This window comes from Enterobacter sp. 302C9, assembly GCF_034106085.1.
GTDB lineage: Bacteria > Pseudomonadota > Gammaproteobacteria > Enterobacterales > Enterobacteriaceae > Enterobacter > Enterobacter asburiae_B.
Window position 1 is genome coordinate 1 of sequence record NZ_JAWNBW010000008.1, and the last position, 115,343, is coordinate 115,343.

Genomic DNA, 115,343 nt, shown 5'->3' on the forward strand with positions numbered 1-115,343 from the left:
AGCGCGGTGGTCCCACCTGACCCCATGCCGAACTCAGAAGTGAAACGCCGTAGCGCCGATGGTAGTGTGGGGTCTCCCCATGTGAGAGTAGGGAACTGCCAGGCATCAAATAAGTGAAGAGGCCATCCGCAAGGATGGCCTTTTTGCGTTTTTATAGGCTGCACAAACTAATCCCCCAACGCCCTGCTTATACGGTAAACTACCTGCGTTTTTGCATCAGGATAGCGTCTATGAACCACTCCCTTAAGCCCTGGAATACCTTTGGCATTCAACGCAATGCTAAACAAATTGTACGTGCCGATACTGCACAGCAATTGCTGGATGCATGGCAAAGCGCAACTGAAAATAACGAACCCGTACTGATTCTGGGCGAAGGAAGTAATGTCCTGTTTCTCGATGATTTTGCGGGAACGGTGATCGTTAACCGCATCATGGGAATTGATGTGGAAGAGCGTGCCGACAGCTGGCACCTGCACGTGGGGGCCGGAGAAAACTGGCATCATCTGGTGCAATTCACCCTCGAAAAAGGGATGCCGGGCCTGGAAAACCTTGCGCTTATTCCAGGCTGCGCCGGATCGTCACCTATTCAAAACATCGGTGCCTACGGCATCGAACTGAAACATGTCTGTGAATATGTCGACTGCATCGAACTGGCAACCGGAACGGCAAAGCGTTTAACGGCGGAACAGTGCCGGTTTGGCTATCGTGACAGTATCTTCAAACATGAATATCAGGATCGCTACGTGATTGTTGCCGTGGGCCTGCGTCTGTCGAAGGACTGGCAGCCTGTGTTGACCTACGGGGATTTAACGCGTCTCGATCCGGCTACCGTAACCGCCCGCGACGTTTTTGATTCCGTTTGCCATATGCGGATGACCAAACTTCCCGATCCAAAAGTAAACGGAAACGCAGGAAGCTTCTTCAAAAACCCGGTTATCAGCAGCGAAAATGCAAAAGTCTTTCTTGAAGGATGGCCAGCCGCGCCACGTTATCCTCAGGCTGATGGCAGCGTGAAGCTTGCCGCAGGATGGCTTATCGATCAATGCCAGCTAAAAGGCACTTCAGTAGGCGGTGCTGCCGTTCACCAGCAGCAGGCTCTGGTGCTGATTAATCAACGCGATGCGACCAGCGACGATGTTGTACAGCTGGCTCATTATGTTCGTCAGCGTGTGGGCGAAAAATTTAACGTCTGGCTGGAGCCAGAAGTTCGCTTCATTGGCTGCACAGGCGAAGTTAATGCCGTGGAGGCTATCGCGTGAAGGACAATACCGTTCCCTTAACCCTGATTAGCATCCTTGCTGACGGTGAGTTTCATTCTGGCGAGCAGCTGGGTGAGCAGCTTGGCATGAGCCGTGCTGCTATCAATAAACATATCCAGACGCTTCGCGACTGGGGTGTTGATGTGTTCACGGTTCCCGGAAAAGGCTACAGCCTGCCGGAGCCGATTCAATTGCTGAATGAAGAAGCGATCCGCAGCCAGATCGGACACGGCAATGTTGCGGTGCTGCCGGTGATTGATTCGACGAACCAGTATCTTCTGGATCGTCTGCCTGAGCTGAAATCCGGCGATGCCTGCGTTGCTGAATATCAACAGGCCGGTCGCGGCCGTCGCGGTCGCAAATGGTTTTCGCCATTTGGCGCTAACCTCTATCTGTCCATGTACTGGCGACTCGAGCAGGGCCCGGCCGCTGCCATTGGTCTGAGTCTGGTCATCGGCATCGTCATGGCGGAAGTGCTGCACGATCTGGGGGCGGATAAAGTACGCGTTAAATGGCCTAATGACCTCTACCTCAACGATCGTAAACTTGCCGGCATTCTGGTCGAACTGACGGGAAAAACGGGCGATGCAGCGCAAATCGTCATCGGCGCAGGCCTCAACATGGTAATGCGCAATGTACAAAATGATGTGGTGAATCAGGCCTGGACTAACCTCCAGGAGGCGGGGATCGTCATCGATCGCAACACCCTTGCCGTGCGTATGATTAAAGAGTTGCGCAGTTCACTCACGCTTTTTGAGCAGGAAGGGCTGGCATCGTTCCTGTCTCGTTGGGAAAAGCTGGATAACTTCATCAACCGCCCGGTGAAATTGCTGATTGGTGATAAAGAGATCTACGGAACTTCGCGCGGTATTGACGCACAGGGCGCGCTGCTCCTGGAGCAGGATGGCGTGATCAAACCCTGGATGGGCGGTGAGATTTCACTGCGAAGTGCCGAATAACCGGATCGAGTTAATTATGCGAAAACCCGTGTGCGCAACGCTGGCCGTCATGATGAGTCTGCTGTTTTCGCCTCTCTCTCATGCGGATCGGGCCTGGGAGAGTTACAAGGCCCGCTTTTTCAAACCGGAAGGCCGTATTGTTGATACCGGCAATGGCGGCGTGTCGCATACGGAAGGTCAGGGTTTTGCCATGCTGATGGCGGTGGCCAACGACGATAAAGCCACGTTCGATAAGCTCTGGCAATGGACAGACAGTCGGCTAAAGAACAAAGAAAATGGTCTGTTTTACTGGCGCTATAACCCCGCAGAGTCCAACCCGGTCGCCGACAAAAACAACGCTGCAGATGGCGACGTGCTGATTGCCTGGGCGTTGCTGAAAGCCGACGCCCGCTGGCATGACAAGCGCTACAGCGCCGCATCGGATGCAATTACCAAAGCACTGATTGACCACAGCGTGATCCGCTATGCCGGTTACCGCGTGATGCTGCCCGGCGTCCAGGGGTTTAAGCTTGAGGGTGAAGTCGTCCTTAATCCTTCCTATTTCGTGTTTCCGGCCTGGCAAGCTTTCGCCAGACGCAGCCATTTGCCGGTCTGGCGCGATTTGATTAAGGACGGGAAACGCCTGCTGAGGAAAATGGGCTCGGGTAAAGCGAATCTGCCCACTGATTGGGTTTCACTGGCATCAGGTGGCAAGCTGGCTCCTGCCAAAGGCTGGCCGCCGCGAATGAGCTATGACGCGATTCGTGTTCCGCTGTACGTTGCCTGGTCTGATAAGCAAAGCCCACTGCTGACGCCGTGGAAGGCCTGGTTCGGTCAGTTCCCCCGGGAACAAACGCCCGCCTGGGTTAACGTCGCGACCAACGAATATGCGCCCTACATGATGGAAGGCGGCCTGCTGGCTGTACGTGATTTCACGATGGGGCAGTCTTCCGGTGAACCCGAAATCACCTCTAAAGACGACTACTATTCGGCAAGTCTGAAAATGCTGGTGTGGATCGCCCAGCAATAATGTCGACATTATCCCTCTCCCCGATGGGGAGAGGGAAGTCATACCTTGTTACTGCGGATACGGTACCCAATCCCCGCCGTTCAGGCGAACGTACGGTTTGTTCTGATACTGAATGACGACCGCGTTAGCGTTTTCTGAGACCTCTGCGGTTTGCGGCAGGTTGCTGGTGAGCTGATCCCAGTTCACGCTATCCTCCACAAACAGCTTCCCGTCAACGGCGCGGGCAACCAGCTCTGAGATCGCCAGATAGCTGGTTGGCTGTGTAATCTCAATCGGTGCGCCCTGATGCGGTGCCTTCATACCAAAGAATTTAATGCCGGCAGGCACGTTGGTGATGGACGGGCTTGGGATATCACGCAGACCCGACACCTGCATTCTGTCACCTTTCAGCGCACCACCGTGCTCAGGTACCACAACCACCATCACTTTACGGCCCGATTTTTCCAGCTCCGTGAAGAACGCGTCCAGCTCGTCAAAGAACTTCTGCGCACGCACTTTATAATCAGCCGTTTTGCTCACGCCCGGGAAATGGTTACCGTCGTGGAGCGGCAGGGTATTAAAGAACGTCGCGCTGCGTGGATTGCTGTCTTTTTCGATGGTCTGCAGCCAGCGCTGCAGGACGGCAGTATCGTCATAAACGGGCGAGCCGTCGAAGCCCAGCAGAGAGACAGGAAGACCGGTTTGATCCATCAGCGGTGCCTGCATGCCGCCCTGTTCGCGCACCTCTTTCAGGAAGTTACCGAACTGGCCGTTATGCCCCAGCATCAGGTGCTGCGTAAAGCCCAGCTTTGCGAGGTTATCGAACAGATAACACTGGTTGCCGGCGGGTTGATACAGGTTTTTATGCGATGTCTGACCACAGCTTGCACGCAGCAGGCGGATCGCCGCCGGGCCGCTGTACGAGGTGGCAGAGTTGAAATCTTTAAACTGAATATCGAAGTGTGACCACAGCGGATGAGACATCAAACCGGCGGCGTCCACGTCGGCCCAGGAGAGAGAACAGATGTTGATCACCAGCAGTTCAAACGGCTGAGCATCCGTCGGCAGCGCATCCGGGAATTTAGTCTGTCGCTTGTCTTCCGCGGTATAGAAACTGGAGAGCCAGGCGTTCAGATTGGTTGAGGTCGGCGGTGCGGTCTGGGTTGGGATATCGCCCACCACAGGCGTATCGCCTGCCGTTGTGACGGTTGCCGCCGCGCTTCCCCCTGTGGTGGTCACCGTGGTGGTCGGTTGACCGGCAGGCCACAGCGAAAAGTTCGGCCCAGCCAGCGTCAGCACGTTAAGCCAGATCATAATCGCGACGACAAACACCGTGACGCGGATCCACTGTGACAGGAACAGCCAGGCAACCAGCAGCACAAATACCGCGCCAATCATCTGCCAGTTAATAAAGCGCTCGGTCAGATCGAGGACATAGCTGGCGCTAAAGCCCGCCACCTGCGACCCCTGGCTCATAATGCTGTCCGGCCCCGGTAGCCAGGTATCATGCCAGAACAGCGCAAAGCCGACAGGTATAGCGACCCAGTGGCGCAAGCGATGTAGCCTGATATTCGGCAGCGGCATCAGCAGGAAGGCCATAAACACGAGGTTGATAAGGGGATGGAAATTCAGATAGCCTGCCCACAGCAGACCAAACTTCACCAGAAAGTAGAAGTTCCAGCCGGAAAGGCCGCGCCAGTATTGCCAGAGCGGCGAGGGTGACGAAGCGGTATAGGTAGAATTAGTCATGTTTTCGGTCTGCCTTGACGTGTGATGCCCGTGTCAGTGTTCCGGCTGGTTTTACATAGCGAGGTTTAATAAACAGCACTCTGGCCGTATCACGGATACGGCGGATGGAATGGCGCGCATAGTAGCCAAGCGGGAAAAAGATCAGCGCACAGAATATAACCAGTTGAATGATATCGCTGATGTTCATGATGATGCGTTCTCCGCGTTGTCTGTTAATAAGCGAAGGGGTTCCGGAACCCGACGCCAGACGTGTCCATCATGTCTGGCATTGAGGATCGGTTTGGCATCGCTCTTGATAGCGAGCGGCTTAACCCATTGTTCAGGCTGGAGCGCACGCATCTGCACCAGCTCCGCGCTAATCGTATTATCTTCGAACCAAATCATACGGTTCGAGAAAATATCCCCTGTAGGCAGAGGGAAGATGTGGTTAAGCGCCGTATCGAGATCGTTTACCCGGCAGAAGGACAAAAACAGCACCAGGCGATTGTCGCCAATGGTCATGATGTCCCCTGTACGGTTCGGGCGACATAAGGTGAGAGCCTGTTCAACGCGAATACCCGGTACAGGACGCAGAGCAACCATGACCCCTTTTCCGTCAGCAGGAAGAAGCGTGTTGTTCATCATGTTGCCCACGGCGTCGCAGAAGGTATCCCATTTTTGGTACCCACGCAGCTTCATCGGCTGCGTCATGGAGAGCAGCGTGGAAATATCTTCCGGTACATGGCGGCTAAACTGCTGGCCCTGAACGCTTTCGATAAGCGTCAGGCAGCGTGACAACGGCGCATTCCATGGAATAACCATATTGGCGCCGCAGCCCAGAAGCAGGCGCTCATCGGTGGCGCGCAGGCTGGTATTATTTTCGCGCACGATGATTTTCAACGCACTTCCGCGCTGGCGGCGTAAGGTGTGGATTTGTCGTGCCAGCGTCTCAATCTGGTTATTCTGCATCAGCGAGAAAATAAGGGTTGCCGCCTGGGTTGTGCGGGCTTCATGGAAAAGGGCTTCGTTAGAATCAAACAATGTCCAGTTTTCCGACAGGGCGGGTGCCCCCTCTAAAACCGCGATATGGCTCAGGATACGTTTTTCATCACTGCGCGGCTGCACCACGGTTTCTTCCTGCTGCGCCAGGTGCCACTCGCCCTCAATATGTTTCAGCGTAAGCTGTTGCCTGGCGCTCACGCCTTTTTCATTACACCAGAATGCAATATCGTAGAGATAGCTGCCTGCCTGGTCACGAATGCTTGCCAGACCGAACAGGGAGCGATATTCGCCCATTAAAAGTGAGAACAGCTTGTCATTATTACTGCCCGGATTGACTATCAATAGCGTGCAATTTTGAAATTTTGCCCATTTATTGATTTTTTCCAGCCACGGCAGCAGTTTTTCAGCGGGCATATTTTGCAGGACGTTATTTGCGCATTTCAGAATCACAAAATAGTGATCCGGATCAATAGAGCACTGAACGTCGCGGGACAAAAAGTATAGACTATCGGCTTCCGATGTCATGGAAAATAATCGCACCGTCTGGGGGCCGCGACCACTTTCAAGCGTAATAATTTTCTTCGGATCTTCGCCCATGCTAATGACGGCCACGCGGGAATCCTTATCCTGAGCAGCAATTGTCTGGTTTACCAGACTGATAGCATCTTCATTACGGTCCGTATTAATCCACCAGACTCCTCCGACTGGCATGTGGCTCAATTCGTCCCATAATGACTGGATGCCAATAGAAAATATGGAGTCCACGGTGTCCCTCTTTTCGTCTAATTTATCTGTATCTCAGTTTACTAGCGAAAGCGTAGAAATAAACCTAACATTGAAATTAAAGAACATCAGATTTAGCATGTAAATGAAATTTGTCAGGGCAGGAAGCCCCGCAACTTCTTTAGCGTGCGATTTTCCTTAAAGGGATGGAAAAAGAATGGATAATAACGAACCTGGAACCCCAGTCGACTCGACTCTGGGTTACACATTCCAAAACGATTTTCTGGCGCTGACGCAGGCCTTTTCTTTACCTGAAATAGATTACACCGATATTTCCCAGCGGGAACAGTTGGCCGCGGCTATTAAACGCTGGCCGTTATTAGCTGAATTCGCCCATCAACAATAAGGGAGCCATTGATGGCCATACTCGGATTACAGGGTGTCCGTGGCGGTGTGGGTACCACATCAGTTACCGCGGCGCTGGCGTGGTCATTACAGCTTTTAGGTGAATCGGTGCTGGTTATTGACGCCTGCGCCGATAATTTGTTGCGTATGTCGTTTAACGTCGACTTTTCTCGTGAAGAGGGCTGGGCCCGCGCGCTGCTTGATGATAAAGACTGGCAGGATGCGGGGATGCGCTATACCTCCCAGCTTGATCTGCTGCCGTTTGGGCAACTGACCACCACGGAACGCGAGAATGAAGCCGCGTATCAGCGCCTGTTTTCGCAGTTCACGCTGGCGCTGCAAACCCTGAAAGAAAAGGGGCACTACAAGTGGATCCTGCTGGATCTGCCGCACGGCGCCGGCACGCTCACTCGACAGCTTATCGCCCAGTGCGATCATATACTTTCCATCGTCAACGTCGATGCGAACTGCCATATCCGCCTGCATCAGCAGGGGCTGCCTCAGAACGCTCACCTTCTGATTAACGATTTGCGCATTGGCAGCCAGATCCAGGACGATCTGTATCAGGTCTGGCTGCAAAGCCAGCGCCGTCTGCTTCCCATTGTCATCCATCGTGATGAGGGGATGGCGGAATGCCTAGCGTCTAAGCAACCGCTCGGCGAATACCGCAGCGATTCACTGGCGGCAGAAGAGATCCTGACGCTGGCTAACTGGTGTCTGCTGAACTTCGCCAACAGGGCGGAGCATGCAGGGAGTTCTGTATGAGTCGTCTCGCCAGCTGGTTACTCATCCCACCGGTCAGTTCGCGTTTGAGCGAACATTACCGGCATTTCCGCCGGCACGGTGCTTCGGCATTTAGCGCCGCGCTCGGTTGTTTCTGGATGATTCTGGCCTGGATGTTTATTCCACTCGAACACCCGCGCTGGCAGCGCATACGTGCCCGGCACAGTGAGCTATATCCGCATATTAATCCCAACCGACCGCGTCCTTTGGATCCGGCGCGCTATCTCATTCAGGCCATCTGGCTGGTGGTCACGTCATCCCGCACAGAGAAAATAACGCCGCACTGGCGCAGCTTCTCCCGGGTTCAGCAGTTACGTGAGCGCTACCACCAGTGGCTGGATAAACTGCCCAACAGCGTAAGCGATAAGACCAGCCATCTGGATAACCATAAAGAGCTCGGGCATCTTCACCCGGGCCTGCGGCGTTTTATCCTCGGCGTGATCGTCGTGTTCTCGCTCATTCTGGCGCTGGTCTGTATTACGCAGCCTTTCAACCCTCTGGCGCAGTTCACCTTCCTGATCCTGCTGTGGGGCGTGGCGCTGCTGGTCCGCCGTATTCCGGGCCGCTTCTCGGCGCTGATGCTGATTGTGTTGTCGTTGACCGTCTCCTGTCGCTACATCTGGTGGCGTTATACCTCAACCCTGAACTGGGACGACCCGGTCAGCCTGGTGTGCGGCCTGGTGCTGCTGTTTGCTGAAACCTACGCCTGGATCGTACTGGTGTTGGGCTATTTCCAGGTTATTTGGCCGCTCAACCGCCAGCCGGTTCCGCTGCCAAAAGACACCGCGCAGTGGCCGTCTGTTGATCTCTTTGTACCGACCTACAACGAAGATCTGAGCGTGGTGAAAAACACCATTTATGCCGCGCTGGGCATCGACTGGCCGAAAGACAAGCTTAAGGTCTGGATCCTGGATGACGGCAACCGTCCGGCATTCCGCCAGTTCGCAGAGGAGGTTGGCGTCGAGTACATCGCTCGTCCGACTCACGAGCATGCGAAAGCCGGGAACATCAATAACGCGTTGAAGTATGCCACAGGTGAGTTTGTCTCGATCTTTGACTGCGACCACGTGCCAACGCGCTCGTTCCTGCAGATGACCATGGGCTGGTTCCTGAAGGAGAAAGAGCTGGCGATGATGCAGACGCCGCACCACTTCTTCTCGCCGGATCCGTTTGAACGTAACCTTGGCCGCTTCCGCAAAACCCCGAACGAAGGCACGCTGTTCTATGGCCTGGTGCAGGACGGGAACGACATGTGGGATGCCACCTTCTTCTGCGGCTCCTGTGCGGTTATCCGCCGTAAGCCGCTGGATGAAATTGGCGGTATCGCCGTCGAAACGGTCACTGAAGATGCGCACACCTCGCTGCGCCTGCACCGTCGTGGCTATACCTCGGCGTATATGCGTATTCCGCAGGCTGCCGGTCTGGCAACGGAGTCTCTTTCGGCGCACATTGGTCAGCGTATTCGCTGGGCACGCGGGATGGTGCAGATCTTCCGTCTCGATAACCCACTGATTGGTAAAGGGCTCAAGCTGGCGCAACGTCTCTGCTACGTCAACGCCATGTTCCACTTCTTATCCGGTATCCCGCGGCTGATCTTCCTGACCGCGCCGCTGGCGTTCCTGCTCCTTCACGCTTATATCATTTACGCCCCGGCGCTGATGATTGCGCTGTTTGTTCTGCCGCACATGATCCACGCGAGCCTGACGAACTCGAAGATACAGGGTAAATACCGCCATTCCTTCTGGAGCGAAATCTACGAAACGGTGCTGGCCTGGTATATCGCGCCGCCGACGATGGTGGCGCTGATTAACCCGCACAAAGGGAAATTTAACGTCACCGCCAAGGGCGGCCTGGTGGAAGAAGAGTATGTCGACTGGGTGATCTCCCGTCCGTATATCTTCCTGGTATTGCTGAATATCGTTGGCGTCATCGCCGGTATCTGGCGTTACTTCTACGGCCCGGAAAACGAAATCCTGACCGTCTTTGTGAGTATGGCCTGGGTCTTCTACAACCTGATTATCCTCGGCGGCGCGGTGGCGGTGTCGGTGGAGAGCAAGCAGGTTCGTCGCGCGCATCGCGTTGAAATCTGCATGCCTGCGGCGATCGCCCGTGAAGATGGCCACCTCTTCTCCTGTACCGTGCACGACTTCTCTGACGGTGGTCTGGGGATCAAAATCAACGGCCAGGCGAAGGTGCTGGAAGGCCAGAAAGTTAACCTGCTGCTTAAGCGCGGCCAGCAGGAGTATGTCTTCCCGACGCAGGTTGTGCGCGTGGCGGGCAATGAAGTCGGTTTGCAGCTGATGTCGTTGACCAAAAAGCAACATATCGATTTTGTGCAGTGTACGTTTGCCCGCGCGGACACGTGGGCTCTCTGGCAGGACAGCTTCCCGGAAGATAAACCTCTGGAAAGCCTGCTGGATATTCTGAAGCTGGGGTTCCGTGGCTATCGTCACCTTGCAGAATTCGCCCCGTCGTCGGTGAAATTAATTTTCCGGTCACTTACTTCGCTGGTTTCCTGGGTCGTGTCGTTCATTCCTCGTCGTCCTGAGCGGGATGAGGCGAAGCAGGCGGACCCGGTTATGGCTCAACAATGATGATAACGCGATGAAAACAAAACTTTCCTGGTTATGTGCAGTGGCAATGGGGATGAATGTCCTCCCCGCAACAATGGCTAACGCAGCTCCTGGTAACGCAGCGGCAACCCCTGCGCCAACGGTACCTGTCGTCGCGCAAGCAACCGATCCGGTTGTCACCGCGGCACCTGGTCAAACAGAAAATATCATGCCGAACCAGCCAACGGAGGGGAACACCCTGCCGGCAGACGGCCAGGTCATCGGTCAGGTGATGCCTGGCGTCCGGGGGGCGAATGCGCCCGTCGTTGCGGACAATGCGCCGTCGCGGGACGTGAAGCTGACCTTCGCGCAAATTGCACCGCCTCCGGGCAGTATGGTGCTGCGCGGCATCAACCCTAACGGCGGCATTGAGTTTGGCATGCGTAGCGATGAGGTCGTTTCTAATGCGGTGCTGAACCTGGAATACACGCCGTCGCCGTCTCTGCTGCCGACGCAGTCCCAGCTGAAGGTCTACCTGAATGATGAGCTGATGGACGTACTGCCGGTCACCAAAGAGCAGCTGGGCAAGAAAACCCAGGCGCAGGTGCCGATCAACCCGCTGTTCATCACCGACTTTAACCGTATCCGTCTGGAATTTGTCGGCCACTACCGCGATGTCTGCGAAAACCCGGCCAGCAACACGCTGTGGATGGACGTCGGGCGTAACTCCTCGCTGCAGATGACCTACCAGTCGCTGGCGCTGAAAAACGATCTCTCGGCATTCCCGGTTCCGTTCTTCGATCCGCGTGATAACCGTCCGCTCACGCTGCCGATGGTGTTTGCATCATCCCCGAACGTGACCGAGCAGCTGGCGGCCACCATTGTGGCGTCCTGGTTTGGTTCACGTGCTGGCTGGCGTGGACAGAGCTTCCCGGCGATGTATGACAAACTGCCGGACAGAAATGCCATTGTGTTTGCGACCAACGCGAAACGCCCGGCCTTCCTGCGCGATCATCCGGACGTCAAAGCGCCGACCGTTGAGATGATAAGTCACCCGGAAAACCCGTACGTGAAGCTGCTGGTGGTGTTTGGCCGTGATGATAAAGATCTGGTGCAGGCAGCAAAAGCGATTGCCCAGGGCAACGTCCTTTTCCGTGGCAACAGCGTTGTAGTGGATGAGGTCAAACCGCTGCTGGCGCGTAAACCTTATGATGCGCCAAACTGGGTGCGTACCGACCGTGCGGTGACATTTGGCGAACTGAAAACCTATGAAGAACAGCTGCAGGCGACGGGGCTTGAGCCAGCGCCGATTAGCCTGTCACTGAATCTGCCGCCGGATCTGTATCTGCTGCGTACCAACGGCATTGATATCAATCTGAACTACCGTTATACCGCGCCAGCGACCAAAGACAGCTCGCGCATGGATATCAGCCTGAACAACCAGTTCCTGCAATCGTTCAGCCTGCAAAGCACGCAGGATACTAACCGCCTGATGCTTCGCCTGCCGGTGTTGCAGGGGCTGCTGGACGGTAAAACGGATGTCTCCATTCCGGCACTGAAGCTGGGCGCGATAAACCAGCTGCGCTTTGACTTCCAGTACATGAACCCGACGCCTGGCGGTTCGGCGGAAAACTGCATCACCTTCCAGCCCGTACAGAACCACGTCGTGATTGGCGATGAGTCGACCATCGACTTCTCGAAGTACTATCACTTCCTGGCGATGCCGGATCTGCGCGCCTTTGCTAACGCGGGCTTCCCGTTCAGCCGCATGGCCGATCTCTCTGAGTCCATCGTTGTGATGCCAAAAGCGCCAAGCGAAGGGCAGGTCACGACCCTGCTGGATACCATGGCGACCGTTGGGGGACAGACGGGATTACCGGCGATTAACGTCACGTTGACGGACGATGGCAGCCAGATCCAGAACAAAGATGCTGACATCATGGTGATCGGCACTATTCCGGATAAGCTGAAGGATGACAAACGTATCGATCTGCTGGTGAAAGCGGCCCAGTCCTGGGTTAACACGCCGCTGCGCCAGACCGAGTTCCCGAGCATTATGCCGGATGTGAACGACCGTCAGGCCAGCGCGCAGACGACCGTAACGTCTCAGGGGGCAATGGCCGCGGTGGTGGGCTTCCAGTCACCTTACAACGAACAGCGTAGCGTGGTGGCTCTCCTGGCGGACAGCCCGCGCGGGTATGAACTGCTCAATACGGCCATGAACGACAGCGGTAAACGTGCCGCGATGTTTGGATCCGTGTCGGTGATCCGTGAGTCCGGCGTCAATAGCCTGCGCGTGGGCGACGTGTATTACGTAGGCCATCTGCCGTGGTTCGAACGCCTGTGGTATGCGCTGGCTAACCATCCGGTTCTGCTCGCCATCCTGGCGGCGGTCAGCGTGGTCTTGCTGGCATGGGTGCTGTGGCGTCTGCTGCGTATCATCAGCCGTCGTCGCCTGAACCCGGATGAGTAAGATGTGATGAAAGCCTTTCGCTGGTGTGCATTAGCAGCGTTGATGCTGGCGGCGCTTCCTCTTCGCGCCGCCTGTACCTGGCCTGCCTGGGAGCAGTTTAAAAAGGATTACATCAGTGAGGGCGGGCGTGTCGTTGATCCCAGCGACACGCGCAAAATTACGACCTCGGAAGGGCAAAGCTACGCCTTGTTCTTTGCCCTTGCGGCGAACGATCGCAGCGCGTTTGACCAGCTGCTGACCTGGACGCGCGATAATCTTGCCAGCGGCAATCTCAACGACCATCTGCCCGCCTGGCTATGGGGCCAGAAAGATAAAGAGACGTGGGCGGTGATTGATACCAACTCCGCCTCTGATGCCGATGTCTGGATCGCCTGGTCTCTGCTCGAAGCGGGCCGGTTGTGGAAACATCCGGACTATACCCGCACGGGTAAGGCGCTGCTGAAACACATTGTCAGTGAGGAAGTGGTGAAAGTGCCGGGGCTCGGCGCAATGCTGCTTCCCGGTAAAGTCGGTTTTGCCGATGAAAACGTCTGGCGTTTTAACCCCAGCTATCTTCCTCCGCAGTTAGCGAGTTATTTCACGCGCTTTGGTCCTCCGTGGACCCAGCTTCGTGAAACCAATCAGCGTCTGCTGCTGGAGAGCGCGCCGAAAGGATTTTCGCCGGACTGGGTTCAGTATCAGAAAAACAAAGGCTGGCGGTTACAGCAGGATAAATCGCTGGTGGGCGGCTACGACGCCATCCGCGTTTATCTCTGGGTGGGAATGATGAGTGATAAAGATCCTCAGAAAGCCCGGCTGCTGACGCGCTTCCAGCCGATGGCGGCAAAGACAATGAAACGGGGTGTGCCGCCGGAGAAAGTGGATGTGGCGACGGGTAAACGCACCGGGAATGGCCCGGTCGGGTTCTCTGCCGCCATGCTACCGTTTTTACAACAACGTGATGCCCAGGCGGTTCAGCGCCAGCGCGTTGCGGACCATTTTCCCGATAACAATGCCTATTACAGCTACGTGCTGACTCTCTTTGGGCAAGGATGGGATCAGCATCGTTTTCGCTTCACCGCAAAAGGTGAATTAATACCGGATTGGGGCCAGGAATGCGCAAGTTCACAGTAAATCTACTCACTTTATCGCTTGGCCTGGCACTGATGCCGATGGCTGAGGCCGCTAACTCTCCGCAGCAGAAACAGCTGCTGGAACAGGTTCGGCTGGGCGAATCGACACAGCGTGAGGATTTGGTTCGTCAGTCGCTTTACCGTCTTGAGCTGATTGACCCGAACAACCCTGACGTCATTGCCGCACGCTTTCGCTACCTGCTGCGCCAGGGCGATAACGCCGGTGCGCAAAAAGAGCTGGATCGTCTGAAAGGGATTGCGCCGGGCTCGAGTGCATACCAGTCATCACGCAACACGATGCTGCTGTCCACGCCGGATGGCCGCCAGCAGCTCCAGCAGGCGCGTTTGCTCGCCACCACGGGACACACGCAGGAGGCGATTGCAGCCTATGACAAGCTGTTTGACGGCAACCCGCCGGGCGGCGACGTGGCGACGGAATACTGGAACGTCGTGGCGAAAGACCCCGCTCGCCGGAATGCGGCCATTAACCAGCTCAAGAAAATCAACACCAGCAGCCCCGGAAATACACAGCTGCAGGCGACGCTGTCCCAGCTATTGTTCCAGAGCGGACGCCGTGACGAAGGCTTTGCGGTATTGCAGGATATGGCTAAATCGACCAACGGGCGCAGCCAGGCGTCTGATATGTGGTATGACCAAATCAAAGGCCAGCCTGCCAGCAGCGCCAGCGTCAGCGCGCTGCAAAAATACCTGAGCGTATTCAGTGACGGCGATAGCGTCGTGGCGGCGCGTGCCCAGCTCGAAGAACAGCAAAAACAGCTCGCTGACCCGGCGTTCCGCGCGAAAGCGGAAGGGCTGGCGGCGGTGGATGCCGGGCAGGGAAGTAAGGCGGTCGCGGAACTGCAAAAAGCCGTCAGCGCCAACCATGCCGACAGTGAAGCGGTAGGTGCCCTTGGCCAGGCTTATTCCCAGAAAGGCGACCGCGCCCGCGCGGTGGCGCAGTTTGAAAAGGCGATTGCCCTCGATCCCCAGAGCGATAACCGGGGTAAATGGGACAGTCTGCTGAAGGTCAACCGCTACTGGCTGCTGATCCAGCAGGGCGATGCGGCCCTGAAGGCGAATAACCCTGCGCAGGCGGAGCGTTACTATCAGCAGGCGCGCAGTATCGACAATACCGACAGTTATGCCGTGCTGGGGCTGGGCGATGCCGCCGCGGCGCGTAAAGATAATGACGCGGCGGAACGTTACTATCGCCAGGCGCTGCGTATGGACAGCGGCAACAGCAATGCGGTCCGCGGCCTGGCTAATATTTACCGCGCGCAGTCCCCGGAGAAGGCCTCGCAGTTTATCCAGTCTCTCTCCGCCAGCCAGCGCCGGAGCATTGATGATATTGAACGCAGCCTGACCAACGAGCAGCTCTCCGCTCAGGCAGAACAGCTGGAAAATCAGGGGAAATACGCCCAGGCGGCAGAGATTCAGCGTCGTCGTCTGGCGCTCTCTCCCGGCGACGTGTGGATAACCTATCGTCTCTCGCGCGATCTCTACAGCGCGGGTCAGCGCAGCCAGGCGGATACCCTGATGCGTCAGCTTGCCAGCCAGAAACCGTCCGACCCGGATCAGGTGTATGCCAACGGGCTCTACCTTTCCGGTAACGATCAGGACCGCGCCGCGCTGGCGCATCTGGACACGCTGCCGCGCAGCCAGTGGAACGGCAATATTCAGGAGCTTGCCGACCGCCTGCAAAGCAACCAGGTGCTGGAAACCGCCAACCGTCTGCGCGACAGCGGCAAAGAGCAGGAGGCGGAAAACCTTCTGCGTCAGCAGCCGACCTCCACCCGCATCGACCTGACGCTGGCGGACTGGGCGCAGCAGCGTGGCGATCTGGCGTCGGCGAAAACGACGTACAGCGCCGTTCTGCAGCGTGAACCGCAGAACGAAGACGCGATCCTCGGCCTGACCGAGATTTACAGCGCGCAGGGCGACAAAGATGCCGCGCGCGCAGAGCTGGCGAAACTGCCCGCCGCGCAAAACGGCCAGCCGCTGTCGCTCAACATGCAGCGCCGGATCGCGATGGCGCAGGCAGGTCTGGGCGATTCCGCTGCCGCAGAACAGACCTTCAACAAAATCATTCCGCAGGCTAAATCGCAGCCCGGCTCCATGGAAAACGCGCTGGTGTTACGTGATGCCGCGCGTTTCCAGGCGCAAAACGGTCAGCCTCAGCAGGCGCTGGAAACCTATAAAGACGCGATGGTGTCGACGGGCATCACCACGACGCGTCCGGCCGACAACGACAGTTTCACTCGTCTGACGCGTAACGATGAAAAAGACGACTGGCTGAAGCGCGGCGTGCGCAGCGATGCCGGTGACTTGTACCGTCAGCAGGATGTTAACGTCACGCTGCAGCACGACTACTGGGGCTCCAGCGGCACGGGCGGCTATTCTGACCTGAAAGCGCACACTACCATGCTGCAGGTGGATGCTCCGCTGTCTGACGGGCGCATGTTCTTCAGAAGCGATCTGGTCAACATGGACGCCGGTTCATTTGATAACAATAACGGGACCTACGATCCAAAATGGGGGACCTGCTACGAAACGCCGTGTAGCGGCAACACCCATCAGTCCGACAATGGCGCAAGCGTCGCCGTCGGCTGGCAGAATAAGACCTGGGCGATGGATATTGGCACCACGCCAATGGGCTTTGACGTCGTCGACGTGGTGGGCGGCATCAGCTACAGCAGCGATCTGGGCCCCATCGGCTATACCGTTAACGCCCATCGCCGCCCCATCTCCAGCTCTCTGCTGGCGTTCGCCGGGCAAAAAGATACCAACACCGGCACCACCTGGGGCGGCGTACGTGCCACCGGTGGCGGCGTAAGCATGAGCTATGACAAAGGGGAAGCGAACGGCGTCTGGTCAAGCCTGAACGCGGAAACGCTGACGGGTAAAAATGTGGAAGATAACTGGCGCGTCCGCTGGATGACGGGTTACTACTACAAGCTCATTAATAAAAACAACGAGCGCCTGACGGTCGGCGTCTCCAATATGCTCTGGCACTACGACAAAGACCTGAGCGGTTATACCCTGGGTCAGGGCGGCTACTACAGCCCGCAGGAGTATGTCTCCTTCGCACTGCCGGTGACCTGGCGTAAACGCACGGAGAACTGGTCCTGGGAGCTGGGCGGCTCGGTGTCCTGGTCTCACTCGAAAACCAAAGACGAACTGCGCTACCCGATCCAGAATCTGATCCCGACCGATGAGCCAGACCGCTATACCGACCGGGGCGTGATGGAAACGGGCAGCAGCTCCTCAGGCACGGGTTATACCGCGCGGGCCATTATCGAACGCCGCGTAACGTCCAACTGGTTTGTGGGCATGGGCGTGGATATTCAGGAAGCGAAAGACTATACCCCAAGCCATGCGCTGATCTATGTGCGTTACTCTGCTGCAGGCTGGCAGGGCGATATGGACTTACCGCCGCAGCCGCTCATCCCTTACGCGGACTGGTAATCGGATTATCCTTAATCCATTTGTAAGTCTCTCTTAATAGCGCGGCAATCGGGTATACTCAGGCGCGCCAGGTTTACACCCTGGCGCGCCCTGCGCTTCGAGTTTTGTGGAGAGTCATTTTGCGTGTCAGCCGTTCCTTAACAATCAAACAGATGGCGATGGTTTCTGCCGTCACCGTGCTGTTTGTACTGCTCTTCTGCGTAATTTTGCTGTTTCATTCCGTACAGCAGAATCGCTATAACACGGCTTCGCAGTTAGAAAGTATTGCGCGCTCGGTGCGCGGCCCGCTCTCTGCCGCTATCCTGAAAGGGGATATTCCCGAAGCGGAAACCATTTTAAAACGCATTCAGCCTGCCGGCGTCGTTAGCCGCGCCGATGTGGTCTTGCCCAATCAGTTTCAGGCGCTGCGGATGAGCTTTATCCCGGAGCGTCCCGTCCCGATGATGGTGATGCGCCTGTTTGAACTGCCGGTGCAGATTTCGCTGCCCGTTTATTCGCTTGAACGCCCTGCCAATCCGCAGCCGCTGGCCTACCTGGTATTACAGGCGGATTCCTACCGCATGTATAAATTCGTCATGAGCTGGGTGGTTACGTTAGTGACCACTTGCTTACTTATGACGCTTATTCTCAGCGTGGCGCTCACCTGGTGCATTAACCGGCTGATTGTTCATCCGCTGCGCCGTATCGCCCGCGAGCTGAATACGCTTGCGCCGCAGGATCAGATGGGGCATCAGCTTGAGCTGCCGCGTCTGCATCATGACGATGAGATAGGCATGCTGGTGCGCAGCTACAACCTCAACCAGCAGCGCATTCAGCGCCAGCAGGATGAGTTAAACAGCAGCGCCACGCGCTTCCCGGTGTCGGAGCTTCCCAATAAAGCCTTCCTGATGGCGATGCTGGAGCAGACCGTTGCCCGTCAGCAAACCACGGCGCTGATGGTTATCGCCTGTGAAACCCTGCAGGACACGGCTGGCGTGCTCAGGGAGAGCCAGCGCGAAATGCTGCTGCTGACCCTGGTGGAGAAAGTGAAGTCTGTCCTTGCCCCGCGCATGGTGCTGACCCAGGTCAGCGGTTACGACCTGGTGGTGATTGCCAACGGCGTAAAAGAACCCTGGCATGCGATCACTTTAGGTCAGCAAGTACTCACTGTCATTAATGAGCGGTTGCCCATTCAGGGTATCCAGCTTCGTCCAAGCGCCAGTATCGGTATTGCGATGTACTATGGCGATTTAACGGCAGAGCAGCTTTATCATCGCGCGTTCTCGGCGGCGTTCACCGCCCGGCGCAAAGGCAAAAATCAGATCCAGTTCTTCGCGCCGGAAGAGATGGAAAAGGCGCAGCAGCGCCTGACGGAAGAGAGCGACATCCTGACCGCGCTGGATAACCGCCAGTTTGCCCTCTGGCTACAGCCGCAGGTGAATTTGCTGACGGGAGAAGTGAAAAGCGCCGAGGCACTGCTGCGCGTGCAGCAGCCGGATGGTTCATGGGAGCTGCCGGAAGGGCTGATTGAGCGCATTGAATCCTGCGGCCTGATGGTTACCGTTGGCTACTGGGTGCTGGAAGAGTCCTGCCGTCAGCTTGCCGCCTGGCAGGAGCGCGGCGTGACGCTGCCGCTGTCGGTCAATTTGTCAGCCGTACAGCTAATGCATCCGACCATGGTTTCAGAGATGCTGGAGCTGATCCATCGTTACCGAATCAAGCCTGATACGTTAACTCTGGAAGTGACGGAGAGCCGACGCATCGACGACCCTAATCAGGCAGTCGCAATTCTGAAACCGCTGCGCAATGCCGGCATTCGCATTGCGCTGGACGATTTCGGCATGGGATACGCCGGGCTGCGTCAGCTTCAGCATATGAAAACCCTTCCGGTGGATGTGCTCAAAATTGATAAAGCGTTTGTCGACGGTCTGCCTGGCGACAGCAGCATGGTGCAGGCGATTATCCAGATGGCGCGCAGCCTCAACCTGCATCTTATTGCCGAGGGGATTGAAACCGAAGCGCAACGCGCATGGCTGGCAGAGGCGGGCGTGGAGAGCGGACAAGGCTTCCTTTTTGCCCCTGCTGTTCCTTCGGATGTCTTTGAAGAACGATACCTTTCTGGTGCTGACAATAACGCAAAAGTGTAATTTTGTTGCTGGCTTGTGCGAGCCAGCTCAAAGTTCTTAACATTTGTGTTTCAAATTTGAACTGAGTTTATTTCTGTCCTGTTATGTGGGTGTTATTTTAAAGCCGCAGGTTAACCATAACCTTACAAAGCCTGTGGTTTTTCTTCCCAAGGACACCTTATGAAAACCTCACTCTTCAAAAGTCTTTATTTCCAGGTCCTGACAGCCATCGCCATCGGTATTCTGCTGGGTCACTATTACCCTGAGCTGGGCGCGCAAATGAAACCGCTTGGCGACGCGTTCGTTAAGCTCATCAAAATGGTCATCGCTCCGGTGATCTTCTGTACCGTAGTAACGGGCATCGCTGGCATGGAAAGCATGAAGGCGGTCGGTCGTACCGGTGCAGTGGCGCTTCTCTATTTTGAAGTGGTTAGTACCCTTGCGCTGATTATCGGTCTGATCATCGTCAACGTGGTGCAGCCGGGCGCGGGGATGAACGTAGACCCGTCAACGCTGGATGCCAAAGCGGTCGCGGTGTATGCCGAGCAGGCGAAGGATCAGGGCGTGGTGGCCTTCCTGCTGGACGTGATACCGGGCAGCGTCATTGGCGCGTTCGCCAGCGGAAACATCCTGCAGGTTCTGCTGTTTGCCGTGATGTTTGGCTTTGCTCTGCACCGTCTGGGCAGCAAAGGCCAGCTTATCTTTAATGTGATCGAAAGCTTCTCCCAGGTGATTTTCGGCATCATCAATATGATCATGCGCCTGGCGCCGATCGGTGCTTTCGGCGCGATGGCCTTCACCATCGGTAAATATGGCGTCGGTACGCTGGTGCAGCTGGGTCAGCTGATTATCTGCTTCTATATCACCTGTATCCTTTTCGTGGTCGTGGTGCTGGGCTCCATCGCCCGCGCGACGGGTTTCAACATCTTCAAATTTATCCGTTACATCCGCGAAGAGCTGCTGATCGTTCTGGGGACTTCCTCTTCAGAATCGGCGCTGCCGCGTATGCTCGACAAGATGGAAAAGCTGGGGTGCCGTAAATCGGTGGTCGGGCTGGTGATCCCGACGGGCTACTCCTTCAACCTGGACGGCACCTCGATATACCTGACGATGGCGGCCGTGTTTATCGCTCAGGCGACCAACAGCCATATGGATATTTTCCACCAGATTACCCTGCTGGTGGTGCTCCTGCTCTCCTCTAAAGGCGCGGCAGGCGTGACGGGCAGTGGCTTTATCGTGCTGGCTGCTACTATTTCCGCTGTGGGCCACCTGCCGGTGGCGGGTCTGGCGTTGATTCTCGGTATCGACCGCTTCATGTCAGAGGCGCGTGCGTTAACCAACCTGGTGGGTAACGGCGTGGCAACGGTGGTGGTGGCGAAATGGGTGAAAGAGCTGGATCACAAAAAGCTCGACGATACTCTGAATAACCGTTCAACTGACAGCAAAAATCCTGGCTTAACCTCTTAATCTTGTCACAAATGCCCGTATTCCCTTGTCGGGATGCGGGCTCCTGCGCATAATAACTGTTCGTACCTGTCATAATTCGACAAGATTTTTTTTGGGTATATTTCACTTCTGACCGTGACGTTTTGCCGAACGCGCGGTCTAATCGACGTGTTTTCATCGTCATCTTTAAGAGTGAAGCGCGTCGCGAAACACTCTTTTTTAACCAGGAATGTTGATCAGGGGTTCACATGCAGGGCACAAAAATTCGACTCTTAACCGGCGGTTTGCTGATGATGGCAGCAGCCAGTTATGTGCAGGCAGATGCGCTCCAGCCAGACCCGGCCTGGCAACAAGGGACATTAGCGAACGGTTTTCAGTGGCAGGTTTTAGCCACTCCGCAACGTCCCAGTGACCGTGTAGAAATCCGTCTGTCCATTAATACCGGTTCCCTCGCGGAAAGCACTCAGCAAACCGGTTTTAGCCATTTTATTCCACGGCTGGCGCTCACGCAGAGCGGCAGCCTGCAAGCGGTTCAGGTGCGTTCGCTTTGGCAGCAGGCCATCGATCCGAAACGCCCGCTCCCTCCGGCTGTGGTCTCGTATGACTACACCATGTTTAACCTGAGCCTGCCAAATAACCGTAACGACCTCCTTAAAGAAGCGCTTACGTATCTCTCCGATGCCTCTGGCAATCTGGCGATTACGCCGGACACCGTCAACTATGCGCTGAGCAACAGCGACATGGTGGCGACCTGGCCCGGGGATACCAAAGAGGGCTGGTGGCGTTACCGCCTGAAGGGCTCGACGCTGCTGGGACATGACCCGGCCGAACCGCTGAAACAGCCGGTGGACGCCGAACAGGTAAAATCGTTCTACCAGAAGTGGTACACCCCGGATGCGATGACGCTGATCGTGGTGGGTAACGTGGACAGCCGCGCGGTGGTGGAGCAGATCAACAAAGCGTTTGGTGATTTGAAAGGCAAGCGTGAAACGCCAGCCCCTGTCCCGACGCTTTCTCCGCTGCGTGCAGAGCCTGTCAGCATTATGACGGACGCTGTGCGTCAGGATCGCCTCTCCGTCATGTGGGATAACGCCTGGCAGCCAATCCGCGAGTCCGCGGCGATGTTGCGCTACTGGCGTGCCGATCTCGCGCGTGAAGCGCTGTTCTGGCACGTTCAGCAGACGCTGAGCAAGAACAACGTGAAGAATATCGGTCTTGGCTTTGACTGCCGCGTGCTGTTCCAGCGTGCGCAGTGTGCCATCAACGTTGAATCGCCGGGCGATAAGCTGAATGCCAATCTGGGCGTGGTCGCAAAAGAGCTGGCAAAAGTGCGTAAAGAGGGGCTTTCCGAAGAGGAATTCAACGCTCTCGTGGCGCAGAAAAAACTCGAGCTGCAGAAGCTGTTTGCGACCTACGCTCGCGCCGATACCGACATTCTGATCAGCCAGCGTATTCGTTCCCTGCAGAATCAGGTCGTGGACATTGCGCCGGAACAGTATCAGAAACTGCGTCAGGACTTCCTGAACGGTCTGACCGTCGAGATGCTCAATCAGGACCTCCGTCAGCAGCTGTCGCAGGAGATGGCGTTGATCCTCCTGCAACCGAAGGGCGAGCCGGAGTATGACATGAAGGAACTTCAGAAGACCTGGGATTCCATTATGGCTACCGCGCCGCAGCCTGCGCAGGCCCCCACGGCTGATGATTTACATCCGGACGCGACGGATATTCCGCAAGGGCAGTAATGCTTAAACATTCCCTCTCCCACAGGGAGGGAGTGTTCATCGTCCACTCTCCCTGTGGGGAGAGTAATCCCCAGTAATTTTCTACCTGAAGCGATGAATGTTGCTTCAGGTAAATGAATGACTTACAGCGATGCCCTGGTCCGGCTGTAAATCGCTGAGGTGTTTCCTGCAGGCCGGGGCGAGGCGCAGGAATGCGCCGAGAGGGCGGGCTTTACAGGGACGTTGCCTCCGCCCGTAACCGATAAGCCGGAAGGAATAAGCCGAGGGCACCGCGAAGCGGCGATTTATCGCCGGGAGCCCGGGTCGCCAGGGCGGCGGCGACTGAGCCGCCATGGCACGTTCACCGGTAATGTCGTTACAGAGTAGCAAGAAACATAAAGTGAACGGGATGACCACCAGAGCCGTATGTTCCCCCTCACCCCAGCCCTCTCCCTCAAGGGAGAGGGGGTAGTCCGTGCTGGCATTATTTTGTGGGGAACCCTCAGGCCTGTGGGAGAGGGTTAGGGTGAGGGCATCAGCCCGCACCCTCCTTAAACAGGCATCGCCTCACGCGGAATAATCGCCCCGCGATACTGAATCACCGTGCTGGCCGTCAGGTGCCCACGCTGTGCCGCCGCTTCCGGCGTTCCACCCGTCAGACGTACCGCCAGATAGCCCGCGCTGAATGAATCACCGGCCGCCGTGGTATCAATCACTTTCTCTTTGGCAAGCTTCACCGCCGGAACGTCAACCAGCGCTTCGCCCGCCACCGCGACCAGGCACGAATCCGCCCCGCGCTTAATCACCACTTCGCTCACGCCAGCCGCCTGCGTGCGTGCAATCACGTCCTCTACCGGTTTCTCACCCCACAGAGCGTCTTCATCGTCGAGCGTGAGGAAGGCGATGTCGGTGCACTGCAGCATCTGCTGATAGACCTGCTGCGTCTCTTCGCGGCTGGCCCACAGGCGCGGGCGGTAGTTGTTATCGAAAATAACCTTGCCGCCGTTTGCACGGCATTCGCGCAGCAGCGAGAGCAGCTTTTCACGGCTGGTAGGGCTCAGGATCGCCAGGCTAATCCCGCTCAGATAGAGGTAATCAAAGGTCGCCAGCTCTTCGCAGATGGCTGCGGCCGCGTCGCTCTCCAGCCAGAATTTGGCCGCGGCTTCGTTACGCCAGTAATAAAACGTGCGTTCGCCGGTGCTGTCGGTTTCGATGTAATAAAGCCCCGGGAGGCGGTTCTCCATACGCTGAATCAGCGACGTTTCGACATGTTCACTCTGCCAGGCCTCCAGCATTTGCTGGCTGAAGCTGTCCGTGCCCAGGGCGGTCACGTAGTTCACCGTAAGCGCCTCAGGTGCAACCTGACGGGCAATATAAACGGACGTGTTTAACGTATCGCCACCAAATCCGCGGCTGACTTCCGCGCCTTTTTGTGACAGCTCAATCATGCATTCGCCAATCACGGCAATTTTTTTGGACATAGTCGTGAACCTGAACAGAAGAATTATCAGCAGTGTGCGCTGAGTGAATTAACCGGTCAACTATATTAAAACAACGTTCCATTATTTTATTTGAGCCAGCGCGTGTTCCCGCGCATTTCTGTCATCTTAATTTCATTTTCCCGGTGAATTGAACATAAAGTTCTCAATTGTCGCGCCGATAATCCTGTGACGAGTCCAGAAAGGCTATCCCAACAACAGGACATCTGAAATGAAGTCAGAGCAGGTTATCCAGCGGCTGAGCACTACGCCTGAGGCAAGTATTGAGAACTTGCAGGAGCATCGCTACTGGCTGCAATGTGAGCGTGCGTACACCTATCAGCCGATCTACCGAACAGATGGTCGACTGATGGCAATTGAAATTTTGACCGTCGTTACGCATCCCTCAAACCCTACTCAGCGCATCGCGCCGGATCGCTATTTTGCCGAAGTTGCCGTTCGCCAGCGTCTGGACGTGCTGGAAGAGCAGCTTCGCATGCTGGCGACGAAGCAGTCCTTTTTCGAACGGCACGATATCCTCGCCTCGGTGAACGTCGATGGTCCAACCCTGCTGGCGCTGCGTCAGAACGCAAAATTGCAGGAGCTGATCGCCACCCTGCCGTGGATGCGCTTTGAGCTGGTGGAGCATGTCCGCCTGCCGCAGGATTCCTCGTTTGCGTCGATATGCGAATACGGCCCGCTGTGGCTGGATGACTTTGGCACCGGCATGGCGAACTTCTCCGCCCTGAGTGAGGTGCGCTACGACTACATCAAAGTGGCCCGCGACCTGTTCATTATGCTGCGTCAGACCCCGGAAGGGCGGAATCTGTTTACGCTGTTATTACAGCTGATGAACCGCTATTGCCAGGGCGTGATTGTTGAAGGTGTAGAAACACTGGAAGAGTGGCGTGATGTGCAAAACTCTCCCGCAGCGGCGGCGCAAGGCTATTATCTCTCCCGCCCGGTACCCATGGATCGCCTCGATAGCGTGATAACGACCCTCTGATAAGCCCGCTTCCCTTTGTCTGGACTATAGTTTTACAGGACAGGTCATCAGGAAAGGGGATAAAAATGACGAGAACAACCAGGGTAATCTCCTGGACAGCAGGGATTTTCTTGTTGTTGATCGTGGTCGTCGCCATCATTATTGCGACGTTTGACTGGAACCGTCTCAAGCCGACCATCAACCAGAAAGTCTCAACCGAACTGAACCGCCCCTTCGCCATACGCGGTGATTTAGGGGTGGTATGGGAGCGTCAGAAAGAGGAGCCCGGCTGGCGAAGCTGGATCCCCTGGCCTCACGTCCATGCCGACGACATCATTCTCGGCAACCCGCCGGATATCCCCGACGTCACCATGATCCACCTGCCGCGCGTTGAGGCCACGCTGGCTCCGCTGGCGCTCCTCACCAAAACGGTCTATCTGCCGTGGATCAAACTTCAGCAGCCCGATGCGCGTCTGATCCGACTTTCAGAAAAAAACAACAACTGGACGTTTAACCTTGCCAGCGACAGCGAAAAAGATCCGAATGCCCGGCCTTCTTCCTGGTCGTTCCGTCTCGACAATATTCTCTTCGATCGCGGGCGGATCGCCATCGACGATAAGGTCAGCAAGGCGGATGTGGAGATCCTCGTCGATCCGCTGGGCAAACCGCTGCCGTTTAGCGAGGTAACGGGCACGAAAGCAAAAGGCGACGCGGCAAGCGTAGGCGACTATGTCTTCGGCCTGACGGCAAAAGGACGCTACAACGATCGGCCTCTCAGCGGTAAAGGGAAAATAGGCGGCATGCTGGCGCTGCGGAGCGAAGGCACGCCGTTCCCGGTGCAGGCGGACTTCCGTTCCGGTAACACCCGCGTGGCGTTCGTTGGCACGGTCAACGACCCGATGAATATGGGCGGCGTCGACCTTCAGCTTAAATTTGCCGGCGATTCGCTGGGCGAGCTGTATGAACTGACCGGCGTGCTGCTGCCGGATACCCCGCCGTTCGAAACGGACGGGCATCTGGTCGCCAAAATCGATACCGAAAAATCGTCCGTTTTTGACTACCGGGACTTCAACGGCCGTATCGGCGACAGCGACATCCACGGCGCGCTGACCTACACCACCGGAAAACCGCGCCCGAAACTGGAAGGGGATGTTGAGTCCCGTCAGCTGCGTCTGGCCGATCTTGGTCCGCTGATTGGCGTGGACTCGGGTAAAGGTACCAGGTCGAAAGAGGTCAAAAAGGATGTTCAGCCTGCGGGCAAAGTGCTGCCATACGATCGTTTCGAAACAGACAAATGGAACGTGATGGATGCGGATGTGCGCTTCAAAGGCGGAAAAATTGAACATGGCAGTACGCTGCCGATCAGCAATCTTTCGACCCATATTCTCCTCAAAAATGCCGACCTGCGCCTGCAGCCGCTGAAGTTCGGCATGGCGGGCGGGACAATTTCCTCGAACATTCATCTGGAAGGCGATAAGAAGCCGATGCAGGGACGGGCGGAGATCCAGGCGCGTCGATTGAAGCTGAAAGAGCTTATGCCGAACGTAGAGCTGATGCAGAAAACCCTCGGTGAAATGAACGGTGATGCCGACATTCGCGGCGTGGGGAACTCGGTGGCGGCGCTGCTGGGCAGCGGCAATGGTAACCTGAAGCTGCTGATGAACGACGGGCTGGTCAGCCGCAACCTGATGGAGATCCTGGGGCTGAACGTCGGTAACTACGTCATCGGGCAAATTTTTGGTGATGACGAGGTGCGGGTGAACTGCGCGGCGGCAAATCTGGATCTGGTTAACGGCGTGGCGCGCCCGCAGATATTTGCCTTCGACACGGAAAACGCGGTGATTAACGTGACCGGGACCGCCAGAATGGCCTCGGAGCAGCTTGATTTGACGATTGACCCGGAAAGTAAGGGGATTCGTATCATCACCCTGCGCTCGCCGCTTTACGTGCGCGGAACCTTCAAAAACCCGCAGGCGGGCGTGAAGCCCGGACCGCTGATTGCGCGCGGTGCGGTGGCTGCGGCCCTGGCGACGCTGGTCACCCCGGCCGCAGCGCTGCTGGCGTTGATTTCGCCGTCAGAAGGCGAGGCCAATCAGTGCCGGACTATTTTGTCGCAGATGAAGAAGTAGCTCCCTTTCTCCCTCTCCCTGTGGGAGAGGGCCGCAGTGAATTACAGAGCCTGGTGCTTCGTCTCGTGCGTCAGCAGCAGCGCAATCAGCGTCAGCGCCGCCATGGCCGCCAGATAGACGCCCACATAGAACAGACCATAGTTCGCCTGCAGCCAGGTGGCGATATACGGCGCAACGGACGCGCCCAGAATAGAGGCAACGTTGTAGGAGAACGACGCGCCGGTATAACGCACTTCCGTCGGGAACAGCTCAGGCAGCAGCGCGCCCATCGGGCCGAAGGTCAGCCCCATCAGGCTCAGGCCAATCAGCAGATAGGCCATCACCAGCGCCGGGCTACCTGAACCCAGCAGCGGCGGGAAGACGAACAGCGCGAACAGAATAATCAGCGTGGTGATCGTAATCATGCTCGCACGACGACCAAATTTGTCCGCCAGCAGGCCCGCAATCGGTACCATCACGCCAAACCCGATCACCGCCATCATCAGCATCCACAGCACTTCGTTACGCGGCAGGCCCAGGCCAACCGGCGCGGCGGCGGTACTGAACGTCATGGAGTAGACGGTCATGATGTAGAACAGCGTATAGGTTGCCAGCATGATAAACGTGCCCAGCACGGTCACGCGGACGTGTTTGGTCAGCAGCGTACCCAGCGGCACTTTCACCTGCTTGTTCGCCGCGGCCACTTTCGCAAAAACAGGAGTCTCATGCAGCGAAACACGCACATACAGGCCAATCAGCACCAGCACGGCTGAGAAGATAAACGGGAGACGCCAGCCCCAGCTCATGAACTGTTCATCCGTCAGCAGCCAGGAGAGCAGCAGGAACGTCCCGTTGGCAAAGAAGAAGCCAATCGGCGCGCCCAGCTGCGGGAATGAACCGTACAGCGCGCGCTTGCGCGCCGGGGCGTTCTCGGTGGCCAGCAGCGCCGCGCCGCCCCATTCACCGCCCAGCCCCAGACCCTGACCGAAACGCGCCAGCGCCAGCAGGACCGGCGCCAGAATGCCGATGGTTTCATAGGTCGGCAGCAGACCGATGGCTACGGTGGAGATGCCCATCGTCAGCAGCGAGGCCACCAGGGTGACTTTTCGGCCAATGCGATCGCCAAAGTGTCCAAACAGCGCAGAGCCAATCGGACGCGCAACAAACGCGATGGCAAAGGTCGCCAGAGACTGCAGCGTGGCCGCCGTTGGATCGCCCTGAGGGAAGAAAATATGCGGGAAGACGATGACCGCGGCGGTGGCATAAATATAAAAGTCGAAGAACTCAATGGCGGTGCCAATCAGCGAGGCGACGACAACTTTATTGCGCGAGTTTACCGGAACGTTTTCCGTTCCTGAGTCGAGTGTGGTGGCTGTTGCTTGCATAATATTTTCTTATTTTTGTCGAACGAAAGGCCATATTACGCACAGCAAAAGCGACATTTCAATCTGTAACAAAACCGCGAGCTGGTGATAAAAGCAACAAAAAGCGGATAATTTTCAGGCCAGCGAAAACACGTCTATGAAATGCTTCACAGATTTTAAATATCAGTCAATTAAACTGGTTTTCAGTTAAATAAAAGTTACGGACTGGATTTATATGCTGAAATGATGAATCGGGCTGAAATTTCAGCCCGAGAGCGGGGCTAGCGGTGCGTTTTACCGGGCATTCGCGTGTCGCCTTTGTACTCGGCGGTGGCAATCCATGCCGCGCAGAACAGCGTCAGACGGGCGAAGAAATAGAAGAAGGCCATCAGTCCCAGCACCGAGCCAAACGCCGCGCCGGAAGGGGATTTCACCAGCGACGGCAGCGTGTAGGTCATCACGATTTTGATCACCTCAAAGCCGATCGCCGCAATCAACGTGCCGCGGATCAGCGCCTTCTTGCGCGGACGATGGCGGGGCAAGCGCCAGAAGATCCAGAAGAACAGCAGGTAGTTGGCGAAGATAGAAATGGCCAGCCCAATGCCGCGCCAGGCGGGCTTGAGCCATTCGATGTAATCAAGATAGAGCGCGGAGATGATCATCTGCTGCGCCGAGCCCGCCACGGAGGTAATGGAAAGCGTCACGATCAGCGCGACGAGCAGGCCAATCAGCGAAACAAAATCGCGGAGATACTTCACCCAGATTTTCTCCTGGTCCTGCGGCTTACGCTCCCAGACGTCGCGCGACTGGGCGCGGATGGCCTCGCGCAGGTTGCCCATCCAGTTAACGCCGGAGTAAAGGGCAATCAGCAAACCGACGATGCCGACGGTGGTACGCTGCTGAACGGCGGTATTGATGGTGCTTTTGAGCGTGCTGGCAAGGGTCGGGTCACTGACGTTATTCAGGATCTTAGTGAAGATATCCTGCAGCAGCGTCGGGTGCGACGCGAGCACAAAACCGGCTGCCGCAAACGACACCATCAGGATTGGGATCATCGACAGGAAGGAAAAATAGGTGATGGCGGCACCAAACTGGTTCCCCATGCGGTCATTAAACCGTTCTGTGGCGCGTATCAGGTGCGCAATCATGGGAAGCTGCTGGATCTTTTCTGCCATGCTGGTAACCGTACCCAGCGCTTTGCTGGCTGTTCCCGGCGTTGCGGGCGCTTCAGGCTCGGTTTCCATCTTTTTGACGGGCTCATACTCTAAATGTTGGGTGGGTCGTTGCGGGTTGTTTTCCGGCATCACGCGCATTTTCCTTTTCGTTGAGCTGGATGTGTTTTTGAATTATAGCTTGCGGCTAGTCCACGTAAGCTTTTGTGAGTTCAGTAAGCCACTCCATGAACAGATGGACCCGGCGGGAGAGGTTGCGGCGGTGGGGGTAAATCAGGGAGACAGGCATCGGTTCGGCCCGGTATTGCGGGAGGATCTCAATCAGTTTCTTCGCGCGCAGTAAATCACGCACCCCAACCCGCGGAACCTGAATAATGCCCAGCCCGGCGAGACAGGCAGCCTGGTAAGTTTCCGTGCTGTTGACGGTTAACACCCCGCCCGTTTTTATCCACTGCGTCGCACTGCCGTTATAAAACTCAAAGCCCTGCGGGCGGGTTCCCAGCATCGCGGCGTAGTGGATCACGGCGTGCGAGCCTAAATCGTCGAGCGTTTCCGGGTAGCCAAATCGCGCCAGATAATCCGGGCTGGCGCAATTAATCACCGACAGCTTGCCCAGCGGACGGGCAATCAGCCCTGAATCCTTCAATGTGCCGACGCGCACCACGCAATCAAACCCTTCGCGGATCACATCCACCAGACGATCGCTGCTGCTGAGCTCGAGTTCAATGCCCGGATAGTGCTGCAGAAAAGCAGGCAGTTTGGGGATGACTAAATTTCGAGCAACGCCGACGGGCATATCCACGCGGAGCCGACCGCTGATGCTGGAGGGATCGTGCTGAAACATACCGTCGAGTTCATCAAGGTTTGCCAGCAGATCTTTTGCCCGTTCGTAATAGACCATGCCGTCCTGCGTCAGGCTGACGCGTCGCGTGGTGCGGTGCAATAGCTGGGTGCCAAGCCGGTTTTCCAGGGCCTGAATTTGCCGCGAGACGCTGCCTTTCGGCAGGGTTAATGTTTCGGCCGCGCGGGAAAAACTCTCCAGTTCCGCGACGCGGACGAACAACTGCATTGCGTGAATTTTATCCATAGAGGAAGCTCATTGTTGTTTCTGTTGAAACAGTGAAGCGTTTTAACCCATCTTTATTGATTTTCTATCACCTAATAAGCTCTTTCTCAATCTCCTTAACAGCCAAAACGAGGTTTATGATGAGTGAACGTATCGCATTAGTGACGGGTGGTAGCCGTGGTCTGGGTAAAAACGCTGCGTTAAAGCTGGCGGCAGACGGAACGGGAATTGTCCTGACATACAATCGTAGCCAGCAGGAAGCGCTGGATGTTGTGCATGAAATTCAGGAAAAAGGCGTCAACGCAGCGGCATTACAGCTCAACGTCGGGGATATCACGAGTTTTGATCATTTTGCCCGACAGCTTCAGGAAACCCTTAAGACCGCCTGGCAGCGCGAAACCTTTGACTATTTATTGAACAATGCCGGAACGGGTTTATATGCGCCCTATGCCGACACGACGGAAGCCCAGTTTGATGAAGCGCTGAACATTCATTTCAAAGGACCTTTCTTCCTGACCCAGCGCCTGCTGCCGCTGCTTAACGACGGGGGGCGTATCCTCAACGTCTCAAGCGGGCTGGCCCGTTTTACCCAGCCGGGCTCTGGGACCTACGCGGCCATGAAGGGGGCGATGGAAGTGCTGACGCGTTATCAGGCGAAAGAGCTGGGCGCGCGCGGAATTTCCGTCAATATCATTGCGCCGGGCGCGATTGAAACCGACTTTGGCGGCGGACGCGTGCGCGACAACGCGGAGCTGAATCAGCTTCTGGCCTCGCAGACGGCGCTGGGCCGGGTGGGGCTGCCGGACGATATTGGCGATGCCATTGCGGCACTGCTCAGCGATAAATTGGGCTGGATGAATGCGCAACGTATTGAAGTATCAGGCGGTATGTTCCTGTGATGCACGGGCTTAAGGGGAAGGAACCCCTTAATGAAACCCTTAGTATGGATGTGTCTGCATACTGACAGTGATAAAGAACGCAGGCAGCCATAGCCGATAACCCCTTTTCATCACGATATTTCTCCAGAGAAAGACCCTGATGTTTATTTATTAACGCAATGGCGGCAGAAAATATTTTCAGAGAATGACGTTTGATATTCGTTTCCTCTTAATAGCGACACTGAAGAGGAAACGACGTCCGGGAAATATCTGCTAAAAAGCGGTTGGTCAGGAATTATTATTCAGGTATTCCTGCTGTAATAAACCAAATAGCCAGTCATTTTGCCAGCGCCCCGCAAGGTAATAGCTCTCGCGTAATTCACCTTCCAGGCGAAAGCGGGCTTTTTCCAGCAGGCGTCTTGACGCGACATTTCCCGCGGTGACGGTGGCGGTGAGCCGCCGTATACCGCCCTGATGAAAAGCGTAATCGCAAAGCGCTTTCAGAGATTCAAAGCCGTAACCTTTCCCCTGCGCCTCGGGTGCGAAAAGGAAGCCCACTTCGGCGCAGTCTTCCTCCCGATGAATATACCCGGTAACGCCCAGCGGGGCCGGTGAGGCGATGTCACGCACGACGAGACAAAGCCAGTGCGCGCTGCCCGGTGCCCATGGGGCCAGGCGCGAATCAAACGCCTCGCGGATCGCCGCGACGGGGCGGTTTTCCGCCACAAAGCGCATCACGTCCGGGTGCTGCTGTAGCGCCAGAAAAAAGGGCCAGTCTTGTTCCTGCAGGGGCGAACAGGTCAGGCGAGAGGTAATTAAAACCGGCATTCAGATTCTCCTGAAACATTTTAAATCATTTTAGGGTTGTCACTTTATTTCAACAGAAAGTCAGGTATGGTTAACCGCGTATAAATAAAAAGAATAAAGGGCGTTTCGTGCCCATTCCGGATGTCTTCGTTGTCGCTTAAGGAAAACAATGACTCTCAGCACATCACATCATATTCGCGAACAGTTTGAACACTGTCTGGCAGTCATTCGCCATGCGTCGGTGGAAATTTTACTCCTTCTGAATGTACATGCTTCTGAGGGAAAAGATCCACGCTGGTTTCTGGAACAACTCGACAGCGCGCGATTAGCTCTGGGCGGCTGGGGAGCCGTTGCGAAAAAACTCAACCTCAATGATGCCGAGATGTCGGAATTTACGCTCCAGCTGCGCCTGCTGCAGCAGCGCGTTCCGCAGTATGAAAGCGGACAGGATGTGAGTGAAAACCAGCTTATTGCGGCGATGCGGTTTGTGACCGCGCTGGAACATCTTCGCCTGCAGCAGCCGCTGTTGACCTACAGCACCGACCTGGCACCGGGAAGCGAACTCCAGCAGCAGCAGGCGCACAAGCAGGTACGCGCGATTGAGCTGATGATCAAAGGGCTCATCCAGCAGGCCTGGCCCGATCAGGTACGGCTGAACAACCATCTTAAGACCCTGTTTAACGCTGACCGCGTGCGGCGCTGGCTGAAGCTTGGCGAGATCAATGATGTCCTCAGCGGCATGATGTTCAGTGAACTGGCGCAGATGCTGGTGGATAAAAAAGAGTTCAGCCGCTATTACGCTTCGCTGTTCAGCGACCCGTCCATGCTGACGCTGCTGGTTGAACCGCGCAAAACGCTGCAAACTTTCCTCGATGACATTCGGCAAATCCGCAACAGCATCACCGTTCAGAAAACGTTAAGCTCGGCGCAAATCCAGCTGCTGGATAACTACTACGCGCAGATCGCGCGGCCCGTTCAGCGCGCGTTTGAAGAGGGGAGAACGCGCGTCAATCCGGCCGGATTCATGGCGGTAGATGCCAGCGAATTGCATACCTTCTGGGAAAAGGCGCAGAAAATGGATCGGGTCACCGGTGGGGATCTGTTTGAAGTCCGTGACACCATTGAAAAGCCGACCCAGCGCGCGCCGCGTACCCCTGAACAACGCGAGCAGCTCATTTCCGGTGCGCTATGGGGGGCGGTTGGCGTCATGGTGATTGCCATCGTGGCGGGTGGCTTCTGGCTGGTGACCAGCAGCAAACCGCAGCCTGCAACCGCCAGCGCGGCTGAAGCGGCTCCTCCGCAGGAAATGCGCGAGACGCCTTCTTCGCGCGAAACGCTCACGCGCATGGGGGTCACCTGGGACGAGAATAATTTCCGCTCGGCCATTAACCGCAACGATACCCGCGTAACCCTGCTATTTTTGCAGGGCGGTATGGACTGGAAGCTGTCCTGGACCGAAGAGGCGATGTCGGCAGGCTATGACGATGTGCTGGAGCTGATGTTACGCTACCGCCAGAACATGGTGGAAGAGAAGCCGTGCCGTCGCTTCATCAACACGCTCAGCCACGCCATGTCGAACGGCGAGTCTCTGACCTCGGTTCGTAAAGAGTATCTCAAAGCGTTCTGCACCGTGCCTGCCGTGGTGAAACGCCAGCAGCACGATCTCGACATGGCCACACGGCGCGCGCAGTCGCAGCCGGATGCCACCACGAAAAAATGGCAGTCTATTCAGACTGCCATTTATGAGGTGATTCGCTAAAATTTTTCCCCTCACCCCAGCCCTCTCCCCATAGGGGCGAGGGAGATGAAGAGCGCACCGTGCAGTCCACTCTCCCCTCTGGGGAGAGGGTTAGGGTGAGGGGTGAGGGCACCAGACCGCACCCCGCTTAAGGCTCCCCATACAACCCAATCAGCCGCCGCACCACGCCGTTCGTCCAGCCAAAACCGTCCTGCAGCGGATACTCACCCCCGCCGCCTTCGCGCGGCGTGCTGCTGGCGATGTGGTACTTCTCAATCAGCTTGTGATGCGTCTTATAAAAATGGTTCACCGTATGCAGCCAGCTCCAGGCGATCTCATCGCCCAGCGAGTCGTTGCCGTACTGCTTGAACCCCTGAATCGCCATCCACTGCAGCGGCGCCCAGCCGTTGGGTTTATCCCACTGCTCGCCGGTTTCGTACTCGGTCGCCAGAATTCCGCCCGGCGTCAGCAGACGCGCCTTGACCGCATCCGACAAACGTTCTGCCTGCTCGTGCGTCGCCATTCCAACATATAGCGGCACAATGCTGGCGGCAGAAAACAGCGCCAGCTCTTCGCGTCGCCAGTCGTAATCGCGGTAGCAGCCGCTCTCCTCATCCCACAGATAGCGGTTTACCGCCGCGCGGCGATCGTTGGCTTTCTGGCGGAACGCCTCTGCCGTCTCTTTATCCCCTTTCGACGCGGAGATGTTGGCGATAGCGCTTTCCAGCTTGAACAGGAAGGCGTTCAGATCGATGGGAATAAACTGCGTCGTGCGGATGCTGGCGAGCCGCGACGGATCGCGCAGCCAGCGGGACGAGTAATCCCAGCCGGACGCCGCCCCCGCGCGCAGATCGCGATACACCTCATTGGGCGGGCGACCCGAGTGGCGCGCGGTTTCAACGTCCTCGATCCACGATTCGTCGCGCGGGGTATCACGGTCGTCCCAGTAGCGGTTGAGCAGTGAACCGTCCGGCATACGCACGGCGCTGCGGTAAGCCTGGTTAAGCAGCAGCGACTCCGCGCCGTCCATCCAGAAGGCGTACTCCATTTTGAGGTGGTCCAGATAGCGTTTCGCACCGCGCACGCCGTCCTCCTCGAACAGCTCCACCATCAGGGCAAAGACCGGCGGCTGCGAGCGGCTGAGGTAATAGGTGCGGTTGCCGTTGGGGATATGCCCATAGCGTTCAATCAGCCAGGCGAAGTTGTCCGCCATACATTTGAGCAGATCGTTACGGCCGCTCTCCGCCAGCCCCAGCATGGAGAAATAGGAATCCCAGTAGTAGGTCTCGCTGAATCGCCCGCCGGGGACGATATAGGCCTGGGGCAGGGCCAGCAGGGAAGACCAGGGAATATGATCCTGCGGCTCGCGCGTCAGCACCGGCCACAGGTTATCAATGTGCTCTTTCAGGGAGAGTCCCGGGTCGGAGACATATTCTGTGCCGTACGTTTCCGGCATCCAGAAGTGGTTCTCCACAAACTGGCGCAGGTCGAAATCCCGGTGGCGTCTGACCTTGCGGTAGCGGATCAGGATATCCAGCGGATCCATCTTCGGCGCGCAGTCGGGGAAGGTTTTACTGTCCGCAAACAGCCGCGTCGACTGCACATGCTCGAACAGTTCAAGATAGCGGTCTGCGGGCGTCAACGCATCGGAGGCGGGTAGCCCCTCGATCATTTCGGGTTCCGGCTCCGCCTCAATCATTTCATCCAGTTTCAACTCGCAGGGATCGGTCTCGTAGCGCAGCTCTTCTGCAATCTCGAACTCGATGTTCTCGGTAGCCTGTAGTTTCTGGTTGAACATGGTGATAGGGACCTCCGGTTGTGTGTTCAAAAGACAGGTTTATCCGGGCGTCTTATAAGCGTAGACATTCGCTTCGGTAGATGGGGAGGGATATGTGCGGTAGATCACTATTTTCGGAGCATTCGTTTTGCAACGATTTATGAATGTTAAAAAAAATGCCCCTCCGGAGAGGGGCATCAGGATTAACGCATGGTCACAAACTCTTCCGCGGCCGTCGGGTGGATGGCCACCGTGTTGTCGAAGTCTTTCTTGGTTGCGCCCATCTTCAGCGCCACGGCGAAGCCCTGCAGGATCTCGTCCATGCCGAAACCGATGCCGTGGATACCGACAATCTTCTCTTCCGGGCCCACGCAGACCAGCTTCATGCGGCACGGCTGACGGTGAGAGGTGACAGCGGTGTACATGGCGGTAAACGCCGATTTATACACTTTCACCTGGTCGTCGCCGTACTGCTCACGCGCCTGCGGCTCGGTTAAGCCGACGGTGCCGATTGGCGGGTGGCTGAAGACCACGGTCGGGATGTTGCTGTAGTCCAGATGCTCGTCCGGCTTGTTGTTGAACAGGCGCTCGGAGAGACGACGACCCGCCGCAACGGCGACCGGCGTCAGCTCAACCGCGCCGGTGTTGTCGCCGACCGCATAAATGCCCGGTACGCTGGTGTTCTGGAATTTATCGACGACGATATAGCCTTTTTCGTCGGTTTTCACGCCCGTCACGCCCAGGTTGAAGTTATCGTTCGCAGGTTCACGGCCAATCGCCCAGATCAGGCAATCGACGGTCTGGCTGCGGCCATCTTCCAGCTCAAGCGTCAGGCTGCCGTCCGCGTTTTTCACCACCGCTTTTGGCACGGCGTTGGTGTGCAGGGTCGGGCCTTCGGTGTTCATCACTTCAACCAGCGTATCGACAATCAGCGGGTCAAAGCTGCGCAGCGGCGCGTGTTTACGTACGAACAGGTGCGCTTCCGCGCCCAGGCCGTTAATCACGCCAGCCAGTTCCACCGCGATATAGCCCGCGCCAACAACGGCAACGCGTTTTGGCAGGGCAGGCAGCTCGAAGAAACCGTCGGAGTCGATGCCGTATTCCACGCCCGGGATGTTCGGGTGGCTCGGACGACCGCCGGTGGCGATCAGGATGCGATCGGCGGTGATCGTCTCGCCGTTCACTTCGATCGTTTTCGCGTCCACAAAGCGGGCGAAACCGTGGATAACATCGACGTTATTTTTACCCAGCACGTTGTCGTACGAGGTGTGAATGCGGTCGATGTAGGCGGTACGGCTGGCGATCAGTTTGTCCCAGTCGAAGCGGTTGATGGTGGTGTCAAAGCCGTAGTCCGGGCCATACATATGGATAGCTTCACGGATCTGCGCCGCATGCCACATCACTTTCTTCGGTACACAACCCACGTTCACGCAGGTGCCGCCCAGCGCTTTGGCTTCAATCAGCGCGCACTTCTGGCCGTACATGGCCGCACGGTTGATGGAGGCGATGCCGCCGCTGCCGCCGCCGATTGCGATGTAGTCATAATGCTTAGTCATTGCTTTTGTCCTTAATCGTGAATTGCCGCGATTGTATACCTGAAATCAATAGTTTCCACCGATGACTGCGATTACTCCGGCACGATCCAACTGACGGTGGCGTGGCCTGTACCGGCGGGGACCAGCGTTTTATGCAGCCACGGCAGCACGTTGTTCATCTGCGCTTCGAGCTTCCACGGCGGGTTGATCACAATCATGCCGGAGGCGGTCATGCCGCGCTGATCGCTGTCAGGGCGTACCGCCAGCTCGATCTGCAGGATCTTGCGGATGCCGGTCGCTTCCAGGTCTTTGATCATGCGTTTGATCTGCGCGCGCAGCACCACCGGGTACCACAGGGCATAGGTGCCGGTAGCAAAGCGTTTGTAGCCTTCGTGGATGCCGGTTACCACCGCCTGATAGTCGGTTTTGATTTCGTACGGCGGGTCGATCAGCACCAGGCCACGACGGGAAACCGGCGGCAGTTTGGCCTTCAGCTGCTGGTAACCGTCGGCTTTTTCCACGCGGGCGCGGCTATCTTTCTGGAATTCGGAACGCAGCAGCGGGAAGTCGCTCGGATGCAGCTCGGTCAACTGGAGGCTGTCCTGCTCGCGCAGCAGCTGGCGTGCAATCAGCGGTGAGCCAGGGTAGTAGCGCAGCTGGCCGTTGCGGTTGAAGTGATTCACCACGCCGATGTAAGGCTCCAGCTCGGCAGGCAGGTCGTCCTGCTGCCAGATGCGGGCAATCCCTTCCAGATATTCACCGGTACGCTCGGCATGCTCGCCGCTCAGCTGATAACGGCCCGCGCCCGCGTGCGTGTCCAGATAGAGAAACGGCTTCTCTTTCTCTTTGAGCGATTCGATGATCAGGCTCTGAACGGTGTGTTTAAGGACGTCGGCGTGGTTGCCTGCGTGGAAGCTGTGGCGATAACTGAGCATGGATGAATGTGTTCCAGGTAGTAAACGTAGGCCCGATAAGCGTAACGCCATCGGGCAAAAATAGAGCGTATCGCCACAGTATACAGAAAAGTTTCCACCGCCGCGAAAGCGCAACGTCCGGCATTGAAATCCTCTACACTTAACCCCATTCTAGATCTCATATGCACAGCGCCGGATGCGCGCTTCATTCACCTATTTCAACAGGACAGCGTTTATGACCAATCCATTACTGACGCCTTTTTCGTTGCCGCCGTTTTCTAAAATCCTCCCTGAGCATGTTGTTCCAGCCGTTACGCAATCGCTGGACAACTGCCGCGCGGCGGTAGAAAGCGTGGTAGCGCAGGGCGCGCCGTACACCTGGGAAAATCTGTGTCAGCCGCTGGCCGAAGTGGACGACGTGCTGGGGCGTATCTTCTCCCCGGTGAGCCACCTGAACTCGGTAAAAAACAGCCCGGAACTGCGCGAAGCCTACGAGCAGACCCTGCCGTTGCTCTCTGAGTACAGCACCTGGGTCGGGCAGCACGAAGGGCTGTACAAAGCCTACCGCGACCTGCGCGACGGCGACCACTATGCCGAACTGAACACGGCGCAGAAAAAATCGGTCGATAACGCCCTGCGTGATTTTGAGCTGTCCGGGATTGGCCTGCCAAAAGAGAAGCAGACCCGCTACGGCGAAATTGCCGCGCGTCTGTCCGAACTGGGCAACCAGTACAGCAACAACGTGCTCGACGCCACCATGGGCTGGACGAAGCTGATTACCGACGAAGCTGAGCTGGCCGGTATGCCGGAAAGCGCGCTGGCGGCGGCAAAAGCCCAGGCCGAAGCGAAAGAGCAGGAAGGCTTCCTGTTGACGCTGGATATCCCGAGCTATCTGCCGGTGATGACCTACTGCGACAACCAGGCCCTGCGCGAAGAGATGTACCGCGCGTACAGCACCCGCGCCTCCGATCAGGGGCCGAATGCCGGTAAGTGGGACAACAGCCCGGTAATGGCGGAAATCCTCGCCCTGCGTCACGAGCTGGCGCAGCTGCTGGGCTTCGAAAACTACGCGGATAAATCCCTCGCCACCAAAATGGCGGAGAACCCGCAGCAGGTGCTCGACTTCCTGACCGATCTGGCGAAACGCGCCCGTCCGCAGGGTGAGAAAGAGCTGGCCCAGCTGCGCGCCTTCGCGAAAGCCGAGTTCGGCGTGGACGAGCTGCAGCCGTGGGATATCGCGTACTACAGCGAAAAACAGAAGCAGCATCTCTACAGCATCAGCGACGAGCAGCTGCGCCCGTACTTCCCGGAAAACAAAGCCGTTAACGGCCTGTTCGAAGTGGTAAAACGCATCTATGGCATCACCGCCAAAGAGCGTACCGATATCGACGTCTGGCACCCGGACGTGCGCTTCTTCGAGCTGTATGACGAGAAAAACGAGCTGCGCGGCAGCTTCTACCTCGATCTCTACGCGCGTGAGAACAAGCGCGGCGGGGCGTGGATGGACGACTGCGTAGGCCAGATGCGTAAAGCCGACGGTTCCCTGCAAAAACCGGTCGCCTACCTGACCTGTAACTTCAACCGTCCGGTAAGCGGCAAACCGGCGCTGTTCACCCACGACGAAGTGATCACCCTTTTCCACGAGTTCGGTCATGGTCTGCACCACATGCTGACCCGTATCGAAACCGCAGGCGTAGCCGGTATCAGCGGCGTGCCGTGGGATGCGGTCGAGCTGCCAAGCCAGTTTATGGAAAACTGGTGCTGGGAGCCGGACGCGCTGGCGTTTATCTCCGGCCACTACGAGACCGGCGAACCGCTGCCGAAAGAGCTGCTGGATAAAATGCTGGCGGCGAAAAACTACCAGGCGGCGATGTTCATTCTGCGCCAGCTGGAGTTCGGCCTGTTCGATTTCCGCCTTCACGCCGAGTTTAGCCCGGAGCAGGGTGCGAAAATCCTTGAGACCCTGGCCGAGATTAAAAAGCAGGTTGCCGTTATTCCAGGGCCAACCTGGGGCCGCTTCCCGCATGCCTTCAGCCATATCTTCGCCGGCGGCTACGCGGCGGGCTACTACAGCTACCTGTGGGCCGACGTGCTGGCGGCAGATGCCTTCTCCCGCTTCGAAGAAGAGGGGATCTTCAACCGCGAAACCGGCCAGTCGTTCCTCGATAACATCCTGACCCGCGGCGGGTCTGAAGAGCCAATGGTGCTGTTCAAACGCTTCCGCGGACGCGAGCCGCAGCTGGACGCGATGCTTGAGCATTACGGGATCAAAGGCTGATTGTTACGTGAAGATCTGCTTAGTAGATGAAACAGGCGCCGGAGACGGCGCCTTATCTGTTCTGGCGGCCCGCTGGGGGCTGGAGCACGATGAAGAAAACCTGATGGCGCTGGTGATGACGCCGGAACATCTCGAATTACGCAAGCGCGACGAACCGAAGCTCGGCGGGATTTTCGTCGATTTTGTCGGCGGCGCGATGGCGCACCGGCGCAAGTTCGGCGGCGGTCGCGGCGAAGCGGTGGCCAAAGCGGTCGGCATTAAAGGGAGCTACCTTCCGGACGTGGTCGATGCCACGGCGGGGCTGGGGCGCGATGCGTTTGTGCTGGCGTCTGTCGGCTGCCGCGTGCGGATGCTGGAGCGTAATCCGGTCGTCGCTGCGCTGCTCGACGACGGGCTGGCGCGAGGCTACGCGGACCCGGAAATCGGCCCCTGGCTGCAGGATCGTTTGCAGCTGATCCACGCCTCCAGCCTGACGGCATTAACGGACATCACCCCGCGCCCGCAGGTGGTCTATCTCGACCCTATGTTCCCGCATAAGCAGAAAAGCGCGCTGGTGAAGAAAGAGATGCGGGTGTTTCAGTCGCTGGTGGGGCCGGATTTGGATGCCGATGGCCTGCTGGAGCCGGCTCGTCAGCTTGCCACGAAGCGGGTGGTGGTAAAGCGCCCGGACTATGCGCCGCCGCTGGCGGACGTTGCGACCACTAACGCGGTGACCACCAAAGGGCACCGGTTTGATATTTATCCGGGTACGCCGGAATAAAAAAAGCCGGGTGGCGGCTTCGCCTTACCCGGCCTGTGTCCTCGATCTATCCCCTCTCCCTTTGGGAGAGGGTTAGGGTGAGGGGAGTTTAACGCACTTACTCGTCTTCTTCGTCACGCAGTGGAACAATCAGCATATCCACGTGAACGGTGTTAATCAGCTGGCGCGCTGAAGACATCAGTTTGCTCCAGAAGTCCTGATGATGACCGCAAACCACCAGGTCCATATCGTATTTCTTAATCGCATCAACCAGCACCTGGCCCAGGTCGCCGCTGCCGCTCAGGGTTTCGGTAATCGGATAGCCCGCGTTGGTGGAGAGTTCGCTCAGGGCATGGTGAGTCTCTTCGGAGATGCGTTTCTGCATATCGCCAAGATTCACGTCGATCAGACCGGTGTAGAGGTCGGAGTAATTCACGTCAACGTGAATCAGCGAAACTTTCGCGTTGTAGGGACGTGCCATGGATACCGCTTTATCAACCAGCACTTTGCTCTCCGGAGAGAGGTCAACCGCGATGAGAATGTGTTTGTAAGCCATAGTGTTACTCCTTCCTTAAGTTATCGATGACTAAGTGAGAATGCCGTCGTCTGATACTTTCATTACGGCCCAGTTAAACATATTTTTCAAGCTTTGGTGTTGATAACGATTAACCTTGTGGCAAAAAAATTAACGGATCTCCTACACTGTTAAATGAGCCGTTCGGATATTAAAACGCGAACCGGATCGATTTTGGTCATTCTTTCACTGAACTGTCTGTCAGGGCATTGGGGTGCGGTAGCTCAGGAGCCTTGCTTCGTGGGCGGACGCCGGGGAGGATGTATGATTAGCACCGTCGCATTGTTTTGGGCGTTATGCGTGGTTTGCATAGTGAATATGGCGCGCTACTTCTCATCGTTACGTGCGCTGTTAGTGGTACTTCGTGGTTGCGATCCGTTGCTTTATCAGTATGTGGACGGTGGAGGGTTCTTCACCTCGCATGGACAGCCCAGCAAGCAGATGCGTCTGGTGGGGTACATCTACTACCAGCGCTACCGCGATCATCACGATGAAGAGTTTATTCGTCGCTGCGAGCGCCTGCGTCGTCAGTTCATTTTGACCAGTGCCCTGTGCGGGCTGGTCGTAGTCAGTATGATTGCATTGATGATTTGGCACTGAGCATCACAGCAGGCGGGGAAAGCCCCGCCTTCTTTCATCTGGCTCAGGGCTTAACTGAGAACCGGAGACTGGAGATATTGTTCTCAATCGAAATAACCTTTCCGCTATAGGCAATGTTCACTTCCCCGCTTGTATCAATACTGGCCGAGGTTATCGTGCCTGTACCTTCGATTACCGGATACTTCATCGCAAGCTGATGGATAATATCAGGGTCTTTCCCTGCAAGCGCCCCCGAGAGATAGTAACGGTAGATTGTGGGCACGGTTGCACCATCCTGATTGTTCACGGTCATATAGAGCCAGACGCTATCGGATAATTTATAAACGCGCTGTAGCTCATCGCTATTTCGCTGATTGGGCTGATGGTTTAACCAGAAAAATCCAATGACCAGAACCAGAAGTGAAAAGGTAACAAGGCGATGAATCCATTTAATAGCCGTTTTGAATGGCATACTCTATTCCTTCTCTGATGTTGCGTTGGTCCGTTGGGTCGTCTCCGTAAGGCGGCTTTTCGTACCATTTTCCCCATTCCGGTTTTGAGGTACCTGCCCGGCCTTGAGCCCAGCCTGCCCCCATAAGGAGGATGTTTGCAGGGATACCTGCCGCAGTACCGGCGGCTCCGAAGTTGAAGTTACCAAATGCAGCAAAATAAGGGTCGAATTTTTTATAATCCCAGGGACCGCCATTTCGGACTTTTTGGTAGAACCAATAATACGTTGAGGGCGTAGCCATATTGCGTGACATTCCGTTAAGGCGTGCCTCACGCATATTGTTCGCTATAACGATTGAACCCGGTCCTGAGATAGGGACAGAAGCCATACATTCTCCTTTGTCTGGATTTTTCTTCTGGCCGCCATGATAGTTTTTTCTGTGTTTTAAAATTGAACAAAAAATGTTCAGGAAATCCTCATGTTATCAAACACTTCATGGAAAAAAGCTGCCATAAAAAAAGCGGGTCAGTTTTCCTGACCCGCTTTTTTGTCGCACTAAACCGATTAGATCAGCTTCAGCGAAATCCAGTACAAACCGCCAGACAGCAGGATGGACGCCGGAAGGGTGAACACCCAGGCCATCAGAATGTTGGTCACGGTTTTGCGCTGCAGACCGCCACCGTCAACAATCATGGTACCTGCCACGGACGAAGAGAGTACGTGGGTGGTGGATACCGGCATACCGGTGTAGCTCGCCAGACCGATAGACACTGCCGCCGTCATCTGCGCGGACATACCCTGCGCATAGGTCATGCCTTTCTTACCGATCTTCTCGCCGATGGTGGTCGCCACACGACGCCAGCCAATCATCGTACCGATACCAAGCGCCAGCGCGACGGCCATGATGATCCAGATTGGCGCGTACTCAATGGTGTTGAGCATATCGCTTTTCAGTTTCTTCAGCAGACGTTTGTCGTCACCATTCACCTCTGGCAGCTTCGCGACTTTATCGGTCACATCAGAGATACAGAGCATGATACGACGAAGCTGACCACGCTGTTCTACAGCCAGTTTGTCGTAGCTTTCGATATCGCCCAGCATGCCTTTCGCACGTTCCAGCGCGTTAATCGCGTTTGCCGGATGGCAGTGGAACTCGCCAGGCGCGGTGGTTGCACCGGCTTCCGGAGAAGGGATCAATTGATCAACGCCGGTCGCTTTTTTCAGCAGGTCAGGATGCTGCTGGAAATAGGTTTCAACGTTGTTGACCGCATCGCGGGTACGGGTGATTTCGTAACCCGAGGCGTTCATGTTCACCACGAAGCCTGCCGGTGCGACGCCGATCAGAACCAGCATCACCAGACCAATGCCTTTCTGCCCGTCGTTCGCGCCGTGAGAGAAGGCCACGCCGATAGCAGAAATGATCAGGGCGATACGCGTCCAGAACGGCGGCTTTTTCTTGCCGTCTTTCTTTTCACGCTCTGCTGGCGTCAGGTGGATACGCGCACGTTTTTTCGTGTTGCTCCAGTAGCGACGCAGGATGAAAATCAATCCCCCCGCGACTACCAGACCCACGATAGGGGAGATGATCAGGGAGCCGAAAATGCCCAATACTTTAGGCAGGTTCAGCGCATCAACAACCGATGTCCCGGTCATCAGGGCGTTGGTTAACCCGATACCGATAATCGCGCCGATGAGGGTGTGAGAACTGGATGCAGGCAGGCCAAAATACCAGGTACCGAGGTTCCAGATAATTGCAGCAAGCAGCATTGAGAACACCATAGCGAGGCCATGGCCAGAACTAACGTTAAGCAGCAGATCCGTTGGTAGCATATGCACGATGGCATACGCAACGCTCAGCCCGCCCAGGAGAACACCAAAAAAGTTAAATACCGCCGCCATAACAACCGCAAGCTGCGATCGCATTGCGCGAGTGTAGATAACCGTCGCTACTGCGTTTGCAGTGTCGTGGAAGCCGTTGATCGCTTCGTAAAACAGTACAAAAACCAGAGCAAGCAATAATAAAAGCCCGGTATGTAAATCCAGGCCGGCAAACAAATGTAGCATAGGACGTTACGCCATTTTGAGGACATGAACGCGGCGCATTATCCAGGACAAATGCGCGGCGGGCAAAGTGAAATATAGACTTTTTTTGACATACCACCTGATTTGAGAAAAGCGCCAGAAAGGATATTCTTTAAATTTCAATGGAATGGCTTTGTAATATCTTTTTACGCTGGTGTGACCACAGAGGAAACTTTACAATCCGCGGCAGTTAACAAAGAGGGTTTTGACGTGGAAAGGTTTGATGCCGTGGTAATTGGCGCCGGTGCGGCGGGTATGTTTTGTGCGGCAATGGCCGGACAGGCGGGTCGTCGCGTGCTGCTGCTGGATAACGGTAAAAAGCCCGGCCGTAAGATCCTGATGTCCGGCGGTGGGCGCTGCAACTTTACTAATCTGTATGTTGAACCCGCGGCCTATTTGAGCCAAAACCGTCATTTTTGTAAATCTGCGCTGGCGCGCTACACCCAATGGGATTTTATCGACCTTGTGGGTAAGCACGGTATCGCGTGGCATGAAAAGACGCTGGGGCAGCTGTTCTGCGACGACTCCGCGCAGCAGATTGTCGATATGCTGGTGGCCGAGTGCGAGAAGGGCGGCGTCGTCATGCGCCTGCGCACGGAAGTGCTGGAAGTCGCCCGCGACGACCAGGGCTATACGCTGCAGCTGAACGGTGAAACCGTCAGTGCGGATAGCCTGGTGATCGCCAGCGGCGGCCTGTCGATGCCGGGGCTGGGCGCCTCCCCGTTCGGCTATAAGATTGCCGAACAGTTTGGCCTGAAAGTCTTGCCCACTCGCGCCGGGCTGGTGCCATTTACGCTGCATAAACCGCTTCTTGAACAGCTTCAGACGCTGTCTGGCGTGTCCGTTCCCTCGGTCATTACCGCCGAAGACGGGACGGTGTTCCGCGAAAATCTGCTCTTTACCCATCGCGGCCTCTCCGGCCCGGCGGTACTGCAAATCTCCAGCTACTGGCAGCCGGGGGAGTTTGTCACGGTTAACCTGCTTCCCGATTGCGATCTCGACGCGTTCCTTAACGAGCAGCGTACTGCGCACCCGAATCAAAGCCTGAAAAACACCCTGGCAATGCAGCTGCCAAAACGTCTGGTGGAATGTTTGCAGGCGCTGGGGCAGATCCCGGACGTGTCGCTCAAGCAGCTTAACAGCCGCGAGCAGGAAACGCTGGTCGAGACCCTGACAAACTGGCGCGTTCAGCCAAACGGCACCGAAGGCTACCGCACCGCAGAAGTGACGCTGGGTGGCGTTGACACGAATGAGCTCTCGTCCCGCACCATGGAAGCGCGCAACGTGCCGGGGCTCTATTTTATTGGCGAAGTGATGGACGTCACCGGCTGGCTCGGCGGGTACAACTTCCAGTGGGCATGGGCAAGTGCCTGGGCGTGCGCTCAGGCGCTGGCAGATGTCCGAAGACAATAAAGTTGTACACAAAGCACTAAAGTTGTAACCATTCTCAAAAAACGACGCTAATGTTGTATACTTACTGAATGTGTGGTTATAGGGTTGGAGACTATAAAATGCACATATAGGTACGTATCAATGTCGTTTTTTGGGTACGATCATGGGTAGGGGTAGGCGTCTCAAATCCTATTTGGATTATGAAAATGCGCTAGGTGACGGCATAGGAGTGGGCTATGGCCAAAGTTATCAGCCCTGGCTTAGAGCTCAGGACGTTAAATCCCGTGGAAACCGTTCGATAGTCTTTGGCCTTAAGACGTTTCGAAACCATCATCTCCTTTCTTCTGTCGAAAGTAACTTTTTCTATCTGGCTGAGTTTAATGACTCGGTGATTGATATCCGGGAACAATTCCCACTCTTTCCTCTCCGGCTTACCCAACAAATAGCAAATCATCTACATTTTCAACATCCTATGGTGAGGGGAGTAAGAGGAGTACCTGTCGAAGTTCTGAATGTTATGACAACCGATTTTTTACTGACCTTGAGAACTCCTGAAGGCGGACTTCGATACAAAGCTATAGCAGTAAAACAAAACGAGAGCATACCTGAACGCGAAGCCCAAAAACTTGAAATAGAGAGGATGTTTTGGCAGTTGATTGATGTTGAGTTTCAAATTTATGTTGGCTCGGAACTCAATAACGTCGTCGGTAAAAATATTTGTTGGGTTACTTCTGTATTAAGAGATGGTTCTGTATTTTATGATAAATATCCTCTTGATAAAATCCTATGGAAGCTTAAACCAGATGTTTATCCCATAGTGGGACTACGTGCAATGATTTCATCAATCATTGGGGTAGATGCACAAGAAGCGATGATGTTATTGCAGGCAATGATTGGATTAAAAATGATAAAAATTGATTTATCATATCCAATACTCGAAACCGGTCTGATAAAGATAATATCCAATGGCCACTATATAGGACTGAACGCAAATGGATATTATTAGAAATTCAGTCTGGCTCTCTCAAGGCACTGATTTGCTTGCAGAGGGGCTTTATCGTGTTTTGGATTTTGACAAAAAGGTTGATTTGTTAATTTTGTTTAAAATAAAATCAGAAAGAACTGGTAAGCCAATTCCTTTCTCATTTTCATTGTTTAAATATTATATTGAATCAAATAGCATAACTTGTAAAGATTATATATACCCTTCAGATATGTTAGTAGATGAGAAAGAAATAACAGATGAAGACAGGGGAAGGCGAGATGAAAATTACAATATCATTAAAGATCTTGTAGATGACAGAATGTTTCTGTTCGACTATGCATTACATAAAAAGTCTCACCTTTTAATGGACTACTCCAGAAATAAAAAAATATCACAATATACTATCAGAACGCTTCTGGCGTTGTACTGGCGACATGGGCAGGATGTTTATGCATTACTACCCGCATTCTCGAACTGTGGTGCCGCTGGGAAAAGTAGAATCAAACATGAAATTCAACTTGGGAATTCCAAGAAAAACAGAGCATTACCTAATGAACGTTCACGTGGTTTCATTCTTAATGAAAGAGATATAAATAATATTAGAAAATCTCTCATTATGTATCATTATAAAGTTAACGGAGATACGATAAAGAAAACATTAGAGAGACATATTGATTTGTATTTTAGGGATGAAATTAAAACAGCAAACTTAGAAAATAGAGCTCCATATGTTCCTTCTTTAAAACAATTTTCATACTGGAATAAAAAACTCTTCACTAAAGATTTCTCGATAAAGAAGAAGAACACGAAAAAAGAAATAGACCTCAAAATGCGGGCGCTTTTAGGTAGTGCGGCTAATACAACTGTTTTACCGGGTGATGTTTTCGAAATAGACTCAACTGTCGCTGATGTACATCTTATTTCGAGTTTAAACAGACGAAAAGTCATTGGGCGCCCAACTATTTATACAGTGGTGGATCGCGCAACAAGAATGATTGTTGGCCTTCATGTTTCTTTATACCATGCTTCATGGCGAGCTGCCCGACAAGCGTTAGCAAATTGCTTTATGCCAAAAAAAGAATATTGTAGATTATTTGGAATCTCTATTACTAATGATGATTGGCCTTGTTCTCATATTCCATTAACATTGATGTGTGACAACGGGGAGATGATTGGTCTTAAACCTCAGGAAAAGATGACCCCCCTGACAAAACTTGAGTTTGCGCCAGTCGGTAGAGGCGACAGAAAAAGCATTGTTGAACGCTGTTTCGGTATTCTAAATGATGAAGTTATTCATAGGCTTATTGGAACAACACGAAGGGGTAAGATTGTTAAAGGAGAGCCAACACCGCAATCCAGGGCTTGTTTAACGATTCAGGAGGTCACGTCTTTACTGATTCGGGAGATACTTGCACATAATCAGAGAACATATGAAGAACTGGCTTATATCAATCCCTTACTGATTGAAAATGATCTCGTAATATCACCAAAAAATAGTTGGATGATAAGCTTAAAGCACGGGAGATTCAGCGCAAGAGCCGTTGGGGCCGACGAAGTGATCGCACGATTGTTGATCCCTGTGAACGCTAACATTACCGCCGGTGGGATTCAGTACAATAATCTTTTTTATGAATGTGATCCAGACATTGCATCAGGTGCCAGAGTATTTGGAAGAACCACTTGTGAAGCAAGAATAGATGACAATTGCGTAGATTATATATATGTAAGATTTGACAAAAATAGCATTTTCAAAAAGCATTACCTGCTTAAGAAAAGAGATATATTTAAAGGTAAAGCTCATCTTGATACAGATGTAATGGCTGATTGGGTAGATACTCAAAAAGAAATTAATTTATTTACTCTGGATTCACTCAGCAATATCAATAATAAAGATGATTTTAACAAGAAAGGTAACGAAAGATTAAATGAAATATACGAATCTCGACGGGTACATGGTAAAGATATTAAAAAGAACAGGAAAAATGAACTTGATTCATTAGGGCGAACTGATGTTGCTAATGGAAGACCTGAACCCCTACTTCCGTCATCCAGTAAGGTTCTGCTTTTGCCTGGCCGGGAGGAGAAACAAAGATGGTTAAAAGGTAAGAAGAAGACTGAGGACGCAGAATAATGAACCTTATACGGAGCGTTTCAGCGATATATAAAGAACAGGAGTTACCTGAGTATCGTGGCAACCCCTTAATTGAAGCACTTCCTGAAGCGCTTACGGAAGATGAAGTACTTCTGGAAATGAGTTATTTTCCCGAAATTGACGAAAAAATCCGCTGGACTGCCCCGGCGAATGTTAGAGAGCAGTATGTCGAACGTATAAAGAAATTCCGTTGCCCTCAAACCAATCTTATCCAGGCTTATAAAATGATTTTACGGGCACTTAGGGAAAGCTATGCAGCCCGTAATCCTTTAAAAAGCGGAACTATTCAATATCTTCATTACTATGGGACTGAGCGTCCTGATATTGAACCCGAAAGTGGATATTTTAAATCCCAGGCTGAAACCATTACGATAGTTGGAATGAGTGGTTCTGGAAAAACTACCATGATCGAGCAAGTCATGGATCATTTCCCTCAGATTATAGAACACAGCAGCTATAAAGGAGTTTTTCCCGGCTTCAGTAAGCAAATCGTATGGGTAAAGATTAATTGTCCATACAACTCAAGTGTGAGAGACCTTTGTGAAGAGATTTTACAAAAATTAGATGAAGCAATTGGTATTGAACGAACTACACCAGAGATTAGAAATGGTGCTCTGGCTCGCCAGATTGCGCAAAGAATAAAATCATCATTTTTAGGTATCCTTGTTATTGATGAAATGCAGAGGCTAAAATTTTCAAGAACTGGAGGTGAGAGTAAGTTGATTGATTTTTTACATGAAATTGTAGATTCGATGGGGGTATCTATGGTTTTTTGTGGAAATCATCCTTTTGACGAGACTCTGACAAAGAAAATGAGAATTGCCAGGCGGGCAGAGTCTGGTGGTTACATGAAAATTTCAAATGTCAGATACGACTCACAAGACTGGCAATCGTTTATTCATTATTTATGGCCATTACAATGGACAAATGTTGAAACACCATTAAATGATGAGTTAAACGAAAAATTATTCATTTTATCTAAAGGCAACATTGGATTGGCTCAGATGATTTATCGGGGGGCACAATTAAAGGTTATCGGTAGCGGTAATGAAATCATAACTGGTGCAGTCTTGTCGGCCTCTGTACCGGTACTCGTAAGCCATACGGAGGAATATAAGGATACTTTACTCCCGGGGGCAGCGACTGAAGACGAGGAAGCCAAATGGCTCTCTGCATCTAATGAAAGTGATGCTTCGGCTAAGTTCATGTCAGAGAGGCCCTTAAAAGCTTTGATCCCTGGAGATATAGACAGGCCACAGCACAAGGAATTCGTAAGAAAAATAGACGAGGTTATGCGCAATTTCGACGAGAAAATACTGTCTCTTGACCATGATCTTGTTATCACCAGAACAGCTGAAAAGAAAAATACCTACGATGCTCTTCAGCGTTGCGGGCTTATAAATACAGATCCACTTAATAAATTGTAATGAGGTCATCAGTTCGTAACGGTCAAAGAGAGGTGGGGTAAATGAGAATGTTGTCTGTTTTACCTGATGAATCCTTGTTCAGTCGGTTTTGTCGGACAGCTACCGTGTACGGTATGTCCCCATCTTCTCTGTTAACGATCATTTTCCACAAACCTGATATGAGCGTCCATCCAATTCTCAATTCAGGATTAAAGGCTATTTCTCTTCATACATCCGAAAGTGCAGAACAGCTCTGGCATGAACAGACTTTACTCCCTCTGTTTGCCTGGGCACTACCAATCAGTCGTAATGAAATTATGGATTTCAACACGACCCCTGCCAGGCTTAATCGATTGTGCCGCCTTAGTAATTTTTCACTAGGACAGCGGACACTATTGAAGTTTTGCCCGGTTTGCGCTCGTGAAGATACTTTTCATTATGGTGTTACTTATTGGCATCTGGCGCATCAACTTCATGGGGTTACAACCTGCCATCGGCACCAGGTAGTGCTTGAAAGCATCAATGTCCCTTCTGCACCGCACATACGTATTGGACTGATGCCTCCTGTTTCGTATACAGAACAACTCAGCAATGAGACAGACTTCGATTTTGCTAAATTTTGTTATGAGTCCATAAATATAATCAGAAGAAAAGAAATTTGTCACCCAAATTACATGGATGTACTTAAAAAGTTAAATTTATTATCATTGGACGGGAATCTGAAGCAAAATGTATTTTACGCATATGTTTATGCTAAGTGCCAGTTATTTGGGGAGGGTTCATCGGAGCTTCTACCGACATCCCTTACTGATTATCACTACTGGGAGCCTATACTCAAAGATAAATGTTGTCAGCATCCCACAAAGCACCTTTTGCTTTGTTATTGTTTGTTAAATACTTGCTGGCCAACGTATGCAGGAAGTAGTCCTAATAAAAAGAAAGAAATCTTTAAAAGCCATAAGGAATACAGCTTTCATATGGCTGAAAATAATACTAGTGTTAGCATCCTTGGGAGAGAATTTAATCGCAGCAGATGTTACATTAAAACACTTATTTATAAAAAATACCTGAGGGCGTTTAAGCGAAACACAAAAATTAATATATTCACTGAATTGCTTATCAAGTCTATGGCTGTAAGGGGGTTTAGTCTGGCATCCATAGCTGAGAAAAACTCATTATCGGAAGGAACTGTATCCTCTGTAATTTCATCTTGTTACGGTTTATGCTCATGGCGTAAAAAATGTAAAAAAGATTCTTTAAGACGGCGTCATAAGCAGAAAATATTAAGATTTATACATAATCAATCCGTTTCTGTAACGCGAAAGCTAGTCAAGGAAAGTTGTTATGCTAGTTTCTATTGGCTAAATAAACATGAAAATGGTTGGCTTAATTCCTGTCTTCCTAAAGCAGTACGATGCTATAGAAATAAAAGAGTAGACTGGAGCGAGAGAGATATAATCTCATCATCATTAATAAATGATGTTTTATCTCAGGGGCAATACCCGATGTCACTTACAAGCCTGGATGCTTTACTGGGGGGGCATAACTGGCTTTTGAAATACAGAGATAAACTACCAATGACAATGACACTTCTCAGGAAAAAGAATCTAATTAAATAAGAGGGAGTGATATGGTTTACGAAAATGAATTGTGGCACAGTTTTCTTCTGCGTTCACAGATAATGTATAACTTATCCAATTGCAGGAACATAATATCTAAGCATGGTGAACTAAGGTACGATGCCTTTCCTCGGCTCGAACTGATTGATATGTACAAATTGCATAGTTTGCAGGATATATATGACATTCTTGCCACAAGAAATGGTTATATACTAACTTCCAATATAGTGTCGTTATCTTCTGGTGTTTACGGGTATTTCAACGCTGTTGAAGATGCCTGTCGAAATAATTTACACATAACTAATTCATATCCATTGGTAAACATCTCAAAGATTCGTTACTGCCATAAATGTATTATTGAAGATATACACTCTAAAGGCATTGGTTATCTTCGTCATAGATGGTTGTTTGAATCTAAATGTGCAGCTCATAGTACCTGTTTATATGAGGTTTGTTTTGACAACTATTTGGATGCAGTGAAAGGACTTAGTGACTTAATTATAAGTGGAATAAATCCTCATGGTTATTGTTCCCTTGTGGTTGACATTTCAAATCCTTTCAAAACTCCAGTGTATTTATTGCCATGTGCCAGGGATAAAATTTTAAAATGGATTTCTGACAATAAAAATGAGCTGGTTTACTTTCTCTTTGACCTCTTTAAAAGTAAATCGCATTCTAGTTTATTAAAGGTTATTGAAGTCAGGATAATGCATAGTAGTTATATTTCTGCGGTGTTCAGGATATTGAGTGAGGTTAATTTTTGTAATTTCAACTCATTTATTACCGATTTATTCGAGGACGTAAGTTATGCCTCTGTTGGACTTGATGATTATTCTGTTAATGTGGATTTTCTTAGGCTAAGAGCCGCAGATTGCAAATTTTGCCGGTTCAATGGTAAAAATTTTTGCTCACTTTTTAATGTAAAGCTTCTTCGCTAATTTTTACTTCATTTATAAACTACTAAGAAAGCTAATAAGATAGGGTTATATATTTTGATTAGGGCGGGAATAAATTATCACTTCCCGAGTATCCTTGGGGGTTACCACCTGAGTATGATGCCGGTTAGCAACAACGTCTAAAAGACCTACGATCACGATAAATGTCACTGGGTCACTCTCAAGCAAAGTGGTCAGGGGTGTTAGATACCAGTACTGCTTACTCAACACGGCCTTGTTTTTGAAAGATGCCGAATCTTGGCAAGAGGCGTATTACAGCCTATAGTCTGTTAATGAGTATTACAGCTTATCTGCTGTAAATCCATTCGTTGTGCTTGTTAACCCGTCGATACGGAAGATCACTTATGAACACTCAATACGCTTTGAAGACCTTGAATCAGTTGCGTCCTGTTTTAATCGGCTTTCGCAAAGCCAATGGACTGACGCAAAGAGATGTTTCTGAACGTTTGGGTGTAACACAGCAAACTTATGCCCGACTGGAGGCCAACCCTGCAAGTGTGGGTTTTGAGCGTTTGTTTAGAGTGTTCAGCGTCCTTGGAGTGGAGATCGTACTTTCATCCAGGGAACCATTGTCAGATGCAAAGCCCGAATACGGAGCTTTGCACAATGATTCTTCACTTCCAGCCAGGCGGGAGAAATGGTGACGCCATGCGCTTCCCGGTCTAATTATCTGCAGCAATATTAACCCCTTAGCGGCCTGAAGTATCAGGTTGCTATGAAGCCTTTCGTTTCTTCTGTTATGTTAAATACACCAGTTTAAGCTGTTTCGGACAACCATAAATTATCTCTTCACTCTTAAATGAAAATTTTATGTCGATCACATTATCGATGAATTTAGGAAATGATCCGTAAATGAAAATCTATCTACCTTTAAATTTATCAATGTCCGTACGACATAATTAATATCAAAGAATGTGTATTATTATCATTTAAGTCATAAAAGCCATGAGTCAGTTCCAAAAAATATAATGAGCATTGAAATTATTACCCATCATTCTGGAGTTTTAACTTAGCCATGTATCGAACCACAAGTTGGCTTCCGGTGTTTTGAGGAGCAGTAAAGTTCAGAAAGCGCGACCAGATCATAATCCAGAAATGTCGTTAAGATATTCTCAATAACGGTTATCCCTGCATGCTGGCAGGCATTTGAAAATATATTTTGTATTCAGGTTGCAGCAAAACGCTTTCTTACACACAGGACTTCATATGCGGCTCAAAAAATTAAAACTGAAAAACTTCAGAGGCTACAGAAACTCTACTGAAATCATTATTGATGAAGGCATGACGGGCATTGTTGGTCGTAATGACTTTGGGAAATCAACGCTTCTGGAAGCGCTGGCTATTTTTTTTGAAACAGAAGGAATGAAGGCTGACAAGAATGACATGAACTGTTTCAGCCTGAGAGAAGGGGAGGGCCGTTTTGAAATAGCCTGTGAATTCGATGATCTGCCCGATTTTATCATGATCGACGACAGGGTGCAGACCACGCTCGCCTCAGAACATCTGCTGAATGAAGACGGCAATTTTGAAATCGTCAAAACGTTTAAAGCAACGACCTCAGGAAAACCGGAGCAGACCTGCATCCGCTGCATCCACCCGGATGAGGAGCCCCTGAGAAATTTACTGGGCATGAAAATTTCCGAACTCAAGGCGGTGGGAAAAGAAGTTGAAAAAAATGTGGCGGATAAACGCACCGCATCGTTATGGCGTCAGGCCATCAGGGAAGCCGCCGCTCCCTATACCTGTTCGGAAATGTTGCTGGATGTCGATAAAGAGTTTGGAACCGACACAAAATCATTATGGGGTAAGATCCTCGACTTGCTGCCCACGTATGCGATTTTCAAAGCCGACAGGGAAAGCAGCGACGGGGATTCAGAAGCTAAAAACCCCTTACAGCAGGCCGTAAAAGACGCTCAGGCGGCGCTGCAGGACAAAATTACAGCGCTGGAAAATGAGATCCAGGACAGCGTACTGGATGTCGCACAGAGAACGCTGGATAAATTACGTGAAATGGCCCCCGAACTCGCCAGTGAACTGACTCCACGATTTAAGGAAAAACCCAAGTGGACCTTCAATTTCACCCTGGACGGGGAAAATGGCATCCCCATCAATAAGCGCGGCAGCGGGATAAGGAGGCTTATCCTGTTGAATTTTTTCCGGGCTGAGGCTGAAAAGAATGTCGCGGGGACGCCCAGAAACGTGATTTATGCCATCGAAGAGCCTGAAACGTCACAGCATCCAAACTATCAGATGATGCTGATGAAAGCGTTGCTGGCACTGGCAGGCCAGCCGCACCGTCAGATTATCGTCACCACCCATGTCCCGGCGCTGGCCGGATTGATCCCTGTCGAAGGTGTACGTTATGTCACCCGAAATGAGGCGGGTGAACCCGTAGTAAAAATGCCGGATGACGCTGTGCTGAAGGAAGCCACTGAAAGCCTGGGGGTGCTACCAGAGACCGGTATGGAAAGGGCGCAGGGGATTGTTCTGGTAGAGGGAAAGTCGGATGTCACTTTCCTGAGGCATGCGGCCAGTTCATTAAAACAGTCAGGTGTGCTGCCAGCCTCTCTGGAGGACGTGAAAATAGTGCCAGTCATCATAGGAGGGTGTGGCAGCGTCAAACACTGGGTTACATTGAATCTGGCCAACGATCTGGGGCTTCCCTGGTGCGTTTTTCTGGACTCCGATATTGGGGGAGACCCTGCACAGGTTATGTCCATTCAGAAACGTAAAAGAGAAGTGGAGGATGCCGGTAAGGTATTCTTCGCCACGCGTAAACGTGAAATAGAGAACTATCTCTGCCCGGATCTGATCGAAGAAATGACCGGTGTAGCCGTCACGTTTACGGACACCTGTGATGCTAAAAAAATAATTGGCCGGGCGGTGGGAATGAAGCCCGATAATGTGCTTGATAAATTCTGGCCCCGGATGACAGCGGAAAGAATCATCTCAAGATCAACCTATCATGACGGAATGCAGGAAAGGATTGAGCTGGTTGAGATCCTGAGCGATATTGTTGCCATGACGAGATAATGTGTAAAAATTATCGCTGCTGCATATATTCCGGTCCACAGCAAAGGACCGGAGTATAGTATATAAAAAACCCGAAATTAATCGGGTTTTAATTATTTAACGTTTAACAGGCTCCCGTGCCCGGGAGTGAATTAAAATTACGCTTATTATGGCGTTTTTGCAATCTTTATTTTTGACTGCCAAGCCATTTATTCATCTGCTCGATTTCACCTTTCTGAGCTTTAATGATGTCCTGCGCAAGCTTTCTCATTTCGGGATCTTTTCCGTATTTAAGTTCGGTCTCAGCCATTGCTATTGCTCCTTCATGGTGTGCGATCATACCTTTTGCAAAGGCCTTATCGGGATCGGGCTCATTAACGGCGGCCATCATTTTGTCATGCATGTCTTTCATGCCAGCCATATATTCCTGTGACGATGCCGATGAGTGCATATCTGACATTTTCATTTCCGAATGTTCAGCAGAAATGGCTGGCAGGGATAACATTAATATTACAAAAAGGGTGTTTTTGATTTTCATTTAATAAATCCTTTTCAGGTAGGTACCGGTTAATTGTAGCTGAGTCAGATAAAAAAGCCCCCTGACGGGGGCAAAAATCTCACAACATATCCGGTTAAGGAATATTCTATCAAGGAAAGGGTAAAAGCACGGATACTACAGTCGCATTCAGCCTGCATTGATCATGCGGCGGTGCGCTTCGGCCATGGCCTGATGTGGGCCGGATTGCCCGTTATTCATGAATTCATGGGCAACCGCTGCTCTTTCATGCTCATTCATCGCCGTGTAAGATGTTGACGGGACGGTCGTGGATACTGTGTTATTTCCCATCATCTTCTGATGACTTTCCACCATTTTCTGGTGCGCATCCGCCGAGCCGTTCGTCATGGTTTCATGAGCAATAATGGCCTGTTCATGCTGGTCCATACCGGTCATACGAGGAGCAGTCCCCTGGATCCCGACAGGAGCCGCAGCAGACTGCATCTGGTGAGCAGGAGCCTGTGCATTGTTGACGCGATCATGGATATTCACGGTTTCAGTGGCCCAGGACGATGTAATTAAACCAAAGCCCAGCAAAGATGCTAATACGATATTTTTCATGATAACTCTCCATTTCTGAATTAGTGATGTCCGGGGAAGTACAACCGGTGTTTTCAGTTCCATAACTGAAACAGGTTCGGCAGCGTTTATTTCTCCGGGAGAAGGCTGGATATTCATTTCCTGGCGTACTCTGACGCCGGGTATTGATGAAGCAATCCAGCCTTCCTGATAAGTTGCACTAATTATATCGAATGGCTTCTGTTTGCTGCATGACAGGCTAATGACATCTTTGTCATTTAAATCTTTATTCTCAGCATTGGATTTCCGGGATCATTTTCTCCAGTCTGGGCACGGATAAGATAAAACGCGTTGAGCGTACGTCCGATTCCACCCGCACTCTTCCGTGATGTGCTTCCACGATTGACTTTACAATCGCAAGGCCGATGCCGCTGCCTTCTCCTTTTCGTTGTCTGGACGGATCCACCCGATAAAAACGGTCAAAAAGCCTTAATAAATGTTCTTCAGGGATTGGTTTCCCCGGATTTTCAATCACAAGGTCAAAAAAACTCTCCTGCTCTCTTATTGAGACGGTGATGGCCTGTCCCTCCGGGGTATAACGCAGGGCATTGGATAACAGATTATTGATCGCTCTTCTGAACATTTGTGGATCTCCCTCAACCAGGCAGGGCATTCCGTTAAATTTGAGCGTGATATTGCGTTCTTCGGCCCAGGCTTCGAAAAACTCGAAGACTTTCATGACTTCTGCTCTGAGGTCAAACCGGACCCTGTCAGGTATCAGCTGATTATTGTCCGCCTGCGCCAGAAACAGCATGTCGCTGACCATTTTGGTCATCCGGTTATACTCTTCAAGACTGGAGTAGAGGACATCCTCAAGTTCCTTCTGGGTTCGATCCTGACTCAGTGCGATTTCAGTCTGCGTCACCAGATTGGTGATGGGCGTTCTGATCTCGTGCGCGATATCGGCAGAGAAATTGGCCTGGCGGGTAAAGACATCCTCAATCTTTCCAATCATATGATTGAACGAGATAACCAGCTGCTCCAGCTCAATGGGAACGCGTGTCGGTTCCAGCCGCGCATCAAGATTCTCGGAGGTGATGTTTTTAATGGCATTGCTGACATTACGAAGGGGCAGGTGCCCCTGACGGACAGCGATGCGAATGATCAGAACAATCAGCAGGCTTATCACGACGGCGATCGCAATCAGATTTTTTTTCAGCGCATCGAGGTAATGGAGATGGAAATTAATGGAGAGGCCAGTCAGCATGACATAGTTCTGCTGTTTGCCCTGAAATATCGCCTGGCCAGAGGAGGCGATAATCCGGTATGTTTCCATCTTCATTTCAGACCCGGTATCCATCGGTCTCGCAGGATCCTCCACCGTCCAGAGAAAGACATCCCGTGCGCGGCTGTGCTCGCTAAAATCTGCGGAATTCACGGCCGGGCGTAGTGCCGCCCCCTGCGCTGAACTAAAGAGCACTTCCCCCCTGGGATTGAGGAGCAAAAGGGCAACGTTGCGGTAGCTGGCAATCGACTCCTTTATTTTGCTTACTTTTTTTTCATCCGGATCCACCGGGGACTGCAGTATACGGTTCAGGGTAGTGCTGATTTGTTGAAGATCGCTGACATCCTGCTCGGCAAAATGATTTTCAACAGAATGCAGCATAAACCAGGTGAAGGCGATAAAAGCCAGTATCGTGGACAGGCTGATAAAAAAGGTCAGCCGCAGGGCGAGTGAGAAAGGGCGCCTGGAAGGTTTGCTATGCATCCGGGGCCTCCAGCATATAGCCCACGCCCCGGACAGTCTGGATCAGCTTTGTCCCGTAATCGTTGTCTATTTTAGCGCGGAGTCGCTTTACGGCGACATCAATCGCGTTAGTGTCGCTGTCAAAATTCATGTCCCAGACCTGAGAGGCAATCAGGGAGCGGGGAAGAACCTCGCCCTGATGCCGAATGAAAAATTCCAGCAGGCTGAACTCTTTACTGGTGAGCACAATGCGGTTTCCGGCGCGACTGACTTTTCTGGATACGAGATCCATCGAGAGATCAGCCACCTTCAACTGGCTTTCCGTGATCATCGTGTTTCCCCGCCTCAGAAGGGTTCTCACCCGGGCCAGCAGTTCGGCAAACGCAAAGGGTTTAACCAGATAATCGTCCGCACCCAGTTCCAGTCCTTTGACCCTGTGTTCGATCGTGCCGAGGGCCGTCAGCAGTAAGACCGGCATACCCTTTCCGGCAGTGCGCAGCATGCGGATGATATCCCAGCCGTTCACATCAGGCAGCATGATGTCCAGAATGACTAAATCATACTCGGCTGTCATGGCGAGATGATATCCGGTAAGACCATTATCAGCGTGATCCACTACGAACCCTGCCTCTGTAAGCCCTTTGCTGAGATATTCACCTGTTTTAATTTCGTCTTCGACGATCAATATTTTCATCTTGCTCCCCGGCTGGCTGCTAAGGTCATTCTATTGCGCCCACGATCGTTATCAACGGATTACAGCAAAAATGACAACATTGTCATTATCCTGTCACCCGCCAAACAGAGAGCGTTCGGTAAAGTACCCCTATCAATACTCTGGACTTCATTTGAACCATTTACCAGGTCTGCCTGGACGAGAAGCGTTATGTTCAAATTAAAATTACTCAGCATTAGCACGATATTCATCCTGGCCGGTTGTGTCTCTCTGGCCCCTGAATATCAGCGCCCGGCAGCACCGGTACCCCAGCAGTTTTCACTGTCCCGAAACAGCCTGACGCCAGCAGTGAATGGTTATCAGGATACGGGCTGGCGTAACTTTTTTGTCGATCCCCAGGTTACACGGCTGATTACTGAAGCCCTGAATAATAACCGTGATTTGAGAATGGCTGCCCTGAAGGTTGAAGAGGCCCGGGCCCAGTTCAACGTCACGGATGCAGATCGTTATCCCCAGTTGAATGCCTCATCCGGGATCACATACAGCGGTGGCCTGAAAGGCGACAAGCCGACCACACAGGAGTACGACGCGGGTCTGGAACTCAGCTATGAGCTCGATTTTTTCGGCAAACTTAAGAACATGAGTGACGCTGATCGCCAGAACTACTTTGCCAGCGAAGAAGCCCGTCGGGCCGTACACATCCTGCTGGTATCCAACGTTTCACAAAGCTATTTCAGCCAGCAACTGGCGTACGAACAACTCCGTATTGCGCGGGAAACGCTGAAAAATTATCAACAGTCCTATGCTTTCGTTGAGCAGCAGCTCGTGACCGGGAGTACGAACGTTCTGGCGCTTGAACAGGCGAGAGGACAAATCGAAAGTACCCGCGCCGAAATAGCCAAACGAGAAGGCGATCTGGCTCAGGCAAACAATGCCCTGCAACTGGTGCTGGGAACGTACCGCGCACTTCCGTCAGAAAAAGGGATGAAAGGCGGGGAGATAGCACCAGTAAAATTGCCACCAAATCTGTCTTCACAAATTTTGCTGCAGCGACCGGATATTATGGAAGCGGAATATCAGCTGAAAGCGGCTGATGCCAATATTGGCGCAGCGCGAGCGGCCTTTTTCCCCTCCATTACCCTGACCAGTGGTCTTTCCGCAAGCAGTACGGAGCTGTCCAGCCTGTTTACGTCAGGAAGTGGAATGTGGAATTTTATCCCTAAAATTGAAATTCCTATATTTAATGCTGGCAGGAATAAAGCCAATCTGAAGCTGGCTGAAATTCGCCAGCAACAGTCGGTGGTTAATTACGAACAAAAAATTCAGTCAGCCTTTAAGGATGTTTCCGACACGCTTGCGCTGCGCGACAGCCTTAGCCAGCAACTTGAGTCACAGCAGCGTTATCTTGATTCACTTCAGATAACTCTCCAGCGTGCCAGAGGATTGTATGCAAGTGGTGCTGTCAGTTACATCGAAGTGCTGGATGCAGAACGTTCCCTCTTCGCTACGCAGCAAACCATTCTCGATCTTACCTATTCCCGACAGGTTAACGAAATTAATCTGTTTACCGCGCTGGGTGGCGGTTGGGTAGAGTAAATTTATTTAATTAATCAGGAAATTAAAAATGCGTAATTCACTTAAAGCCGTTTTATTTGGTGCCTTCTCTGTCATGTTCTCTGCCGGTCTTCATGCTGAAACACATCAGCATGGCGATATGAATGCTGCCAGTGATGCTTCGGTACAGCAGGTTATCAAGGGCACCGGTGTCGTTAAAGACATTGATATGAATAGTAAAAAAATCACCATTTCGCACGAAGCAATCCCTGCGGTGGGCTGGCCTGCAATGACCATGCGCTTCACTTTTGTTAATGCAGACGACGCTATCAATGCCCTGAAAACCGGCAACCATGTCGATTTCTCGTTTATTCAGCAGGGCAATATCTCCTTACTCAAAAGCATTAACGTGACGCAATCCTGATTAACAGTCCGGAGCGAATACATCCAGTGCGCCTGAACATTCATTAAGGGATTACTGTGAATGAATGATCGGGCGCATATGCCAGGTGTTTTGATTTTTCAGCGAGAAATTGTATGGCTTCTTTAAAGATAAAATATGCTGCAATAATTATCAGCAGCCTCATAGCAGGAGGGCTGATATCGGTTACTGCCTGGCAGTATGTAAACTCATCACAAAAAACAGTACAAACAGAACAAAAGGCACCGGAGAAAAAGGTACTTTTCTGGTATGACCCGATGAAACCGGATACCAAATTTGATAAACCCGGAAAATCGCCCTTTATGGATATGGACCTGGTGCCAAAATATGCTGATGAAAGTGGCGATAAAAGCAGTGGCGGGATCCGTATCGACCCAACCCAGGTTCAGAATCTGGGATTAAAAACGCAAAAAGTCACGCGAGGAATGCTGAATTATTCTCAGACAATCCCGGCTAATGTCAGTTACAACGAGTATCAGTTTGTCATTGTGCAGGCGCGTTCTGACGGTTTCGTCGAAAAAGTGTATCCCCTGACGATTGGCGATCATGTGAAGAAAGGCACGCCGCTTATCGATATCACCATTCCTGAATGGGTTGAGGCACAAAGTGAGTTCCTGCTGTTATCCGGTACAGGCGGTACGCCAACCCAGATAAAAGGGGTTCTGGAGCGACTTCGTCTGGCGGGTATGCCGGAAGAGGATATTCAAAGGCTGCGTACAACCCGCACCATCCAGACCCGTTTTACCATTAAAGCACCTATTGATGGCGTCATTACTGCATTTGACCTGCGCACCGGCATGAATATTTCGAAAGATAAGGTGGTGGCTCAGATTCAGGGAATGGACCCGGTCTGGATCAGCGCTGCAGTGCCAGAATCTATCGCCTATCTGCTGAAAGATACGTCGCAGTTTGAAATTTCGGTACCGGCTTATCCGGATAAAACATTCCATGTCGAAAAATGGAACATTCTTCCCAGCGTGGATCAGACAACCCGTACGCTTCAGGTCCGTCTCCAGGTTTCTAATAAGGATGAGTTTCTCAAGCCGGGCATGAATGCCTATCTGAAACTGAATACCAGGAGCCAGGAGATGCTGCTGATACCAAGCCAGGCCGTTATCGATACCGGCAAAGAACAGCGCGTGATTACTGTTGATGATGAAGGCAAGTTTGTGCCGAAACAGATCCACGTTCTGCATGAGTCACAGCAACAGTCCGGCATCGGCTCCGGCCTGAATGAAGGCGATACCGTGGTGGTCAGTGGCCTGTTCCTCATTGACTCTGAAGCCAATATTACGGGCGCACTGGAACGTATGCGCCACCCTGAAAAAACAGAAAGCAGTATGCCAGCAATGTCTGACCAGCCTGTAAATATGCATTCAGGGCACTGAGGAGACGACGATGATTGAATGGATTATCCGGCGCTCTGTCGCCAACCGTTTCCTGGTCATGATGGGGGCCCTGTTTCTCAGCATCTGGGGCACATGGACGATTATTAACACGCCTGTCGATGCCTTGCCTGACCTGTCAGATGTGCAGGTCATAATCAAAACCAGCTATCCCGGCCAGGCCCCGCAGATTGTAGAAAACCAGGTCACCTATCCACTTACCACCACCATGCTGTCCGTGCCTGGCGCAAAAACCGTGCGTGGTTTTTCACAGTTCGGTGATTCGTATGTGTATGTCATTTTTGAAGACGGCACCGATCTGTACTGGGCCCGTTCCCGCGTGCTGGAGTACCTGAACCAGGTACAGGGAAAACTGCCCGCCGGTGTGAGTTCTGAAATCGGTCCGGACGCCACGGGTGTGGGCTGGATTTTTGAATATGCCCTTGTCGATCGCAGCGGAAAACACGACCTTTCAGAACTGCGTTCTCTGCAGGACTGGTTCCTGAAATTTGAGCTGAAAACCATCCCGAACGTGGCTGAGGTCGCTTCGGTTGGCGGCGTGGTGAAACAGTACCAGATTCAGGTCAATCCGGTAAAACTGTCTCAGTATGGTATCAGCCTGCCCGAAGTGAAACAGGCCCTTGAATCGTCTAACCAGGAGGCCGGTGGCTCATCCGTTGAAATGGCCGAAGCTGAGTATATGGTCCGTGCCAGCGGTTATCTTCAGAGCATTGATGATTTTAATAACATCGTCCTGAAAACAGGCGAGAACGGCGTGCCGGTTTATCTGCGGGATGTTGCCCGCGTGCAGACCGGGCCTGAAATGCGGCGTGGTATTGCCGAGCTGAACGGCCAGGGCGAAGTCGCTGGCGGCGTGGTGATCCTGCGGTCGGGTAAAAATGCACGCGACGTTATCACGGCAGTGAGGGATAAACTTGAGACGCTGAAGGCCAGCCTGCCGGAAGGCGTTGAAATCGTGACCACCTACGATCGCAGCCAGCTCATCGACCGGGCGATTGATAACCTCAGTTCCAAACTTCTGGAAGAGTTTATCGTGGTGGCCATCGTCTGTGCCCTGTTCCTGTGGCACGTACGTTCTGCCCTCGTGGCGATTATCTCTCTGCCGCTTGGCCTGTGTATCGCCTTTATCGTCATGCACTTCCAGGGACTGAACGCCAATATCATGTCGCTGGGAGGGATAGCGATTGCCGTCGGTGCGATGGTGGATGCCGCCATTGTGATGATTGAGAATGCGCATAAGCGGCTTGAGGAGTGGGATCATCAGCATCCGGGTGAGCAGATTGACAACGCCACCCGCTGGAAGGTGATTACCGACGCCTCCGTTGAAGTGGGACCCGCACTGTTTATCAGCCTGCTGATCATCACCCTGTCCTTTATTCCTATCTTTACCCTGGAAGGTCAGGAAGGACGTCTGTTTGGCCCGCTGGCATTCACGAAAACGTACTCCATGGCGGGCGCGGCTGCGCTGGCCATCATCGTCATTCCGATTCTGATGGGATTCTGGATCCGGGGGAAAATTCCTGCAGAGACCAGTAACCCCCTGAACCGGGTACTGATCAAAGCGTATCATCCATTGCTGTTGCGGGTTCTCCACTGGCCAAAAACAACCCTGCTGGTTGCGGCCTTGTCCATTTTCACCGTTATCTGGCCGCTGAGCCAGGTGGGCGGTGAGTTTCTGCCGAAGATTAACGAGGGCGACCTGTTGTATATGCCGTCGACCCTGCCGGGCGTCTCTCCGGCTGAAGCTGCAGCGCTCCTGCAGACGACGGACAAGTTAATCAAAAGCGTTCCTGAAGTGGCCTCTGTATTTGGCAAGACCGGTAAAGCAGAGACCGCAACGGATTCCGCACCGCTCGAAATGGTTGAAACCACGATCCAGCTCAAACCTGAGGATCAGTGGCGTCCAGGCATGACGATTGACAAGATTATTGAAGAACTCGACAGGACCGTCCGTTTACCGGGGCTGGCAAACCTCTGGGTGCCGCCAATCCGTAACCGTATTGATATGCTCTCAACCGGGATCAAAAGCCCGATAGGTATCAAGGTGTCCGGAACGGTTCTGTCCGATATCGATGCGACGGCGCAGAGTATCGAAGCGGTAGCCAAAACGGTACCGGGCGTGGTGTCTGCCCTGGCTGAGCGACTTGAGGGTGGGCGCTACATCGATATCGATATCAACCGGGAAAAAGCCTCCCGCTACGGAATGACGGTGGGTGATGTGCAGCTGTTCGTCTCATCAGCCATCGGCGGTGCGACGGTAGGGGAAACGGTGGAAGGCGTGGCCCGGTACCCGATTAATATCCGCTATCCGCAGGATTACCGGAACAGTCCACAGGCGCTGAAACAGATGCCGATCCTGACCCCGATGAAGCAGCAGATCACACTGGGCGATGTTGCGGATATTAAGGTCGTTTCAGGGCCGACTATGCTGAAAACGGAAAATGCCCGTCCAGCCAGCTGGATTTACATTGACGCGCGCGGCAGGGACATGGTGTCAGTGGTTAATGACATTAAAACGGCGATCAGCGAGAAAGTGAAACTGAGACCGGGTACCAGCGTGTCATTCTCCGGACAGTTTGAACTGCTTGAGCATGCCAACAAGAAACTGAAGCTGATGGTGCCGATGACGGTGATGATCATCTTCATCCTGTTATATCTGGCATTCCGCAGGGTTGATGAAGCCCTGTTGATCCTGATGAGCCTGCCGTTTGCCCTGGTTGGCGGGATATGGTTCCTGTACTGGCAGGGCTTCCATATGTCAGTGGCGACCGGAACCGGGTTTATCGCCCTGGCCGGGGTGGCAGCAGAGTTTGGCGTGGTCATGCTGATGTATCTGCGTCATGCGATTGAAGCGCACCCGGAATTGTCCCGTAAAGAGACGTTCACACCGGAAGGCCTTGATGAAGCCCTCTATCATGGTGCCGTACTGCGTGTCCGGCCGAAAGCCATGACCGTGGCGGTGATCATTGCGGGTCTGCTGCCAATACTCTGGGGAACCGGTGCAGGTTCAGAAGTCATGAGCCGTATCGCGGCACCCATGATTGGTGGGATGATCACAGCTCCGCTGCTGTCCCTGTTCATTATTCCTGCCGCCTACAAATTAATCTGGCTGCGCAGACATAAAAAAAGCGTGTCCTGAACCTGAAAGGGCACCCCCTGTGGGTGTCCTTCTTTACTGATTCACCCTGACGTCAGGGTTTAAATCGATAATATACAGAGGTGAGTATGAAAAAAGTGGTTCTGATGGCGCTGGCTCTCGGCCTTTCACTGCCCGCGATGGCGAGTGAAAAAGTGATTGATATGTACAAATCTGAAAACTGTGGCTGTTGTTCCCTGTGGGGCAAAGCGATGGAAAAAGACGGGTTTGAAGTACGAACTCACGTCATGAATGATCAGGCGCTGTCAGCCCTGAAAGAAAAGCATGCTATTCCTGCAGGACTACGAAGTTGTCATACCGCGGTTGCCGGTAATTTGATCATTGAAGGCCATGTGCCTGCGACAACGATACATAAGGCAATGCAGTCTGGTTCGGGTATATACGGTCTCGCCACCCCCGGTATGCCAGCAGGAAGTCCTGGAATGGAGATGGGAGCCCGAAAAGAGGCTTACGATGTTATCGCATTCTCACCGGATGGAAGTAAAAAAGTCTTCCAGCGAATCGAATAGTCAGCGGAACGGCTGATAACGGGACGCCGGTAGCAGGCACTCCTGTGCCGGCGACATTCGTGGTAATCGCATCCATGACATACCCTGAAGACAGAAGATGCTTCGGTATGCATAAGGAGAGTTACTGTGAAAAATGACAATGCAGTGCAACACAACAACCAGACTGCTTCTGAGCAGACATTATCCCCGGACGAGAGCCACGTATTGCATAAGGTGAGAGATCCCGTGTGCGGGATGGCCATCCTGCCCGACAGGGCGCACAGCAGCATTCGATACCAGGACCATCAGCTTTATTTCTGCTCCGCCAGCTGTGAGAGTAAATTTAAAGCCCATCCCGATCGTTATCTTACCGAAGATGCCAGTGAACATTCCCATCACCATCACCACGATCATCACGAAGTCAGCCCTGATCAGATAAAACAGCCTCACCACCAGGCGGAGAAAGAGAATTCTGAAGGTGTGTGGACATGTCCGATGCACCCGGAGATACGCCGCAGTGGTCCCGGAAGCTGTCCTGTCTGTGGAATGGCACTGGAGCCGCTCGTAGCTACGGCATCCACGGGGCCGAGTGATGAACTTCGCGACATGACAAGACGCTTCTGGCTGGGGTTGTTGCTGGCGTTTCCGGTTCTGGTACTCGAAATGGGATCTCATCTGTTTCCCGCCTTGAGGAATACAGTACCTCCACAGTACAACACATGGCTGCAGCTGCTTCTGGCCTCTCCTGTCGTGTTGTGGTGTGGCTGGCCATTCTTCGCCCGGGCCGGAATGTCGTTACGTAACCGCTCCCTGAATATGTTTACCCTTGTTGCAATGGGCACCGGCGTAGCCTGGGTGTACAGCGTCATTGCAACCGTCTTCCCCTCCTGGTTTCCTGCATCGTTCAGAAACATGGATGGCCTGGTGGCCGTTTATTTTGAAGCCGCAGCAGTTATTACGGTGCTTGTTCTGCTGGGACAGGTTCTTGAGCTGCGGGCACGGGAACAAACCTCAGGTGCCATTACTGCGCTTCTGAATCTTGCCCCCAAAACCGCCAGGCGGCTGGATCATGACGGTCATGAAACGGATATTAATGCGGAAGATGTTCTGCCTGGCGATAAGCTCCGCATCAGACCTGGAGAGAGTATTCCGGTCGACGGTATTGTGATCGAAGGCAAAACAACCGTTGATGAATCGATGGTGACCGGGGAGTCTATGCCGGTTACCAAAACGGAGGGTGATCCTGTCATTGGGGGGACCATTAATCAGACAGGTAGTCTTATCATCCGTGCAGAGAAAGTCGGTGATGAAACGATGCTCTCACGAATTGTTCAGATGGTCGCTGATGCACAGCGTTCGCGTGCCCCCATCCAGAGAATGGCTGACAGCGTTTCAGGCTGGTTTGTTCCTCTGGTGATACTTATCGCGGTTGTTGCTTTCGTGATCTGGTCTGTCTGGGGACCCGAGCCCCGGATGGCGCACGGTCTCATTGCGGCTGTGTCGGTCCTGATTATTGCCTGTCCCTGCGCGCTGGGGCTGGCCACGCCGATGTCGATAATGGTGGGGGTAGGCAAAGGAGCCCAGGCCGGGGTGTTAATCAGGAATGCCGAAGCCCTGGAGCGTTTTGAAAAAGTGGACACGCTGGTTGTCGACAAAACAGGCACGCTCACGGAAGGTTCGCCTACGGTGACAGGGATTATCAGTCTCAATCCGGGTGGGGAAACATCTCTTTTGCGTGTAACGGCCGCAGTGGAAAAAGGCTCGCAGCATCCGCTGGGTATGGCAGTAGTTAAAGCAGCACAGGAAAAGGGGATCGCAATACCCGCAGTCTCTCATTTCGATGCGCCGTCGGGTAAAGGTGTCTCAGGCGATGTCGAAGGTCAACGGGTTGTTATCGGTAATGAACTGGCGATGCAGGAAAACAGTATCGTTATTGATAATCAAAAGGCCGTTGCGGATACGTTGCGGATGGAAGGCGCTACCGTTATCTATGTGGCCACAGACGGGCACCTTGCAGGCCTGATAGCTATCTCGGATCCCGTGAAAGCAACCACGCCGGATGCGCTTAAAGCTTTGCGTCAGGCGGGGATCCGCATTGTTATGCTCACCGGGGATAACCAGCTTACTGCTGAAGCAGTCGCACGGAAACTGGGAATAGATGAGGTTGAAGCCGGAATTCTGCCGGATGGCAAAAAAGCAGTGATAACCCGACTGAAAGAGTCTGGCCATGTGGTTGCGATGGCCGGAGACGGTGTGAATGATGCCCCGGCGCTGGCAGCGGCTGACGTGGGTATAGCCATGGGAACGGGTACAGATGTGGCAATTGAAAGTGCCGGAGTCACCCTTCTCAAAGGCGACTTGATGAGACTGAACAGGGCCCGTCATCTGTCAGAGATCACCATGAAAAATATCCGTCAGAATCTGTTTTTTGCATTTATCTACAACGCACTTGGCGTGCCTGTGGCTGCAGGTCTGCTTTATCCTGTGTATGGAATACTGCTGTCGCCAGTTATTGCGGCAGCGGCCATGGCTCTTTCCTCCGTCAGCGTCATTGTGAATGCGTTGCGTCTGAAAAGTGTCAGGCTCGGGAAATAACACTGAGTGAAGGGTCTGTTACGAACAGAAGGAGTCCAGTATGAAAAGTACCACCTATGCGCTTATTGCTGTCGCCGCGATCGCGGCATTTGCCCTCCTGCGCGAACACTGGTCACATGTGGCAGGTTACTGGCCATATCTGTTATTGCTGGTCTGCCCGCTAATGCATCTTTTCCACGGCCACGGAGGACATGGAGATCATCAACATCACGGAAGTGAAAACGATAAAAAAAATTAATCCGGCAGACGGGGCCGCGTCGCGGTCCCGTTATCAGTCCAGGTATCGTTCGTAGTCTCTGGCATGCGCAAAGGCATGCTGTTCGAGTTTGTTATCAGCGGGTGCCGCTGCCCGGAACGCCAGTGAGTTAACAGGATTGTTATTGATGACCAGCTCGTAATGCAGATGAGGACCGGATGAACGTCCGCTGTTACCGGATAACGCAATAGCGCCTCCCCGGGTAACCCTGGCTCCTTTAGTAACGAGTATTTTATTGAGGTGGAGATAGCGAGTTTTAACACCGGCTTTTCCCGTTACTTCAACAAAATATCCCATGGTACTGTTGTATTCGGCCCGGGTGATTTTTCCGTCGATGACGCTGACTATTTTCGTGTTCATGGGCATGGAATAATCAATGCCATTATGGGGACTCACTTTTCCCGATACCGGGTTAAGTCTTGCAGGATTGAAAGGCGAACTGAGTCTTGCTGTGGCCGGTAACGGATAATCGAGACTGCCTTTCCCGGAAGTATCGGAAAGGTTATAAAACTTTTTGTCTGATATACGATACGCCGTGTAATTAAATGAACCGGACGTAAATTTATAGGCCACTACACGTGATTTTCCCGCTTTCTTTTGCAGTACGAGTTTTAATGATTCATTTTTTTTCAAATGCCGAAGATCAAACCGGGAAGGCAAAGAGCGCTGAAGGGTAGCGATCTCGTTCGATTCCAGCCCCGAGCGGGTGGCTGAAAGGTAGGCATTTTCTTTTACGACATCGGTAGAATACATTTACTGGAATTCGCCGTTAGCATGAACACTGCGGCGTATGCTAGGGGTTTTCAGGAGGCGTGTCATCTCTCAGTTAATCGGGAGCACTGTTGATGGTCGTCATTTTTGTAACATATCTTGTTTCCCGTTTGTTCCAGAAGGTCTGGGAACTGTATGACCAGCCCGACGGTGATGATTAACGGGACTGAAACAGGTTACGGCAGAGCAATATGGGGCTCATGTCCTGCTACGTAACCCGCCAGTAAAGCCCTGCTGCGCACCCGACGCTGAGCAATAACCCGCCTGCAGTTACCTTGACGAATACAGTCCGCGAAGCTTTCTTGCCTGCGTCTGATGTGCTTCCGCACCGGCATTATTGACCTGCTCATGCACGAGGGCGGCTTTCTCTCCGGCATTCAGTTCGTTAAAAGAAGAAGATGAGGTCTTTGAATTTGCATCACTGCCGGACAGCATTTTTTTATGTTCCTCAATCATTTTCTGATGTGCATAGGACGCGCTGTTGTTCATAAATGAATGAGCAACAATGGCCCTTTCATGTTCATTCATTTCAGAGAATGAGGGTGTGTTGTTTTTATTAACCCTGTCAGGCAAGTTTTCATGCGTCGATGAATTCACATGACTGACGGCTGAGGCATTATTCACGAATCGATGTGCTTCATGGGAAATATCACTGGACTGAGCAAATGCTGCCCCACAAAATAAAGCTGTAAACGCAGTGGTCGTAATTAATGTATTCATGTGTAATTACCTTCTTAGGTACATAAAAGATGTCATCACGAGCATATATAAAAATAATCAACCTGTGGGGAAGATGACGTAAATGTAATACAGTTGCGTACATTACACGATTGTAATGAATTTGTTTCTTAAAGTGTGTTAGCTTCATTTCATTGTAAGAGGATGAACCAGAAATTTAATTTAAATCGGTTCTCGAATTCTGTCAGTAACCATACTTGGATAAGGGAACGCGCATGCTGTTGAAAACGTCTCGACGAACTTTCCTGAAGGGGTTAACCCTCTCTGGCGTAGCCGGAAGTCTTGGCGTATGGAGTTTCAATGCGCGTTCCAGTCTGAGCCTGCCAGTTGCCGCATCCCTGCAGGGTACTCAGTTTGACCTGACCATTGGTGAAACGGCCGTCAATATTACGGGCAGTGAGCGTCAGGCCAAAACAATCAATGGAGGCCTGCCGGGGCCCGTTCTTCGCTGGAAAGAAGGTGACACCATTACCCTGAAGGTCAAAAACCGTCTTAATGAACAGACGTCCATTCACTGGCACGGCATTATTCTTCCGGCCAATATGGATGGTGTTCCGGGGCTGAGTTTTATGGGCATAGAGCCTGATGATACCTACGTCTACACCTTTAAGGTTAAGCAGAACGGGACTTACTGGTACCACAGCCATTCCGGTCTGCAGGAACAGGAGGGGGTATACGGTGCCATTATCATCGATGCCAGGGAGCCAGAACCGTTTGCTTACGATCGTGAGCACGTGGTCATGTTGTCTGACTGGACCGATGAAAATCCTCACAGCCTGCTGAAAAAATTAAAAAAACAGTCGGATTACTACAATTTCAATAAACCAACCGTTGGCTCTTTTTTCCGCGACGTGAATACCAGGGGGCTGTCAGCCACTATTGCCGACCGGAAAATGTGGGCTGAAATGAAAATGAATCCGACTGACCTCGCGGATGTCAGTGGCTACACCTACACCTATCTCATGAACGGGCAGGCCCCGCTGAAAAACTGGACCGGACTGTTCCGTCCCGGTGAAAAAATACGCTTACGGTTTATCAACGGCTCGGCAATGACCTATTTCGATATCCGCATCCCCGGGCTGAAAATGACGGTCGTGGCTGCAGATGGCCAGTATGTAAACCCGGTTACCGTTGACGAATTCAGGATTGCCGTTGCCGAAACCTATGATGTCATTGTGGAGCCTCAGGGTGAAGCCTATACCATCTTCGCACAATCCATGGACAGGACCGGTTACGCGCGCGGGACTCTGGCCACGAGAGAGGGGTTAAGTGCTGCCGTTCCCGCCCTCGATCCCCGTCCTCTGTTGACCATGGAAGATATGGGTATGGGAGGAATGGGACATGATATGGCAGGAATGGACCACAGCCAGATGGGAGGCATGGATAACAGCGGAGAGATGATGTCTATGGACGGTGCTGGCCTTGCGGATAGTGGGACATCCTCCGCGCCCATGGATCACAGCAGCATGGCCGGTATGGATCATTCACAGATGGCCGGAATGCCGGGTATGCAAAGTCACCCTGCGTCAGAAACGGATAACCCACTGGTTGATATGCAGGCGATGAGCGTCTCACCGAAATTAAACGATCCGGGTATTGGTCTTCGAAATAACGGAAGAAAGGTTCTCACGTACGCGGATTTGAAAAGCCGCTTTGAGGATCCTGACGGACGTGAACCTGGCCGCACCATAGAACTGCATTTAACCGGCCACATGGAAAAGTTTGCCTGGTCATTTAACGGAATCAAGTTTTCAGATGCCGCACCGGTGCTGCTGAAATACGGTGAGCGACTCAGGATCACGCTGGTCAACGATACCATGATGACTCACCCCATTCACCTGCATGGTATGTGGAGCGATCTGGAAGATGAAAACGGTAATTTCATGGTTCGTAAACACACAATAGATGTTCCCCCTGGTACAAAACGCAGTTACAGAGTGACAGCAGATGCGCTTGGCCGCTGGGCGTATCACTGCCATTTGCTCTATCACATGGAAATGGGAATGTTTCGTGAAGTCCGGGTGGAGGAATGATGCGAATGAAGAGAAGTTTTAAGGCCATACCTGTTCTGATCGCCGGTTTGTTTACCTCACCGCTTTCGATTGCGGCGGGCTCCGTGTCTGCAGATCCCCACGCCGGGCACGACATGTCTTCCATGCAGATGCCAGCAGATGAGAATTTCACTGAGATGACGTCCATGGAGCCCATTGTAACTGAGAGCAGAACGCCAATTCCGCCTGTTACCGATGCCGACCGGAAGGCTGCATTCGGCAATTTACAGGGGCATGCGATTCACGACAGTGCAATTAATTATCTGGTTCTGCTGGATCAGCTGGAATGGCAACGGTCGGATAACACAAACAATTTCAGCTGGAGTGTTAACAGCTGGATTGGAGGCGACACAGACCGGCTCTGGCTAAAGAGTGAAGGCGAACGAAGCGGGGGGAAAACAGAGACGGCAGAAGCCCAGTTACTCTGGGGGCATGCGGTTGGCCCCTGGTGGGATTTGGTTGCGGGTGTCAGGCAGGATTTCAGACCTGCGTCTGCCCAGACCTGGGCTGCTGTCGGTTTTCAGGGGCTTGCTCTCTATAATTTTGAGTCTGAAATTACGGGTTTTGTCAGTAATGGTGGAAAAGCAGCCCTCCGACTGGGGGGAGAATACGACGTTTTACTGACAAACCGACTCATACTCCAGCCATCCTATGAGGTAAATCTCTACAGTCAGGATGATGAATCGCGGGGGCGCGGCAGGGGATTAGCTGACACAGAGCTGGGCCTTCGGCTGCGCTATGAAATACGCCGCGAGTTTGCACCCTATATAGGCGTCTCCTGGAATCAGCTTTACGGGAAAACGTCCGATATGGCGAAAAGAGAGGATGAGAAAGACCATCAGATAGTATTCCTGGCGGGAGCCAGAATCTGGTTTTAATACGTTGACTTAAAACACTAAACTAAACAGGTAAATAACATGTCGATTTTAAATAAAGCCATTATTACAGGTGGCCTGGTTATGGGCGTCGCTTTTTCTGCCATGGCCCATCCGGAATTAAAAAGCTCTGTGCCACAGGCAGATTCAGCCGTAGCGGCCCCGGAAAAGATTCAGCTTAATTTCTCGGAAAATCTGACCGTGAAATTCTCAGGTGCAAAATTAACGATGACGGGTATGAAAGGCATGTCATCACATTCTCCGATGCCGGTTGCGGCAAAAGTGGCGCCAGGCGCTGACCCTAAATCGATGGTCATTATTCCGCGAGAGCCTTTACCCGCTGGTACTTATCGTGTTGACTGGCGCGCGGTTTCTTCAGATACGCACCCTATTACCGGTAATTACACCTTTACAGTGAAGTAATATTATGAACGACCTGATTATGATTGTTATTCGTTTTTTTCTATATCTGGATTTGATGGTAATATTTGGATTGCCATTTTTTCAGATATACGGAATAAGCGGTGTCAGACATGAAACCTATAACCTGACTAATTTCAGGTCGTTTATAACCTTTGCTGTTGTTACAGGCATCATTCTTACTGGCATTAATATGCTCCTGGTATCTAATGCCATGAGCGGAGTAACTGACCTCAGAGAGTTATCCATCCATATTATCGAGATGGTGATAGAAGAAACTGATGTAGGTATTAGCTGGATTGTCAGGCTCTGTGCCCTGTTTACCACACTCGGTGCTTTGTTCCTTTACACTAATAAGAGAGTATTGTCCTGCCTGCTGATGACGATGAGTGGGGGCGTGGCGCTGGCCACACTTGCCTGGGGAGGACACGCCGTCATGCATGACGGTCTGCATTACTATCTCCATTTACTGAGCGATCTGACTCATCTCGGCGCTGCAGGTGCCTGGACAGGTGCTCTGGTTGCATTTGCTATCCTGCTGATGCGCAGAAACGCGCATAATGCACAGAGCGTCATTGTGATATCTGACTCCTTAGCAAAATTTGCCACGGCAGGTACGGTGATTGTTGTAGCCCTGATCCTGAGTGCGCTGGTCAACTATCTGTATATTGCTGAGGGTAATTTAACCCCCTTATTCAACAGCTCATGGGGGGGGATATTGCTTGCCAAGACGGCTCTGTTTGTTCTGATGCTTCTTCTGGCTGCAGCAAACCGGTTTCACCTGGGTCCCCGGCTTGAAGTTATGGTCAGGGAAGGGAATTATGATCGCAGTGTTGCCCTGATGCGAAACAGCATCCTGACAGAATTCGTTGTTGCGATTATCATTCTGGGCGCCGTAGCGTGGCTCGGAATGCTTGCTCCGTCTCAGGTCAGCTAGGGGACAGCCAAAGCTCATGCGTGAGATTTTTACTTTCATATCAGCGAGTTGACCATGCAGCGTATTTTAATCGTTGAAGACGAACAAAAAACAGGTCGTTACCTGCAGCAGGGACTGGTTGAGGAAGGCTATCAGGCCGATCTCTTTAATAATGGCCGCGATGGTCTCGGGGCCGCGTCGAAGGGACAGTATGATTTGATAATACTGGACGTGATGCTGCCTTTCCTCGACGGGTGGCAAATCATCAGCGCACTGAGGGAGTCCGGGCACGAAGAACCGGTCCTGTTTTTAACCGCAAAGGACAACGTGCGGGACAAAGTGAAAGGACTGGAGCTTGGCGCAGATGACTACCTGATTAAGCCCTTCGATTTTACGGAGCTGGTTGCACGTGTAAGAACCCTGCTGCGCCGGGCACGCTCGCAGGCCGCAACAATCTGCACCATCGCCGATATGACCGTTGATATGGTGCGCCGGACCGTGATCCGTTCGGGGAAGAAGATCCATCTCACCGGTAAAGAATACGTTCTGCTTGAGTTGCTGCTGCAACGCACCGGAGAAGTGTTACCCAGGAGTCTTATCTCGTCCCTGGTCTGGAATATGAACTTTGACAGTGATACGAATGTGATTGATGTCGCCGTGAGACGTCTGAGAAGTAAAATTGATGATGACTTTGAGCCAAAACTGATCCATACCGTTCGCGGTGCCGGATATGTCCTGGAGATCAGAGAAGAGTGAGGTTCAAAATTTCCCTGACCACACGCCTGAGCCTGATTTTTTCTGCGGTGATGCTTACGGTATGGTGGTTATCAAGTTTTATCCTGATTAGCACCCTTAATGGCTATTTCGATAATCAGGACCGCGATTTTCTGACAGGTAAACTTCAGCTCACCGAAGAGTTTCTTAAAACAGAGACGTTCCGGAACAAAACGGATATTAAGTCATTATCAGAAAAAATAAACGATGCGATGGTAGGGCACAATGGTTTATTCATTTCTATAAAAAACATGGAAAATGAAAAAATTGTGGAACTGTATGCCAAAAATTCTGTTGTTCCAGCGATCCTGCTTAATAAGTCGGGTGATATTCTCGACTATATGATCCAGACGGAAGAAAATAACACCGTGTACCGCAGTATCTCGCGGCGGGTTGCCGTGACGCCGGAACAGGGTAAAAGCAAACATTTCATCATTACGGTTGCCACGGATACCGGGTATCACACCTTGTTTATGGATAAGCTCAGTACCTGGCTGTTCTGGTTCAATATCGGTCTGGTCTTTATTTCTATTTTTCTGGGCTGGCTGACCACACGTATTGGTCTGAAACCGCTACGGGAAATGACCAGTCTGGCTTCCTCCATGACCGTACACAGCCTGGATCAGCGTCTTAATCCCGATCTGGCTCCGCCGGAAATTTCTGAGACCATGCAGGAGTTCAATAACATGTTCGATCGCCTGGAGGGGTCATTCCGTAAACTGTCTGATTTCTCGTCTGACATCGCGCATGAGCTGCGCACACCGGTCAGTAATCTGATGATGCAGACGCAGTTTGCACTGGCTAAGGAAAGGGATGTTTCGCATTACCGCGAAATCTTATTCGCTAACCTGGAAGAACTGAAAAGGTTGTCACGAATGACCAGTGACATGCTTTTTCTGGCACGTTCAGAGCATGGTCTGCTGCAGCTGGATAAACATGATGTGGATCTGGCCGCCGAACTGAATGAATTACGTGAGTTATTCGAGCCCCTGGCCGACGAAACAGGAAAGACAATCACGGTTGAAGGAGAGGGCGTTGTTGCCGGAGACAGCGATATGCTGCGACGTGCTTTCAGTAACCTGCTTTCCAATGCAATCAAGTATTCTCCCGATAACACCTGTACAGCGATACGCCTTGAGCGTGACAGTGACTGTGTGAACGTGATGATTACGAATACGATGTCTGGCCCGGTTCCCGCTAATCTGGAACGTTTGTTTGATCGGTTCTATCGAGCTGATTCATCAAGGGTCCACAACACGGAAGGCGCGGGGCTGGGATTATCAATTACAAGGTCGATCATTCATGCTCACGGCGGCGAGCTGTCAGCAGAACAGCAGGGGCGGGAAATTGTGTTCAAAGTGCGCCTGTTAATGGATTAATCCCGTTATTCAGGAGAAACCTGGAAGGTGACAAAATTGTCATCATTCAGTCACGCGATAAACAGAGGCGGTTTTTTATAATCATTCATAAATCAGGAGCAGAGTGATAACGCAATCGCCTGGTTCCTGGAGTGATGAATAACCCGCCCTGAGATCAAATGCTTTCTCTGTTATAAGCCGTTGATTGTTTGGGTATGAAAACACCGGAGACCCAACCATGAAAAAGATCCTTGTATCATTTGTTGCCATTATGGCTGTCGCTTCATCCGCCATGGCTGCAGAGACAATGAACATGCATGACCAGGTAAATAATGCCCAGGCACCCGCCCATCAGATGCAGTCAACCTCTGAAAAAAGCGCTGTTCAGGGAGACAGTATGACAATGATGGATATGAGCGGACACGATCAGGCTGCAATGTCCCATGAAATGATGCAAAACGGCAACGCTTCTGCCCACCAGGACATGGCGGAGATGCATAAAAAAATGATGAAAGGCAAACCAGGGGCCACCAACGAATCAGCAACGTCATTTTCAGAAATGAACGAGCATGAAAAAGCCGCTGTTGTGCACGAGAAGGCGAATAATGGTCAGTCTTCCGTTATTCATCAGCAGCAGGCTGAAAAGCATCGCAGCCAGATCACCCAGAATTAACCCGCAGCTCCACTTGTTAGACCCTCATTTGACGCCGAAGTCACTGGCTTACGCTCCCATTCGGGAGCGTTTTTTTTATTCTGTCATTTATCTTTGAGTCTTACGGGAATGGATTTAATCAGTTACTTAATCCCTGCCTCAGCAACAAGTCCCGGAAAGAGCAGTTTTATATTCCGGGTTTTTCTGCTCATAACCTCAACGGTGGCGCTTAGGATGTACTTTGTAAGTACCCAGAGTGTGTGTCATCGGTACCGGTGTTAATGCACCAGCCCATTCCAGCCATGTATACCCATGTAAATCCCAACAGCAGCAATCAGGGCGCTTGAAATATAGGGGGCTCTTCTGGCGATGGTATTGAAGCCACTCCAGCGTTTGGCGACCTGACGAACGCTGATCGCCGCACCCACTCCAACCGTTACGAGGGTCAATGCCAGGCCGATACTGAAACAAACAACCAGTGTGGCACCCAGCGTAAGCGCTTTAAGCTGAAGGCAGATCAACAATACAGTTATAGCTGCCGGGCAAGGGATAAGCCCTCCTGTCAGTCCAAATATCAGGATTTGCCCGTTGGTTACTTCTTTCCCGTCGAAGCGGCGTTTTATGTCATTGGCATGAGCCAGTTCGTGAGCGTCCTGATACTCTTTCGAATTCACATCCAGCCCATCAAGCTCAGAGTGGTCATGGTCATGGTCATGGTCGTGTTCAGTGAACGCCACATCATAGTCATGGACATGACCACGATGTCCCAGAGACAGACGTACGTTGAAACTGTGAGGCTCAGGGATGGGGGATGTTGACTCCAGATAATCACCATGATCAACAAATTCAAAAGTCTGAGAGATCGTACTGTTTTCCCGAAGTGTGGTTAATGAGATATCTTCAGAAGCCCATCTTTGGCCACTAAGAGTGCGTAGCCGCCAGTGGGGAAGTTGTCCTTCTTCAAAAATGGACAGTTCAACTTTTCCATGGCCAGTATCGATCAACCTTGTATCGTCATGGTGATGATGTTCATTCTCCTGCACTCCCTCCAGCCAGTTTTTCTCACCGCTCCAGGTTCGCCAGAACATCCAGAAAGCCGTACCAAGGATGATCACTGAAGAGACCATCTGTAGCCAGGGTTCGGCTGATTCTGCGGTAAATTTATTACTGATATACATCCCTCCAAAAGCAATCAGCCATACGACTGCAGTGTGCGACAACGTTGCCGCGACACCCAGCATCACGGCCTGACGTACGGTGCCTTTTATAGCAATGATGAATGCTGCCATCATTGTTTTGGAGTGCCCGGGTTCCAGTCCATGAAGCGCGCCAAGGAGAATGGCGCTGGGGATGAAAAACCATGCGTTGCCTTGCTGAAGAAGTGTCGTAAATTCGTTCATGAGAATCATTCTTGGTTATTAAGTGTTGGCAGGATTCTACTCCCCCCCAGTAAAATATACTACCCCCCAGTAGAATAACGCTGGTATAGTTACATAAAATATCCAGGAGAGTGAGAGCCCACATGTCACATACCATCCGCGATAAACAAAAACTGAAAGCACGTACGAGCAAGATCCAGGGGCAGGTTACTGCGCTGAAAAAAATGCTTGATGAACCTCACGAATGTGCCGCTGTACTGCAACAAATAGCCGCCATACGTGGTGCCGTGAATGGTTTATTGCGTGAAGTGATTAAAGGACATTTGACTGAACATATTGTTCATGAAAGTGAAGAACAGAAACGAGAAGAAGACCTGGACGTTGTGCTGAAGGTTCTGGATTCTTACATCAAGTGACAGTTTGGCTAAAAGCCCTGAGCATTAATTTATCTAAATAACACGTTATCAAGTGACGGTTTTGGGCTGTTTGTAGCGGCATAGTGAGTTTGTTTAATCAATGAGCTTTAAGATGCCCCCCTTCATGCAAGGCAACGCGTACATTTCTGGTACATCTACTTCCCTTACTTTGCTCAGGGCAACCCACATTGCAAAAGCCTCTACTCGCTGACCATCAAAATCACCCAACGTCAGATAATGGAAAAAAATTTTGGATGACATTTTGAAACGTGTCCTCTGCTGTGAACGTCGAGAGATGCTACGCGAGAAAGGAGATGACCTACTTAGTATCCTGTTAAGTAGGTCTATCTGAAGAAGTAGACAACTTTAAAGTCTTTTTCATGTTAAAGGAGACAACTTTAATGTCTGTGTACAGCAGAAGACAAGTGACATAAGAGCACAGCCACTCGTCACGGTTGGCTTTACGAGCTGACGGTGGTGACGTCTGTCACAGCAAGAATATTGCTCGCGGCCACGGTCCCCATCCTGATATATGACGCTGCGGTAACGCCGCCAATATGCGGTGAAATAACCACGTTTTCTACGGACTGCCAGAGGTGCGGCGCGGTCAGCGGCTCGTGGGTAAAGCTGTCCAGCGCGGCGCTGTGCAGCGTGCCATCCCTGAGCGCCGTCAGTAACGACTCATCGTGGATCAGCCCACCGCGTGCCGTATTGACCAGAATGGCGTTCCGCTTGCAGTGTGCGAGCGTTACGCTATTGATCATCCCCCGATTCTCATCGGTCAGCGGACAGTGCAAAGAGATGACATCGGAACGGGAAAGAAGTCCGTTCAGCGTTTCTGCACGTTCGCACAGGGCAGGCATAGTCTTAGCATAGGGATCGTAAGCCAGCACCTTCATGCCGAAAGCGTGACCAATAGTCGCCACGCGCGAGCCGATAGCACCCAACCCAATTAGCCCTAACGTTAAGCCCTCCAGTTCAATGGATTTATGCGTCGCCTTATCCCAGTGCCCGTCTCGCAGCCGCTTGTCCAGAGGCACCACTGACTTTGCGCAGGCGAGGATCAGCGCCCAGGTATGTTCAGCCACTGCCGCCGCGTTTGCGCCTGGCGCAGACCGGACGGCGATGTTGCGCTCGGCCGCTGCCGTCTGGTCTATCACATCGATCCCGCTTCCGTGCTTGGAAATAACCTGCAAAGCCGGGGCGGCATCCATAACTTTCTCGGTGATCCTGCCGTAACGTACCAGGATCGCCACAGGATTGTGTCGTTTACATAGCGCGATCAGGTCATCTTCTGTGGGCTGGCGGCCCGCAAACACCACCTCAAAGCCCTGTAACATCACCATGGCCTGCTCCGCCAGGTCGCTTCCGGTAACCAGCACTACGTCTTTGCCCCCCATCACAGCGTCTCCCCGTCGCTCAACATACCTGCCTTACGAAGCGCGTCATCAAGCCAGTGTGGACGTAAATCGCCTTCACGGATGGCAGCAAGACGCCGGGTCTCCATCTCCAGCTTTTCTTTTGCCAGAGCGATAACCTCCTGAACCTCATCTCGCGGGATAACGACCACGCCGTCGATATCCGCGACAACAAGATCCCCGGCCTGAACCGTCGCCCCGGCGACTGAAATGGGATGATTAACCCGGCCAGAAATTAACTTTGTCGGGCCGCAGGGGTTCAAACCGGCAGAAAAGACGGGGTAGTGACCTTTGCTCAGGGTGTCGGCGTCACGTACAGCGCCATCAATAATAATGCCCGCAATGCCGCTCGCCTGAGCCTGAGTGGCCATGATTTCCCCAAGCAGCGCGCAGCTCAGGTCGCCTTTGCCATCGACGACCAGGACATCGCCGGGCTGCGCCACCGCCATCGCGGCATGAATCGCCAGATTATCACCCGGACGGACTTCAACGGTGATGGCCGGACCCGCAACGGACATGTGTGGGGCCAGCGGTTTGATGCGGCCATGAAGCGTACCGCGGCGACCGGCCACGTCGGCCAGAATAGCTGCCTGATACTCGGCAGCCCGACGAACGTCCTCGGCAGAAACGCGCTCGAAATGGCGATTAATCGGTTTTTTTTCATTAACGGACATAAATGCCTCCATATTGTTTTACTGAGTACAATGCAGGTGTACAGAACAAAACAACTATAGCGGTGTTGCTTTCCTTTTAGCCAGACCCGAGGTGGCGTTTGTGATGTAAACACGAAGTGACTCACAAAATTTGAGGTACACTCACTGCCGGGCTAACAAGGAGATAATGATGGGGAATGAAGGCGTTGTAGCGGTTGAAAAAGCGCTGGCTTTACTGGATTGCTTCCGTCCTGGAGATGAGAGCCTGACGCTGACCGCGCTGGCACAGCTGTCGGGTTATCACAAAACCACGGTTTACCGCTTGATGAATTCTCTTGAACGGATGAATTACGTCGTCAGGCATGAAGACGGCAATTATGCGCTGGGCCCACGTCTGCTTTACCTCGGCAAGCTGTATGAACAATCTTTCCATCTTTCCCGGGTGGTTCAGCCAGAGCTTCAGGCCTTATCCCTGGCGTCTCAGGAGAGTGCCAGCTGGTATGTGCTGGAGGGAGGGCAGCGGCTTTGCCTGTTTCGCGCTGAAGCGTCGCATGGCCTGCGACACAGCAATCTTCCCGGCAGCCAGTTCCCACTCGATAATTCGGCCATCAGTAAGGTATTGCGTCATTGGGGGCTCAATGAAAGCCTGCCGGAGGGAGAAGCTGAACTCCCATTCTACACGTCAGGCGCGCGCGATCCCCACACCGCTGCGTTTGCGATGCCTGTCTTCGGCGTTCACGACAAGCTGGTTGCGGCGTTAGCCCTGACCGGCCCCATCTCGCGGCTGACGGAAGATCGTCGTGAGAAGGAGATAGGGCAGTTGATGAAGGTGGCTGCAAGCCGTCTGTCGCAGAAAATGGGCGCCAGCAAGCCCTTCTGTCAGCAGTTCTTTGGTGAAACGAGCGACGCGGCGGAAGAAAATCTTTAAATGCAGAAGCGGGACAAATGTCCCGCTTCTGTCATCGTTAATGCGTGACCTGTTTTTCGTGTAGCTGAGCGCGGCGGGCCTGCCGCCCCATAATGAGCACCGCGATACCCCCGGCCACGCACAGCGCGGCCAGCGGAAGCATTGCCAGCGTGTAGCTGCCCGTCCGCTCATTGATAATGCCGTACGCGTTTACCATCACCGCCCCGCCTATCAGGTTTGCGATGGCGCCAATCGCGGCCAGTCCCGCCGCCGCTGAGGTACTGCTCATCCAACCGGACGCCAGCGCCCAGAAAGGCCCTTTCATTGAATAAGCGCCTATCAGCATAATGCTCAGGATAACGATCGTGGCAGACAGCGAGACGCTTACAAAGGCGGCGAACACACCGGCGGCAATCATGAACAGCGTGAGTGCGGTATGCCAGCGTCGTTCGTTGGTACGATCGGAATTCCGTCCCCATACAATCATCAGAACAGATGCCAGACCGTAAGGAATAGCGTTAAGCAGACCTGTCTCAAGGTTATCGAGATGGAAGGATTTCAGCAGTTGAGGAGACCAGACGCTGATGGTGGTGCCCGCGGAAGATGCCCCCGCGTAAATCAGCGCCATCAACCAGATTTGGCGATGCTTCAGCAACTGCCACGTCGTCTGGTGTCCGATACTCTTTTGCTGATTGCGCTCGGTTTCCAGCGTGGTTTCCAGCCACTGTTTCTGTTCATCACTGAGCCAGCTCGCCTGATGAGGGCGATCCCGGAGAATAAACCAGGCTGCAATACCCAGCAGTACCGCCGGCAAGCCTTCAATAATGAACAGCAGATGCCAGCCGCGAAGACCCAGCCAGCCATCCAGTGACAGTATCAACCCGGAAAGCGGGGAGCCGATGAAGTTAGCGAGCGGGATGGCGACCATAAAGGACGCAATAATGCGTGCGCGGTAGCGGGACGGGATCCACCAGGTCAGATACAGCACGACGCCCGGGAAGAAGCCCGCCTCTGCAGCACCGAGAAGAAAACGGACGATATAGAGCGACGTGGTGTTCTGCACCAGGGCCATACACATGGAGACGATGCCCCAGCTGATCATAATGCGCGGGATCCACAGCCGGGCGCCGACTTTCTGCATGGCCAGGTTGCTGGGTACCTCAAACAAAAAATAGGCCACGAAGTAAAGGCTGCTGGCGAAGCCAAAGGCCGCTTTGCTGAGGCCAAGGTCCTCATTCATCTGCAGCGAAGCCATGCCGATATTCCCGCGATCGATAATGGAGACCAGGTAACTGACAATCAGAAACGGGAGAATACGCCAGATCACTTTCCGCATCGTCTCTCTTTCTATGTCCTCGGTGGCGGTAGCGCCGTTACGTAAATGTTCTGTCATTGTGTCCTCGCAGGGTTTGTTCTTTGTTTTATTAGGTACAACTCAGTTTTATTAAACAAAACCACTATAGCGACGGCGCGTTATTTTTATCCAGTTAATGGAAGGTTTAAATGATGTAAATAAGAGGTGACTCACAGATAGTGCGCTGCAGATATATCGCTCACAGCAGTCGAACCAGCCGCAAAGAGGGCACGCTGCAGGGGAGATAATCACGCAACGCAATTATTGCACCAACTTTTCCTCGTCATTCAACTAAGCTTCGACCAGGTGCCCCGCCTCGTTCGCGGGGCCAGATTCCTTTTGGTCGAGCACGCATCATGCAGCTACTCAGTATTATTATTTTGCTTACCCTTACCGTGGTGATCCATTCGCTGTGGATGTTTGGCGTTTTAAAGTTCATCAAATTAGAAGTCGATTCGGCGGTACGCATCGTTTTACGCAATGTCGGTATCGTGACCTCCATGATCTTCGCCCACCTCCTTGAGGCCGGACTGTTTGCTGCGTTTTATTTTGTCATCGACGCGTTTAATGACTGGAACACCAGCTTCTATTTTTCACTGGTCAGCTACGCTACCGTGGGATACGGCGACGTCACGTTACCCCAGCACTGGCGGCTCATCGGCGGGGTGGAAGGGCTGGTGGGCGCGTTGATGGTGGGCTGGTCTGTCGCGGTTCTGGTGGCGGTGCTGCAGCGTTTGCGCGGCATGAGCGCCTAAACGGCAGATGCACGATCCCCGCCTGGTAAGGTAAAGTACTCCTCCTTGCGTGGCCGGAAGGCCGCGACTTTGAGGGCGAAGAGGCTGATTAACGGCCCGCCCTTTTCTGTTCCTGGTTTACGCCAGTTTGCATGGTGTTGTGTTTTGTCTGCCAAAAGGGTTTTGTATGTCTGCTGCTCATCTCGGTTTCCCGACGGAAACCGTTGTTGTCTTTGTGGTGATGGCCGTAGGGGCGATGTTTATCGACCTCTTTATGCACCGTCACGATAAACCCGTCTCGCTGAAAAGCGCGGCGATGTGGTCCATTTTCTGGGTCATGATGGCGATGGCCTTCGCCGGATTCCTGTATGTTCACCACGGCGCCGAGATGGCGAGCCTGTTCCTCACCGGCTATGCGCTGGAAGAGGTGCTCTCCGTCGATAACCTGTTTGTGATGATGGCAATCTTCGCCTGGTTCGGCGTGCCGGATAAGTACCGTCACCGCGTGCTCTACTGGGGCGTGCTGGGGGCGATAGTCTTCCGCGGCATCTTTGTGGCTATCGGCACCAGCCTGTTAAGCCTGGGGCCGTACGTTGAGGTGATCTTCGCGCTGGTCGTCGGCTGGACGGCGGTGATGATGCTCAGGCGCAATGAAGAGAGCGACGAAGTGGAAGATTACTCGGGTCATCTCGCCTATCGCCTGGTGAAGCGCTTCTATCCGGTCTGGCCGAAAATCAGCAGCAACGCCTTTATTCTGACCCAGAAAGAGGTGGATGCGGAGCTTGAAAAGCCGGAAAACCAGGACGTGATGGTCGGACGCGTGAAGAAGGCGAAGCGCTATGCGACGCCGCTGCTGCTTTGCGTAGCCGTCGTCGAACTCTCTGACGTCATGTTCGCGTTTGACTCCGTGCCGGCCATTATTGCCGTGAGCCGCGAGCCGCTGATTATCTACAGCGCCATGATGTTCGCCATTCTCGGCCTGCGTACGCTTTACTTCGTGCTGGAAGCGCTGAAGCAGTATCTGGTGCACCTCGAGAAAGCCGTGGTTCTGCTGCTGTTCTTCGTGGCGTTCAAGCTGGGGTTAAATGCCACCGACCACTTCTGGCATCACGGTTACAGCATTGGCGCCACGGCCAGTCTGTTTGTGGTATTAGGCGTGCTGGCGCTGGGGATTATTGCGAGCGTGATGTTCCCGGGGAAACGTGAGGCCTGATGCATCGTTTTTCTCCCTCTCCCTGTGGGAGAGGGCCGGGGTGAGGGCACCAGACCGCACCTAACCCTTAATCGGTGAATTCCGACGCTTGCGCGGGTGATGGAAGTGCCGCCAGTGCGGATCCTGCGCCGCCGCCAGCAGCTCGTGGTCGCCGCGGGTGTCCCCCCAGGCGCGCAGGTGATAGGCGTTCAGATCGCCATACACTTTTTCCAGCCTTGCCACCTTCTGGGCGCAGCGGCAGTTATTGCCCGTGATGCGCCCCGTCAGCTTGCCGTCTTTCACTTCCAGCTGCGTGCCAATCAGCTTAATGCCCAGTTTGTCAGCCCACGGCTGGAGCACCAGCGCCGGGGACGCGGAACAGATGGTCACTTCCGCACCGGAATTCACCTCAGCCGCCACCGCCAGAACCCCTTCGGGTCGCATCAGCTTGTTCCAGTATTTTTCACAAAAGGCTTCCGCCTGCTGGCGCAGCCAGTGTTCATCCACGCCCGTCAGGAACGTTTTAATCAGCACTTCCTTGAGCTCATCGCGCGTCAGCTTGCGACGCACGCAGTGGAGCGTGGGCAGCGCCATGCGCACCAGACGGCCCGCGAAGTAACGTTTGCCGAAGGCAAAACGCAGGAAAGGGATAAAGCTGTCGTGGTGCGTTAATGTCCCGTCAAAGTCAAAGACAGAGAGCACGCTGGATTTAGCCACCGTCTCGTCGGCAATCATATTGGTCATAAATACGTCTTAGCTGAAATACACATTCTGCGGATCAGTTTACCTGCTTTAGCTGGACAGTCCTTATATCACCACTCTTTTTTTCTCGATCTTGCGATCTCAAAGTGAGTCCATTTTTGGCCTCGATAACAATTGGTGAAAAAACGAGCTGTCTATATTATCGCCACATCGCAAGATATTTAGGGGAACCATTGGCCCCCACAGGTAAGGAAAAACTCACTCACTACTTCTTTCTTGATATGACTCTTAGATCGCTTATTTCAATCCTCACGTTAAGTTTTGCTTCGTTTTCTGCGTTCAGCTTTCAACTTCCAGCGTCGATGTTATCGATGAACAGCGAGCTGGCGGCATCACCGGCGAAATCTGCGCTGGTGCATCAGGAAACAGGTCCGCTGCGCTCGCGTATTCTCGATCAATACCAGAAATGGAAAGGCACCCAGTACCGGTGGGGCGGAACCACGCATCGCGGGGTGGATTGCTCCGCACTGATGCAGCACCTGTTCACCGATGCGGCGCATCTTAATTTGCCGCGCACGACGAGTGAACAGATCCATCGCGGCGTGCAGGTGGCGCAATACCGCCTGAGAGCCGGCGATCTGGTCTTCTTCCAGACGGGCCCGAACCGCAAGCACGTTGGCGTTTATATTGGCGAAAACCAGTTTATTCATGCCTCAACCAGTCAGGGCGTAACGGTTTCAACCCTGACGGATGATTACTGGCAGGCACACTACATTACCGCCCGTCGCATCGCAGGCAGCGCGGCCTGACAGCGTCAGATGATGTCATCCACGACGCCACCGTCGACGCGCAGCGCCGCGCCCGAGGTGGCGGAGGCCTGGGTCGAACAGACATAAATCACCATATTGGCCACCTCTTCAACCGTGGCCGCGCGCTGGATAACCGAGCTGGGGCGGTGGGCCATCACAAACTCTTTCGCCAGCTGCTCCAGCGATTTGCCGGTTTTTTCGATTTCATCTTTCATCATCTCTGCGAAACCGTCAGACATCGTCGGGCCCGGCAGGACGCTGTTGACCGTCACGCCGCTCCCCGCCACAAACTTCGCCAGTCCGCGCGCCAGCGAGAGCTGCGCCGTTTTGGTCACGCCGTAGTGGATCATATCCGCCGGAATATTGCAGGCTGACTCGGAGGAGATAAACACCACGCGTCCCCAGCCTTTCTGCACCATGCCCGGCAGCAGGGCGCGGGACAGACGCACGCCGGACATCACGTTGGTCTGCCAGTAACGCTCCCAGGTTTCATCGTCGGTGGCATAGAAATCCTGCGGGCCGTAAATCCCGGCGTTGTTGACCAGAATATCGACGTTATTCGCCACCTTCAGAAGCGACTCGACCCCTTCCGCCGTGCTGAGATCGGCAATCGCGGCACGGACCTGTACGCCCGGCACCACCTGCTGGAGCTGCTGAATGCCTTTATTCACCGATTCCGTGCTGCGGCCATTGACGATCACTTCCGCACCGCTTTCTGCCAGACCTCTGGCAATGGCGAACCCGATCCCGCCGGTTGAGGCGGTCACCAGCGCCACTTTCCCCGCAAAGTCGATTTTCATCATCTGCTCCTTCTCGTTTTAACGTTCGGACCTTAAAGCGTAGCAGGTGAGGATGACGGCTCCTGGCTAAACAGGCGCAATAGCGTCTCAACCTGTTCATCAAGCGGGGCGAGGGAACGTTTAACAATCAGGTGAAGCGGAGTTGCCCTGCGCGCGCCGTGGCTCAGCGGCAGGCGTTTGAGTACGCCCTGATCCAGCTGGGTCTGGATGCGTTCCTCTGGCAGCCAGCCGTAGCCGACCTGAGAGACGACGGCTTCAATCGCGGCATCGATGGTGGAGAAGGTCCACGACTCGCCGGCAGCACGCGCGGCGGGCTGGCTGTCCGCAATCTGGATGAGCGGCCACGGGCGCAGCATCTCATCATTTAGCGGCGCGTCGAGGAGAAACAAGGGGTGCCGGGAATGGGCCACGGCAACAAAGTCGATATTCATCAGCCATTCTCCGAGCCCGGTAATGTCCTGGCGGCGGGTTAAGACCATCACATCGGCTTCGTCGTTAATGGCATCGGCGCGGGTATTTTCCAGCACCTCGGTCAGACGTACCTGAGTCTGCGGATACTGCTGCTGGAACTGACGAAGAATAGCGAACAGGCGGCGGCGCGGGAAAATGGAGTCCACCACCAGATCTAACCGCGTTCGCATCCCGTTGCGAAGGGTCGCTGCGCGCGTCTCAACGTACGAAAACGCTTTCAGCAGCGGTTTAACCTGGTTGAGAAGAAGTTCTCCGGCCGGAGTTAACACCGCCCGTCGCCCCTCCGGGACCAGCAGCGCCACGCCGAGCCGCTCCTGCAGCAGCGACAGGTTATAGCTCACCGAGGACTGGCTGCGGTGGGTTTCTTCCGCAGCTTTGGCAAAGCTGCCCGCTTCCACCACTCTTTCCAGTAAAGCCCATTGTTCCAGCGTCGTCTTATGCATGATTTATCTAAAATTTGGATGAATTTGATTAAAACATAGCGTTATTCATTCATTTTTTGAAGGGGTACGATCGTCTCATCAAAACAAAGGAGACATCTTATGAACACCTTCGACAAACACGACTTAAGCGGCTTTGTTGGTAAACATCTTGTATATACCTACGATAACGGCTGGAACTACGAGATTTACGTAAAAAATGAGACCACGCTTGATTACCGTATTCACAGCGGTCTTGTGGCCAACCGTTGGGTGAAAGATCAGCAGGCTTATATCGTGCGGGTAGGCGAGAGCATCTATAAAATTTCCTGGACCGAACCAACCGGTACCGACGTCAGCCTGATCGTGAACCTGGGCGACAAGCTGTTCCACGGCACCATCTTCTTCCCACGCTGGGTCATGAACAATCCGGAAAAAACCGTCTGCTTCCAGAACGACCATATTCCGCTGATGAACAGCTATCGCGATGCGGGTCCGGCGTATCCAACGGAAGTGATTGATGAATTTGCTACGATCACCTTTGTGCGCGATTGCGGTGCCAATAATGAAAGCGTTATTGCCTGTGCGGCCAGTGAATTACCGAAAAACTTTCCAGATAATCTCTAATAAGCGCGACAATTAACTAAAAAGAAAAGTTCCCGGCTATTTCATATTATTTTGAAATGGCCGGGATTTTTTTTGTTTGTTGATGATTGGTTTAAATGAATCCATTTCAAAATGTTGCGAAAGATCACATTAAAAATATTTAATATTAATTTAACTTGTTGTTTTTCAACTGGCTGCTAGTTGTCTTATAACGTTGCAAACGTTGTCTTAATTTTTCCCTAAGGAAAGAGAGCTACTTTGATATAAGTTTATGGTTCGTTGAAATAAACGGGCTGGCATTTGGTTAATATCAAAAACATGCCATTTTTATTGCAAGGAAATTAATAATGAGTGATTTTCTGCCTTTTTCGCGGCCGTCGATGGGCGCTGAGGAAATTGCGGCGCTTCAGGACGTTTTGATGTCGGGCTGGATCACCACTGGGCCAAAGAATCAGGAACTTGAAGAGGCATTCTGTCAGCTTACCGGGAATCAGCATGCGATTGCCGTCTGTTCAGCCACCGCGGGTATGCACGTCACGCTGATGGCGCTGGATATTGGCCCGGGCGATGAAGTCATTACCCCTTCCCAGACCTGGGTCTCCACGCTGAATATGATCGTGTTGCTGGGTGCCACACCGGTCATGATTGATGTGGACAAAGATACATTAATGGTGACGCCAGAAGCCGTTGAAGCCGCCATTACCCCGCGTACCAAAGCCATTATTCCCGTTCATTATGCCGGCGCGCCGTGTGAAATCGACGCCATTCATGCCATCGGTGAACGTCACGGTATTCCGGTTATTGAAGATGCGGCCCATGCCGCCGGAACGTATTACAAGAACCGTCATGTGGGCTGGAAAGGAACGGCGATTTTTTCCTTCCACGCCATTAAAAATATGACCTGCGCGGAAGGCGGCTTAGTCGTCACGGATAATGCCCAGCTGGCGCAGCGGATCCGCAGCCTGAAATTCCATGGCCTGGGCGTAGATGCCTATGACCGCCAGACGCACGGCCGCGCGCCGCAGGCGGAAGTGATCGCGCCGGGCTATAAATACAACCTGGCGGATATCAACGCCGCGCTGGCGCTGGTGCAGTTAGGCAAGCTGAAAGAGGCCAACAGACGCCGCCAGGAAATTGCTGAACGCTACCTGCGTGAGCTTGCCGATACGCCGTTCCAGCCGCTCACCATTCCGTCATGGCCGCACGTGCACGCCTGGCACCTGTTTATTATTCGCGTTGACGAAGCGCGCTGCGGAATTTCCCGCGACAACCTGATGGCGGCGCTGAAAGAGAAAGGCATCGGTACCGGCCTCCACTTCCGCGCGGCGCACACCCAAAAATACTACCGCGAGCGTTTTCCTGATGTATCGCTCCCGAATTCTGAATGGAATAGCGCGCGTATTTGTTCTCTCCCTCTTTTCCCGGACATGACTCATGACGACACAACCCGCGTCATTACCGCACTCCATCAGCTTGCAGGACATTGATATGTTCAGTGCACCGACTGTACAAAAAGTTTCCGTGGTAATCCCGGTTTATAACGAGCAGGAGAGCCTGCCCGAACTGATCCGTCGTACAACCGCCGCCTGCGACACGATGGGCAAGGCTTATGAAATTCTGCTGGTGGATGATGGCAGTAGCGATAATTCCGCGCTGATGCTGACAGAGGCCGCGCAGGCCGAAGGCAGCCATATTGTTGCCGTGCTGCTCAACCGCAACTACGGCCAGCACTCGGCGATTATGGCGGGGTTTAGCCACGTCACGGGCGATCTGATCATCACCCTGGACGCTGACCTGCAAAACCCGCCGGAAGAGATCCCGCGCCTGGTCGCCAAAGCCGATGAAGGCTATGACGTGGTCGGCACGGTACGTCAGAACCGTCAGGACAGTCTGTTCCGCAAGCTGGCCTCACGCACCATCAACCGTCTTATCCAGCGCACGACCGGTAAAGCGATGGGCGATTACGGCTGCATGCTGCGCGCCTACCGCCGCCATATTGTCGACGCGATGCTGCACTGCCATGAGCGCAGCACCTTTATTCCGATCCTCGCCAACACCTTTGCCCGCAAGGCAACGGAAATTCCGGTTCTGCACGCCGAGCGCGAGCACGGGGAATCGAAGTACAGCTTTATGCGTCTCATCAACCTGATGTATGACCTCATCACCTGCCTGACCACCACGCCGCTGCGTCTGCTGAGCGTGTTCGGCAGCATCATCGCCGTGGCCGGTTTTGCGCTGTCCGTTCTGCTGGTGGTGCTGCGCCTGGTCTTTGGCCCGCAGTGGGCGGCGGAAGGGGTCTTCATGCTCTTTGCCGTGCTGTTTATGTTCATTGGCGCCCAGTTTGTCGGGATGGGCCTTCTCGGTGAATACATTGGCCGTATCTATAACGATGTTCGCGCGCGTCCGCGCTACTTTATTCAACGTGTTGTCCGTCAGGAACACAAAGCATCTCAAGAGGAAATTCACCCATGAAAGCTGTTGTATTTGCCTATCACGATATGGGGTGCACGGGCACGCTGGCCCTGCTGGAAGCGGGCTATGACATTGCGGCAATCTTTACCCATCCGGACACGGCCGGAGAGAATAACTTTTTTGGCTCCGTGGCGCGTATCGCCGCCGAGCGCGGGATCCCGGTTTATGCACCGGACGATGTAAACCATCCGCTGTGGGTGGATCGCATCCGCGCGCTCGCGCCTGACGCGATCTTCTCGTTCTACTATCGCAACCTGCTTTCCGACGAAATCTTAGGTCTGGCCGCAAAAGGCGCCTTTAATCTTCATGGTTCTCTGCTGCCCGCCTACCGCGGCCGCGCGCCGCTGAACTGGGTGCTGGTGAACGGTGAAACGGAAACGGGCGTGACGCTGCACCGCATGGTGCGCCGTGCTGATGCGGGCGCTATCGTGGCACAGCAGAAGGTCGCTATTGATGCGGACGAAACTGCGCTGCAGCTGCATCAAAAGCTGAATGCAACGGCACAGACGCTGCTGCGTGATGCACTTCCAGGCATCCTCAATGGCACCTTCAGCGAGACCGCGCAGGATGAGAGCAAGGCAAGCATCTTTGGCCGCCGCGCGCCGGAAGATGGTCGTCTGGACTGGAACAAGCCTGCCCGCCAGCTGCACAACCTGGTGCGCGCCGTGACCGACCCGTGGCCGGGCGCGTACAGCTTTGCGGGCGTAAGCAAATTTATCGTCTGGAAATCCCGCGTGCGTGACGATATACCGGCTGCCAAACCGGGCACCGTCGTCTCCGTCTCCCCGCTGATTGTAAGCTGCGGCGAGCAGGCGCTGGAGATCGTCACCGGACAAACCGACAACGGCCTGTACGTGCAGGGCACGCAGCTGGCGCAGTCTCTGGGTCTGGTGGCCGGGGCGCTGATCACCAGCGCGCCGGTGGTTGCCATCAAGCGCCGTACCCGCGTGCTGATCCTCGGCGTGAACGGCTTTATCGGTAACCACCTGACGGAACGTCTGCTCAAGGACGATAACTACGAGATTTACGGTCTGGATATCGGCTCTGACGCCATCAGCCGTTTCCTCGATAACCCGCGTTTCCACTTCGTGGAAGGGGATATCAGCATCCATTCCGAATGGATTGAATACCACATTAAAAAATGCGACGTGGTGCTGCCGCTGGTCGCCATTGCCACGCCAATCGAGTACACCCGTAACCCGCTTCGCGTGTTCGAGCTGGACTTTGAAGAGAACCTGAAGATCATCCGCGACTGCGTGAAATACGATAAGCGCATCATCTTCCCGTCCACGTCTGAAGTGTACGGCATGTGTACCGATAAGAACTTCGATGAAGACACCTCCAACCTGGTGGTCGGGCCGATCAACAAACAGCGCTGGATTTACTCCGTCTCCAAACAGCTGCTGGACCGCGTGATTTGGGCCTACGGTGAGAAAGAAGGCCTGCGCTTTACCCTGTTCCGTCCGTTTAACTGGATGGGCCCGCGTCTGGATAACCTCAACGCGGCGCGTATTGGTAGCTCCCGTGCGATCACCCAGCTGATCCTGAACCTGGTAGAAGGCTCGCCAATTAAGCTTATCGAAGGCGGGAAACAGAAACGCTGCTTTACGGATATCAGCGACGGTATCGAAGCGCTGTTCCGCATCATCGAAAACAAAGATAACCGCTGCAACGGTGAAATCATCAACATCGGTAACCCGGACAACGAAGCGAGCATTCGCGAGCTGGCAGAGATGCTGCTGGCCAGCTTTGAGCGCCATCCGCTGCGCGACAAGTTCCCGCCGTTTGCCGGCTTCCGCGAAGTGGAAAGCAGCAGCTACTACGGCAAAGGGTATCAGGACGTTGAGCACCGTAAGCCAAGCATTCGCAACGCGAAGCGCTGCCTGAACTGGACGCCGACGGTGAAAATGGAGCAGACCATTGACGAAACGCTCGATTTCTTCCTGCGCACCGTGGAGCTGTCGGAACAGGCCTCATGAAAAAAGTCGGTTTACGCATTGATGTCGACACCTTCAGGGGAACGCGTGACGGCGTACCCAAACTGCTGGAACTGCTGAGCAAGCACGGTGTGCGTTCCAGCATTTTCTTCAGCGTGGGGCCTGACAACATGGGACGCCATTTATGGCGTCTGATTAAACCGGCATTTCTGTTCAAAATGCTGCGCTCGCGCGCAGCATCCCTCTACGGCTGGGATATTTTGCTGGCTGGCACCGCCTGGCCCGGCAGACGTATCGGCGCGGGTAATGAAGCCGTTATCCGTGAGGCGGCGCAGCATCATGAGGTGGGTCTGCACGCCTGGGACCACCATGCCTGGCAAGCCTGGGCGGGCGTCTGGGATATCCCGCGCCTGTCCCGTGAGGTCGAGCGTGGGATGCTGGAGCTGGAGGCCATTACCGGTCAGCCCGTGCGTTGCTCCGCCGTGGCGGGATGGCGTGCGGATCAGCGCGTCGTGAAGGCCAAAGAAGCCTTTGCGTTTCGCTACAACAGCGACTGTCGCGGAACCGGGCCCTTTTTGCCGCTGTTAGGCGAAAATCGCTACGGAACGGTGCAAATTCCGGTTACGCTTCCCACCTGGGATGAAGTGGTCGGGCGCGAGGTGAAGGCGGATGAGTTCAATCGCTACATTCTGGACCGCATCCATCGTGACGCCGGCACGCCGGTGTATACCATCCATGCCGAAGTGGAAGGGATTGCGTATCAGCATGATTTCGACGAACTGCTGACGATGGCCGCTCAGGAGGGCATTGAATTTTGTCCGTTGAGCGAGCTGCTGCCGGACGATCTCAGCACCCTGCCCGTGGGCAAAGTCGTCCGTAATGAAATGGCTGGCCGGGAAGGCTGGCTTGGCTATCAACAAACCGTGAGTCCGGTCCCATGAAAACAGCCCGTTATGGCTTAGCGCTTCTCGCACTGTTTATCGTTTACTACCTCATTCCGGTCGATATTCGTCTGCTCTGGCAGCCTGATGAAACGCGCTATGCGGAAATCAGCCGCGAAATGCTGGCATCCGGAGACTGGGTTGTCCCGCATTTTCTGGGGCTGCGTTACTTTGAAAAACCGATTGCTGGCTACTGGATCAACAGCATCGGGCAGTTGCTGTTCGGGCACACCAACCTCGCCGTGCGCGCCGGTTCTATATTCTCCACCGGGTTAGCGGCGCTGCTGGTCATCTGGATGGCATGGCGTCTCTGGCGAGATAAGCGGACCGCCATTTTCTCCGGTCTTATCTTCCTGACCCTGTTCCTGGTGTATGGCATCGGCACGTATGCGGTGCTGGATCCTATCATCACCCTGTGGCTGGTGGCGGCGATGTGCAGCTTCTGGCTGGCCTCACAGGCCCAAACCGTTGCCGGAAAAGCGGGCGGCTATGTGCTGCTTGGGCTGGCCTGCGGGATGGGGGTGATGACCAAAGGCTTCCTGGCGCTGGCGGTACCGGTGATTGGCGTGCTGCCGTGGGTAATCGCCCATAAGCGCTGGAAAGAGGTGCTGATTTTTGGCTGGCTCGCGATCCTGAGCTGTGTGCTGATTGTTCTGCCGTGGGGGCTGGCTATTGCGCAGCGTGAGCCTGACTTCTGGCGTTACTTCTTCTGGGTTGAGCATATTCAGCGTTTTGCCCAGAGCGACGCGCAGCACAAAGCCCCGTTCTGGTACTACGTGCCGTTCCTGATCGCGGGCAGCCTGCCGTGGCTTGCGCTTTTGCCCGGTGCGATTCGTCTCGGCTGGAATGACCGACAAAACGCGGGTGGCGGGTTCTATCTGCTGGGTTGGGTGGTGATGCCGCTGCTGTTCTTCAGCATCGCCAAAGGCAAGCTGCCGACCTATATCCTGCCGTGCTTTGCCCCGCTGGCTATCCTGATGGCGCGCTATGCCTGCCTCGCGGCGGAAAAAGGTGCCAGAGCGTTACGCATTAACGGCGGGATTAACCTGGCGTTTGGCGTTATCGGCGTGGTGGCGGCGCTGGTGGTCTCGCCGTGGGGACTGTCTAAGCATCCGGTCTGGACGTCGGTCGAACTGTACAAAGTCTTCTGTGCGGTGGTGGCGTTCCTCATCTGGGCCGCGGTAGGCTGGTTTACCTTCAGACAGAGCCAGCAGCGCTGGTGGCTGGCGGCACTGTGCCCCGCAGGGCTGGCGCTGCTGATTGGTTTTGCCATTCCTAACCTGGTGGTGGATTCCAAACAGCCGCAGTCGCTGGTCGATACCGTGCGCGAGCCGCTTCAGGAAAGCCGATTCGTGCTGGCCAATAACGTTGGCGTGGCCGCGGGCCTGGCGTGGGAGCTGAAGCGCAATGACTTCACGCTGTTTGGTCAGAGCGGCGAACTGCGCTACGGGCTGGATTATCCCGATGTGAAAGATCGTTTTGTCAGTGAGGACGACTTCGCGCAGTGGCTGGCAGCGCACCGTCAGCAGGGGCGCGTATCGCTGGTGATGCTGCTGTCAAAACACGACGATATTTCACGGGCGAATTTACCGCAGCCGGACAATCTCTATATTCAGGGGCGTCTGGCCTTGCTGGAGTACCTGCCGAAGTGATGACCTGGATCTGGCTGATACTGGCAAGCCTGCTCAGCTGCGCGGGGCAGCTGTGCCAGAAACAGGCCACCCGTCCGGCGAAAGCCGGGCGGCGCGGGGCGCATATCGCGCTGTGGCTTGGCCTGGCACTGCTGGCGCTGGGCAGCGGGATGCTGGTCTGGCTGGTGGTGCTGCAACGCCTGCCTGTCGGCATCGCGTATCCTATGCTGAGCCTCAATTTTGTCTGGGTGACGCTGGCGGCGAAGGCGTTCTGGCGTGAGCACGTTGCTGCGCATCACTGGCTGGGAGTAGGGTTCATCATCATTGGGATTGTTATCCTGGGAGGGAGCCTGTGAAAGGAGCGTTCTGGGCCTTATGCAGCGTGCTGTTAGTCAGCGCGGCGCAGCTGTTGCTGCGCAATGCCATGCAGGCATTGCCACCGGTCAGTGAGATCCTGGCGTTTGTTTCCGCGCTGTGGCACTTCTCGTCCGGCACGGGCGCGCTGCTGCTGGGGTTGACGGGGTACGTGGCCTCGATGGGCTGCTGGTATCTGGCGCTGCATCGCATGGCGCTCAGCAAAGCGTATGCCCTGCTGAGCCTCAGCTATATTCTGGTGTGGGCCGCCGCGATCCTGCTGCCCGGCTGGGGAGAACGCTTCTCCTGGCACGGGCTGGTGGGCGTCGGGTTTATTATTCTGGGTGTGTTAGTGATTTTTCTGCCCCGAACGTCCCGAGGTGAATAATCGACTCGTGGGTCAGGGTATAAGGGGTCGATGTGCAGACGGCAAGGCTCAGCGAGCCGACCTGTAGCTGGCTGACCGCGTGCATCTGCGCCGTGCTGTCGATGCTGACAATCTGCCAGGCGCTGCCGCCACGCTGTTTCACAATCGCTTCTTTCCGCGTCCAGATACGCCAGAAGGCGGAAAGCCGTTCCTCGGGCGCTTCACGCTCCAGCTCGTCATGCTCGGTCATGCTGAATACCGCATTAGCCAGCGCCTGCCAGTTCTTCCTCGGGCGAATCACTTCGATATCGCAGCCAACCTCGCCTTCATCGCTCATCAGCAGGGCGATATCGTCACCGCTATGGCTCAGGTTGAACCACAGCGGATTTCCCTTCGCAAAGGCCGGTTTGCCCTGCTCGCCGTAAATGATGTCGGGGAGCGGGTGAGGGGATAACGCTCTGGCGAGCAGCGTCCTCCCGGCCAGCCAGGAGGCCTGTCGGGCACCCTGAGGCGCCCTGTCTGCGAGCGCTGACGCCAGCGGGTCCGCGCAAAGGGTGGAGATTTTTCCCAGTACAAACTGGTACATAGTTACGCCCAGCGTTTAATGATAATCGAGGTGTTGATGCCGCCAAACGCGAAGTTATTGCTCTGCAGATACTCGCAGTCAATCTGACGGGCTTCCCCCATAATATAATCTAAAGCACCGCATTGCTCATCCGGCTGCGTTAAATTGAGCGTCGGGGCAAACCAGCCTTCACGCATCATCTGCAGGCTCATCCACGCTTCCAGCGCGCCGCAGGCACCCAGCGTGTGGCCAAAATAGCTCTTCAGCGAGGAAACCGGCACGCTGTCACCGTAGATGGCGGCAGTGGCCTGACTTTCGGCGATATCGCCGCGATCGGTGGCGGTACCGTGCGCGGAGATATACCCCATATCCCGGGCGCTTAATCCCGCCATGGCCAGCGACTGCTCCATGCAAATCTGCATGGTGTCACGCTGAGGCTGGGTGATATGGGCCGCGTCACAGTTGGTGGCAAAGCCCACGATCTCACCGTAGATTGTCGCCCCGCGCGCTCTGGCGTGCTCCAGCTCTTCCAGAATCAGGGTGCCTGCGCCTTCCCCAATGACCAGACCATCGCGCTGCGTATCGAACGGTGAAGGGGTGGTTTTGGGTTCGTCGTTACGCTGACTGGTGGCAAACAGCGTGTCAAACACCGCCGCTTCAGACGGACACAATTCTTCCGCGCCCCCCGCGACCATCACGGTCTGATACCCGTGGCGAATCGCCTCCCAGGCGTAGCCAATCGCCTGGCTGCCGGAGGTACAGGCGCTCGACGTCGGGATCACACGGCCGCGCAACCCAAAGAACAGCCCGGTATTCACCGCCGTGGTGTGCGGCATCATCTGGACGTAGGTTGTCCCGGTGATGTTATTGGTGTGCTTTTCGGTGAGCATGGTCGCGAATTCGCTGACCGGACCGGTGCTGCCTGTCGAAGAACCGTAGGCGATACCGGTTTGGCCGTTGGTGAGCACCGCTTCGCCAATCAGCCCCGCCTGCTCCAGCGCCAGCTCGGTGGCGCGGGTCGACATCAGCGACACGCGGCCCATGGCGCGAATACGCTTGCGGGTATAGTGTTCCGGCAGCGTGAAATCGTCGATCGGCGCGCCCAGCAGGGTATGCAGGCCATCGTACACCTGCCATTCCGGCATTTTACGCACCGCGTTTTCATACGCCAGCAGCCTGCTGGAAACGGATTGCCAGCTTTCGCCAAAGGCGGTCACGCCGCCCATGCCCGTAATCACCACGCGACGCGTCATAGCATGCCTCCGTTAATGGAAATGACCTGGCGGGTAACGTAGCCCGCAATATCTGACATCAGATAGCTTGCCAGCCCGGCGACCTCTTCAGCCTGGCCCATCCGTTTCATTGGGATGATGGACATGGCTTCCTTCAGCGCGGCCTCTTCCATCTCAATCATGCCGGTATCAATCAGCCCCGGGGCAATGCAGTTGACGGTGATTTTGCGTTTTGCCAGCTCAATCGCCAGCGCTTTGGTGGCGCCGATAATGCCCGCTTTGGCCGCGCTGTAGTTCACCTGTCCGCGGTTGCCCATCACGCCGGACACGGACGATAAGGTGATAATGCGCCCGCCTTTACGGGTGCCAATCATCGGCATAATGCAGGGGTGAATGACGTTATAAAAACTGTCGAGATTGGTGTGGATCACGCTGTCCCAGTCGTCTTCGCTCAGCGCCGGAAAGGCGCCGTCACGGGTAATTCCGGCGTTGCTGACCACGCCATACCATGCGCCATGGGCTTCAATCTCCTGCTCCAGCACCTCGCGGCACTGTTCGCGGTTGCCCACATCAAAGGCGAGTAAACGACCGTTGCCACCCGCCTGCGTGATGGCGTCCAGCGTCTCCTGCGCGCCTGCGGCATCACGATGGTAATGCACGCCTACGGTAAACCCGTCGGCGGCAAGCTGACGAGCGATGGCGCGCCCTATGCCTTTGCTGGCCCCGGTGACCAGTACGGAACGACTCATGCGTTAGATCCCTGATTAAAAAGCGATGTTAATTCTTCTGCGCTCGGCTGGAAGGTGTTGACCCGGCCCGTGGCCAGCGTCTCTTCATTAGCGGAAATCGCGCATTCAAAGCTGCCGAAGCGTTCGTCCTGCATCAGCAGCTTAACGGTGATGTCCAGCGTCAGGCCTGCGGCGAAACGCCCGCTGGCGCAGACCAGCTCGCGCGCGCCGAGCACCATGCCCAGCGCGATATGATCCTGCCCCTGCTGCTGGCGATGCCAGCCTGACCAGACGCCGACGGTCTGCGCCATCAGCTCGAGCGCGTACCAGCCCGGCAGGTCGCCATCGGCGTTGAGAAACGGCGCCAGCACGCTTTGCCCGTTGACCGCCACGCGGCAGACCGCCGTGTCGTCCGTAACGTTCTCAACGGACCCCAGCAGCATCATCGGCGCCTCGTGCGGCAGATAGGCTTCGGGTGATAAGTAGCTCATGAGGCTCTCCCCAGCAGGATGCTGGCATTATTGCCGCCAAACGCGAACGAGTTAGACAAAATGACCGGCTTTTTCAGGGCGGCGCGCTGGTGCAGAAGGCCGCACGGCGCCAGCGTGTCGTCCGGCGCGTAGCGGGCGAAGTCCTGCGGCGGCAACGGCAGGTCGCGCATCAGAATCAGCCAGCTCAGGGCCGCTTCGGTAATACCGGCGGCGCCCAGCGTATGGCCGGTAAGGTGTTTGGTTGAGCTGCACGGCACGCTTTCCCCGAAGAGATCGTGAATCACCTGCGATTCAATCTGATCGTTGAGCGGCGTGGCCGTGCCGTGCAGGTTGATGTAGCCGATATCCTGCGGCTGCATACCCGCTTCGTTAAGCGCCTGCGCGATAGCCCTTATCGCCCCTTCACCCTGCGGATGCGGGGCGGAAATATGGTACGCATCGCTGGATTCGCCCGTTCCGAGCAGCGCCACGTCGGCGGGCTCCCGGCTCAATACCATCAGCGCGGCGGCTTCACCAATGGTGATCCCCCGGCGGTCGCGACCAAACGGCTCGCAGAGCGTAGGGGAGAAGGATTCAAGGCTGTTAAAGCCGTTGACGGGCATCCGGCTCAGGGTATCGGCCCCGCCGACAATGGCGATGTCCACTAGCCCGGCTTCAATCAGACGTTTACCGCCGATCATCGCCCGCGCGCTGGAAGAGCAGGCCGTGGAGATCGTATAGGCCGGGCCTTCGAGCTGAAGCCAGCTGGCGAGGAAGCGGGACGGATCGCCAAGCTCCTGCTGCGGATACTGCCAGCGCGTGCTCGCTTCGCCATGGGCCATGTGGCGCACGTGCTCATCGCCTTCGTCCAGCCCGGAGGTGCTGGTCCCCAGCACCACGGCCACGCGGTCGCGACCGACGCGGGCGATGGCCTCGTCAACGGCGGGCTGAATCTGCGCCAGCGCGGCCAGCAGCAGCTGGTTATTGCGGGTGCGGTGTGCGGCGAAAGCGTCCGGGATGGGTGGAAGCTCGCCTTCCACGCCGCCCAGTACGGCTTCGGGTAAACCCTGCAACCAGCCGGTCCGGGCGTGCATCCCCGGCGCCACGCCTGCCGTCAGGTTCGCGGCAATCTCGTCAGGCGAGTTGCCCAGCGCGTTGACCATGCCAACAGCGGATATATAAATCATCTCAGTCACCCAGATATTGAATGGTGATGTGGTATTTAAAGACGTGTTGCTCGATGCTGATCGGCTCGCGCTTGCCTTTGCGCTGCAGGTAGACAATCTCCGTCACCAGCTTGCCGCTGGCGTTACGCAGCTCGCGCCGATCGCCATTGTCCGTTAACGTCCAGCCCTTCGGCAACTGCGGCTGCCAGGCGCTAATCGGCCAGTGGCTGAGCATCACGTCGGCCAGCACCTGGCTGGCGGGCGGCAGCTGCGGCACGACGATCGACTGCTCGGTATGAATACCGGTCTCATCGTACGTTGCCAGGAACAGGCGAATGCCCACGGAAGAGAGCCCGGCCAGCGTGACCTTATGCGCATCCGCGTTGAGCATCACCAGCAGGGACTGCGTCTGTCCGTTAAAGCTGCCGGTCAGCAGCTGCTGGGAGCTCACAGCCGGGCTGATGCCGGGCGGCGGCAGCGTCACTCTGGTGCCCGGCTGGAGCCAGGCCTGAGGCCGCGTCTCTTTGGTATCGGTCGAATGGCTGCAGCCCGCCAGCAGCAGCGCCGCGGCCAGCGCGACGGTGCGATAAAAAGCGTTCATTTACGTTTTCTCTCTTTCTTATCCGGCATCGCCAGCGGAGCCAGCAGGAAGGCGGTAAAAATACCGCTCACCAGCACGATGCCAAAGCTGCTGATGGCCTGGGTGGCGCTGAAGACGAGCATGCCCAGCGTCAGCAGCGTGGTCATCATGGCCAGCGTAATCGCCAGCATCGAGGTCAGTGGCGTACCGCGCGGGTTGCTGAAAAACAGCGTGTAGTTAATGCCAATGCCGAGCACCAGTACCAGCGCCAGCAGTGAGAACAGATTCACCGGGTGGCCCGTTGCGGCCAGCACCGCCAGGCCGCAGCTCAGCGACAGCACGGACGGCACCAGGCTTATCAGCCCTTTACGCCAGCCGAGGCGCAGCATCGCCCCGCAGGCAATCACCGCCAGCGCGGCAAACAGTAGCCCCGTCAGCAGCGTGCGGTAGAGGGTAAACAGGCTGTCAAAGCTGGCTTTGCGATCGACCCAGACGACGCCGTCATGGCGCGCGGCCAGTTCACCGAGGTAAGCGCTGTTTTTCGCGCCGTCCACCGGCACCAGCACGCCGCTTTCCCCGTTGGGCAGGGTCAGCCAGAGCAGACGCCAGCCTTCGCTGGCCGGGCTTTCAAGCCACGCGTCCACGCTGACCGGCATGGCGTCGAGATTCGGGGATACGGCGCTGAGCCCGGCGCTTTTCAGCACGTTAGTTACCGCAGGGGCAGCCTCGCGCAGCAGCTTCAGATCGCTTTTCTGGCGCGCCAGCGAGTTCAGCGGCAGCGTACGCCAGCGGGCGATCTCTCCGGCTTTTTGCGCCTGTGCCAGCGCCGGGGTAAAGGCTTCCAGCCGCTCCAGCGTTTGCTGAGGCGAGGCGCCATGAACCACAAACCATTTCTGATCGACGCTCTGTCCGGTCAGGGCGGTAATGGCCTTCTCCTGCGCCAGAATATCTTTCGGCAGGGCCTGCAGCTGGGCGATGTCGTCGTCCACCCTCAGGGTGCTCATCCCCACGGCGGAGAGCAGCGCCAGCGCGACGGGCAAACCCACGGACAATTTTTTATTGCGTCGCCACGCGGCCAGCCAGCGCAGCATGATAACCATCAGCGGAACCGGGCGCACCGGTAAACCCCGGCACAGCCACGGATGCCAGAACATCACCGTCAGGCAGGAGGCGCTCAGCCCCACGGCGGCGAACACCGCCATCTGGCGGATCCCGGGGAAGGGGGCCAGCATCATAATCAGGTAGGCGGCGACGGTCGTCAGCAGCGCCAGCAGCAGCGCATTGCGTACTTTGGCCAGGCTTTGCCAGGGTGAATATTCCGCGCCGTGCACCATCCGTTCGGTCAGGTAGTAGAGCGTGTAGTCGGCTGAAATACCGATGATGCTCATGCTCATCACCAGCGTCATCAGGTGCAGTTCGCCAAAGAGCAGCAGCGTCACCACCGTACCCGCCAGCGCGCCGATGGCAATCGAGAGCACGCTCAGCAGCAGCGGGCGCAGAGAGCGGAACACCGCGACGATGAGCAGGAACACGCCAAGCAGGGTGGCGATGCCCAGCGTCGAGACGTCGCGTTTGGCCTGCTGGCTGGCGTAATCGCTGTAGAACACGGTCCCGCGCGAAAGCAGCTGCGCCTGGGGGTAACGCGCTTTTAGCCTCTCCTGCAGCGCGCTAAGCGTCGTCACCAGCCGGTGGGTCTGCTGCATATCAAATGACGAGCCCGCCAGCTCGCCGTGCAGCAGATACCAGTAGTTTCCCGCCTCATCCTGTGTGACCAGCCAGCCGTCCATCAGCCGCAGCTTCTGGCCGTTTTGCGCCAGAGCGAGCTGCGAGCCGCGCATCAGCATCAGGGGATCGTTTTGCAGCTCTTTGCCGCTGACGCCGGAAAAGGCCGAATAGAGCTGAGATAAAATCCACTGCGCCTGCGCTTCTCCGCCGTTTTGCAGGCGGGTGCGGGTGGCGGGATCGATCAGGCCATTTCGGTGCTGCCAGAAGAACTCTCCCCAGGCCTTTTGCCCGGCGGCGTCCATCGGGCCTTTGACCTCGCTGAGCGAATCGCTGCTTTGCAGCAGCGCCAGCCACTGCTGCGCCACGCGCGGATCGGGCTCTTTGCCGGGGCTGACCAGCCAGACCAGCTGGCGGTCGAGACGCTGCATAAACCCGTCGTTGAGCGCCGGCGGGATCGCCCCCAGCGTCTGCTTCGGCAGCATGGCCAGCACGCTGCTGTTCAGACGCGCGCCGGGCAGCAGCGACAACAGCACGCCCAGCAGAATCAGGCATAGCGTGGCCCACAGCAGCGCCGGGCGCAGGGATTTACGGTGCGGCAAAGCGTTGGCGTTCGTCATCGGTCAGGCTGGCGGGCGTCAGTTGGTGGCGTGAAAGGGCGATATCGGTACGGTCGCCCTGTTTATCGTTGAGGCGAATCGTCTCCAGATAGGTCGCGCCGCCCAGATCGAGGGTGGCGAAAATCTTGTCCAGCGGCGTCGTTTTGGGCGTAAGCACCAGCGACCAGCGGCCGGCACCCAGGTCTTTAAAATCGATGAGGAAGTTCTCTTCAAGCACCCTGCGGTCGGCCTGGAACAGGGCCCGCAGAAGATGGTTGAACTGGAACATCTGCGGATTATTGTCGGCGGTGACGGTCTGCGGCGGCTGGCCGTTAATGGCCTGAACCATCCGCTTGTCATCGAGCAGGAGCATCATCGGAAACGGCGCTTTTTGGTCCCACAGCAGGCCGCTGTCGCGGGCGATCAGCATCTCGCCCTGCGAGCGCAGCGGCTGCGGCATATCTTTTATGGTGCGAACCTGCTCGAAGTGCGCGCGCACGACAGGCTGCCCGGTGAAGCGCTGCTGCAGTTCATCCAGCGTCACGGCGCTGACCAGCGGGCTGACGATCAGCGCCAGCAAAGGCCACCATTTCATGGCGTCACTCCCATTCGTTCAAACAGTATTGCCGGGCTCACAAAGCACATTTCGCGGGTGGCTTCTTCCACCGCCACCTGGATGGTGTAACCGGTGGTGGTGCGTTTGCCGGTCTGCGCATCGAAAATTTGATAGGCAATGCGCAGGCGGTTTTCATACTCTTCAACGTGCGCGCGGACGCGAATACGTTGCTCAAAGGTCACCGCATCGCGGTATTTCACCCGGGTATCGACGACGGGCCAGACGTAGCCGGAGGCCTTCATCTGGCGATAGCCATAGTCAAACTGATTGAGCAGCGCCTCGCGGGCGATCTCAAAGTAGCGGAAATAATTACCGTGCCAGACCACGCCCATCATATCGACGTCGTGGAACGGAACGGTGATCTCAACTTCAGTCGTAAAGCGGGGATCGGTCAGCACCCTTTACTCCTTCTCTCTGGACTCTGGCAGATGCCAGAAATCGAAAAAATTAAACCAGTCGAGCGGCGACAGGAGGGCGTAATGCTCCAGCCGCTGCGCGTAGCGATCGACGGTCTCCTGCAGCGCCTGCTGGCGTTCGCCGCGCGGCAGGCGCAGCGGGTCGGCAAACGGTTCGCTGTGCAGGACGAGCTTACCCTGCTGGCGCAGGGCAAAAATCAGCACCACCGGGCAGCGCAGGATGGAGGCCAGGATAAACGGCCCCTGTGGGAACGGCGCTGGCTGGCCCATGAACGGGCTCCAGATCACCCGCCACTCGCCGCCACGCTGCGGATTCACCGCGATGCGGTCGCCCACAATCGCGACCCATTCTCCCCGCTCAAGCTTCTCTTTGATGGCAATCGCGGTGTCCGGGCCGATGTCGGTAACCGACATCAAATTCACGCCCGCCTGGGGCGCCATTTCGCTCATGATTTGCTTAAAGCGCCGGGCGTTTTCGCTGAAGACCAGGGCGGTGATAATTTTGCTGCCGTCCAGCTGGGCCAGCGCCCGGCAGGCCTCAACGTCGCCAAGATGCGAGGCCAGCAGCAGCTTGCCCTGCGGCGCCGCGATATTAAGCGTTTCGCTCGCGCCGGGGGCAAAGACCACGTCGCGATCAAACTGCAGCTCACCGCGCCAGCTGGCGACTTTATCCAGCATCGCGTTGCCGAAGCGCATGAAATGGAAAAAGCTGTTGAGCCGCGGGGGAACGGGCATGTTCCGCTGACGCAGTTCTTGCTTCACTCTCTCAATCCACTGCCGCGAGGCCAGCCGCGCCGGACGTGCGATAAGCCAGTACACGCCTATCACCGGCCACAGCAGCACGGTAAAGGCCCGCCGCCCCATCAGCTTCCAGACGCGCAGCATCAGGCGCATGCCCCACAGGCCCTTGACCTCGTCCTGCTGCGCCCAGTGCTGGCGGCGTCGACGGAAAAGCAGGCCGGGCATGCGGGGCAGCATGCCGAAGAACAGCCGGGTATGCATCAGGGAGATCCGCACGTTATCTTTTAACGCGTCGAAGTGGGACAACCCGTCCTGCGGGTAGGTGACCCGGGTCGGCAGAAAGACGCTGGCGTTGCCCTGCCAGTAGAGACGGACCATCACTTCGGTGTCAAAGTCCATCCGTTTGCCGAGCGTTTCACGCGCTGCCAGCCGCAGCGTGGGCGAGACCGGGTAGACCCGAAAGCCGCACATGCTGTCTTTAAGCTGCAGGGATAAGGTCTCAATCCACACCCAGACGTGGGTTACCCAGCGTCCGTAGAGCCGCGAGCGCGGAATGGAATCATCGTAAATGGGCTGGCCGGAGATCAGCGCGTCCGGGTGGCGCTCCGCCAGCGCCAGCAGTTTGGGGATATCTTCGATGGCGTGTTGACCGTCCGCGTCCACCTGCACGGCGTGGGTATAGCCCGCGCGCGCGCATTCCTCCAGCCCCCTGATGACCGCGGCACCTTTTCCGGCGTTTTGCGCCAGGCGGACCAGCGTTACCTGCGGCTGCTCCGCCGCCAGGCGCTCGAGCTCCTGACGGGTGCTCGCTTCGCTGCCGTCATCCACCACAAGGCACGGCAGGCCGAACGGCGCGAGACGCGACAGCACGCCGGCGATCATGGCGCCGTGGTTGTAGCACGGGATCAGCACGCAGGGGCGAAAGGTTACTGACATAGCCGAATTTTCCCGCTGCTGGCGGTATGGCGCTCCGCCCCGGCGTGACGCTGGTAGCTGAAGGTCAGCATCTGACGTTCGGCATGCCACTCAAGCACCAGCGTCACCGTGGTTTCCGGCAGCAGAGGCGCCTGGAACTTCACGTTTTGAATGCTGTGAAAGCGGTAGCCCGGCGCCAGTAACGTCGTGGCGTAGTGCATCACCCAGTCAAGCTGCGCAACGCCGGGCAGCAGCGGCTGTACGGCAAAATGGCCCTGAAACCAGAACAGCGCCGCGTCGAGATGCAAAATGATTTCCAGCTTCTCCGGCTGTGTCTGGTGGCGCTCAATTTCATGAATTTTCATGAAATAACTCCTCTAGCTGCGCATAGACACGCTTGTTCATACTGTTTACCGGCATTTCATCGACAATGCGCCAGTAGCGCGGAACGGCGACCGGCTCAAGCCACGGCAGCAGGGCGCGACGCCAGGCGAACTCCTGCGCTTTTTTATCCTGCATATAGCCGCGCTGGCGAACCGCTTCGTCCAGCACCAGCAGTGCGCCAATCCCCTGACGGCCTCCGCGCGTGACCGGCAGCGCAGCCGCTTCGCAAATGCCGTCGAGCTCCAGCAGGCGACGTTCGATCTCGTTAAGCGAGATGCGCTTTTCTTCAATTTTGACCACCCGCCCGCGACGACCGGCGATGCTGAACAACCCCTCGCTGTCGAAGTGCAGGATATCGTCCAGCTGGAGTCCTTCAGCCTCGTGGATCAGTGGCGACGTGACGCGACAGGCTTCATCTTCCTGATGGAAGATAACGCCGGGGAAGGCCAGCCACGGGACGTTATCCTGCTGGCGATGGCGCCAGGCGAGGATCCCGGTTTCGGTACTGCCATAAATTTCATCCGGGCAGATGTTAAGCCAGCCCGCGGTGGTGGAAACGTCACACCAGGGCAGCATTCCGCCTGCTGAAATCAGCATTCTGACGGGCGGCGCGGGCAGCTCCGTATCCAGGCGTTTCAGGAACGCCGGGCTGCTGATGAACAGGTAATGCCGGTCATGAGGAAGGGCGGCCAGCTGCTCGGCGTAGTAGAGCATCGCGGCATGCAGCGGCAGGCCCAGCGCCATCGGCAAGACGATGCGGAAGGTCAGGCCGTACAGATGTTGCGGTACGACCGAGGCGACAACGCTACAGCCGGTCAGACGTTCGCCGAAGCGGTCAGCCAGCAGACGGGCTTCGCGATCCAGGCTGACGATGTGCTTAATCACCCGGCGCGGGGTACCCGTGGAGCCGGAGGTGAACAGTTCAACGAAGCGGCTTTCGTCAATGGCCGGCAGGGGCGCCCAGCGGCGAGCCGTCTGATGGCTGGAGGCCACCACTATCAGCTTGCCATGGAAATCGAGAGAGCGATCGCTCAGAACGCCGCTAAACAACGCCTGCTGTTCTTCAAGCTGCGAGACGCGGCTATGGCCGGGGATGACCGGCGTTTTACCGGCATGCAGCGAGGCCAGCAGCGCAACGATAAACAGGTAGCTGTTTTCAAAGCACAGCGCCCAGCGCTCGCCTTCCTGCTGATGCAGAGTGTCGACCAGCAAGGTCACGTCGTGGCGCAGCTGGCCAAGCGTCCAGGTACGATCGTCAAGCCAGGCAACGGGCATGTCGTCAGGACGGGGCGCGTTTAGCCACTGGCCCAGCGGAAGGGGGTTAGTCATTGTGCATCTCTTTTTTTATCACCCGCTGGCGCACCAGCCACTCGGTCGCCATCAGCGTTCCCATCAGGATGTAGGCCACCATACCGTTCCACAGCGTCCACAGATGCATGTCGCCGTGGAGCACGGTGAACAGCGCCATCGCGCCGTTTCCGATGAAAAAGCCGCACCAGACGAGGGTCACCTTGCGGGTATAGCGCACGCCCTCCGGGGGCAGGTTTGGCTCGCGCAAGCGCGCCAGCCGTTCGACCAGCGGCATCGCGGTCCACAGCGAACCGCCGAACACGGCCAGCATCACAAGGTTGACGACCACCGGGTAGAACAGCAGCCACTGGTGGGTTTTCAGCAGGTAGCTTGCCGCGCAGAGCGCGATGCCCGCGAGCGCCACGCACTGCACCACATACCGCATCGGGCCAGCGTTCCGTCGCGCCTGGCGCAGCCGCAGCAGCAATACCAGCGCCATCACCGGCAACAGCCACTGCAGGCTGTTGTGCGTCAGCCCAAATCCAATCAGGAAGGGCCACGCCAGCAGCATCAGCCCCGTCAGCAGTGGGATGACCGGGAACGTCTGTCCACCACGCACGACGTCTTACTCTTCGCGCAGAAGCTGTTCGACGGCGTCTACCACATCCTGAACGGTACGAACCGACTTGAAGGTTTCCGGCTTGATTTTCTTGCCCGTTTTCTTCTGCAGATGAACAATCATGTCCACCGCGTCAATGCTGTCCAGCTCCAGGTCCTCGTAAAGACGGGCTTCGGGCGTAATGTCCTGCGGGTCGGTTTCAAAGAGCTTGGTCAGAAGGCCGCAGACTTCCTGATAAATGGTTTCTTGTTCAGTCATCGTTCACATCTCAGGCGCGTTGAGCGTTGATAAAGGACGCCAGCGTGGCGACGGAAAAGAAGTGCTGGCGCATCTCTTCGCTTTCGGCAGAAAGCACCACGCCATACTGGTTTTTTACCGCCAGACCCAGTTCCAGCGCGTCAATGGAGTCCAGACCCAGCCCATCGCCAAACAGCGCGGCATCGGTATCAATATCCTCTGCGGTAAGCTCGTCCAGATTCAGCGTGGTGATAATGAGATTCTTAATTTCAAGATAAAGCGCTTGCATCATTAATTCCTGACAAAGATTGAAGGCCTGATGTTAATCGATGCTGCAGATGCCGGTTTAACTGCCTTGCCGCCAGCGCCGGTTCTTGTTCATTTGCATCGTAAAATTCGTCGATGTTCACGCGGTCGCGGACATCCACGGTGAAAACAGGTTTTTCTGGCGGTACATCATACCAGTGACTTTTTTTATCCAGCAGGTGTTCACTACAGTGGATCAGCACCACCCGCAGATCGCTGTTACAGCGCACGGCGATATTTGCCGCGCCGCGCTGGAGGGAGATAGCCTCGCCAAACCGGGTACGCGTGCCTTCCGGGAAGATTAACAGCGTGTCGCCCTGAGCCAGACGCTGCTGGCTGGCCGCGAGCAGGGGCTCGGCTTCGCTGTTAATCAGATAATCCGCCGCGCGGATAACGCCGCTGACAAAGGGGTTGCGCAGCAGCGCGCTTTTCACCAGGCAGTCGGTTTCGGGCATCACCGACGCCAGAATCACGTAGTCAATTAACGTGGGGTGGTTAGCCACCACCAGACAACCCCGATCGCTGCGCAGCGCGTCAAGATTGTGAATGCGATAGTCCAGTACGCCGAGGCCGCGCGCAACGGTCAGGAAGAAGCGGAAGCTGGCCGCAATGCTGCGACGCGCCAGGCGGCGACGGCTGGCGCGGTCGCGCTGGACGATCAGCAGCAGGTTGAACCAGACCAGCGACAGCAGCAGCCCGCCCACGCCAAACAGCGCGAAGCAGAAGCCGGTCATCACCAGACGCCATAACCAGTTGATACGAGCAGCCAGGCGGTTCATGCGCGCGTCCATTGCCACAGCAAACGTTCGCCGGGCACCGCAAACTGACGTTCCTCGCTGAGATAGCGCTGCAGGAACATCAGGCTTTGCGGCAGGGCGGGTTCTTCACCCGTGCTGCCGCTGTGGGTTTCACACTGCAATCCGTTGCCGGATTCAATCACCAGCGCCAGCGCGTAGGGCCATGTGGGCATCTGCGGCGGTAGCGCCGGATGGTAAAATTCCGGCAGCGCGCCGTCAAAATCGACCAGCAGGACGCGGGAATAGCCCGCATGCAGCAGGCTCAGCACTTCACATAGGGCCTGCTGGAAGGTGTCCAGCCCGGCAGAAATGGATGACGAGACGATGGCCTGGCGTGCGGTGATCGTGAGATTGCCCACCGCGGAATTGTGCACGGACATCGCGAAGTCGGTGGGTGAAACGGACTGCCCGGTCGCCAGAGCATGCAGAATACGGTAGTTGCGCTCCAGCTCGCCGTGGCGGCTGGAATAGACGACGGCATCAATGGCGTGGTTTTGCAGCATGGCAAGACCAATATCCACCGCCAGCTTACTGCCTGAATTGAGGCGGCGCGCGGTCATCATGGGTAAAGCGGTCAGGCGGGGAAGCGGGGCCGCTGGGTCAACGGCCAGCTGCAGGCGCGACCATGCCTGCCACTCTGTGGCATCGCTGAGTCCTGGCGCTCTCGCCTGCCAGTCGATAATGTTCAGTGAAAATTTCATCTACGCGCGTCCGCGAAAAAAAACCGTATTCAAAGGGCAGACTGGGCCACCCGGCAGCTAAGCTGCTCTATTGTTCACGTTTGGTGCATATCAGCAGGGTATGACCGACCCCAAGGTTGTCCAGCCGCTGTTCAACGCTGAAACCTGCGCTCTCCAGGTAGCGATAGAACTTCTCTACGCTGTAAAACCGGCTATTGCCATTCGCCATACAGGTGAAATAGAGCGAGGTGGCATTCAGGCTGAAAGAGGCTGCTTCAAATTTCTGAGCATCCCAGAAAAGCTCCATGATGCACAAACGTGCGCCTGGCTTCATGGCCTGCGCGACGCGCGTCAGCATGGCGACAATCTGATCCGGAGAGAAACAATCCAGGAACTGGCTCATCCACCAGACGTCGGCGTCACCCGGCAATGTTGCTGGGCTAAGCATATCGACAGCATGGAATGCAATACGATGAGAAAAACCTGCTTTTGCGATGTTTTCCTGCGCCAGCGCTATCTGCTGCGGCAGATCGAGGATCGTCACGGCAACATTTTCGTCATAGCGGCAGCAGCGTAACGACCATTTACCCGTATTTCCGCCCACATCGTACAATTTTGTCGGCGAGCTTGCGAATATATATGGCAACGCAGCGTCAAAAGCGGCGTCAGAATAGTAATGATCGAAGGCGAACCAGCTCTCTTTCGCCGGAGCAGGTAATTGGGATAACGCCGGGTAGATGGTTGGCCAGTTGCCAAACACGGCTAATCCGGCAGGTTTTTCCTCCTGCAGGGCGTCCGCCAGGTGAAATAGCCCCTGGTAACAAACGTCCTGGGTGAAATCCATATTTACGCGGGTCATTTCGTCGTGCAGTAAAAAATGGCCCACTTTCGCCAGGAAATAACGTCCATTCTGTTGGGTAACAATTCGACCGCTTAATCCCATATCCAGCAGTACGCTGACGCCATAGCTGCCGAGCGTGCTGTGTTCGGTTATTTCCTCGAGGCTTGCCCCTTTTTTACCTTGTTTATCGAGCCAGGCGAGAACGCCTGAGTTACGCAGACAAAGCGCAGTCTGGAATAACATCGGGGCAAAGGCGATGCGCTGCGCTTCGGTAATGGCATCCAGTGCGCTGAGTGTGTCCTTTTCGTACATTCCTGCGTAACCTTTGAGGCTAATAAAAAGAGGTTATCGGGCCATACGCGGCCCGACTTTAGAAAAATATTACAGCGCGGCGCCAGCGGAGAGGTTCAGCTGAATATCGTGGTCGAGGTTATTTACCCAGCGGTTATAATTTTTGTGAATTTTACCGTCTGCCGCTTTCAGGTTAAGGCTGTTTTCATAGTTGATTGAATAGCTTGTGGCCGTGTACGGAATACTCACCTGGACCGAGTGATCGCGTGACTGTAGACGCCCCTTAATCATTCCCGGGCCGGTTTCCGTCATGATCCAGTCGCGTTTTTGGCCTGCTTTCAAAATTGCCGTTTTTACCTGATCGGCAGTATGGCCCGCGCTAACAATAGAGTGAACCTGAGCAATTGGGGCGGTACGCGCGCAGCCTGCCAGTGCGCCAACGAATACGGCAGCAGCACACCATTTAACGATCTTTTTCATCAACAACTCCATATCAATAATAACAATTAAAGGTAGTGTTTTTTACAAATAATATTCATCCGGCTTTTTGTTATCGCCGGGTGTATTTTTTAATCAATATTAATGTTTACATTACGTTGACGCGAAGACGGGCATAATAACATGGAAAATAAATAAGAATTTCATTTTTTATAATTTGCGTTAAATCATGAGTTGCGTTTGAACGTAATGCGCGCGGCGTAATTAAAAACAGAATGAGTATCGCCTTAACGCAAATAAAAATACCGCGACGGATTAGGGACGCGGTAATTTACGGTGTATTACTGACGGTTTAAACCTACCTGTACAGGTAGGTCGGTTAGCCGGGTAACCGGCTTTTCGGCCTCCCCGGCCCGAGCAGGATCGCCAGCTTGCTGCCGCCTTTGGTGGTCTCCATCCAGATTTTACATACGCTGGTCAGAGGAACCGACAGCAGCATACCGACCGGGCCCAGCAGCCATCCCCAAACCAGTAAGGATAAAAACACCACCAGCGTCGACATGCCCAGACGGTGTCCCATCATGCGCGGTTCAAGAATATTGCCCAGCACCATATGCACGACGAGGAACAGCGCGCCGACCAGCATGCATTCGTAGAAACCGTTAAACAGAAACGCCTGAATCATCGGCGGCACGGCGGAAAGCACCGCGCCAATATTGGGCACGTAGTTCAGCAGAAAGGCCAGCACGCCCCACATCAGCGCGAACTGCACGTCCATCAGCATCAGCCCCAGCCAGACAATCACCCCGGTCCAGACGCTCAGGAGCGTTTTCAGCGCCAGATATTTGGAGACGCCCTTCAGGGCCCGGTGTAACCCGGCAATGTGAATTTGCGGATTGTTCAGCGCAAAGCGCAGCTTATAGGGTACGTGGCGAACTTCGAACAGCATAAACACCACCGTCATGACCAGCAGCAGAATGCTGGCCATCGCGCCGGAAAGCCCCGTCATCAAGGTGGTGGCGTAGGTCATGACCTTCTCGGAGTCCATCCTGCGCAGCATCCGTTCGGGTGAGATATGCAGATTGAGGAATGGCACCATCTCCTGCAGCGCGACAATTTTACGCGTCAGCTCTTTGTTGTACTGCGGCAGCATGGTGGAGAATTCGCTCAGCGATGCCGCCAGCACGCCGAAGAGCGCCGTCAGGCCAATCAGCATGACAATAACCACGATGGTGATGGCTACCGGACGGCTGACGCCCCGGCGTAAAAACCAGGTGACCAGAGGATTAAGCACAATGGCAAAAAAGAGCGCCAGCAGGAGCTGAACAATAATGTCAGCGGCAGCATGGATACCCGCAAGGATAACCACCAGACAGGCGAGTTTTAATAAGATGTGGAGTCCTGCTTTGTCGGACGGGTTAGCGATCATGCG

103 protein-coding genes, 1 rRNA gene and 1 pseudogene are annotated in these 115,343 nt (G+C 54.3%); 55 read left to right on the plus strand and 50 right to left on the minus strand.

The features are described 5' to 3' along the window. From rrf to UR289_RS15305, 4 genes are all read left to right on the plus strand, one after another. Positions 1-104: ribosomal RNA gene (gene rrf, locus UR289_RS15290) — 5S ribosomal RNA — on the plus strand; the annotation flags it as partial. Positions 105-230: 126 nt separating this feature from the next. After that, complete coding sequence (murB, locus tag UR289_RS15295) at positions 231-1,259, plus strand: UDP-N-acetylmuramate dehydrogenase (protein WP_064673664.1); 1,029 nt, start codon at positions 231-233, stop codon at positions 1,257-1,259. After that, complete coding sequence (birA, locus tag UR289_RS15300) at positions 1,256-2,218, plus strand: bifunctional biotin--[acetyl-CoA-carboxylase] ligase/biotin operon repressor BirA (RefSeq protein WP_033146880.1); 963 nt, start codon at positions 1,256-1,258, stop codon at positions 2,216-2,218. The genes murB and birA overlap by 4 nt, the downstream gene beginning before the upstream one ends. A gap of 16 nt (positions 2,219-2,234) precedes the next feature. Next, positions 2,235-3,227 carry a glycosyl hydrolase family 8 gene (locus UR289_RS15305; RefSeq protein WP_320710791.1) on the plus strand — a complete coding sequence of 331 codons (993 nt, stop codon included), beginning with the start codon at positions 2,235-2,237 and terminating at the stop codon, positions 3,225-3,227. A gap of 48 nt (positions 3,228-3,275) precedes the next feature. On the opposite strand, the gene bcsG is transcribed toward UR289_RS15305, so the two are convergent. From bcsG to bcsE, 3 genes are read right to left on the minus strand one after another with little or no spacing between them, the layout of a single operon-like run. Next, positions 3,276-4,955 (minus strand): cellulose biosynthesis protein BcsG, encoded by a 1,680-nt coding sequence (gene bcsG / locus UR289_RS15310; protein ID WP_320710793.1) that lies wholly within the window; start codon positions 4,953-4,955, stop codon positions 3,276-3,278. Then, positions 4,948-5,145 carry a cellulose biosynthesis protein BcsF gene (bcsF, locus tag UR289_RS15315; RefSeq protein WP_024908822.1) on the minus strand — a complete coding sequence of 66 codons (198 nt, stop codon included), beginning with the start codon at positions 5,143-5,145 and terminating at the stop codon, positions 4,948-4,950. Before bcsF ends, bcsG begins: the two co-directional genes overlap by 8 nt. Further along, positions 5,139-6,701, minus strand: coding sequence for a cellulose biosynthesis c-di-GMP-binding protein BcsE (gene bcsE, locus UR289_RS15320; protein WP_033146877.1), 1,563 nt, complete (start codon positions 6,699-6,701; stop codon positions 5,139-5,141). The genes bcsF and bcsE overlap by 7 nt, the downstream gene beginning before the upstream one ends. A gap of 175 nt (positions 6,702-6,876) precedes the next feature. On the opposite strand from bcsE, the gene bcsR reads away from it, so the two are divergent. The 9 genes from bcsR to UR289_RS15365 all read left to right on the plus strand — a co-directional run bounded on the left by bcsR (position 6,877) and on the right by UR289_RS15365 (position 22,742). Next, positions 6,877-7,065, plus strand: a complete 189-nt coding sequence (gene bcsR, locus UR289_RS15325) for a cellulose biosynthesis protein BcsR (RefSeq protein ID WP_008503237.1) — start codon at positions 6,877-6,879, stop codon at positions 7,063-7,065. 11 nt (positions 7,066-7,076) lie between these two features. Further along, on the plus strand, positions 7,077-7,829 hold the full coding sequence (bcsQ, locus tag UR289_RS15330; RefSeq protein WP_023333774.1) for a cellulose biosynthesis protein BcsQ: 753 nt from the start codon (positions 7,077-7,079) through the stop codon (positions 7,827-7,829). Beyond that, a complete protein-coding gene (gene bcsA / locus UR289_RS15335; RefSeq protein WP_320710796.1) occupies positions 7,826-10,441 on the plus strand; it encodes a UDP-forming cellulose synthase catalytic subunit in 2,616 nt (871 codons plus the stop codon). The genes bcsQ and bcsA overlap by 4 nt, the downstream gene beginning before the upstream one ends. Before the next feature lie 10 nt (positions 10,442-10,451). Next, positions 10,452-12,872: a cellulose biosynthesis cyclic di-GMP-binding regulatory protein BcsB gene (bcsB, locus tag UR289_RS15340; protein ID WP_320710797.1), complete on the plus strand. Its 2,421-nt coding sequence runs from the start codon at positions 10,452-10,454 to the stop codon at positions 12,870-12,872. 6 nt (positions 12,873-12,878) lie between these two features. Next, entirely contained in the window at positions 12,879-13,985 is a 1,107-nt protein-coding gene (bcsZ, locus tag UR289_RS15345) for a cellulose synthase complex periplasmic endoglucanase BcsZ (protein WP_064673668.1), read from the plus strand. Continuing rightward, a complete protein-coding gene (gene bcsC, locus UR289_RS15350) occupies positions 13,967-17,449 on the plus strand; it encodes a cellulose synthase complex outer membrane protein BcsC (RefSeq protein ID WP_320710798.1) in 3,483 nt (1,160 codons plus the stop codon). Before bcsZ ends, bcsC begins: the two co-directional genes overlap by 19 nt. Before the next feature lie 119 nt (positions 17,450-17,568). Beyond that, positions 17,569-19,575 carry a biofilm formation regulator HmsP gene (gene hmsP, locus UR289_RS15355; RefSeq protein WP_069303403.1) on the plus strand — a complete coding sequence of 669 codons (2,007 nt, stop codon included), beginning with the start codon at positions 17,569-17,571 and terminating at the stop codon, positions 19,573-19,575. Between the two features lie 159 nt (positions 19,576-19,734). After that, positions 19,735-21,021 (plus strand): dicarboxylate/amino acid:cation symporter, encoded by a 1,287-nt coding sequence (locus UR289_RS15360; RefSeq protein WP_023309587.1) that lies wholly within the window; start codon positions 19,735-19,737, stop codon positions 21,019-21,021. A 227-nt stretch (positions 21,022-21,248) separates the two neighbouring features. After that, positions 21,249-22,742, plus strand: a complete 1,494-nt coding sequence (locus UR289_RS15365) for a M16 family metallopeptidase (RefSeq protein ID WP_058842091.1) — start codon at positions 21,249-21,251, stop codon at positions 22,740-22,742. A 530-nt stretch (positions 22,743-23,272) separates the two neighbouring features. On the opposite strand, the gene UR289_RS15370 is transcribed toward UR289_RS15365, so the two are convergent. Next, the gene (locus UR289_RS15370) at positions 23,273-24,202 is read right to left on the minus strand and encodes a sugar kinase (RefSeq protein ID WP_045355919.1); all 930 of its coding nucleotides are present in this window, start codon (positions 24,200-24,202) and stop codon (positions 23,273-23,275) included. A 229-nt stretch (positions 24,203-24,431) separates the two neighbouring features. On the opposite strand from UR289_RS15370, the gene pdeH reads away from it, so the two are divergent. Next, positions 24,432-25,205, plus strand: coding sequence for a cyclic-guanylate-specific phosphodiesterase (gene pdeH, locus UR289_RS15375; protein ID WP_039263033.1), 774 nt, complete (start codon positions 24,432-24,434; stop codon positions 25,203-25,205). Between the two features lie 65 nt (positions 25,206-25,270). Beyond that, complete coding sequence (locus UR289_RS15380) at positions 25,271-27,313, plus strand: AsmA family protein (protein WP_320710803.1); 2,043 nt, start codon at positions 25,271-25,273, stop codon at positions 27,311-27,313. A gap of 41 nt (positions 27,314-27,354) precedes the next feature. On the opposite strand, the gene UR289_RS15385 is transcribed toward UR289_RS15380, so the two are convergent. The 3 genes from UR289_RS15385 to UR289_RS15395 all read right to left on the minus strand — a co-directional run bounded on the left by UR289_RS15385 (position 27,355) and on the right by UR289_RS15395 (position 30,915). After that, a complete protein-coding gene (locus UR289_RS15385) occupies positions 27,355-28,677 on the minus strand; it encodes an MFS transporter (protein WP_023309582.1) in 1,323 nt (440 codons plus the stop codon). 260 nt (positions 28,678-28,937) lie between these two features. Then, positions 28,938-29,960 (minus strand): inner membrane protein YhjD, encoded by a 1,023-nt coding sequence (yhjD, locus tag UR289_RS15390; RefSeq protein ID WP_414146682.1) that lies wholly within the window; start codon positions 29,958-29,960, stop codon positions 28,938-28,940. Positions 29,961-30,015: 55 nt separating this feature from the next. Continuing rightward, on the minus strand, positions 30,016-30,915 hold the full coding sequence (locus tag UR289_RS15395) for a LysR family transcriptional regulator (protein ID WP_045404754.1): 900 nt from the start codon (positions 30,913-30,915) through the stop codon (positions 30,016-30,018). 119 nt (positions 30,916-31,034) lie between these two features. On the opposite strand from UR289_RS15395, the gene UR289_RS15400 reads away from it, so the two are divergent. Then, positions 31,035-31,793, plus strand: coding sequence for an SDR family NAD(P)-dependent oxidoreductase (locus tag UR289_RS15400; protein WP_094934859.1), 759 nt, complete (start codon positions 31,035-31,037; stop codon positions 31,791-31,793). 97 nt (positions 31,794-31,890) lie between these two features. Here the strand turns inward: UR289_RS15400 and UR289_RS15405 are convergent. Both UR289_RS15405 and UR289_RS15410 read right to left on the minus strand, forming a co-directional pair. Next, a pseudogene (locus UR289_RS15405) lies at positions 31,891-31,989 on the minus strand (lysozyme); the annotation flags it as partial. Positions 31,990-32,060: 71 nt separating this feature from the next. Next, entirely contained in the window at positions 32,061-32,600 is a 540-nt protein-coding gene (locus tag UR289_RS15410) for a GNAT family protein (RefSeq protein ID WP_320710809.1), read from the minus strand. Between the two features lie 148 nt (positions 32,601-32,748). Between UR289_RS15410 and UR289_RS15415 the strand changes: the two genes are divergently transcribed. After that, a complete protein-coding gene (locus UR289_RS15415) occupies positions 32,749-34,338 on the plus strand; it encodes an STY4199 family HEPN domain-containing protein (protein WP_032662140.1) in 1,590 nt (529 codons plus the stop codon). A gap of 127 nt (positions 34,339-34,465) precedes the next feature. On the opposite strand, the gene UR289_RS15420 is transcribed toward UR289_RS15415, so the two are convergent. From UR289_RS15420 to UR289_RS15430, 3 genes are all read right to left on the minus strand, one after another. After that, positions 34,466-36,115 carry an alpha,alpha-trehalase gene (locus tag UR289_RS15420; RefSeq protein WP_033146864.1) on the minus strand — a complete coding sequence of 550 codons (1,650 nt, stop codon included), beginning with the start codon at positions 36,113-36,115 and terminating at the stop codon, positions 34,466-34,468. A gap of 182 nt (positions 36,116-36,297) precedes the next feature. Next, positions 36,298-37,650, minus strand: a complete 1,353-nt coding sequence (gorA, locus tag UR289_RS15425; protein WP_029740254.1) for a glutathione-disulfide reductase — start codon at positions 37,648-37,650, stop codon at positions 36,298-36,300. Positions 37,651-37,721: 71 nt separating this feature from the next. After that, entirely contained in the window at positions 37,722-38,564 is an 843-nt protein-coding gene (locus UR289_RS15430; RefSeq protein ID WP_032640380.1) for a 23S rRNA (adenine(2030)-N(6))-methyltransferase RlmJ, read from the minus strand. Positions 38,565-38,778: 214 nt separating this feature from the next. Between UR289_RS15430 and prlC the strand changes: the two genes are divergently transcribed. Next, positions 38,779-40,821: an oligopeptidase A gene (prlC, locus tag UR289_RS15435; protein ID WP_064673676.1), complete on the plus strand. Its 2,043-nt coding sequence runs from the start codon at positions 38,779-38,781 to the stop codon at positions 40,819-40,821. 7 nt (positions 40,822-40,828) lie between these two features. Next, a complete protein-coding gene (rsmJ, locus tag UR289_RS15440; protein ID WP_033146861.1) occupies positions 40,829-41,581 on the plus strand; it encodes a 16S rRNA (guanine(1516)-N(2))-methyltransferase RsmJ in 753 nt (250 codons plus the stop codon). A gap of 97 nt (positions 41,582-41,678) precedes the next feature. Here the strand turns inward: rsmJ and uspA are convergent, their stop codons facing one another. Then, positions 41,679-42,116, minus strand: coding sequence for a universal stress protein UspA (uspA, locus tag UR289_RS15445; RefSeq protein ID WP_003861223.1), 438 nt, complete (start codon positions 42,114-42,116; stop codon positions 41,679-41,681). A 282-nt stretch (positions 42,117-42,398) separates the two neighbouring features. Here uspA and uspB point away from each other — a divergent pair, with 282 nt between their 5' ends. Next, positions 42,399-42,734 (plus strand): universal stress protein UspB, encoded by a 336-nt coding sequence (uspB, locus tag UR289_RS15450; protein ID WP_003861224.1) that lies wholly within the window; start codon positions 42,399-42,401, stop codon positions 42,732-42,734. A gap of 43 nt (positions 42,735-42,777) precedes the next feature. Here uspB and UR289_RS15455 read toward each other — a convergent pair whose 3' ends face one another. The 3 genes from UR289_RS15455 to pitA form a co-directional block, all read right to left on the minus strand. Next, entirely contained in the window at positions 42,778-43,185 is a 408-nt protein-coding gene (locus tag UR289_RS15455; RefSeq protein ID WP_320710812.1) for a hypothetical protein, read from the minus strand. Further along, the gene (locus UR289_RS15460) at positions 43,163-43,552 is read right to left on the minus strand and encodes a polymorphic toxin type 44 domain-containing protein (protein ID WP_029740249.1); all 390 of its coding nucleotides are present in this window, start codon (positions 43,550-43,552) and stop codon (positions 43,163-43,165) included. The genes UR289_RS15455 and UR289_RS15460 overlap by 23 nt, the downstream gene beginning before the upstream one ends. 176 nt (positions 43,553-43,728) lie before the next feature. Continuing rightward, on the minus strand, positions 43,729-45,228 hold the full coding sequence (gene pitA / locus UR289_RS15465) for an inorganic phosphate transporter PitA (protein WP_023309552.1): 1,500 nt from the start codon (positions 45,226-45,228) through the stop codon (positions 43,729-43,731). Between the two features lie 228 nt (positions 45,229-45,456). Between pitA and UR289_RS15470 the strand changes: the two genes are divergently transcribed. The 8 genes from UR289_RS15470 to UR289_RS15505 all read left to right on the plus strand — a co-directional run bounded on the left by UR289_RS15470 (position 45,457) and on the right by UR289_RS15505 (position 56,789). Further along, the gene (locus tag UR289_RS15470) at positions 45,457-46,659 is read left to right on the plus strand and encodes an NAD(P)/FAD-dependent oxidoreductase (protein WP_210867504.1); all 1,203 of its coding nucleotides are present in this window, start codon (positions 45,457-45,459) and stop codon (positions 46,657-46,659) included. A 142-nt stretch (positions 46,660-46,801) separates the two neighbouring features. Beyond that, positions 46,802-47,644, plus strand: coding sequence for a TnsA endonuclease N-terminal domain-containing protein (locus UR289_RS15475; protein ID WP_028018331.1), 843 nt, complete (start codon positions 46,802-46,804; stop codon positions 47,642-47,644). Continuing rightward, a complete protein-coding gene (locus tag UR289_RS15480; RefSeq protein WP_320710814.1) occupies positions 47,631-49,754 on the plus strand; it encodes a transposase in 2,124 nt (707 codons plus the stop codon). The genes UR289_RS15475 and UR289_RS15480 overlap by 14 nt, the downstream gene beginning before the upstream one ends. Continuing rightward, on the plus strand, positions 49,754-51,202 hold the full coding sequence (locus UR289_RS15485) for an ATP-binding protein (RefSeq protein ID WP_320710815.1): 1,449 nt from the start codon (positions 49,754-49,756) through the stop codon (positions 51,200-51,202). Before UR289_RS15480 ends, UR289_RS15485 begins: the two co-directional genes overlap by 1 nt. A gap of 41 nt (positions 51,203-51,243) precedes the next feature. Then, positions 51,244-52,800, plus strand: coding sequence for a TnsD family Tn7-like transposition protein (locus UR289_RS15490; RefSeq protein ID WP_320710816.1), 1,557 nt, complete (start codon positions 51,244-51,246; stop codon positions 52,798-52,800). A gap of 11 nt (positions 52,801-52,811) precedes the next feature. After that, complete coding sequence (locus tag UR289_RS15495; protein WP_320710818.1) at positions 52,812-53,738, plus strand: hypothetical protein; 927 nt, start codon at positions 52,812-52,814, stop codon at positions 53,736-53,738. Between the two features lie 362 nt (positions 53,739-54,100). Next, on the plus strand, positions 54,101-54,400 hold the full coding sequence (locus UR289_RS15500) for a helix-turn-helix domain-containing protein (protein ID WP_001097217.1): 300 nt from the start codon (positions 54,101-54,103) through the stop codon (positions 54,398-54,400). A gap of 562 nt (positions 54,401-54,962) precedes the next feature. Continuing rightward, complete coding sequence (locus UR289_RS15505) at positions 54,963-56,789, plus strand: AAA family ATPase (protein WP_320710819.1); 1,827 nt, start codon at positions 54,963-54,965, stop codon at positions 56,787-56,789. Positions 56,790-56,955: 166 nt separating this feature from the next. Here UR289_RS15505 and UR289_RS15510 read toward each other — a convergent pair whose 3' ends face one another. The 4 genes from UR289_RS15510 to silR form a co-directional block, all read right to left on the minus strand. Beyond that, a complete protein-coding gene (locus UR289_RS15510; protein ID WP_008786877.1) occupies positions 56,956-57,306 on the minus strand; it encodes a DUF305 domain-containing protein in 351 nt (116 codons plus the stop codon). Between the two features lie 147 nt (positions 57,307-57,453). Continuing rightward, positions 57,454-57,885, minus strand: a complete 432-nt coding sequence (silE, locus tag UR289_RS15515) for a silver-binding protein SilE (RefSeq protein ID WP_023165800.1) — start codon at positions 57,883-57,885, stop codon at positions 57,454-57,456. Between the two features lie 250 nt (positions 57,886-58,135). Further along, the gene (silS, locus tag UR289_RS15520) at positions 58,136-59,611 is read right to left on the minus strand and encodes a copper/silver sensor histidine kinase SilS (RefSeq protein WP_023331519.1); all 1,476 of its coding nucleotides are present in this window, start codon (positions 59,609-59,611) and stop codon (positions 58,136-58,138) included. Then, the gene (silR, locus tag UR289_RS15525) at positions 59,604-60,284 is read right to left on the minus strand and encodes a copper/silver response regulator transcription factor SilR (RefSeq protein ID WP_023331518.1); all 681 of its coding nucleotides are present in this window, start codon (positions 60,282-60,284) and stop codon (positions 59,604-59,606) included. Before silR ends, silS begins: the two co-directional genes overlap by 8 nt. A 189-nt stretch (positions 60,285-60,473) precedes the next feature. Here silR and silC point away from each other — a divergent pair, with 189 nt between their 5' ends. From silC to UR289_RS15560, 7 genes are all read left to right on the plus strand, one after another. Beyond that, positions 60,474-61,859: a Cu(+)/Ag(+) efflux RND transporter outer membrane channel SilC gene (gene silC / locus UR289_RS15530; protein ID WP_023331517.1), complete on the plus strand. Its 1,386-nt coding sequence runs from the start codon at positions 60,474-60,476 to the stop codon at positions 61,857-61,859. A gap of 28 nt (positions 61,860-61,887) precedes the next feature. Then, complete coding sequence (cusF, locus tag UR289_RS15535) at positions 61,888-62,241, plus strand: cation efflux system protein CusF (protein ID WP_001246153.1); 354 nt, start codon at positions 61,888-61,890, stop codon at positions 62,239-62,241. Between the two features lie 113 nt (positions 62,242-62,354). After that, positions 62,355-63,647, plus strand: coding sequence for a Cu(+)/Ag(+) efflux RND transporter periplasmic adaptor subunit SilB (gene silB / locus UR289_RS15540; protein WP_013087116.1), 1,293 nt, complete (start codon positions 62,355-62,357; stop codon positions 63,645-63,647). 10 nt (positions 63,648-63,657) lie between these two features. Continuing rightward, positions 63,658-66,804 carry a Cu(+)/Ag(+) efflux RND transporter permease subunit SilA gene (silA, locus tag UR289_RS15545; RefSeq protein WP_028018077.1) on the plus strand — a complete coding sequence of 1,049 codons (3,147 nt, stop codon included), beginning with the start codon at positions 63,658-63,660 and terminating at the stop codon, positions 66,802-66,804. Between the two features lie 86 nt (positions 66,805-66,890). Continuing rightward, positions 66,891-67,331: a DUF411 domain-containing protein gene (locus UR289_RS15550; RefSeq protein WP_000758228.1), complete on the plus strand. Its 441-nt coding sequence runs from the start codon at positions 66,891-66,893 to the stop codon at positions 67,329-67,331. A 126-nt stretch (positions 67,332-67,457) separates the two neighbouring features. Continuing rightward, positions 67,458-69,905 carry an Ag(+)-translocating P-type ATPase SilP gene (gene silP / locus UR289_RS15555; protein ID WP_320710822.1) on the plus strand — a complete coding sequence of 816 codons (2,448 nt, stop codon included), beginning with the start codon at positions 67,458-67,460 and terminating at the stop codon, positions 69,903-69,905. A gap of 40 nt (positions 69,906-69,945) precedes the next feature. After that, the gene (locus UR289_RS15560) at positions 69,946-70,143 is read left to right on the plus strand and encodes a DUF2933 domain-containing protein (RefSeq protein ID WP_000843494.1); all 198 of its coding nucleotides are present in this window, start codon (positions 69,946-69,948) and stop codon (positions 70,141-70,143) included. A gap of 33 nt (positions 70,144-70,176) precedes the next feature. Here the strand turns inward: UR289_RS15560 and UR289_RS15565 are convergent, their stop codons facing one another. Both UR289_RS15565 and UR289_RS15570 read right to left on the minus strand, forming a co-directional pair. Beyond that, a complete protein-coding gene (locus UR289_RS15565; protein ID WP_063134350.1) occupies positions 70,177-70,914 on the minus strand; it encodes a peptidoglycan DD-metalloendopeptidase family protein in 738 nt (245 codons plus the stop codon). Between the two features lie 288 nt (positions 70,915-71,202). Then, on the minus strand, positions 71,203-71,652 hold the full coding sequence (locus tag UR289_RS15570; RefSeq protein ID WP_320710825.1) for a copper resistance protein: 450 nt from the start codon (positions 71,650-71,652) through the stop codon (positions 71,203-71,205). Positions 71,653-71,885: 233 nt separating this feature from the next. Between UR289_RS15570 and pcoA the strand changes: the two genes are divergently transcribed. The 7 genes from pcoA to UR289_RS15605 all read left to right on the plus strand — a co-directional run bounded on the left by pcoA (position 71,886) and on the right by UR289_RS15605 (position 78,737). Further along, positions 71,886-73,703, plus strand: a complete 1,818-nt coding sequence (gene pcoA, locus UR289_RS15575) for a multicopper oxidase PcoA (protein WP_028018072.1) — start codon at positions 71,886-71,888, stop codon at positions 73,701-73,703. Between the two features lie 5 nt (positions 73,704-73,708). Beyond that, positions 73,709-74,599: a copper resistance outer membrane transporter PcoB gene (gene pcoB / locus UR289_RS15580; RefSeq protein WP_181554112.1), complete on the plus strand. Its 891-nt coding sequence runs from the start codon at positions 73,709-73,711 to the stop codon at positions 74,597-74,599. A gap of 39 nt (positions 74,600-74,638) precedes the next feature. Continuing rightward, positions 74,639-75,019 (plus strand): copper resistance system metallochaperone PcoC, encoded by a 381-nt coding sequence (pcoC, locus tag UR289_RS15585; RefSeq protein WP_028018070.1) that lies wholly within the window; start codon positions 74,639-74,641, stop codon positions 75,017-75,019. 4 nt (positions 75,020-75,023) lie between these two features. Then, positions 75,024-75,953 carry a copper resistance inner membrane protein PcoD gene (gene pcoD, locus UR289_RS15590; RefSeq protein WP_320710829.1) on the plus strand — a complete coding sequence of 310 codons (930 nt, stop codon included), beginning with the start codon at positions 75,024-75,026 and terminating at the stop codon, positions 75,951-75,953. 54 nt (positions 75,954-76,007) lie between these two features. Beyond that, complete coding sequence (gene pcoR, locus UR289_RS15595; protein WP_320710832.1) at positions 76,008-76,688, plus strand: copper response regulator transcription factor PcoR; 681 nt, start codon at positions 76,008-76,010, stop codon at positions 76,686-76,688. Then, a complete protein-coding gene (gene pcoS / locus UR289_RS15600) occupies positions 76,685-78,085 on the plus strand; it encodes a copper resistance membrane spanning protein PcoS (protein ID WP_028018068.1) in 1,401 nt (466 codons plus the stop codon). The genes pcoR and pcoS overlap by 4 nt, the downstream gene beginning before the upstream one ends. Positions 78,086-78,302: 217 nt before the next feature. Beyond that, a complete protein-coding gene (locus tag UR289_RS15605; protein WP_000723070.1) occupies positions 78,303-78,737 on the plus strand; it encodes a hypothetical protein in 435 nt (144 codons plus the stop codon). A gap of 257 nt (positions 78,738-78,994) precedes the next feature. On the opposite strand, the gene UR289_RS15610 is transcribed toward UR289_RS15605, so the two are convergent. After that, positions 78,995-80,116 (minus strand): nickel/cobalt efflux protein RcnA, encoded by a 1,122-nt coding sequence (locus UR289_RS15610; RefSeq protein WP_320710834.1) that lies wholly within the window; start codon positions 80,114-80,116, stop codon positions 78,995-78,997. A gap of 122 nt (positions 80,117-80,238) precedes the next feature. Here UR289_RS15610 and rcnR point away from each other — a divergent pair, with 122 nt between their 5' ends. Next, the gene (gene rcnR / locus UR289_RS15615) at positions 80,239-80,511 is read left to right on the plus strand and encodes a Ni(II)/Co(II)-binding transcriptional repressor RcnR (protein WP_182382123.1); all 273 of its coding nucleotides are present in this window, start codon (positions 80,239-80,241) and stop codon (positions 80,509-80,511) included. A gap of 93 nt (positions 80,512-80,604) precedes the next feature. Here rcnR and UR289_RS15620 read toward each other — a convergent pair whose 3' ends face one another. From UR289_RS15620 to UR289_RS15630, 3 genes are all read right to left on the minus strand, one after another. Next, positions 80,605-80,772, minus strand: coding sequence for a hypothetical protein (locus UR289_RS15620; RefSeq protein ID WP_320710837.1), 168 nt, complete (start codon positions 80,770-80,772; stop codon positions 80,605-80,607). 200 nt (positions 80,773-80,972) lie between these two features. Beyond that, positions 80,973-81,911, minus strand: a complete 939-nt coding sequence (locus UR289_RS15625; RefSeq protein ID WP_320710911.1) for an NAD(P)-dependent oxidoreductase — start codon at positions 81,909-81,911, stop codon at positions 80,973-80,975. Then, the gene (locus tag UR289_RS15630; RefSeq protein ID WP_048981460.1) at positions 81,911-82,603 is read right to left on the minus strand and encodes an RraA family protein; all 693 of its coding nucleotides are present in this window, start codon (positions 82,601-82,603) and stop codon (positions 81,911-81,913) included. The genes UR289_RS15625 and UR289_RS15630 overlap by 1 nt, the downstream gene beginning before the upstream one ends. 169 nt (positions 82,604-82,772) lie before the next feature. On the opposite strand from UR289_RS15630, the gene UR289_RS15635 reads away from it, so the two are divergent. Then, positions 82,773-83,510, plus strand: a complete 738-nt coding sequence (locus UR289_RS15635; protein WP_048981459.1) for an IclR family transcriptional regulator — start codon at positions 82,773-82,775, stop codon at positions 83,508-83,510. 37 nt (positions 83,511-83,547) lie between these two features. Here the strand turns inward: UR289_RS15635 and UR289_RS15640 are convergent, their stop codons facing one another. Continuing rightward, on the minus strand, positions 83,548-84,882 hold the full coding sequence (locus UR289_RS15640) for an MFS transporter (RefSeq protein WP_320710839.1): 1,335 nt from the start codon (positions 84,880-84,882) through the stop codon (positions 83,548-83,550). Positions 84,883-85,199: 317 nt separating this feature from the next. Here UR289_RS15640 and UR289_RS15645 point away from each other — a divergent pair, with 317 nt between their 5' ends. Beyond that, positions 85,200-85,598 carry a potassium channel family protein gene (locus tag UR289_RS15645; RefSeq protein WP_320710841.1) on the plus strand — a complete coding sequence of 133 codons (399 nt, stop codon included), beginning with the start codon at positions 85,200-85,202 and terminating at the stop codon, positions 85,596-85,598. Positions 85,599-85,764: 166 nt separating this feature from the next. Further along, positions 85,765-86,790, plus strand: a complete 1,026-nt coding sequence (locus UR289_RS15650; protein WP_024908851.1) for a TerC/Alx family metal homeostasis membrane protein — start codon at positions 85,765-85,767, stop codon at positions 86,788-86,790. Between the two features lie 60 nt (positions 86,791-86,850). Here the strand turns inward: UR289_RS15650 and UR289_RS15655 are convergent, their stop codons facing one another. Beyond that, positions 86,851-87,513, minus strand: a complete 663-nt coding sequence (locus UR289_RS15655; protein WP_014885577.1) for an HAD family hydrolase — start codon at positions 87,511-87,513, stop codon at positions 86,851-86,853. A 239-nt stretch (positions 87,514-87,752) separates the two neighbouring features. Here UR289_RS15655 and UR289_RS15660 point away from each other — a divergent pair, with 239 nt between their 5' ends. Continuing rightward, positions 87,753-88,280 carry an NlpC/P60 family protein gene (locus UR289_RS15660; RefSeq protein ID WP_032667969.1) on the plus strand — a complete coding sequence of 176 codons (528 nt, stop codon included), beginning with the start codon at positions 87,753-87,755 and terminating at the stop codon, positions 88,278-88,280. Positions 88,281-88,285: 5 nt separating this feature from the next. Here the strand turns inward: UR289_RS15660 and UR289_RS15665 are convergent, their stop codons facing one another. Further along, positions 88,286-89,080: an SDR family NAD(P)-dependent oxidoreductase gene (locus UR289_RS15665; protein ID WP_217073236.1), complete on the minus strand. Its 795-nt coding sequence runs from the start codon at positions 89,078-89,080 to the stop codon at positions 88,286-88,288. Between the two features lie 32 nt (positions 89,081-89,112). Continuing rightward, positions 89,113-89,994: a LysR family transcriptional regulator gene (locus UR289_RS15670; RefSeq protein WP_033146854.1), complete on the minus strand. Its 882-nt coding sequence runs from the start codon at positions 89,992-89,994 to the stop codon at positions 89,113-89,115. A 99-nt stretch (positions 89,995-90,093) separates the two neighbouring features. Between UR289_RS15670 and UR289_RS15675 the strand changes: the two genes are divergently transcribed. The 8 genes from UR289_RS15675 to arnF all read left to right on the plus strand — a co-directional run bounded on the left by UR289_RS15675 (position 90,094) and on the right by arnF (position 98,299). Next, entirely contained in the window at positions 90,094-90,597 is a 504-nt protein-coding gene (locus UR289_RS15675; RefSeq protein WP_008503103.1) for a phenolic acid decarboxylase, read from the plus strand. 326 nt (positions 90,598-90,923) lie between these two features. Continuing rightward, positions 90,924-92,063, plus strand: a complete 1,140-nt coding sequence (arnB, locus tag UR289_RS15680; RefSeq protein ID WP_023309541.1) for a UDP-4-amino-4-deoxy-L-arabinose aminotransferase — start codon at positions 90,924-90,926, stop codon at positions 92,061-92,063. A 1-nt stretch (position 92,064) separates the two neighbouring features. Beyond that, positions 92,065-93,048, plus strand: coding sequence for an undecaprenyl-phosphate 4-deoxy-4-formamido-L-arabinose transferase (arnC, locus tag UR289_RS15685; RefSeq protein WP_320710914.1), 984 nt, complete (start codon positions 92,065-92,067; stop codon positions 93,046-93,048). Then, positions 93,045-95,027: a bifunctional UDP-4-amino-4-deoxy-L-arabinose formyltransferase/UDP-glucuronic acid oxidase ArnA gene (gene arnA / locus UR289_RS15690; protein ID WP_320710844.1), complete on the plus strand. Its 1,983-nt coding sequence runs from the start codon at positions 93,045-93,047 to the stop codon at positions 95,025-95,027. The genes arnC and arnA overlap by 4 nt, the downstream gene beginning before the upstream one ends. Continuing rightward, entirely contained in the window at positions 95,024-95,926 is a 903-nt protein-coding gene (arnD, locus tag UR289_RS15695; protein ID WP_058842007.1) for a 4-deoxy-4-formamido-L-arabinose-phosphoundecaprenol deformylase, read from the plus strand. The genes arnA and arnD overlap by 4 nt, the downstream gene beginning before the upstream one ends. Next, positions 95,923-97,578, plus strand: a complete 1,656-nt coding sequence (gene arnT / locus UR289_RS15700; RefSeq protein WP_232938848.1) for a lipid IV(A) 4-amino-4-deoxy-L-arabinosyltransferase — start codon at positions 95,923-95,925, stop codon at positions 97,576-97,578. The genes arnD and arnT overlap by 4 nt, the downstream gene beginning before the upstream one ends. Further along, on the plus strand, positions 97,578-97,913 hold the full coding sequence (arnE, locus tag UR289_RS15705; protein ID WP_039263049.1) for a 4-amino-4-deoxy-L-arabinose-phosphoundecaprenol flippase subunit ArnE: 336 nt from the start codon (positions 97,578-97,580) through the stop codon (positions 97,911-97,913). The genes arnT and arnE overlap by 1 nt, the downstream gene beginning before the upstream one ends. Next, positions 97,910-98,299 carry a 4-amino-4-deoxy-L-arabinose-phosphoundecaprenol flippase subunit ArnF gene (gene arnF, locus UR289_RS15710; protein WP_213730056.1) on the plus strand — a complete coding sequence of 130 codons (390 nt, stop codon included), beginning with the start codon at positions 97,910-97,912 and terminating at the stop codon, positions 98,297-98,299. Before arnE ends, arnF begins: the two co-directional genes overlap by 4 nt. On the opposite strand, the gene acpT is transcribed toward arnF, so the two are convergent. The 20 genes from acpT to UR289_RS15810 form a co-directional block, all read right to left on the minus strand. Continuing rightward, positions 98,247-98,864, minus strand: coding sequence for a 4'-phosphopantetheinyl transferase AcpT (acpT, locus tag UR289_RS15715; protein WP_064673685.1), 618 nt, complete (start codon positions 98,862-98,864; stop codon positions 98,247-98,249). The two genes, arnF and acpT, sit on opposite strands and share 53 nt — an antisense overlap. 2 nt (positions 98,865-98,866) lie before the next feature. After that, positions 98,867-100,096 (minus strand): beta-ketoacyl-ACP synthase, encoded by a 1,230-nt coding sequence (locus tag UR289_RS15720; protein ID WP_058842005.1) that lies wholly within the window; start codon positions 100,094-100,096, stop codon positions 98,867-98,869. Continuing rightward, positions 100,093-100,824: a 3-ketoacyl-ACP reductase FabG2 gene (locus UR289_RS15725; RefSeq protein ID WP_032662188.1), complete on the minus strand. Its 732-nt coding sequence runs from the start codon at positions 100,822-100,824 to the stop codon at positions 100,093-100,095. Before UR289_RS15725 ends, UR289_RS15720 begins: the two co-directional genes overlap by 4 nt. Further along, entirely contained in the window at positions 100,821-101,294 is a 474-nt protein-coding gene (locus UR289_RS15730) for a 3-hydroxy-fatty acyl-ACP dehydratase (RefSeq protein ID WP_047059877.1), read from the minus strand. Before UR289_RS15730 ends, UR289_RS15725 begins: the two co-directional genes overlap by 4 nt. Further along, a complete protein-coding gene (locus UR289_RS15735; protein WP_320710850.1) occupies positions 101,291-102,460 on the minus strand; it encodes a beta-ketoacyl-[acyl-carrier-protein] synthase family protein in 1,170 nt (389 codons plus the stop codon). The genes UR289_RS15730 and UR289_RS15735 overlap by 4 nt, the downstream gene beginning before the upstream one ends. Before the next feature lies 1 nt (position 102,461). Beyond that, positions 102,462-103,040, minus strand: a complete 579-nt coding sequence (locus tag UR289_RS15740; protein ID WP_182071607.1) for a DUF3261 domain-containing protein — start codon at positions 103,038-103,040, stop codon at positions 102,462-102,464. Then, on the minus strand, positions 103,037-105,361 hold the full coding sequence (locus UR289_RS15745) for an MMPL family transporter (RefSeq protein ID WP_320710852.1): 2,325 nt from the start codon (positions 105,359-105,361) through the stop codon (positions 103,037-103,039). Before UR289_RS15745 ends, UR289_RS15740 begins: the two co-directional genes overlap by 4 nt. Beyond that, complete coding sequence (locus UR289_RS15750; RefSeq protein WP_320710854.1) at positions 105,330-105,935, minus strand: outer membrane lipoprotein carrier protein LolA; 606 nt, start codon at positions 105,933-105,935, stop codon at positions 105,330-105,332. The genes UR289_RS15745 and UR289_RS15750 overlap by 32 nt, the downstream gene beginning before the upstream one ends. Beyond that, positions 105,932-106,354 carry an acyl-CoA thioesterase gene (locus UR289_RS15755; RefSeq protein ID WP_023309526.1) on the minus strand — a complete coding sequence of 141 codons (423 nt, stop codon included), beginning with the start codon at positions 106,352-106,354 and terminating at the stop codon, positions 105,932-105,934. The genes UR289_RS15750 and UR289_RS15755 overlap by 4 nt, the downstream gene beginning before the upstream one ends. A 3-nt stretch (positions 106,355-106,357) precedes the next feature. Next, positions 106,358-108,049 carry a glycosyltransferase family 2 protein gene (locus UR289_RS15760; protein ID WP_320710855.1) on the minus strand — a complete coding sequence of 564 codons (1,692 nt, stop codon included), beginning with the start codon at positions 108,047-108,049 and terminating at the stop codon, positions 106,358-106,360. After that, entirely contained in the window at positions 108,040-108,393 is a 354-nt protein-coding gene (locus UR289_RS15765) for a hydroxymyristoyl-ACP dehydratase (protein WP_033146841.1), read from the minus strand. Before UR289_RS15765 ends, UR289_RS15760 begins: the two co-directional genes overlap by 10 nt. Next, the gene (locus UR289_RS15770; RefSeq protein ID WP_320710858.1) at positions 108,380-109,741 is read right to left on the minus strand and encodes an AMP-binding protein; all 1,362 of its coding nucleotides are present in this window, start codon (positions 109,739-109,741) and stop codon (positions 108,380-108,382) included. The genes UR289_RS15765 and UR289_RS15770 overlap by 14 nt, the downstream gene beginning before the upstream one ends. Continuing rightward, positions 109,734-110,273 (minus strand): hypothetical protein, encoded by a 540-nt coding sequence (locus UR289_RS15775; RefSeq protein WP_198922235.1) that lies wholly within the window; start codon positions 110,271-110,273, stop codon positions 109,734-109,736. Before UR289_RS15775 ends, UR289_RS15770 begins: the two co-directional genes overlap by 8 nt. A gap of 54 nt (positions 110,274-110,327) precedes the next feature. Continuing rightward, a complete protein-coding gene (locus tag UR289_RS15780; protein ID WP_320710861.1) occupies positions 110,328-110,579 on the minus strand; it encodes an acyl carrier protein in 252 nt (83 codons plus the stop codon). Between the two features lie 10 nt (positions 110,580-110,589). Further along, complete coding sequence (locus UR289_RS15785; protein WP_008503081.1) at positions 110,590-110,847, minus strand: phosphopantetheine-binding protein; 258 nt, start codon at positions 110,845-110,847, stop codon at positions 110,590-110,592. Next, positions 110,828-111,643, minus strand: a complete 816-nt coding sequence (locus tag UR289_RS15790; protein ID WP_033146839.1) for a lysophospholipid acyltransferase family protein — start codon at positions 111,641-111,643, stop codon at positions 110,828-110,830. The genes UR289_RS15785 and UR289_RS15790 overlap by 20 nt, the downstream gene beginning before the upstream one ends. Further along, positions 111,640-112,362, minus strand: a complete 723-nt coding sequence (locus tag UR289_RS15795) for a beta-ketoacyl synthase chain length factor (protein WP_246946743.1) — start codon at positions 112,360-112,362, stop codon at positions 111,640-111,642. Before UR289_RS15795 ends, UR289_RS15790 begins: the two co-directional genes overlap by 4 nt. A 67-nt stretch (positions 112,363-112,429) precedes the next feature. Beyond that, complete coding sequence (locus UR289_RS15800) at positions 112,430-113,494, minus strand: methyltransferase (protein WP_094934879.1); 1,065 nt, start codon at positions 113,492-113,494, stop codon at positions 112,430-112,432. A gap of 69 nt (positions 113,495-113,563) precedes the next feature. After that, positions 113,564-113,953, minus strand: coding sequence for a hypothetical protein (locus UR289_RS15805; RefSeq protein WP_023309518.1), 390 nt, complete (start codon positions 113,951-113,953; stop codon positions 113,564-113,566). 337 nt (positions 113,954-114,290) lie between these two features. Further along, positions 114,291-115,340 (minus strand): AI-2E family transporter, encoded by a 1,050-nt coding sequence (locus UR289_RS15810; protein WP_032662225.1) that lies wholly within the window; start codon positions 115,338-115,340, stop codon positions 114,291-114,293. Positions 115,341-115,343 lie beyond the last annotated feature (3 nt).

Bases quoted from the DNA above. Each gene is read 5' to 3' on its own strand.
- UR289_RS15740 (WP_182071607.1), bottom strand. From the start codon at position 103,040: ATGAACGCTTTTTATCGCACCGTCGCGCTGGCCGCGGCGCTGCTGCTG.
- UR289_RS15660 (WP_032667969.1), top strand. From the start codon at position 87,753: ATGACTCTTAGATCGCTTATTTCAATCCTCACGTTAAGTTTTGCTTCG.
- UR289_RS15495 (WP_320710818.1), top strand. From the start codon at position 52,812: ATGGTTTACGAAAATGAATTGTGGCACAGTTTTCTTCTGCGTTCACAG.
- uspA (WP_003861223.1), bottom strand. From the start codon at position 42,116: ATGGCTTACAAACACATTCTCATCGCGGTTGACCTCTCTCCGGAGAGC.
- UR289_RS15675 (WP_008503103.1), top strand. From the start codon at position 90,094: ATGAACACCTTCGACAAACACGACTTAAGCGGCTTTGTTGGTAAACAT.
- silE (WP_023165800.1), bottom strand. From the start codon at position 57,885: ATGAAAAATATCGTATTAGCATCTTTGCTGGGCTTTGGTTTAATTACA.
- UR289_RS15380 (WP_320710803.1), top strand. From the start codon at position 25,271: ATGACGAGAACAACCAGGGTAATCTCCTGGACAGCAGGGATTTTCTTG.
- UR289_RS15480 (WP_320710814.1), top strand. From the start codon at position 47,631: ATGGATATTATTAGAAATTCAGTCTGGCTCTCTCAAGGCACTGATTTG.
- pcoB (WP_181554112.1), top strand. From the start codon at position 73,709: ATGAAGAGAAGTTTTAAGGCCATACCTGTTCTGATCGCCGGTTTGTTT.
- bcsA (WP_320710796.1), top strand. From the start codon at position 7,826: ATGAGTCGTCTCGCCAGCTGGTTACTCATCCCACCGGTCAGTTCGCGT.
- UR289_RS15745 (WP_320710852.1), bottom strand. From the start codon at position 105,361: ATGACGAACGCCAACGCTTTGCCGCACCGTAAATCCCTGCGCCCGGCG.
- UR289_RS15665 (WP_217073236.1), bottom strand. From the start codon at position 89,080: ATGAAAATCGACTTTGCGGGGAAAGTGGCGCTGGTGACCGCCTCAACC.
- UR289_RS15775 (WP_198922235.1), bottom strand. From the start codon at position 110,273: ATGCTGCTGGCGTGGCCCTTCCTGATTGGATTTGGGCTGACGCACAAC.
- UR289_RS15760 (WP_320710855.1), bottom strand. From the start codon at position 108,049: ATGTCAGTAACCTTTCGCCCCTGCGTGCTGATCCCGTGCTACAACCAC.
- UR289_RS15735 (WP_320710850.1), bottom strand. From the start codon at position 102,460: ATGATTTATATATCCGCTGTTGGCATGGTCAACGCGCTGGGCAACTCG.
- UR289_RS15800 (WP_094934879.1), bottom strand. From the start codon at position 113,494: ATGTACGAAAAGGACACACTCAGCGCACTGGATGCCATTACCGAAGCG.
- murB (WP_064673664.1), top strand. From the start codon at position 231: ATGAACCACTCCCTTAAGCCCTGGAATACCTTTGGCATTCAACGCAAT.
- pcoA (WP_028018072.1), top strand. From the start codon at position 71,886: ATGCTGTTGAAAACGTCTCGACGAACTTTCCTGAAGGGGTTAACCCTC.
- arnA (WP_320710844.1), top strand. From the start codon at position 93,045: ATGAAAGCTGTTGTATTTGCCTATCACGATATGGGGTGCACGGGCACG.
- UR289_RS15490 (WP_320710816.1), top strand. From the start codon at position 51,244: ATGAGAATGTTGTCTGTTTTACCTGATGAATCCTTGTTCAGTCGGTTT.
- pdeH (WP_039263033.1), top strand. From the start codon at position 24,432: ATGAAGTCAGAGCAGGTTATCCAGCGGCTGAGCACTACGCCTGAGGCA.
- UR289_RS15370 (WP_045355919.1), bottom strand. From the start codon at position 24,202: ATGTCCAAAAAAATTGCCGTGATTGGCGAATGCATGATTGAGCTGTCA.
- UR289_RS15385 (WP_023309582.1), bottom strand. From the start codon at position 28,677: ATGCAAGCAACAGCCACCACACTCGACTCAGGAACGGAAAACGTTCCG.
- bcsQ (WP_023333774.1), top strand. From the start codon at position 7,077: ATGGCCATACTCGGATTACAGGGTGTCCGTGGCGGTGTGGGTACCACA.
- arnD (WP_058842007.1), top strand. From the start codon at position 95,024: ATGAAAAAAGTCGGTTTACGCATTGATGTCGACACCTTCAGGGGAACG.
- UR289_RS15560 (WP_000843494.1), top strand. From the start codon at position 69,946: ATGAAAAGTACCACCTATGCGCTTATTGCTGTCGCCGCGATCGCGGCA.
- UR289_RS15565 (WP_063134350.1), bottom strand. From the start codon at position 70,914: ATGTATTCTACCGATGTCGTAAAAGAAAATGCCTACCTTTCAGCCACC.
- bcsC (WP_320710798.1), top strand. From the start codon at position 13,967: ATGCGCAAGTTCACAGTAAATCTACTCACTTTATCGCTTGGCCTGGCA.
- UR289_RS15605 (WP_000723070.1), top strand. From the start codon at position 78,303: ATGAAAAAGATCCTTGTATCATTTGTTGCCATTATGGCTGTCGCTTCA.
- UR289_RS15640 (WP_320710839.1), bottom strand. From the start codon at position 84,882: ATGACAGAACATTTACGTAACGGCGCTACCGCCACCGAGGACATAGAA.
- silC (WP_023331517.1), top strand. From the start codon at position 60,474: ATGTTCAAATTAAAATTACTCAGCATTAGCACGATATTCATCCTGGCC.
- UR289_RS15805 (WP_023309518.1), bottom strand. From the start codon at position 113,953: ATGAAAAAGATCGTTAAATGGTGTGCTGCTGCCGTATTCGTTGGCGCA.
- UR289_RS15795 (WP_246946743.1), bottom strand. From the start codon at position 112,362: ATGAAATTTTCACTGAACATTATCGACTGGCAGGCGAGAGCGCCAGGA.
- silA (WP_028018077.1), top strand. From the start codon at position 63,658: ATGATTGAATGGATTATCCGGCGCTCTGTCGCCAACCGTTTCCTGGTC.
- UR289_RS15510 (WP_008786877.1), bottom strand. From the start codon at position 57,306: ATGAAAATCAAAAACACCCTTTTTGTAATATTAATGTTATCCCTGCCA.
- arnB (WP_023309541.1), top strand. From the start codon at position 90,924: ATGAGTGATTTTCTGCCTTTTTCGCGGCCGTCGATGGGCGCTGAGGAA.
- bcsB (WP_320710797.1), top strand. From the start codon at position 10,452: ATGAAAACAAAACTTTCCTGGTTATGTGCAGTGGCAATGGGGATGAAT.
- UR289_RS15395 (WP_045404754.1), bottom strand. From the start codon at position 30,915: ATGGATAAAATTCACGCAATGCAGTTGTTCGTCCGCGTCGCGGAACTG.
- silR (WP_023331518.1), bottom strand. From the start codon at position 60,284: ATGAAAATATTGATCGTCGAAGACGAAATTAAAACAGGTGAATATCTC.
- UR289_RS15550 (WP_000758228.1), top strand. From the start codon at position 66,891: ATGAAAAAAGTGGTTCTGATGGCGCTGGCTCTCGGCCTTTCACTGCCC.
- UR289_RS15730 (WP_047059877.1), bottom strand. From the start codon at position 101,294: ATGAGCTACTTATCACCCGAAGCCTATCTGCCGCACGAGGCGCCGATG.
- pcoC (WP_028018070.1), top strand. From the start codon at position 74,639: ATGTCGATTTTAAATAAAGCCATTATTACAGGTGGCCTGGTTATGGGC.
- UR289_RS15765 (WP_033146841.1), bottom strand. From the start codon at position 108,393: ATGAAAATTCATGAAATTGAGCGCCACCAGACACAGCCGGAGAAGCTG.
- bcsR (WP_008503237.1), top strand. From the start codon at position 6,877: ATGGATAATAACGAACCTGGAACCCCAGTCGACTCGACTCTGGGTTAC.
- UR289_RS15305 (WP_320710791.1), top strand. From the start codon at position 2,235: ATGCGAAAACCCGTGTGCGCAACGCTGGCCGTCATGATGAGTCTGCTG.
- UR289_RS15410 (WP_320710809.1), bottom strand. From the start codon at position 32,600: ATGCCGGTTTTAATTACCTCTCGCCTGACCTGTTCGCCCCTGCAGGAA.
- UR289_RS15770 (WP_320710858.1), bottom strand. From the start codon at position 109,741: ATGACTAACCCCCTTCCGCTGGGCCAGTGGCTAAACGCGCCCCGTCCT.
- UR289_RS15455 (WP_320710812.1), bottom strand. From the start codon at position 43,185: ATGCCATTCAAAACGGCTATTAAATGGATTCATCGCCTTGTTACCTTT.
- UR289_RS15720 (WP_058842005.1), bottom strand. From the start codon at position 100,096: ATGACGCGTCGCGTGGTGATTACGGGCATGGGCGGCGTGACCGCCTTT.
- gorA (WP_029740254.1), bottom strand. From the start codon at position 37,650: ATGACTAAGCATTATGACTACATCGCAATCGGCGGCGGCAGCGGCGGC.
- arnE (WP_039263049.1), top strand. From the start codon at position 97,578: ATGACCTGGATCTGGCTGATACTGGCAAGCCTGCTCAGCTGCGCGGGG.
- yhjD (WP_414146682.1), bottom strand. From the start codon at position 29,960: ATGCCGGAAAACAACCCGCAACGACCCACCCAACATTTAGAGTATGAG.
- arnT (WP_232938848.1), top strand. From the start codon at position 95,923: ATGAAAACAGCCCGTTATGGCTTAGCGCTTCTCGCACTGTTTATCGTT.
- UR289_RS15570 (WP_320710825.1), bottom strand. From the start codon at position 71,652: ATGAATACATTAATTACGACCACTGCGTTTACAGCTTTATTTTGTGGG.
- silS (WP_023331519.1), bottom strand. From the start codon at position 59,611: ATGCATAGCAAACCTTCCAGGCGCCCTTTCTCACTCGCCCTGCGGCTG.
- UR289_RS15725 (WP_032662188.1), bottom strand. From the start codon at position 100,824: ATGAGTCGTTCCGTACTGGTCACCGGGGCCAGCAAAGGCATAGGGCGC.
- UR289_RS15360 (WP_023309587.1), top strand. From the start codon at position 19,735: ATGAAAACCTCACTCTTCAAAAGTCTTTATTTCCAGGTCCTGACAGCC.
- UR289_RS15670 (WP_033146854.1), bottom strand. From the start codon at position 89,994: ATGCATAAGACGACGCTGGAACAATGGGCTTTACTGGAAAGAGTGGTG.
- arnC (WP_320710914.1), top strand. From the start codon at position 92,065: ATGTTCAGTGCACCGACTGTACAAAAAGTTTCCGTGGTAATCCCGGTT.
- bcsG (WP_320710793.1), bottom strand. From the start codon at position 4,955: ATGACTAATTCTACCTATACCGCTTCGTCACCCTCGCCGCTCTGGCAA.
- UR289_RS15475 (WP_028018331.1), top strand. From the start codon at position 46,802: ATGGGTAGGGGTAGGCGTCTCAAATCCTATTTGGATTATGAAAATGCG.
- UR289_RS15420 (WP_033146864.1), bottom strand. From the start codon at position 36,115: ATGTTCAACCAGAAACTACAGGCTACCGAGAACATCGAGTTCGAGATT.
- UR289_RS15645 (WP_320710841.1), top strand. From the start codon at position 85,200: ATGCAGCTACTCAGTATTATTATTTTGCTTACCCTTACCGTGGTGATC.
- UR289_RS15620 (WP_320710837.1), bottom strand. From the start codon at position 80,772: ATGTCATCCAAAATTTTTTTCCATTATCTGACGTTGGGTGATTTTGAT.
- pcoR (WP_320710832.1), top strand. From the start codon at position 76,008: ATGCAGCGTATTTTAATCGTTGAAGACGAACAAAAAACAGGTCGTTAC.
- UR289_RS15655 (WP_014885577.1), bottom strand. From the start codon at position 87,513: ATGACCAATATGATTGCCGACGAGACGGTGGCTAAATCCAGCGTGCTC.
- UR289_RS15780 (WP_320710861.1), bottom strand. From the start codon at position 110,579: ATGACTGAACAAGAAACCATTTATCAGGAAGTCTGCGGCCTTCTGACC.
- UR289_RS15365 (WP_058842091.1), top strand. From the start codon at position 21,249: ATGCAGGGCACAAAAATTCGACTCTTAACCGGCGGTTTGCTGATGATG.
- uspB (WP_003861224.1), top strand. From the start codon at position 42,399: ATGATTAGCACCGTCGCATTGTTTTGGGCGTTATGCGTGGTTTGCATA.
- UR289_RS15400 (WP_094934859.1), top strand. From the start codon at position 31,035: ATGAGTGAACGTATCGCATTAGTGACGGGTGGTAGCCGTGGTCTGGGT.
- UR289_RS15610 (WP_320710834.1), bottom strand. From the start codon at position 80,116: ATGAACGAATTTACGACACTTCTTCAGCAAGGCAACGCATGGTTTTTC.
- UR289_RS15415 (WP_032662140.1), top strand. From the start codon at position 32,749: ATGACTCTCAGCACATCACATCATATTCGCGAACAGTTTGAACACTGT.
- acpT (WP_064673685.1), bottom strand. From the start codon at position 98,864: ATGTACCAGTTTGTACTGGGAAAAATCTCCACCCTTTGCGCGGACCCG.
- bcsZ (WP_064673668.1), top strand. From the start codon at position 12,879: ATGAAAGCCTTTCGCTGGTGTGCATTAGCAGCGTTGATGCTGGCGGCG.
- UR289_RS15650 (WP_024908851.1), top strand. From the start codon at position 85,765: ATGTCTGCTGCTCATCTCGGTTTCCCGACGGAAACCGTTGTTGTCTTT.
- UR289_RS15625 (WP_320710911.1), bottom strand. From the start codon at position 81,911: ATGGGGGGCAAAGACGTAGTGCTGGTTACCGGAAGCGACCTGGCGGAG.
- UR289_RS15430 (WP_032640380.1), bottom strand. From the start codon at position 38,564: ATGCTCAGTTATCGCCACAGCTTCCACGCAGGCAACCACGCCGACGTC.
- UR289_RS15460 (WP_029740249.1), bottom strand. From the start codon at position 43,552: ATGGCTTCTGTCCCTATCTCAGGACCGGGTTCAATCGTTATAGCGAAC.
- silB (WP_013087116.1), top strand. From the start codon at position 62,355: ATGGCTTCTTTAAAGATAAAATATGCTGCAATAATTATCAGCAGCCTC.
- prlC (WP_064673676.1), top strand. From the start codon at position 38,779: ATGACCAATCCATTACTGACGCCTTTTTCGTTGCCGCCGTTTTCTAAA.
- pitA (WP_023309552.1), bottom strand. From the start codon at position 45,228: ATGCTACATTTGTTTGCCGGCCTGGATTTACATACCGGGCTTTTATTA.
- UR289_RS15790 (WP_033146839.1), bottom strand. From the start codon at position 111,643: ATGAACCGCCTGGCTGCTCGTATCAACTGGTTATGGCGTCTGGTGATG.
- pcoD (WP_320710829.1), top strand. From the start codon at position 75,024: ATGAACGACCTGATTATGATTGTTATTCGTTTTTTTCTATATCTGGAT.
- UR289_RS15500 (WP_001097217.1), top strand. From the start codon at position 54,101: ATGAACACTCAATACGCTTTGAAGACCTTGAATCAGTTGCGTCCTGTT.
- UR289_RS15630 (WP_048981460.1), bottom strand. From the start codon at position 82,603: ATGTCCGTTAATGAAAAAAAACCGATTAATCGCCATTTCGAGCGCGTT.
- UR289_RS15505 (WP_320710819.1), top strand. From the start codon at position 54,963: ATGCGGCTCAAAAAATTAAAACTGAAAAACTTCAGAGGCTACAGAAAC.
- UR289_RS15785 (WP_008503081.1), bottom strand. From the start codon at position 110,847: ATGCAAGCGCTTTATCTTGAAATTAAGAATCTCATTATCACCACGCTG.
- UR289_RS15635 (WP_048981459.1), top strand. From the start codon at position 82,773: ATGGGGAATGAAGGCGTTGTAGCGGTTGAAAAAGCGCTGGCTTTACTG.
- cusF (WP_001246153.1), top strand. From the start codon at position 61,888: ATGCGTAATTCACTTAAAGCCGTTTTATTTGGTGCCTTCTCTGTCATG.
- UR289_RS15750 (WP_320710854.1), bottom strand. From the start codon at position 105,935: ATGAAATGGTGGCCTTTGCTGGCGCTGATCGTCAGCCCGCTGGTCAGC.
- UR289_RS15485 (WP_320710815.1), top strand. From the start codon at position 49,754: ATGAACCTTATACGGAGCGTTTCAGCGATATATAAAGAACAGGAGTTA.
- rcnR (WP_182382123.1), top strand. From the start codon at position 80,239: ATGTCACATACCATCCGCGATAAACAAAAACTGAAAGCACGTACGAGC.
- UR289_RS15810 (WP_032662225.1), bottom strand. From the start codon at position 115,340: ATGATCGCTAACCCGTCCGACAAAGCAGGACTCCACATCTTATTAAAA.